Raw genomic sequence first — 112492 nt, forward strand, 5'->3', positions numbered from 1 at the left:
CGGCACTTCCCGCCCACAACGCTCGGTGGCATACGGGCAGCGTTTATGGAACGCACAGCCATCCGGCGGATTCAGCGGGTTGGGCAACTCACCGGCAATCTTGATCTTCGGCTTCAACGGGTCCGGATGAATCGTCGGCGTCGCTGACAACAAGGCTTGGGTGTAGGGGTGCAGCGGCTTTTCGTAGATGTCCGCTTTCGGCCCCATTTCCGCCGGCCGGCCGAGGTACATCACCAGCACCTGATCGGCCACGTGCCGCACCACCGCGAGGTTGTGCGAGATGAACACGTAGGCGGTGTTGAATTCCTTTTGCAGGTCCATGAACAGGTTCAGCACCTGGGCCTGGATCGATACGTCCAGCGCCGAGGTCGGTTCGTCCGCCACCAGCACTTTCGGTTGCAGCATCATCGCCCGCGCCAAGGCGATGCGCTGGCGCTGGCCGCCGGAGAACATGTGCGGGTAACGCTGGTAATGCTCGGGGCGCAGGCCCACCTGCTGCATCATCGCCTGCACTTTCTCGCGCCGTTCGGTGCGCGACAGCGTGGTGTTGATCAATAGCGGCTCGGCCAATTGATCGCCGATCTTCTGCCGCGGGTTGAGCGAGGCATAGGGGCTCTGGAACACCATCTGCACGTCGCGCCGCAACTGCTTGCGCTCGCGCTTGCCGGCGCCGGTGACTTCCTGGCCGGCGATTTTCAGCGAGCCGGAAGACGGCTCTTCGATCAGCGTCAGGGCGCGGGCCAGGGTGGATTTGCCGCAGCCGGACTCGCCGACCACGGCCAGGGTCTTGCCGGCTTCCAGTTCGAACGACACGCCATTCAGCGCACGGACCGTGGCGTAGCCCTTGAACAGGCCACGGGAGACTTCGTAGTGACGGGTGAGGTCACGGGCGGTGAGGACGACTTCGCTCATCACGCTACCTCCTGGTTCAGCGGGTAGAAGCAGCGGGCCAGGCTGTGGGCCTGGGGATCGAGGTCGGGGCGTTGCTGACGGCAGTTGTCGCGCACATACGGGCAGCGCGGCGACAGCAGGCAACCACTGGGCCGGTCATACCGGCCGGGGACGATGCCGGGCAGGGTGGCCAGGCGCTCGGCGCCGAGGCTGTGTTCGGGAATCGCCTTCAGCAGTGCTTCGCTGTAAGGGTGGGCGGGCACTTCGAACAGCTCCGGCACCTGGCCGATTTCCACCGCTTGCCCGGCGTACATCACGCAGACCCGGCGGGCGGTTTCGGCGACCACGGCGAGGTCGTGGGTGATCAGGATCAGCGCCATGTCCTGCTCTTTCTGCAGGTTCAGCAGCAGTTCCATGATCTGCGCCTGGATGGTCACGTCGAGGGCGGTGGTGGGTTCGTCGGCGATCAGCAGCTTGGGTTCGCCGGCAATCGCCATGGCGATCGCCACGCGCTGGCTCATGCCGCCGGAGAGTTGGTGCGGATAAGCATCGAGACGGCTTTCCGGAGCCGGGATCTCGACTTTCTTCAGCAACTCCAGCGCCCGCTGGCGCGCCGCCTTGCCGCGCAGTCCGAGGTGCTGGCGCAGCACTTCCTCGATCTGGAAGCCCACGGTGTAGCTGGGGTTGAGGGCGGTCATCGGGTCCTGGAAGACCATCGCCATGTCCTTGCCCACGACCTTGCGCCGTTGCCGGCCGCTGAGCGTGAGCATGTCGTGGCCGTCGAAGGTGAGGGCGTCGGCGCTGATCCGCCCGGGGGCGTCGATCAGGCCCATCAACGCCATCATGGTCACCGACTTGCCCGAGCCGGACTCGCCGACGATGGCCAGGACTTCGCCCTTGGCCACGCTCAGGTCAAGACCGTCGACCACTGGCACGGCGCCGGCGTCACCGAAGCGCACGTTGAGATTGCGGATTTGCAGAAGTGACATGGGCTTCTCCTCAGGCGGCATTCTTGAGTTTCGGGTCCAGCGCATCGCGCAGTCCGTCGCCCATCAGGTTGATTGCCAGCACGCTGAGCAAAATGGTCAGTCCCGGCAGGCTCACCACCCACCAGGCGCGTTCGATGTAGTCGCGGGCCGAGGCCAGCATCGTGCCCCACTCGGGGGTTGGCGGTTGTACGCCGAGGCCGAGGAAACCGAGGGCGGCGGCATCGAGGATCGCCGAGGAAAAACTCAGGGTGGCCTGTACGATCAGCGGCGCCATGCAGTTGGGCAGAACCGTGATGAACATCAGGCGTGGCAGGCTGGCGCCGGCCAGGCGCGCGGCGGTGACGTAATCGCGGTTCAGTTCGCCCATCACCGCGGCGCGGGTCAGGCGCACATAGGACGGCAGCGAGACGATGGCGATGGCGATCACCGTGTTGACCAGGCCAGGGCCGAGGATGGCGACGATCGCCACCGCCAGCAGCAGTGATGGCAGGGCCAGCATCACGTCCATCAGGCGCATGATCGAGGCGCCGAGGGCCTTCGGAAAGAAGCCCGCGAGCAGGCCGAGGATGATCCCCGGGATCAGCGAAATGACCACCGACGACAGGCCGATCAGCAGCGACAGCCGCGAGCCCTGGATCAGCCGCGACAGCAAGTCGCGGCCGAGTTCGTCGGTGCCGAGGATGAACTGCCAGTTGCCGCCTTCGAGCCACACCGGCGGCGTCAGCAGGAATTCGCGGTATTGCTCGCTGGGGTTGTGCGGCGCGACCCAGGGCGCGAACAACGCACAGAAGACGATCAGGCACATGAACAGCAGGCCGGCCACTGCGCCCTTGTTGCGCGAGAAGGCGTGCCAGAACTCTTTGTACGGCGACGGATAGAGCAGGCTCTGGTCGATGGGGCTGGAGGCGTTGACGGGGGTTGGCGCGGGAGTATTCATGATGAGGGCCTCAGCGCTGGTGACGGATGCGTGGATTGACCAGGCCGTAGAGGATGTCGACGACGAAGTTGACCAGGATGACCAGGCAGGCGATCAACAGGATGCCGTTCTGCACCACGGGGTAGTCGCGGGCGCCGATGGCTTCGATCAGCCATTTGCCGATGCCCGGCCAGGAAAAGATGGTTTCGGTAAGGACCGCGCCGGCCAGCAGCGTGCCGACCTGCAGGCCGAACACCGTCAGCACCGGGATCAGCGCGTTGCGCAGGCCGTGGACGAACACCACCCGCGCCGGCGACAGGCCCTTGGCCCGGGCGGTGCGAATGTAGTCTTCGCGCAGCACTTCGAGCATCGAGGAGCGGGTCATCCGCGCGATCACCGCCAGCGGGATGGTGCCCAGCACGATGGCCGGCAGGATCAGGTGCATCAGGGCGTCCTTGAATGCGCCTTCTTCCTCGCTGAGCAGGGTGTCGATGAGCATGAAGCCGGTCTTCGGTTCGATGTCGTAAAGCAGGTCGATGCGCCCGGACACCGGCGTCCAGCCGAGGTTGACCGAGAAGAACATGATGAGGATCAGGCCCCACCAGAAGATCGGCATCGAATAACCAGTGAGCGATAGCCCCATCACTCCGTGGTCGAAGATCGAACCCCGCTTGAGCGCGGCGATGACACCGGCCAGTACGCCGAGGGTGCCGGCGAACAGCAACGCGGCCAGGGCCAGTTCGAGGGTGGCGGGGAACAGGGCGAGAAACTCGTGCCAGACGCTCTCGCGGGTGCGCAGCGATTCGCCCAGATCGCCCTGGGCCAGCTTGCCGACGTAATCCAGGTATTGCTCCGGCAACGGCTTGTTCAGGCCCAGCCGCTCCATGGCCTGGGCGTGCATTTGCGGGTCGACCCGGCGCTCGCCCATCATCACTTCCACCGGGTCACCCGGGATGAGTCGTATGAGCGCGAAAGTCAGTAGCGTGATGCCGAAAAATGTCGGGATCAGCAGTCCCAGACGCCGGGCAATGAAACTAAACATCTTCTGGTGTTCCTCGTCAGCCGGTCAGGCGGGCTGCCTTTGCCGTGGTGGGGCTGTGGGCAGCATTATTTTTCTACTTCACCAAGGTGGTGGCGAAGTTGTTATTAGTCAGGGGGCTGATGATGTAGCCCTCGACGTTCCGGCGCATGGCCGTGAACATCTTCGGATGGGCCATGGTTATCCACGGCCGGTCCTCATCGTACACGGCCAGCGCCTGCTTATAGAGCGCCTCGCGCTGTCGCGGATCGGTCACCTGGCGGGCCTGGGTGATCAGCGCCTGAAATTTCTCGTTGCACCACCGAGCATAGTTCTCGCCATTTCTGGCTGCCTCGCAACTGAGCAGCGGGGTCAGGAAGTTGTCCGGATCGCCGTTGTCGCCGGCCCAACCGGTGGACACCATGTCGTGCTCGCCGTTCTTCGCCCGGCGCAGCATTTCCGCCCATTCCATGACCCGGATATCGACCTTCAGGCCGATCTTCGCCAGGTCGTCCTGGAGCATTTCCGCGCTCAGTCGCGGATTGGGATTGGTCGGTCCACCGCCGTTGCGGGTGAACAGGGTCAGCGCCGTGCCTTGCGGAACCCCGGCTTCCTTGAGCAGGGCCCGGGCTTTGTCGAGGTCGCGGGGCGGGTTGTGGTTGTCGTGGTTGTAGCCCAGCAGGGTCGGCGGGTACGGGTTGACCGCCAGCAGCGCGTTGCCTTTGCCGAACAGTTGATCGATGTGGGTCTGGCGGTCGAAGGCGATATTGATCGCGTTGCGCACCCGCACATCGCTCAGGTAGCGGTGCTCGGTGTTGAGGGCGATATAGCCGGTGACCAGCGCCTCCAGCTCGGCGACCTTGAGCATCGGGTCGGCCTTGAGCGCGGGCACGTCGTCGGGCTTCGGATAGAGCGCGACCTGGCATTCGTTGGCGCGCAGTTTCTGCACGCGCACGTTGTTGTCATTGGCGATGGCGAACACCAGCGTCTCGCTCGGCGGCGCACCACGGAAGTAGTCCGGGTGGGCCTTGTAGCGGACCTGCGCGTCCTTGTTGTAACGCTGGAAGACGAAGGGGCCGGTGCCGATAGGCTTGCTGTTGAGGTCGCCGGTGTTGCCGGTCTTGAGCAACTGGTCGGCGTATTCGGCGGAATAGATGGAGGTGAAGGCCATGGCGAGGTCGCGAAGAAACGGTGCTTCCGGGCGGGTCAGGGTGAAGACCACGGAGTGTTCGTCGGTCTTTTCCACGCGTTTCAGCAGGTCGCGAAAACCCATGCTTTCGAAATAGGGGAAGCCGATGCTGGTTTTGTCGTGCCACGGGTGGTTCGGGTCGAGCTGGCGCTGGAAGCTCCAGAGCACGTCGTCGGCGTTCATCTCGCGGGTCGGGGTGAACCAGTCGGTGTGGTGGAACTTCACGCCCCGGCGCAGGTGGAAGGTGTAGGTCAGGCCGTCGTCGCTGATGTCCCAGCGTTCGGCCAGGGCCGGCTGGATATCGGTGGTGCCGGGCGTGAAATCCACCAGGCGGTTGAACAGGGTTTCGGCGACGGCGTCACCGGTGACCGCGGTGGTGTACTGGGCCATGTCGAAACCTTCCGGGCTGGCCTCGGTGCAGACCACCAGCGGCTTGGCGCAGAGGCTTGCCGAGGTGCTCAGCAACAGGGCCGCCAGTGCGGCCTGAAGGGGAGAGGGATTCATGCAGGCTCCTTTTCTCGGTTCCCGTCTGCGCCCCGGCCAACGTCGTGGCCGGGGCGCGGGAGTGCTCAGAGAATGTCGAAGGGGATGGTGGTCACGACGCGCATTTCGTCCACATTGCCATCAATCTGCGCCCGGCTCGCCCGGTGCGTGCTGTAGGTGGCACGGATGCTGGTGTCCTTGAGTGCGCCGTCCTGCACCGCATAGCTCACGCCAATGCCCCATTCTTTGTGGTGCTCGCCATCGAGCTTTTGTACATCGTAGCCGCTGCCGCGGTAGTGAGTCCCGTCGATGCCCCAGCCGCGGGCGTTGTAGAGATTCAGGCGTACCCCCGGCACGCCGTAGGGGGTCAGGTTGAGCACGTAGCTGAGCTGCACGGACTTCTCGTTGGGGCCGTTGAAGTCGGAATACAGCGAGTTGGCGAGGAAGATGCCGTTGGTGTCGTGCAGGTAGTCGAAGTACTCGTTGCCGTTCACTTGCTGCCATGACAGGCCGAGGGTATGGGCCTTGTGCGTCAGGGCGAAGGACAGGCTGAACGTGTCGTTGTCGATCGGCCCCTGTTTGCCGCGGCCGTGGTCGCGGGTGCCGTAGTAGTTGAAGCCGGTGGTCAGGCCGAGCATGGCGGTGTCGCCCAGGTCGTGGGACGCCGCGAGGTAGTACTGGTTCCAGATGTCTTCGACATTGGCGAAGTACAGGCTGGTGGTCAGGCTTCTCATCGGTTGGTAGGTGAGGCCGGCCATGCTGACTCGGTCTGCCTGGGCACCGATGGCCGAGTATTCCGTGGTGAATTTGCTCTTGCCCTGTTCGGTACGGCTCGACACGCGCTCGAAGCTGCCGAGGTCGAACGACAGGGTGTGGAATTCCGCGCTGTGCAGGCTGACGCCGTCGAAGCTCGACGGCAAGGCGCGGTTGCCGATGGCGGCGATCACCGGCGTGTTCACCGTATGGCGGCCCGCCGTCAGGGTGGTGTGGGAGACGCGCGCCTTCAGGTTGGCCAGGCCGATCTTGCTCCATTGGCCGATGACATCGCCGTCACTGTGGGTGAGGGTGCGGTTGTTGGGTCCGGCCACCGCGGCGCGGCTTCGTTCCAGGGCAATGGCGTTGTAGCCCGCAACCTGGACGCCGAAGCCCACGGGGCCCTGGCTGAAGCCCGAGCTGTAATCGAGGATGGTGCCCTGCACCCAGTTATTGCGGCTGTGGCTGTTGTGGCGGGTGCCGTCGCTCTTGTAGTAGCGGAACTGCGGGCCCTTGGTGGCGCGTTCGTGTGAATACCAGTTGCGGGTCGAGCCGGACAGGCTCTGCCCTTCGAAGAATCCGCCGGCTTCGGCCTGGGCGTTGTTCTCCTTGAGGCTGATTGGCAGGTAATCGTGGCTGAGGGATTCGGCCCGGGCCTGATCGGCCAGGCCGCAGAAGGTCAGTGCGGCGACGGTAACAGTGATTGCTTTCAAGGCGATGCTTCCTTTTGTTCTTGTAAGAGCACCGGCGGGTCTTGTGAACCCACAGGTCATTGCACGGGATCGGGGCGGGTAAGCCTTGATCCGGCGAGGACCGACATCACTCGATGCCAACATCCAGGAAGGAGGTGCGACCGAACGGGCTCACCAGGTAATCCTTCACCTTCGTGCTTACCGGCTGGCTGACCGTGGAGTGGGCGACGGGGGTGATGGGCACTTGCTGCTTGATGTAGTGCTGGGCCTGGCGATACAGCTCGGAGCGCTGCTCGCGGTCGGTGACCGACTTGGCCTGTTTCACCAGGGCGTCGTATTGCGGGTCGCACCACATGGAGTGGTTGTGGCTGCCGATGGCGTCGCAGCTATAGAGGGTGCCGAGCCAGTTGTCCGGGTCGCCGTTGTCGCCAGTCCAGCCGATCAGGATGGTGTCGTGCTCGCCGTCCTTGGCGCGCTTGAGGTATTCGCCCCATTCGTAGCTGACGATATTCACCTTGAGCCCGAGCTTGCCCCAGTCGTCCTGGAGCATCTGCGCCATCAGCTTGGCGTTGGGGTTGTAGGGGCGTTGAACCGGCATGGCCCAGAGGGTGATTTCGGTGCCTTCCTCGACCCCGGCGTCGCGCAGCATCTGGCGCGCTTTTTCGATGTCTTGGGGCGGGTCGGTAATGCTCTCGTCATAGGACCACTGCGTGGGCGGCATGCTGTTCACCGCGACCTGGCCGGCGCCCTGGAACACAGTCTTGATGATCGCTTCCTTGTCCACGGCCATGTCCAGGGCCTGGCGCACTTCGAGCTGGTCGAACGGTTTTTTCTGGGTGTTGTAGGCGATGTAGCCGAGGTTGTAGGCGGGCTTCTCGATCAGGTTGATGGTCTCGTCGCGGCGCAGGGCTTCGAGGTCGGCGGGGCGGGGGTGGATGGTCACCTGGCACTCGCCTTTGCGCAGCTTCTGGACGCGCACCGAGGGGTCGGTGTTGATCGAGAAAATCAGGTTGTCGAGCCTCACCTGCTCCGGTGCCCAGTAGTCCGGGTTGCCGCGGTAGCGGATCTGCGCGTCCTTCTGGTAACGGGTGAACACGAAAGGTCCGGTGCCGATCGGTTTGTGGCTGATGTCCGCCGGCGTGCCGCGGCTGAGTAGCTGTTCGGCGTACTCGGCCGAGAGGATCGAGGCGAAGCTCATCGCCAGATTCTGGATCAGCGACGCATCGACGTAGTTAAGCGTGAAGACCACGGTCATCGGCCCGGTCTTTTCCACCTTGGCGATGGTCTTGTCCAGGCCCATGGCGCTGAAGTAGGGGAACTCGGTGCCGTAGGCCATGCGGAACGGGTGGGTCGTGTTGAGCATGCGGTTGAAGGTGAACAGCACGTCTTCGGCGTTGAAATCACGGCTCGGTTTGAAGGCGGCGTTGCTGTGGAATTTCACCCCGGGGCGCAGGTTGAAGGTGTAGATCAGGCCGTCGTCAGAGATGCTCCAGTCGGTCGCGAGCGCGGGCAGCACGCCGGTGGCGCCGCGCTGGAACTCCACGAGGCGGTTGTACAGCGGTTCGGCGACGTCATTGTCAGTACCGCTCTGGTATTGCGCGGAGTCGAACCCGGACGGGCTGCCTTCGGAACAGAACACCAGATTGCCCTTCTTGTCGTCGGCCATTCCGAAGGGCGAATGAGCCAGCACGCCGGCCCCGAGAAGGGCGGCGAAGAGGGAAGTCATACGCATGGGTATCCCCTTGTCTTGTGGTTGTCGTTGGAGTTTTCCGCGGCACAGGGCGAGCTTTCGCGCACGTGCTGCGGCGCCAGTCCCACGGTAAGGGCGGGGGAGGGCGACGACGAGTTACACAAGGGGCAAATTGAGGTGAGACGTTTCTGAGTGGTTTGACGAAATTTCAGCGGGGTGGTGGCGACCTATCCACAGCGAGTGTGGTTTTCGCGGCGGCTATCCATCTGAACAGTCGCGATGGGCCGCAGGGCGGCCCTTGGAACGCGTTTATGGCTTCACGCTGACGCCGTAGAAATCATTCAGCGCAAACGGACTGATCTTGAAGTCCTGCACCGTCTTGCGCATCGGTTGGTAGACGGTGGAGTGGGCGATCGGGGTGATCGGCACCTGGTCCTTGAGGATGTGCTGGGCCTGTTTGTACAGCGCGATGCGCTTGTTCTGGTCAGTGGTGGTCTTGGCTTCCTTGACCAGCTTGTCGTAGCCGGTGTCGCACCAGTGGGAGAAGTTGTTGCCGTTGACCGCGTCGCAGCCGTACAGGGTGCCGAGCCAGTTGTCCGGGTCGCCGTTGTCGCCGCTCCAGCCGATCAGCATGGCGCCGTTCTCGCCGTCCTTGGAGCGTTTGATGTACTCGCCCCATTCGTAGCTGACGATGCGCGCCTTGATGCCGATCTTCGCCCAGTCGGACTGGAGCATCTCGGCCATCAGCTTGGCGTTGGGGTTGTAAGGGCGCTGTACCGGCATGGCCCACAGGGTGATCTCGGTGCCTTCCTTGACGCCGGCTTCCTTGAGCAGTTGCCGGGCTTTTTCGGGGTTGTATTCGGTGCCCTTGATGGTGTCGTCGTAAGACCACTGGGTCGGCGGCATGGCGTTGACCGCGAGTTGCCCCGCGCCTTGGTACACCGAATCGATGATCTGCTGCTTGTTCACCGCCATGTCCAGCGCCTGGCGCACCTTGAGCTGGGCCATCGGGTTGGGCTCGTTGCTGCCCTTGATCTTGTCCATCACGTTGTAGGCGATGTAGCCGAGGTTGAAGCCGGCCTGTGACGGCATCTGCAGGTTCGGATCGGCCTTCAGGGCCTCGAGGTCGGCGGGGCGCGGGAACAGGGTGACCTGGCACTCGTTTTTCTTCAGCTTCTGCATGCGCACCGAGGCGTCGGTGGTGATGGCGAAGATCAGGTTGTCGATCTTCACCTCGTCCGGGCTCCAGTAGTCCTTGTTGCCCTTGAAACGGATCTGCGCGTCTTTCTGGTACTTGCTGAACACGAACGGGCCGGTGCCGATGGGCTTCTGGTTGATGTCCGCGGCCTTGCCCTGCTTGAGCAACTGCTCGGCGTATTCGGCGGACTGGATCGAGGCGAAGCTCATGGCGATGTTCTGGATGAACGCGGCGTCGACCGCGGCGAGGGTGAACTTCACCGTGTGCGCGTCGACCTTCTCCACCTGCTTGATGTTCGCGTCCATGCCCATGTCGGTGAAGTACGGGAACTCGGTGGGGTACGCCTTGCGGAACGGCATGTCCTTGTCGAGCATGCGGTTGAAGGTGAACAGCACGTCGTCGGCGTTGAATTCACGGGTTGGCTTGAAGTAGTCGGTGGTGTGGAACTTGACCCCTTCGCGCAGGTGGAAGGTGTAGGTCAGGCCGTCATCGGCGACGTCCCAGCGGGTTGCCAGGCCGGGAATGACCTGGGTGCCGCCGCGCTCGAACTGGGCCAGGCGGTTGAACATGGTTTCGGAGGACGCGTCGAAGTCGGTGCCGGTGGTGTACTGCGCGGGATCGAAGCCGGCGGGGCTGCCTTCGGAGCAGTAGACGAGATTGCTCGCTGCGTGCGCGGCCGGCGTGGCGGCGAGCAGACCTGCGCCGACCAGGAACGGAATGACTGCGGTTTTCAGCATGGTGGCCTCATTGTTGTCATTTTTTGAGCAGACGGCCTCGTGAGCCGACCTGCGGATATTTATGCCAACGATTGAGGATAGCTGTTTGGTGGGAAAGTGAAGCGGGGGTGCAGGCAGGAGACCGGGTCGTGGCGGCTAGGTGCTAGCCGACAGTTTTTAGCGCTCTTGAGATCGAGCGCCGCCCGCGCGGCGCATCGCGAGCAAGCTCGCTCCTACATCGGTTGCAACGTGCCATGGCCTGACGGAGAGGTGTTGCCCGCCTTTGGCACTCGGCGATGAATCGTGGGGAGGCTGTTGAAGTCAACTCGATAGCGCGTTGTACAAACAAGGCGCTCAACTATGGCCTGACAGGCATAGGCACGTTGCAACCAATGTAGGAGCGAGCTTGTCGGGGCGCCGAACCGTCGCGATGCGCCGCGCGGGCGGCGCTCGATCTCAAGGGCGCTGGAAAACTCCCTACATGCGCCCAGTGGCCGTAGAAACCCCGTTTAAGGCATCTGCACTTCGATAGTGCCATCCGCGCTGATGCTCACCTGCGCAGTGCCGGCTTCGACCTGCGGCGACGGCGCGGCTTCGGCATCCATGCTGGCCTTCATCATCATCGGCGCACGCATGTACGGCTGTGGGTAGCCGCTGCTGTTGAGGTTCAGGCTGACCACTTTGTAGCCCTTGCCGCCCAACGCATCGGTGGCGATCTGGGCGCGGGCCTTGAAGGCGTCGACCGCGTCCTTGAGCAGTTCGTCTTCGCTGGTCTTGCGTGTTGCGGGCGCAACGGCGAAGTCCATGCCGCCCATTTTCAGGGTTTGCAGCAGCTCGCCGGTCAGGCCGGAGAGGGCCGGGAAATTGCCGCTTTCCAGGCGCAGTTCGGCGCGTTCACGCCAGCCGGTGATTTTCTGGCCTTTGTCGTCGTAGATCGGGTAGGCATTGCGGCTGCCCTGGCTGATCTTCACGTCCTTGGCCTGACGGGCCTTTTCCAGCGCCTTGTTCAGCGTGGTGGTGATCTCGGCGGCGAGTTTCGCCGGATCAGTGTTCTGTGCTTCGCTGTACAGGGTCACGACCATCAGGTCGCGGGTCACTTCCTTGCTGGCTTCGGCACGCAGCGATACCTGGTTGTAACGCGGCTCGTCCGCCAGAACGGGAAGGCTGGCCAGGAGGCTGGCGGCCAGCAGGACCTTGGCGCTACGGCTAGGGGTATGCATGGATAACTCCTTGAAAAATGGGCGTGGCCGATACGATCCTGTGCCACGCAGACCCTGTCTGACCTTGAAAATAGCAGCAAGGTTCCAGAAGGCCATCATTTATCCCCGGTGTGGCGAGTTGCCGCATTGCTGCAGACCAGGGCGTCGCTTGGGTATACTCGCGGCGGTTTACCTGGAGCACTCATCAGGAGAGCTCATGCTCGCCCCCGAAAAAATGCTGTCCGCCACCCGCCAGAATCTCTGGCGTCTGACGCTTGTCCGCACCCTGGTACTGGCCGCGCAGGCCGGTTCGGTCGGGGTCGCCTACTGGACTGAACTCCTTCCGCTGCCCTGGCTGGCCCTGAGTGTCACCCTCGGGTTTTCCATGGTGCTGTGCCTGGTCACCGCCCTGCGCCTGCGCGCCTCGCTGCCGGTTACCGAGCTGGAATACGCGGTGCAACTGGCCTGCGACCTGCTGATCCACAGCGCCTTGCTGTATTTCTCCGGCGGATCGACCAACCCCTTCGTTTCCTATTACCTGGTGCCGCTGGCGATTGCCGCGGTGACGTTGCCGTGGGTCTATTCGTTGATCCTCTCGGGCATCGCGCTGGTGGCCTACACCCTGCTGCTGATGCAGTTCTATCCGCTGGAAACCTTCCCCATGGCGCGGGAGAAGATGCAGATCTACGGCATGTGGCTGAGTTTCGCCCTGGCCGCAGCGGTGATCACCTTCTTCGCGGCGAAGATGGCCGAGGAACTGCGCCGTCAGCAGCAGTTCCAGGCCCAACGCCGCGAGGAAGGGCTGCGCGACCAGCAGCTACTGGCCGTGGCCACCCAGGCTGCGGGCGCCGCCCACGAACTGGGCACGCCGCTGGCGACCATGAGCGTGCTGATCAGCGAGATGCGCCAGGACCATACCGACCCGCTGTTGCAGGAAGACCTCGGTGTGCTCCAGGAACAGGTCAAGCAGTGCAAGTACACCTTGCAGCAACTGGTGCGCGCCGCCGAAGCCAACCGGCGCATGGTGGTGGAAGACCAGCCGGTGACCTTCTGGCTCGATGAATCGCTCAACCGCTGGCACCTGATGCGCCCCGAAGCCAGTTACCGCTTCCAGCGCCTCGGTCAGGGCGAGGTGCCGCGCCTGGCGCCGCCACCGGACCTGACCCAGGCCCTGCTGAATTTGCTGAACAACGCCGCCGATGCTTGTCCCGATGGGCTGGAAGTGCACCTGGATTGGGACGCTTCCGACATCGTCATCAGCATCCGCGACCATGGCCCCGGTGTCCCGGTGGCCATCGCCGAACAGATCGGCAAACCCTTCTTTACCACCAAGGGCAAGGGCTTTGGCCTGGGCCTGTTCTTGAGCAAGGCCAGCGTGACCCGTGCTGGCGGCTCGGTAAAACTCTATAGTCACGAAGAAGGCGGTACGCTCACTGAGCTACGCTTGCCGCGTGACGCGCGAGGAGATGTGTGATGAGTGATGAAATCCAGGTTGAAGGTGAAGAACTGCCGCACCTGCTGCTGGTCGACGACGACGCGACCTTTACCCGGGTGATGGCCCGTGCCATGAGCCGCCGCGGTTTCCGCGTCAGCACCGCCAGCTCTGCGGAGGAAGGACTGGTGCTGGCCCAGCAGGACATACCGGACTACGCCACGCTGGACCTCAAGATGGAAGGCGACTCCGGCCTGGTGCTGCTGCCCAAGCTGCTGGAGCTTGATCCGGAAATGCGCGTGGTGATCCTCACGGGTTATTCGAGCATCGCCACTGCGGTGGAGGCCATCAAGCGCGGCGCCTGCAATTACCTGTGCAAGCCGGCGGATGCCGATGACGTGCTGGCGGCGCTGCTGTCCGAGCACGCTGATCTGGACAGCCTGGTGCCGGAAAACCCGATGTCGGTGGACCGCTTGCAGTGGGAGCACATCCAGCGCGTGCTGGCCGAGCACGAAGGCAATATCTCCGCCACCGCCCGCGCCCTGGGCATGCATCGGCGCACCTTGCAGCGCAAGCTGCAGAAGCGGCCGGTTCGGCGCTGATCCTTTTTGGGGCTGCTCTGCGGCCCCAAAAATCTGCCTGTTTCCTGCAATTCATCCGGAAACCCCCGTCCCTGACGCCTGTGCTGGCGTATTATTAGCCACCTAACGACAGGCCACGGAACTCCCCCGCATGCTCGCCCTTTTCATCCAGACGCTGAACATCACCGCCCCGGTGTTCGCGATGCTGTTCATGGGCGTGCTGCTGCGCCGCATCAATGCGATCAACGACGGCTTCATCCAGACCTCGTCGGCCCTGGTGTTCAACGTCTGCATGCCGGCGCTGCTGTTTCTCGGCATTTACCACGCCGACCTCGAGGCCGCGGTCAAACCCGGCCTGCTGCTGTACTTCATCGCCGCCACCTTAGGCAGTTTCGCCTTGGCCTGGCTGATTGCCATCTGGCGCTGTCCCCGGGAAGATCGCGGCATCTATACGCAGGGTGCGTTTCGCGGCAACAACGGTGTGGTCGGGTTGGCGCTGGCGGCCAGCATGTACGGCGACTACGGTATCTCACTCGGCGCGATTCTCGCCGGGCTGGTGATCCTGCTCTACAACTCGCTGTCGTCGGTGGTGCTGGCGGTGTACAGCCCGACGGTCAAGTCCGATCCGTGGAGCATCCTCAAGAGCATCCTGCGTAATCCGTTGATCATCAGTGTGCTGGCGGCGACGCCGATGGCCTACGCCAAGGTGCCGTTGCCCAACTGGCTGCTGACGTCGGCGGATTACCTGGCTCAGATGACCTTGCCGCTGGCGTTGATCTGCATCGGCGGGACGCTGTCGCTGGCCTCGTTGCGGGCCAGTGGCCGGATGGCGGTCAGTTCCAGCCTGGTGAAGATGGTCTGGCTGCCGCTGATATTCACCTTTGGCGGCTGGCTATGCGGCTTTCGCGGGGCGGAACTGGGCATCCTGTTCCTCTATATTGGCAGCCCGACCGCGGCGGCCAGTTATGTAATGGCCAGGGCGGCCAATGGCAACCATGAGCTGGCGGCGTCGATCATTGTGATCACCACCCTGGCGGCTGCGCTTACAACCAATATCGGAATCTTCCTCTTGCAGTGGGGAGGATGGATCTAGATTCTCCGGGTACAACAATTCCAACACAGCCTCTTACGTCTGAGGACACTTCATGCAAGACCAGATCACGCCCGAGCGTTTACACCGCGGGCTGAAAAACCGTCATATCCAACTGATCGCCCTGGGCGGGGCGATCGGTACGGGCCTGTTCCTCGGCATCGCCCAGACCATCCAGATGGCCGGCCCGTCGGTGCTGCTGGGCTACGCGATCGCCGGCATCATCGCCTTCTTCATCATGCGCCAGCTTGGCGAAATGGTCGTGGAAGAGCCGGTGTCCGGCACGTTCAGCCACTTCGCCCATAAATACTGGAGCCCGCTCGCCGGCTTCATGTCGGGCTGGAACTACTGGGTGCTCTATGTGCTGGTCGGCATGGCCGAACTGACGGCGGTGGGCATCTATGTCCAGTACTGGTGGCCGGACTTCCCGACCTGGGCCACGGCGGCGATCTTCTTCGTCGTCATCAACCTGATGAACGTGAGTCAGGTGAAGGTCTACGGTGAAATGGAGTTCTGGTTCGCCCTGATCAAGGTCGTGGCCATCCTCGGCATGATCGGTTTTGGCGGCTACATGCTGTTCAGCGGCACCGGCGGCCCGGATGCCAGCGTCGCCAACCTCTGGCAGCACGGCGGCTTCTTCCCCAACGGCGCGACTGGTCTGATGATGGCCATGGCCGTGATCATGTTCTCGTTCGGCGGCCTGGAACTGGTGGGTATCACCGCTGCCGAGGCCGATAACCCGCGCCACAGCATTCCGCGCGCCACCAATCAGGTGATCTACCGCATCCTGCTGTTCTATATCGGCGCCCTGGCCGTGCTGCTGGCGCTGTACCCGTGGCAGAAAGTGGTCAGTGGCGGCAGCCCGTTCGTGATGATCTTCCACGACCTGGACAGCAACCTGGTGGCGACCGTGCTCAACCTGGTGGTGCTGACCGCCGCGCTGTCGGTCTACAACAGTTGCGTGTACTGCAACAGCCGCATGCTGTTCGGCCTGGCGACCCAGGGCGATGCGCCGAAGAAACTGCTCAAGGTCAATGCCAAGGGTGTTCCGCTGGCGGCGCTGGGCATTTCCGCGCTGGCTACAGGCCTGTGTGTGCTCATCAACTACTACATCCCGCGTGAGGCCTTCGGCCTGCTGATGTCGCTGGTGGTGTCGTCGCTGGTGATCAACTGGGGGATCATCAGCATCACCCACCTGAAATTCCGCCAGGCCAAGGCGGCTCAGGGTCAGGAAACCTTCTACAAGAGCCTCGGCTATCCACTGACCAACTACCTGTGCCTGGCCTTCCTGGCGTTCATTCTGGTGGTGATGTGGATGACCGAAGGGATCCGCATCTCTGTCGAGTTGATCCCGGTCTGGCTGCTGGTGCTGGGGGGTGCTTACAAGCTGACCCGCGGCCGCAAGACCGCCAAGGCCTGACGGTCTTCGGGAAGTGATCGATCAGCCTGGCTGTTGCCAGGTGTCGATCACTTCCTGCGCCGCGCGGAACGCGTCGATCGCCGCCGGCACACCCGCATAGACTGCGCAATGCAGCAATGCTTCGCGAATCTCTTCCACCGTACAGCCATTGTTCAGGGCACCACGCACGTGGCCCTTGAGTTCCTGCGGGCACTTGAGCGCAGTGAGGGCGGCCAGGGTGATCAGGCTGCGGGTTTTCAGCGGCAGGCCTTCGCGGCTCCAGACGCTACCCCAGGCGTGTTCGTTGACGAACTCCTGCAGCGGCGCGGTGAACTCGGTGGCGTTGCCCAGTGCGCGGTCAACGAAGACGTCGCCCATTACCTGGCGGCGAACCTGTTCGCCGGTTTTCTTCGTATCGCCCATCTTGTTTTCCTTAGTGTTGGCGGCGCCAGGCGCGCAGGGTGGTGTAGAGCAACACGGCCCCCAGCGCTGGCAGGACATAGAACAACATCAGTTGCTCCAGGCGGTTGGCCAGCGGCATGCCGGTGGTGAAGGCCACCACGTGCAGACCATAGGCCAGATACAGGCAGAGAAACACCAGACCTTCGGCGCGCGTGACCCGGTACCCGGAATAGAACACCGGCAGGCTCAAGGCGGCGACGCCGAGCATCACGGGCAGGTCGAAGGCCAGGGCATTGGGCGAGATCGACAGCGGTTCCGGGGTCAGCACGGCGGTCAGGCCGAGCACGCCCAGCAGGTTGAACAGGTTGCTGCCGATCACGTTGCCCACGGCGATTTCCCGTTCGCCGCGGATGGCCGCGATCAACGAAGTCGCCAGTTCCGGCAGCGAGGTGCACACGGCAACCACGGTCAGACCGATGATGCGCTCCGACAAGCCAAGGTCCGTGGCGACTTCCACTGCCGCCTCCAGCAGCAGGTGCCCGGCCAGACTGAGCAGACCAAGACCGATGGCCATCAGCAACAGGGTGCCGGCCCAGAAGCCCGCGCCCCGTTGCGGCTGATGCCCCGGCGCGTGGTGGATGCGGGTGTGGTGGCGTGACTGGCGCCACAGGATCGCCAGGTACGCCACAAGCCCGAGCAACAGCAGTGCGCCTTCCCAGTGATCGAGCGCTTCGTTCAGCGCCAGCAGGTACACCAGCAGGCTGGCGCCGATCATCAACGGGATATCCAGGCGCACCAGTTGCCGCGACACGCGCAGCGGAATGATCAGCGCGGCCAGGCCTAGGGTGACGAGAATGTTGAAGATGTTGCTGCCGATCACGCTGCCCACCGCCACATCGGGGGCGCCGGTGTAGGCGGCTTGCAGGCTGACGGTGAGTTGCGGCGCGCTGCTGCCGAACGCCACCAGGCTCAGGCCGATGATCAGCGGGCGTACTTGCAGGCTGGCGGCCAGGCGCAGGGCGCCGCGCACCAGCAGCTCGGCGCCAAGCACCAGCAGGATAAGGCCGCTGCACAGTTGCAGCAGGCTGAAGGTGGGTAAAGCGGCCAGGTTGAAAATGGTCGGGCTCCGAAAACAGGATCAGTCGCTGAGGCTTTGTACCCGGACGCGCGCCGTTCCGCTACGGAGCATGTCCAGCTTCTGCGCGGCGGCCTTGGACAGATCGATCAGTCGGCCACGGGTATGCGGGCCGCGGTCATTGATGCGGACCACGACAGAGCGTTCGTTTTTCAGGTTGGTGACACGCACCCGGGTGCCGAAGGGCAGGCTGCGGTGCGCGGCGGTCAGGCCGTGCTGGTCGAAGGGCTCACCACTGGCAGTGCGTTTGCCGTGATGGCGAGAACCATAATAGGAGGCGGTGCCGGTTTCATCGTAGCCGCGCGGGTCGATGTCGTGGCTGGCACAGCCGGCGAGCAAGGTGAACAGCGCCAAGGCGCTCAGCAGACGCCACATGTATTACGGTGCTCCGTGGTTCTCTGTAGGGGCGAGCTTGCTCGCGAAGGACGCAGCGGTCCCCTAAATGGCCCTGACCAGGCAAGCTCGCTCCTACAGGACATTGTGAGTCCAGAGGAGCGAGCCCTATCGAGACCAAGGCTCGGTGACGATTACCCTTCGAGCTTGCTCTTGAGCAATTCGTTCACCTGTTGCGGGTTTGCCTTGCCTTTCGAGGCCTTCATGGCCTGACCGACAAAGAAGCCGAACATCTTGCCGCGCTTGGCTTCATCCGCCGCCCGGTACTGCTCGACCTGCTCGGCGTTGGCCGCCAGCACTTCGTCCAGTACCTTCTCGATCGCACCGCTGTCCGTCACTTGCTTCAGACCGCGCGCTTCGATGATCTGGTCGGCATCGCCTTCGCCGTTGGCCATCGCTTCGAACACGGTCTTGGCAATCTTGCCGCTGATGGTGTTGTCGCGAATGCGCTGCAGCATGCCACCCAGTTGCTCGGCGCTGACCGGCGCCTGGTCGATCTCGACACCCAGCTTGTTCAGCAGGCTGCCCAGCTCCACCATGACCCAGTTGGCCGCCAGCTTGGCGTCGCCACCAATGGCCGCAACCTTCTCGAAGTAGTCCGCTTGCTCGCGGCTGGAAGCCAGCACGTTGGCGTCGTAAGCCGACAGGCCGTACTGGCTCTGGAAGCGCTCGACTTTCTGCGGTGGCAGCTCCGGTAGGGTGGCGCGAATGCCTTCGAGGAAGGCCGACTCGATCACCACCGGCAGCAGGTCCGGATCGGGGAAGTAACGGTAGTCGTTGGCTTCCTCCTTGCTGCGCATGGAGCGGGTTTCGTCCTTGTTCGGGTCGTACAGGCGGGTTTCCTGGGTGACCTTGCCGCCGTCTTCGATCAGGTCGATCTGGCGCTGGATTTCGGTATTGATCGCGCGCTCGATGAAGCGGAACGAGTTGACGTTCTTGATCTCGCAGCGGGTGCCGAACTCGACCTGGCCTTTCGGACGGATCGAGACGTTGCAGTCACAACGCAGCGAGCCTTCGGCCATGTTGCCGTCGCAGATGCCCAGGTAGCGCACCAGCGCGTGGATCGCCTTGACGTAGGCCACGGCTTCCTTGGCGCTGCGCATTTCCGGCTCGGAAACGATTTCCAGCAGCGGGGTGCCGGCACGGTTCAGGTCGATGCCGGTGGAGCCGGCGAAGTCTTCGTGCAGGCTTTTGCCGGCGTCTTCTTCCAGGTGCGCGCGGGTGATGCCGATGCGCTTGACGGTGCCGTCTTCCAGAGCGATGTCCAGGTGGCCCTTGCCGACGATCGGCAGCTCCATCTGGCTGATCTGGTAGCCCTTGGGCAGGTCAGGGTAGAAGTAGTTCTTGCGCGCGAACACGTTGTGCTGGCCAATCTCGGCGTCGATGGCGAGGCCGAACATGCAGGCCATGCGCACCGCTTCCTGGTTCAGCACCGGCAGTACGCCGGGCATGCCCAGGTCGATCAGGCTGGCCTGGGTGTTCGGCTCGGAACCGAACGTGGTGGCGCTGCCGGAGAAAATCTTCGACTGGGTGGCGAGCTGGGTGTGAATCTCCAGCCCGATAACAACTTCCCATTGCATGTGTCTGTCCCTCAGAAGCCGTTAGGTGCGCGAGTGTGCCAGTCAGTCACTTGCTGATAGCGGTGCGCGACGTTGAGCAGGCGGCCTTCCTGGAAGTACGGCGCCAGGAGTTGCACGCCCACCGGCAGACCGTCGACGAAACCGGCCGGCATCGACAGGCCCGGCAGACCGGCCAGGTTGGCGGTGATGGTGTAGACGTCTTCCAGGTACGCGGCGACCGGATCGGCGTTCTTGGCGCCGATCTTCCAGGCCAGGTTCGGCGTGGTCGGGCCGAGGATCACGTCGACGCCTTCGAAGGCGGCCATGAAGTCGTTCTTGATCAGGCGACGGATCTTCTGGGCCTTCAGGTAGTAGGCGTCGTAGTAGCCGGCCGACAGGGCGTAGGTGCCGACCATGATCCGGCGCTGCACTTCGCTGCCGAAGCCTTCGCCGCGGGAACGCTTGTACAGGTCGGTGAGGTCTTTCGGGTTCTCGCAGCGGTAGCCGAAGCGCACGCCGTCGAAGCGCGACAGGTTCGAGGAGGCTTCGGCCGGGGCGATCACGTAGTACGCCGGAATGGCGTGCTGCATGTTCGGCAGGCTGATTTCCTTGATGACTGCGCCGAGCTTCTCCAGCTCCTTGACGCTGGCCTGGACCAGTTCAGCGATGCGCGGGTCGAGGCCGGCACCGAAGTATTCCTTCGGCAGGCCGATACGCAGCCCTTGCAGCGAGGCGTTCAGGCCGGCGCTGTAGTCCGGGACCGGCTCATCGATGCTGGTGGAGTCTTTTGGATCGAAACCGGCCATGCCTTGCAGCAGCAGGGCGCAGTCCTCGGCGGTGCGGGCCAGCGGGCCGCCCTGATCGAGGCTCGACGCGTAGGCAATCATGCCCCAGCGCGAGACGCGGCCGTAGGTCGGCTTGAGGCCGGTCAGGCTGGTCAGCGCGGCTGGCTGGCGGATCGAGCCGCCAGTGTCAGTGGCGGTGGCGGCCGGCAGCAGGCGGGCAGCCACGGCCGCAGCCGAACCACCGGACGAACCGCCAGGCACGTGTTCCAGGTTCCACGGGTTCTTCACCGGGCCGTAGTGGCTGGATTCGTTGGCCGAACCCATGGCGAACTCGTCCATGTTGGTCTTGCCCAGGGTCACGGTACCGGCCTCGGCCAGCTTGCTGACCACGGTGGCGTCGTAGGGGGCCTTGAACGAGTCGAGCATCTTCGAGCCGCAGCTGGTGCGGATGCCCTGGGTACAGAACAGGTCCTTGTGGGCGATCGGCGCGCCCAGCAGTGCACCGTTCTCGCCGGCGGCGCGGCGGGCGTCGGCGGCACGGGCCTGGCTGATGGCCAGGTCGTCGGTGACACTGATGAAGCTGTTGATCTGTGGGTCGAGTTGATGGATGCGGGCCAGCAGCGCGCGGGTCAGCTCTTCGGAGGAAAAGGCTTTGTCGGCGAGTCCGCGAGCGATCTCGGCCAGGGTGAGTTGGTGCATGGCAGGCTCTATTCCCTTACTCGATGACTTTCGGAACCAGGTACAGGCCGCTGTCCGTCGCTGGGGCGATGGCCTGGTAGCTGTCTCGCTGGTTGCTTTCTGTTACAACGTCGGCGCGAAGGCGCTGGCTGGCTTCAAGAGGGTGAGCCAGAGGCTCGATACCGGTGGTGTCGACGGCCTGCATCTGGTCGACCAGTCCCAGAATACTGTTCAGGGCATCGGTAGTGCGTGGCAGATCGGCTTCGTTCAGGCCCAGTCGGGCCAGGTGAGCGATCTTTTCCACGTCGCAGCGTTCAAGCGCCATGGGGATCTCCTGGGGAAAGAAAACGGAATGGGTCCGCAATGAGGAACATGTAGGGGCACACGTGGTCATAAGGCCCGATCGTGTGCTGGCTTGCTCGGAAAAACTGCCAATTTAACATATTGGCGCCTTGCCCAAAATCCCCGCCGTTGTTAGAGTTTGCCGCACTTTTTTACCCACGCGTTGCCAGGGTCCCTTTCCCATGTTCAAGAAACTGCGTGGCATGTTTTCCAGCGATCTTTCCATCGACCTGGGCACTGCCAACACCCTTATTTACGTGCGTGAGCGCGGTATCGTCCTGAATGAGCCTTCGGTTGTGGCCATTCGTACCCACGGCAACCAGAAAAGTGTCGTCGCTGTCGGCACCGAAGCAAAGCGCATGCTGGGTCGTACTCCCGGCAACATTGCTGCCATTCGTCCGATGAAGGACGGCGTGATCGCCGACTTCAGCGTCTGCGAAAAGATGCTGCAGTACTTCATCAACAAGGTTCACGAAAACAGCTTCCTGCAGCCTAGCCCTCGTGTGCTGATCTGCGTGCCGTGCAAATCGACCCAGGTCGAGCGCCGCGCCATCCGTGAATCGGCCCTCGGTGCCGGTGCCCGTGAAGTATTCCTGATCGAAGAGCCAATGGCCGCTGCCATCGGTGCCGGCCTGCCGGTCGAAGAAGCCCGTGGTTCGATGGTCGTCGATATCGGTGGTGGTACCACTGAAATCGCACTGATCTCCCTGAACGGTGTGGTTTACGCCGAATCCGTTCGCGTTGGTGGCGACCGCTTCGACGAAGCCATCGTGACTTACGTGCGCCGCAACTACGGCAGCCTGATCGGCGAATCCACCGCCGAGCGTATCAAGCAGGAAATCGGTACCGCCTATCCGGGCGGCGAAGTGCGCGAAGTCGACGTCCGCGGCCGTAACCTGGCCGAAGGCGTACCACGTGCCTTCACCCTGAATTCCAACGAAGTGCTCGAAGCGCTGCAGGAATCCCTGGCGACTATCGTTCAGGCCGTGAAGAGCGCCCTGGAGCAATCGCCTCCGGAACTGGCGTCCGACATCGCCGAGCGTGGCCTGGTGCTGACCGGTGGTGGCGCTCTGCTTCGCGACCTGGACAAGCTGCTGGCCCAGGAAACCGGCCTGCCGGTGATCGTTGCCGAGGACCCGCTGACCTGTGTCGCCCGTGGCGGCGGTCGCGCCCTGGAAATGATGGACAAACACACCATGGACCTGCTCTCCAGCGAGTGATTCGCCGGATTGCAACCCTGTCGACCGGTTTACAGGTAGCGCTTGCAGTGCTACCTGTATTGCCGGCTGGCGTCCGTCTGGACGTCGCTTCCATCCATCCGCAATCCAGGCCGGTGCGTTGCCGTATGAATGACCTCCTGAACCGTCGTCAACGAGGAGCGGCTTATTAAACCGCTTTTCGCCAAAGGCCCGTCGCTGGGCGTACGCCTGCTCGTGCTGGTCGTGCTGTCGATCGCCCTGATGGTGGTCGATGCCCGCTTCCCCGTGCTCAAGCCCGTGCGCAGTCAAATGTCGCTGGTGCTGATGCAGTCCTACACCATCACCGATCTGCCGCAGCGTCTGTGGCAAGGCGTGGCCAGCCAGTTTGGCAGCCGCACCGAACTGATCGCCGAGAACGAAAAACTCAAGACCGAAGCCCTGCTCCTGCAAGGTCGCCTGCAAAAGCTGGCTGCCCTGACCGAGCAGAACGTGCGTCTGCGCGAGTTGCTCAACTCCTCGGCGCTCTTCAATGAAAAGGTCGAGGTCGCCGAACTGATCGGCATGGACCCGAACCCGTTCACCCATCGAATTCTGATCAACAAAGGCGAGCGCGACGGTGTCGTGCTCGGCCAGCCGGTGCTCGACGCCCGCGGCCTCATGGGCCAGGTGGTCGAGTTGATGCCGTACACCTCGCGGGTGCTGCTGCTGACCGACACCACCCACAGCATCCCGGTGCAGGTCAACCGCAACGGCCTGCGCGCGATTGCCAGCGGCACCGGCAACCCGGAACGCCTTGAACTGCGTCATGTCGCCGATACCGCCGACATCAAGGAAGGTGACCTGCTGGTGAGTTCCGGCCTGGGTCAGCGTTTCCCGGCCGGTTATCCGGTGGCGACGGTGAAGGAAGTGATCCACGACTCTGGGCAACCCTTCGCCATTGTTCGCGCGGTGCCGACCGCCGCCCTGAACCGCAGCCGTTACCTGCTGCTGGTGTTCAGCGACAGCCGTACCCCCGAAGAGCGAGCCAACGACGCAGCCCAGGCGCAGGCCCAGGACGCCGCCGGTCACACAGCGACTGACGCGGCACATGCTGCGCCGGCCACCACGCCTGCAACACCTGCCGCACCCGCCACCACGACCCCGGCTGCGCCCCATGCCCCGGCGGCCACACCTGCGGCCGCGCCAACGCCGGCTGCCGCTGCTGCGCCCGCAAGCCATGGCACGCCAACGACCCCCTCCCGGGAGAGACATTGATGGTCAGTACACACAGCAAGAATGGCTGGGTGGTCTGGTTGACCTTCCTGGTTGGCCTGCTGCTCAGCGTGTGGCCGATGCCGCCGTTCATGGATATCTTCCGTCCGCTGTGGCTGGCCCTGCTGCTGGCCTTCTGGACGTTGAACCTGCCCACCAAGGTCGGCATGACCACCGCGTTTTTGCTCGGTCTGGCGGAGGACGTGCTGTACGGCACGTTGCTGGGGCAGAACGCCCTGGTCCTGACCCTCATCACCTTCCTGGTACTCAGCCTGCAACAGCGCTTGCGCATGTTCCCCATGTGGCAGCAGAGCCTGACCATCCTGGTGATCTTCGGCGTCGCCCAGCTAGTGCAATTGTGGCTCAGCGCCCTGACCGGCAATCGTCAGCCCACGCTGGCGCTGGTCTGGCCGGCAGTGACCAGTGCCTTGCTCTGGCCATGGATCAGCTTCGGCCTGCGCGGTCTGCGCAGCCGATTGAGTATCTACTGAAGCATCCTGCTTTTCGACGCTGACAGGGAGACGTCACGATGACCCCGCTGTACCTGGCCTCCGGTTCGCCGCGCCGCCGTGAGCTGCTGACCCAGATCGGCATTCCCTTCACCGTCGTCAGTGCCTCGATTGACGAAACCCCGCTGCCCGATGAGTCGGCAAGCGCTTATGTCGAGCGCCTGGCCCTCGGCAAGGCGGCTGCCGGCCTGGCCCTGCTGACCGCCAGCGGCACCCGCGAGCCTCTGGCCGTACTCGGTGCCGATACCGCGGTGGTTCTCGACGGCAGGATTCTTGGCAAGCCCGTCGACCGCGAAGATGCCCTGGCCATCCTGGCCTCGCTTTCCGGACGTGAACATCAGGTGCTGACTGCCGTCGCGGTGAGCGATGGTCAGCGCAGCGAAAGCCTGTGCGTCACCAGTCGCGTTACCTTCGGGCCGATCAGCGCAGAGCAGGCGCATGCCTACTGGAGCAGCGGCGAGCCGCGGGACAAGGCCGGCGCCTACGCGATCCAGGGCCTCGGCGCGGTATTCGTGCAGAACCTTCAGGGCAGCTACTCGGGTGTGGTCGGGCTTCCAGTCGCCGAAACCGCCGAATTGCTCGCCCGTTTCGGCATTCCCTGCTGGCAGGGCCTGCCGACAGCAGAATGAGGAAGCACTGAGACCGTTTATTGCTCGCCAGTCTCCGTCGGGCAATCCATCATTACCTCAAAGAACTTTGACGAGAGCCTGCCATGAGTGAAGAGATTCTGATCAACATCACACCGATGGAATCACGCGTGGCGGTGGTGGAAAACGGCGTTCTCCAAGAGGTGCATGTCGAGCGCACCCAGCGCCGCGGCATCGTTGGCAATATCTACAAGGGCAAGGTGGTACGGGTGCTGCCGGGCATGCAGGCGGCCTTCGTCGATATCGGTCTGGACCGCGCGGCCTTTATCCATGCCTCGGAAATCTCCCTGCGCGAAGGCACCACAGTCGAAAGCATCAGCGCCCTGGTGCATGAGGGGCAAAGCCTGGTGGTGCAGGTGACCAAGGACCCCATCGGGTCAAAGGGCGCCCGCCTGACTACCCAGTTGTCGATTCCTTCCCGCTATCTGGTCTACATGCCGCGCACCAAGCACGTCGGCATTTCCCTGAAGATCGAAGACGAAGCTGAGCGCGACCGCCTGAAGAAGGTGGTCAGCGACTGTGTCGCCCAGGAAAACATCCAGGACTCCGGCGGCTTCATCCTGCGCACTGCGGCGGAAGGCGCCGGGGCAGACGAGATTCTCATGGACATCCGCTACCTGCGGCGCCTGTGGGATCAGATTGGCGCGCAGATCAAGACCGTGGGCGCGCCTACCGAAATCTACGAAGACCTGGGGCTGGCGCTGCGCACCCTGCGCGACCTGGTGAATCCGAAGATCGAGAAGATCCGCATCGATTCCCGGGAAACCTTCCAGAAAACCACGCAGTTCGTCGGCGAATTGATGCCGGAAATCGCTGATCGTCTGGAGCATTACCCTGGGGAGCGGCCGATTTTCGACCTGTACGGCGTCGAAGATGAAATCCAGCGCGCCCTTGAGCGCAAGGTGCCGCTCAAGTCCGGCGGCTATCTGGTGATCGACCCGGCCGAGGCCATGACCACCATCGATGTGAACACCGGCGCCTTCGTCGGCCATCGCAATCTCGAAGAAACCATCTTCAAGACCAACCTCGAAGCTGCCACCGCCATCGCCCGGCAACTGCGCCTGCGCAATATAGGCGGGATCATCATCATCGACTTCATCGACATGGAAGACGAAGAGCATCAGCGCCAGGTGCTACGCACCCTGGAAAAGCAGCTCGAACGCGACCATGCGAAAACCAACATCATCGGCCTCACCGAGCTGGGCCTGGTGCAGATGACCCGCAAACGCACCCGTGAAAGTCTCGAACAGGTGCTGTGCGAGCCGTGCAGCAGTTGCCAGGGCCGCGGCAAGCTCAAGACGCCGGAGACTATCTGTTACGAGATTTTCCGGGAAATTCTTCGCGAGGCGCGGGCCTACCAGGCCGAAGGCTATAGAGTGCTCGCCAACCAAAAGGTGGTGGACCGCCTGCTGGACGAAGAATCGGGGAATGTCGCCGAACTCGAAGCCTTTATCGGGCGAACCATTCGTTTCCAGGTGGAGTCCATGTATTCCCAGGAACAATACGATGTGGTGCTGCTCTGACTCGCTCTGATTTCACGCTGGTTTCTTTTGTGCTGGCAAACCCGGTACGTCGGGCCATAGTTATGGGACGACTCGGGGGGCCACTGGCATGGAGCGTCTGATCCGCGTTCTTGCTGCACTGACCCGCTGGGGCCTGGGTGCCTGTGCGTTGCTGGCGGTGCTGGTTGCACTCTATGTCAGCCTCGGCCGCGAGCTGATTCCGCTGGTTGCCGAATACCGCAGTGAAGCCGAGGGCAAGGCCGAGGCTGCCCTCGGCATGCCCGTGCACATTGGCGCGCTGGAAGGGCGCTGGAGTGGTCTGGCGCCGATTCTGGTGGTACATGACGTCCAAGTGGGTGAGGGCAACTCGGCCCTGCGTCTGGATGCAGTGAAGGTGGTGCCCGACCTGTGGTCCAGCCTGACCCGGCGTGAGTTGCGCCTTGCCCGTGTCGAACTCGGCGGCCTGCAACTGAACCTGCATGAAAACGAAGACGGTCGCTGGTCGCTCAAGGGCCTGCCGGTCCAGGACGACGCGCCGCTCGACGTCGAGCAACTGCTGCAGCGCATGCAGATGGTCTCGAAAATCTCGGTGCTCGACAGCCAGGTAACGCTGGAACCCATCGATCACGACCCCATGACCCTGACCTATGTCGGCCTCAGCCTGCAGACCGGCAGTGTGCGCCAACGTCTTGATGCCCGCATGACCTTGCCGGATGGTCAGCCGATGGCGCTGCGTCTGGATAGCCGCGTCCGTCCGGCGAAATGGCGCGAAGGTGAAGTCGATGCCTACCTGAGCCTGCCGCAGAGCGACTGGGCCAAGTGGTTGCCGGCCCGCCTGCTCGGCCAGTGGCAGGCGCCCGAAGTGCGTGCCGGTGGTGAGCTGTGGATCGGCTGGGGCAAAGGGCAGTTGCAGAGCGCAACGCTGCGCCTGAACGCCCCTCAAGTGCGCGCGGCTTACGCAGAACGCAAGCCGGTCACCGTGGAAAACCTGGCACTCAATGCCTGGCTGCGCCGCAGCGAACAAGGCGTGAAGGTGACCGTCGATTCCCTGGCCATGAACCTCGGCAAGACGCGTTGGGAATCCCATCTGCAAATCAACCAGACCGCCGCGGGTGCGGACGGTGAGTTGTGGGAAATCCAGGCCGACCGTCTTGACCTCACTCCACTCACGCCAGTGATTCAGGCCCTCGGCCCGTTGCCGACCGCCGGCATGGCGGTGGTCGACGGGCTGAAAGTGACGGGTGGCCTGCGCAATGTTCGCCTGGAAGTCCGCCCTGAAGCCGAGGGCGATCGCCGCTTCAGCTTCGCCGCAAACCTCGACCGCGTCGGCTTCGACGCCTACCACGGCGCGCCGGCGGCGGGGAATGTCAGCGGCAGCATCAGTGGTGACCTCGGCCACGGCGAACTGCGCCTGGATACCGATAAATTCATGCTGCATCTGGTGCCGATCTTCGCCGACCCCTGGCACTACCTCAAAGCCAATGCCCTGCTGACCTGGAAGCTCGACAAGGAAAGCTTCACCCTGATCGCGCCCTATCTCAAGGTGCTCGGCGAAGAAGGCAAGATTGCTGGCGATTTCCTGATTCGGCTGTTTTTCGAAGATGCCAGTGAAGACTACATGGACTTGCGGGTCGGTCTGGTCGATGGCGACGGTCGCTACACGCCCAAATACCTGCCGGAAGTCCTCAGCCCGTCGGTGGACCACTGGCTGCGCACGGCGATCCTCAAGGGCGCCGTGGACGAAGGCTATTTCCAGTACCAAGGCTCGTTGAGCCACGGTGCGCCTGACCATTCGCGCAATATCAGCCTGTTCTTCAAGGTGCGCGACGCCACCCTGGACTTCCAGCCCGGCTGGCCGCAGGTCAGCAAGGTGGACGGTGATGTGTTCATCGATGACCACGGTGTGCGGATCAAGGCCAGCGCCGGACAACTGCTCGACACCCGGGTGAGCAATGTCGTGGTCGACATCCCCCATGTGGCGGAGGGTGAACACAGCCACCTGTACCTGGATGGCGATTTCGACGGAGGCCTGGGCGATGGCGTGAAGATTCTCCAGGAGGCGCCTATCGGCACCGGCGCGACGTTCGCCGGCTGGGAAGGCGAGGGTGACCTGAAAGGCTCCGTCAAACTCGACATTCCGCTGACCCACGATGTGGCGCCGAAGGTGGTCGTGGACTTCCGCACCGATAAAGCCCGCCTGAAACTTGCCGAGCCAGCCCTTGAACTGACCCAGCTCAAGGGTGATTTCCGCTTCGACCTGGACGCCGGCTTGAGCGGCAAGAACATCACCGCCAAGGCGTTCGACAAGCCGATCACCGCGCAGATTTTCGCCGAGGGCAAGCCCGGGCAACTGCAGACCCGTATCACCGCCAAGGGGCAGATTGCCCTGAAGTCGCTGACCGACTGGCTGAAGTTCAGCCAGCCTCTGCCGCTTTCCGGTGAGTTGCCCTATCAGTTGCAGGTGTCGCTGGGCAGTCGCGACAACCTGTTGAGCGTCGATTCGAACCTCAAGGGCTTGACCATCGACCTGCCAGCGCCGTTCGGCAAGGCCGCCAACGACACGCGTGACAGCCAGTTCCGCATGACCCTGCAAGGCCCGGAGCAGCGCTTTGATGCGACCTACACCGATCTGGCCAACATGGTCTACGCGGCGCCTGCCGGGAAACTGGACCAGGGGCGCGGCGAGTTGGCGCTGGGGGCCGGTAACAGCCAGTTGCCGACTGCTCAGGGACTGCGGATCAAAGGCACGGTCAGTGAAGTGGATGTCGAGGCCTGGCAAAAGCAACTGGCCAGCCTGGCCGGCGATGATCCGGGCACCAGTGCGCGGCAGTTTCTGCGGGGTGTGGACCTGAGCATCGGCAAGCTCAAGGTCTACAGCTTCGATCTCAACCAGGCCGTGGTGCGCCTGGACCGCAACAGCGACAACTGGGCGCTGCGCCTGGACAGCAAGGAAGTCATCGGCAATGCGCGGGTTCCCGATGCCAAGGCCGCGCCGATCGCCGTCAACCTGCAAACCCTGCACTTGCCTGCCGCCGACCCGGCCGAGGAGACCGCGCCGGATGCCCCGGACCCGCTGGCAACAGTGGACCCGCGCAAGATCCCGGCCCTGGATCTGAGCATCGCCAAGCTGTTCCGGGGTGACGATCTGCTGGGCAGTTGGTCGCTCAAGCTGCGCCCCACCAGCAAAGGCGTGGCAATCAACGATCTCGATCTGAACCTCAAGGGCCTGATGGTCGATGGTTCTGCGGGCTGGGAAGGCGTCCCGGGCGCCAGCAGCAGTTGGTACAAAGGCCGCCTGGAAGGTGCCGACCTGGGCGATGTGCTCAAGGCCTGGGACTTTGCCCCAACGGTCACCAGCCGCGACTTCCATATGGATGTCGACGGGCGCTGGCAAGGTTCGCCGGCCTGGGTCAGCCTCAAGCGGTTCTCCGGCAGCATGGATGCGAGCCTGCGTAACGGCCAGTTCGTCGAAGTCGATGCCAGTGCCCAGGCGCTGCGGGTGTTTGGTTTGCTCAACTTCAACTCGATCGGCCGGCGTTTGCGCCTGGACTTCTCCGACCTGCTCGGCAAGGGGCTGAGCTATGACCGGGTCAAGGGTGTGCTGGTGGCCAGCGAAGGCGTGTACGTCACCCGCAGCCCCATTGCCATGACCGGCCCGTCCAGCAACTTCGAGCTGGAGGGCACGCTGGATATGGTTCGCGACCGCATTGATGCCAACCTCATGGTGACCCTGCCGGTGACCAACAATCTGCCGCTGGCCGCGTTGATCGTCGGGGCGCCGGCCATTGGTGGCGCGCTGTTTCTGGTGGATCGGTTGCTGGGTGACCGGGTCGCGCGTTATGCCAGCGTCCACTATCGGGTCGAAGGTCCGGTGAAAGAGCCTAAAATGACCTTCGTCAAACCCTTTGAAAAATCCAATTAAGGCCCGGACATGACCTTCGCCGTCATTCAGATGATCAGTCAGGACGATATCGCCGCCAACCTGGCCCGCGCTCGCGCTCTGTTGGAACAGGCCGCTGCCGGTGGTGCGCGGCTCGCGGTGCTGCCGGAAAACTTCGCCGCCATGGGCCGCCGCGACAGCGCGGCGATCGGCCGGGCCGAAGCGCGGGGCGAAGGACCGATCCTGCCGTGGTTGAAACAGACCGCCCGCGACCTCAGGTTATGGGTTGTGGCGGGCACCTTGCCGCTGCCGCCCGTCGACCAGCCCGAGGCCAAAGCCCATGCCTGCTCCCTGCTGGTGGACGAGCACGGCGAGCTGGTTGCCCGCTACGACAAGCTTCATCTGTTCGATGTGGATGTGGCCGACAACCGTGGCCGCTATCGTGAGTCGGACGACTACGCCCATGGCGCGCACGTGGTGGTGGCAGATACGCCGGTCGGCAAAGTGGGCCTGAGCGTTTGTTACGACCTGCGTTTTCCCGAGCTTTACAGCGCGCTGCGCGAGGCGGGTGCGGAACTGATTACTGCGCCGGCGGCGTTCACCGCGGTGACCGGCGCGGCGCACTGGGAAGTGCTGATCCGGGCGCGAGCGATCGAAACCCAGTGTTATGTGCTGGCCGCCGCCCAGGGAGGCGTCCATCCAGGCCCGCGTGAAACCCACGGACAGGCGGCGATCGTCGATCCTTGGGGGCGAATCCTCGCCGAACAGGCCCGCGGTGAAGCGGTGCTGCTGGCGACACGCGACAGTATTGAACAAGCGTCCATCAGGGCGCGGATGCCGGTGGCCTTGCACCGGCGCTTTTTCTCGCGGGACGCAGTGCGGCCCGCGTACCTCTCGGAGTGACTATGAGCGAGTTGTTAACACGCGTCAGCGAGCAACTGCTGGCCCCCGGCGACCTGACCCTCGACAGCCTGCAATCGGTGCTGGGCGAGTTGGCCGGGCCGGGTATCGACGCCGCCGACCTGTACTTCCAGGGCCAGATTTCGGAGTCCTGGGCGCTGGAAGACGGCATCGTCAAGGAAGGCAGCTTCAACCTCGACCAGGGTGTGGGCGTACGTGCTCAGTCCGGGGAGAAAACCGGTTTTGCCTACAGCAACGCAATCAATCTCGAAGCCCTGACCTCCGCCGCCCGCGCCGCCCGCTCCATTTCCCGGGCCGGGCAGAATGGCACGGTCCAGGCCTTCAAGAGCCAAGACGTCACCGCGCTCTACGCGCCGGACAATCCGCTCGAAGTAATGAGCCGGGCAGAGAAAGTCGAGCTGCTCAAGCGCGTCGACGCCGCCACGCGTGCGCTGGACCCGCGTATTCAACAGGTCAGCGTGAGTATGGCCGGGGTCTGGGAGCGCATCCTGATCGCCGCCGCTGACGGCAGCCTCGCCGCGGACATCCGTCCGCTGGTGCGTTTCAACGTCAGCGTCATCGTCGAACAGAATGGTCGTCGCGAGCGCGGTGGCCACGGTGGTGGCGGTCGCACCGATTACCGCTATTTCACCGACGATCGGGTCATGGGCTTCGCCCGCGAAGCGCTGCGCCAGGCGCTGGTCAATCTGGAAGCCGTCCCGGCGCCAGCAGGCACCTTGCCTGTGGTGCTGGGCTCGGGCTGGTCCGGCGTGCTGCTGCACGAAGCGGTCGGCCATGGCCTGGAAGGCGACTTCAACCGCAAGGGCAGCTCGGCCTACAGCGGCCGGCTGGGCGAGATGGTCGCGTCGAGCCTCTGCACCATCGTTGACGACGGCACCCTGGAAGGGCGCCGCGGTTCGCTGAGCGTCGATGACGAAGGCGTTCCGACCGAATGCACCACGCTGATCGAGAACGGCAAGCTGGTCGGCTACATGCAGGACAAGCTCAACGCCCGTCTGATGGGCATGGCAGTGACCGGCAACGGCCGGCGCGAATCCTACGCCCATCTGCCGATGCCGCGCATGACCAACACCTACATGCGCGCCGGCGAGAGTGACCCGGCGGAGATCATCGCTTCGGTCAAGCGCGGCCTTTACTGCGCCAACCTCGGCGGTGGCCAGGTGGATATCACCAGTGGCAAGTTCGTGTTCTCCACCAGCGAGGCCTACCTGATCGAAGACGGCAAGATCACCACGCCGGTCAAGGGCGCGACGCTGATCGGCAACGGGCCGGAAGCGATGAGCCGGGTGTCGATGGTCGGCACCGACCTGTCGTTGGACAGTGGCGTAGGAACGTGTGGGAAAGATGGTCAGTCGGTGCCGGTTGGCGTGGGCCAGCCGACCCTGAAGATCGATGCGATCACCGTGGGTGGCACGGGCGCATAAAGATGAAACCGGGCGGGCAGGGCGCCGGCCCGGTGGCGGAACTCAGCGCAGGCCGCGCTGAACTTCGTCGAGTTCGCGAATGTATTTGAAGATCTTGCGCGAGGCGGATGGCGCCTTGTTCGTCTTCTGCTCGTGCTGGGCCTGGCGGATGAACGAACGCAGTTGCTGGCGATCGGCTTCCGGGAACTCCTGGACGAATTTTTCCAGGACCTCGTCGGTGCCCTCGATCAGCCGGTCACGCCAGCGCTCGAGGTTGTGGAAGCGCTCGTTGTACTGGCGGGTGGAGGCGTCGAGCTGCTCAAGCAGTGCGTTGATGGCATCGATGTCCTGGTCACGCATCAGCTTGCCGATGAACGACCGGTGGCGCCTCTTGGCCTCGTTTGCCGTGTGCTTCTTGTGCTCTTCGAGAGCCCTGCGCAATTCATCGGTCAGAGGCAGTTTGGCCAGGGTGTCGGGCTTGAGCGTGGTGAGGCGCTCGCCCATATCGACCAGCGCCTGCATCTCGCGCTTGATCTGGGTTTTGCTTTTTTCGCCTTCGTCGAAGGCATCGTAAGAATCAACCATGGGGGGCAGTCCGCTGAGAAACGCCGCCATGATAACCAGTCGGGGGCCGCTTGTCCGGCCCGGTCGCTCGATGACCCTCGCCGAACGCCGTATTTGAGTGGAGAAAACCATGAGTGCAGTCCAGAGCGTAGGTCCGCAAGCCCTGCCGGCCTTGCAGGAGCAGGTCGAGCAGATCATCGCCGAAGCGAAGCGCCAGGGCGCCAGTGCCTGTGAAGTGGCGGTATCGCTGGAGCAGGGGCTATCGACCTCGGTACGTCAGCGTGAAGTGGAAACGGTGGAATTCAACCGTGACCAGGGTTTCGGCATCACCCTCTACGTCGGCCAGCGCAAAGGCTCGGCCAGCACCTCGGCCAGCGGCAGCGAGGCGATTCGCGAGACGGTCGCCGCAGCCTTGGCCATCGCCAAACACACTTCTGAAGATGATTGCTCGGGGCTGGCCGATCCGGCGCTGATGGCCCGCGATCTCCAGGACTTCGACCTCTATCACGCCTGGGATATCACCCCCGAGCAGGCCATCGAAAAGGCGCTGGCCTGCGAGGCCGCCGCCTTCGACGCCGATGCGCGAATCAAGAACGCTGATGGCACCACCCTCAATACCCATCAGGGTTGCCGGGTCTACGGCAACAGCCACGGTTTCATCGGCGGTTACGCCTCGACCCGCCACAGCCTGAGTTGCGTGATGATCGCCGAAGGCGACGGGCAGATGCAGCGTGACTACTGGTACGACGTCAATCGCCAGGGCGAATTGCTCGCCGATCCACGCAGCATCGGTCAGCGTGCGGCCCAGCGCGCGGCCAGCCGCCTGGGTGCGCGACCGGTGCCGACTTGCGAAGTGCCGGTGCTGTTCTCCGCAGAACTGGCCGGTGGTCTGTTCGGCAGCTTCCTCTCGGCGATTTCTGGCGGCAACCTTTACCGCAAGTCGTCGTTCCTCGAAGGTACCCTCGGCCAGCAGTTGTTCCCGAGCTGGTTGACCCTCGACGAGCGTCCGCACCTGCCTCGCGCACTGGGCAGCGCCGCGTTCGACGGTGACGGTCTGGCGACCTACGCCAAGCCGTTCGTCGAAAATGGCCAGTTGGTGTCCTACGTGCTCGGCACCTACTCAGGTCGCAAACTGGGCCTGCCCAGCACCGCCAACGCGGGCGGCGTGCACAACCTGTTCGTCACCCACGGCGTCGAGGACCAGGCCGCCCTGATCCGCCGCATGGGTCGCGGGTTGCTGGTAACCGAGTTGATGGGGCATGGCCTGAACATGGTGACCGGTGATTATTCCCGTGGTGCAGCGGGTTACTGGGTGGAAAACGGCGAGATTCAGTTCGCCGTTCAGGAGGTGACGATCGCCGGCAATATGAAAGACATGTTCCAGCAGATTGTCGCCATCGGCAGTGATCTTGAAACCCGTAGCAACATCCACACCGGCTCGATTCTGATCGAGCGCATGACCGTCGCGGGAAGCTGATTTTACTCACACGGTCTGTTCACCAACGGTGATTCTGAAAGCCCGGCCTCTGCGCCGGGTTTTTTGTTTCTGCAGAAACGCGCTTGAACTGATTCTATTTATCAATTAATAATGAATATCATTACGATGGTGATGATATTCATGAAATCCGTCCTCCACGAATTGCCCTACCTCGAAAACTGGCGCTGGCTGAGCCGGCGTATCCGCTGTGCGCTCGAGCCCGACGAGCCGCGCGTGATCGAACACTATCTGGCTGAAGGTCGCTATCTGGTCTGTTGTACCGATACCTCGGCCTGGACCGTGGCCCTCACTTCTTTCCGTCTTCTGCTCGATACCGCCTGCGACCGCATGTTGCCGTGGCATTGGCGCTGCCTGTGTCTCGACCAGGCGTGGCGACCGTTGCTGCAACTGCGCAAGCTCGATGGCGGCGAGCACGGCCAGCGTTGGCAGCCGCTGGCCCTGCAACTGGCGAATTGCACGCTGTTGCCTTCGATTTCTTCCGCTGAACTGATGCAAGGACTTGATGATGAGTAATACCCGTATCGAGCGTGACAGCATGGGTGAACTGCAGGTGCCGGCCGAGGCCCTGTACGGCGCCCAGACCCAGCGCGCGGTCAACAACTTCCCGATCAGCCAGCAACGCATGCCGGCGCAGTTCATTCGCGCACTGCTGCTGGCCAAGGCCGCCGCAGCCAAGGCCAACATCCAGCTCGAGCAAGTGAGCCGGGAGCAGGGCGAGGCGATCGTCGCGGCGGTCGAGCAACTGCTCGCCGGCGACTTCATGCAGCACTTCCCGGTGGATGTGTTCCAGACCGGTTCCGGCACCAGCTCCAACATGAACGCCAACGAAGTGATCGCGACCATCGCCAGCCGCGTGCTGGGCGACACGGTCAACCCGAACGATCACGTCAACTGCGGCCAGAGCAGCAACGACATCATTCCGACCACCATCCACGTCAGTGCCGCGCTGGCGTTGCACGAGCAACTGCTGCCGGCGCTGAACCATCTGGTCAAGGTAATCGAGGCCAAGGCCGAGCAGGTTCATCCGTTCGTCAAGACCGGCCGTACTCACCTGATGGACGCCATGCCGGTGCGCATGAGCCAGGTGCTCGGCGGCTGGGCGCAGCAGATCAAGGCCAGCATCGGCCATCTGCAGGATGTTTTGCCGAGCCTGCAGGCCCTGGCGCAAGGCGGTACGGCTGTCGGCACCGGGATCAACGCGCACCCCGAGTTCTCTGGCCTGTTCGCCAAGCAACTGAGCGGCTTGACCCAGGTCGAGTTCGTGCCAGGTGAAAACCTGTTCGCCCTGATCGGCTCCCAGGACACCGCGGTGGCGGCGTCCGGTCAGCTCAAGGTCACTGCGGTGGCGCTGATGAAGATCGCCAACGACCTGCGCTGGATGAACTCCGGTCCGCTGGCCGGCCTCGGCGAGATCGAGCTGGAAGGTCTGCAGCCGGGCTCTTCGATCATGCCGGGCAAGGTCAATCCGGTGATTCCGGAAGCCACGGCGATGGTCGCCGCCCAGGTCATCGGCAACGACGCCACCATCGCTGTTGCCGGTCAGTCCGGCAACTTCGAGCTGAACGTGATGCTGCCGGTCATTGCCCTGAACCTGCTCAGCAGCATCGAGCTGATGGCCAATGCCAGCCGCCTGCTGGCTGACAAGGCGATCGGCACCTTCAAGGTCAACGAGCCCAAGCTCAAGGAAGCGCTGTCGCGCAACCCGATCCTGGTCACCGCGCTGAACCCGATCATCGGCTACCAGAAGGCCGCTGAAATCGCCAAGACCGCTTACAAACAAGGGCGTCCGGTCATTGACGTCGCGCTGGAACATACCGAGCTGTCGCGTACCCAGCTGGAAGTCCTGCTGGATCCGGAAAAGCTCACCGCCGGCGGCATCTGACGCCGTTCACTGCTTTGGAGGTTTGCCATGCAGCATTGGAAACGCACCACGGAAATCGCCAACCGCCTGTTCAATCAGGGCGATCTGGTCGATGCCCGCGAGCTGTACTTGCAGGCCCTGGCCCTGGCCCAGGTGCTCTTCGAACGCTGGCATGACGCCGACGAAGCAGTGGCCGCCTGTGTGATCTCGCATCACAACCTGGCAGACCTTCATCTGCGTCTGAAACAGCCGCAGGAAAGCGCCGAGTATCTCTGTGCGATCCATCAGCGGCTGCTGGGCGCCAGCCAGGACATGCGCCTGTCGCAGAGCCTGCGCGAAGCTGCCCTGCGCCAGAGCGGAAAGACCTACACCGAACTGCTGAGTTTCATCAGCGAATACGGCCAGTATCCGCGCACCGAGCGCCTGCTTTATCGGCAGGAACCGCAGCCCGGCGTGCTGGCTGGTCAGGACCCCGTGACCCCACGAGCCTTCCAACAAGGAATTCACTAAATGCCTTACACCTTGCCTGCATTGCCTTACGCCTACGATGCGCTGGAACCGCACATCGACACCCAGACCATGCAGATCCACCACACCAAGCACCATCAGACCTACATCAACAACCTCAACGCCGCTGTTGATGGCACGGAGTGGGCTGAGTGGCCGGTGGAAAAACTGGTGGCTGCGGTCAAGCAACTGCCGCAAAACCTGCAGGCGGCGGTCATCAACCAGGGTGGCGGGCATGCCAACCATTCGCTGTTCTGGACCGTGATGTCGCCGACCGGTGGCGGCGTGCCACAAGACAGCGTAGCCAAGGCCATCGATGAGCAGCTAGGTGGTTTTGATGCCTTCAAGGATGCGTTCACCAAGGCGGCGCTGACCCGCTTCGGCAGCGGCTGGGCGTGGTTGAGCGTGACCCCCGAGAAGAAACTGGTCGTGGAAAGCAGCGGCAACCAGGACAGCCCGCTGATGAACGGCAATACGCCGATCCTCGGCCTGGACGTCTGGGAGCACGCCTACTACCTGCTGTACCAGAACCGTCGTCCGGAATACATCAACGCCTTTTACAACGTGGTCGACTGGGCCGAAGTTGAACGGCGTTACGTTGCTGCCCTGGCGTGAGTGACAGACGGATGCGTTCGGATGTCTTGTCCATAGGCAGTGTGCGCTTGTTCCGTCTGGCCCTGGGTACCTTGCTGCTGTTGGTTGGCACGGCGCTGCTGGTCGTCAAGGGCATTGCCTGGCTCGATCTGGAGCCGCGCATGTTGCGGGCGCTGGAAGGCGGAGCGCTGTGTGCATTGGGCACGGCGCTTGGCGCGGTACCGGTGCTGGTGATTCGCAATATGCCCGTGGCGCTGGCCGATACCCTTCTGGGGTTCGGTGCTGGCGTCATGCTGGCTGCCACAGCGTTCTCGCTGATCATTCCGGGGCTCGACGCTGCTCAGGCGGTAGGCTTCGGCAAGTGGGGCGCGGGTGGTCTGATCAGTTTCGGGCTGCTGTTCGGCGCGTTGTGCCTGTACCTCGTTGATCTCAAGGTTTCCGGGGTCTCGCCTGATGCGCTGGTAGCGTCGAGTACTCAGCCGGTGGTGCCTGCGCGGATCTGGGTGTTCGTGATCGCGATCATTGCCCACAACATTCCGGAAGGCATGGCCATCGGCGTTTCTGCTGGCGGCGGCATGCCGGATGCGGACAGCCTGGCGATGGGCATTGCCCTGCAGGACGTGCCGGAAGGCCTGGTGATTGCGTTGGTGCTGGCGGGAGCCGGGATGGCGCGATTCAAGGCGTTCCTGATCGGTGCGGCATCCGGGCTGGTGGAGCCGGCGGCGGCACTGTTGTGCGCCTGGCTGGTGAAAGTGGCTGAACTGCTGCTACCGCTGGGCCTGGCCTTTGCGGCCGGGGCCATGTTGTTGGTAGTGACCCAGGAGATCATTCCCGAGTCACGGGCCAACGGGCATCATCGCCTGGCCAGTCTGGGGCTGTGTATCGGCTTCTGCCTGATGATGGTGATGGATACCGCGCTGTCCTGACAGCGCGGTTTACTCGCCTTCGTCGAACCGGTTGTTGATCAACTCGATCAGCGCGCCCAGCGCCGTTTCGCCATCTTCCCCTTCGGTGAGCAAATGCACCTTGGTGCCTTTGCCCGCCGCCAGCATCATGACCGCCATGATGCTCTTGCCATCGACCAGCTTGTCGGGGGCGCGCCCAATCTTCACGGTTGAGGAATACTTGCCCGCCACGCCAACGAACTTGGCTGCTGCACGGGCATGCAGCCCCAGCTTGTTGATGATCTCGATTTCGGTTGCGGGCATCGCGGGAGGGATCCTGTGGACTAGAGGTCGCGGTGGCGGACCTGAACGTTCTTCAATATGGGTTGCAGCAACTGCCCCAGTCGTTCGGTCAGGTAGACCGAGCGATGGTGGCCGCCAGTGCAGCCAATGGCAATGGTGACATAGGCGCGATTGCTGGCGGCGAAGCGGGGCAGCCATTTGAGCAGGTAGGAGGAGATGTCCTGGAACATTTCCTCCACATCCGGCTGCGCAGCCAGATAGTCGATGACCGGCTGATCCTGCCCGGAGTGCTCGCGCAGTTCGGGTTTCCAATAAGGGTTCGGCAGGCAGCGAACGTCGAACACCACGTCGGCATCGACCGGCATGCCGCGCTTGAAGCCAAAGGACTCGATCAGGAACGCGGTGCCCGGCTCAGGTTGGTTGAGCAGGCGAAGCTTGATCGAGTCACGCAGTTGATAGAGGTTGAGGCTGGTGGTGTCGATCTTCAGGTCGGCGAGATCGGCAATCGGGCTCAGCAACTCGCTTTCGACCCGGATTGCCTCGGCCAGCGAGCGGTCCTGGTTGGTCAGCGGGTGGCGTCGACGGGTCTCCGAAAAACGCTTGAGCAGGGTTTCTTCATCGGCGTCGAGATACAGCACATCGCACTGGATATGGCGCGCACGCGCGTCGTCCAGCAGTTCCGGAAAGCGTGTCAGGTGGCTCGGCAGGTTGCGCGCGTCGATGGACACCGCGACCCGCGGCTGCAGCAATTCGGTATTGATCAGGGCGCTTTCCGCCAACTGCGGGAGCAGGCCGGCGGGGAGGTTGTCGATGCAGTAGAAGCCGTTGTCCTCAAGAACGTCGAGGGCGGTGCTCTTGCCCGAGCCGGATCGGCCGCTGACGATGACGAGGCGCATGCTCAGGGCTCGTTCTGCACGTCCAGGACGACCTGGTACAGGGCGGTACTGCTGTTGGCCGCACGAAGCCGGTCGCGGACATCCTTGCGATCGAGCATGCTGGCAATCTGGCGCAACAGTTCAAGGTGGGCGTCGGTGGCAGCCTCGGGCACCAGCAGAACGAACAGCAGGTCTACCGGGGCGCCATCGATGGCGTCGAAATCTATGGGGGCATCCAGGTGAAGCAATGCGCTGACAGGGCTTGCACAGCCCTTGAGGCGGCAATGGGGAATGGCGATGCCATTGCCAAATCCTGTCGACCCGAGTTTTTCTCGGGCAATCAGGGCTTCATAAACGGTCTGGCCGTCCAGATCAGGAACTTCTTTCCCGATCAGGTTGCCGATCTGTTCAAGTGCGCGCTTTTTACTGCCACCCGGCACGTTCACGAGGGAACGGCCGGGGGTCAGGATGGATTCAAGTCGGATCATGGATGAGGGGGATCAGCGTGCAGCCGTACCTTGCAGCAGGCTTTGCTGTTTTTCCTTGTGTTTTTTCAGTTGACGGTCGAGCTTGTCGGCCAAGGAGTCGATCGCGGCATACATGTCTGCATCTTCGGCGTTTGCTACCACTTCACCACCGGGAATCTGCAGGGTGGCCTCCACTTTCTGCTGGAGTTTCTCGACCTTCATGATCACCTGCACATTGGTGATCTTGTCGAAATGACTTGCTACACGCTTGAGCTTCTGCTCGACATAGTCGCGCAGCGGCGGAGTGACTTCTACATGATGTCCACTGATGTTGACTTGCATACTGCTTCTCCTTTGTTGCCGTGCATAAAGAGGCAGGTGTTGCGCCTGCCACTGAATTGCGATGGCACACCTCAGGGAAGGTCACATCAATCGCTTGCGCTCACTCGACGGTGCGATGCCGAGGGATTCGCGGTACTTGGCGACGGTGCGACGTGCTACCTGGATGCCTTGTGCCTCCAGTAAACCAGCGATCTTGCTGTCACTCAATGGCTTTTTCTGATTTTCCGCGGCAACCAGTTTTTTGATGATTGCGCGGATCGCTGTGGACGAGCATTCACCGCCTTCGGAGGTGCTGACGTGGCTGGAGAAAAAGTACTTCAGCTCATAGATTCCGCGGGGCGTGTGCATGTATTTCTGCGTGGTGACCCGGGAAATCGTCGATTCGTGCATGCCCACTGCTTCAGCGATGTCGTGCAGTACCAGCGGTTTCATCGCCTCGTCGCCATGGTCGAGGAAGCCGCGCTGGTGTTCGACGATCTGGGTCGCCACCTTCATCAGCGTCTCGTTGCGGCTTTGCAGGCTTTTGATGAACCAGCGGGCTTCTTGCAGCTGGTTGCGCATGAAGGTGTTGTCGGCGCTGGTGTCGGCGCGGCGTACGAAGCCGGCATATTGCGGGTTGACCCTCAGGCGCGGTACCGCTTCCTGGTTCAGCTCCACCAGCCAGCGATCGCTGTCCTTGCGCACGATCACGTCGGGAACCACGTATTCGGGTTCGCTCGACTCGATCTGCGAGCCAGGGCGTGGATTCAGGCTCTGGACCAGTTCGATCACCTGGCGCAGCTCGTCTTCCTTGAGCTTCATGCGGCGCATCAACTGGCTGTAGTCGCGGCTGCCGAGCAGGTCGATGTAATCGCTGACCAGCCGCTTGGCCTCGGCCATCCACGGTGTGTTGGCGGGCAGTTGGCGCAATTGCAGCAACAGGCATTCGCCCAGGTTGCGTGCGCCGATACCGGCGGGTTCGAACTGCTGGATGCGGTGCAGGACGGCTTCGATCTCGTCCAGTTCGATATCCAGTTCAGGGTCGAAGGATTCGCAGACTTCTTCCAGCGTCTCGTCGAGGTAGCCCTGGTTGTTGATGCAGTCGATCAGGGTTACAGCGATCAGTCGGTCGGTGTCCGACATCGGTGCCAGGTTCAACTGCCAGAGCAGGTGGCTTTGCAGGCTCTCGCCGGCCGATGTGCGGGTGGTGAAGTCCCACTCGTCATCGTCGTTGCTGGGCAGGCTGCTGGCGCTGGTCTGGTAGATGTCTTCCCAGGCGGTATCGACCGGAAGTTCGTTGGGGATGCGCTCGTTCCATTCGCCTTCTTCGAGGTTTTCCACAGTCGGCGCGGATTGCTCGAAGCTGCTCTCCTGGGACTCGGCAACAGGCTTGGACTCGGCGTTGTCGGCCATCGGATCGCTGTTGTCGAAGTCTTCGCCTTCTTCCTGGCGCTCGAGCATCGGGTTGGACTCCAGGGCTTCCTGGATTTCCTGCTGCAGATCCAGTGTGGAGAGCTGGAGCAAACGGATAGCCTGTTGCAACTGCGGGGTCATCGTCAGTTGCTGGCCCATTCTTAGGACGAGCGATGGTTTCATGGCTGGGGCTTAACACCTTATTCGCCGGCGCGCATGCGCCATCAACTACAGGGGCGCGCGGGCGCCAATTCTAAGCAAGATATATGCCTGAAACTGTAGCGTTTGCCTAGAGCGCTGTAACAATTAAGCCGCAATCGTGGCTGAATCGCAGCGCTCGGACCACTCCGATACGCGAGCCTACAGACGGAACTCGTGGCCCAGGTACACCTCTTTGACGAGCTGGTTGGCCAGGATGGTTTCCGAGTCGCCTTCGGCGATCAGTTGGCCATCGTTGACGATGTAAGCGGTTTCACAGATATCCAGCGTTTCACGGACGTTGTGGTCAGTGATCAGAACGCCAATGCCCTTGGCTTTCAGGTGGTGGATGATCTGCTTGATGTCGCCGACCGAGATCGGGTCGACACCGGCGAAGGGTTCATCGAGCAGGATGAACTTCGGTGCGGTAGCCAGGGCGCGGGCAATTTCCACGCGACGACGCTCGCCGCCGGACAGGCTCATGCCGAGGTTGTCGCGGATGTGGCTGATGTGGAATTCCTGCAGCAGGCTTTCCAGCTCCTTGCGGCGCCCTTCGCGATCCAGTTCGTTGCGGGTCTCCAGGATCGCCATGATGTTGTCGGCCACCGACAGCTTGCGGAAGATCGAGGCTTCCTGGGGCAGGTAGCCGATGCCGGCGCGTGCGCGGCCGTGCATTGGCTGGTGGCTGACGTCCAGATCGTCGATCAGCACGCGGCCCTGATCGGCCTGGACCAGGCCGACGATCATGTAGAAACAGGTGGTCTTGCCGGCGCCGTTAGGGCCGAGCAGGCCGACGATCTGTCCGCTGTCGATCGACAGGCTGACGTCACGCACGACTTGTCGGCTCTTGTAGCTCTTGGCCAGGTGCTGGGCTTTAAGGGTTGCCATTACTCGGCCTTCTTCTTCGGCTGGATCACCATGTCGATACGCGGACGTGGCGTCGAAACCTTGCCGCCGCGACCGGCGGTGGCGACCTGGGTCTTGGTGTTGTAGACGATCTTCTCGCCTTCGGTCGTGTTGCCTGCGTTGACGACCTTGGCCTGGTCAGTCAGCACTACCAGGTCTTTTTGTGCCTGGTACTGGATCTGCTTGGCGTAGCCTTGCATCTTGTCCGGCTTGGCGGCGTCCTGCTGCTGTTCGAAATAGGCCAGGGTGCCCACCGACGTCACCACATCGATGTCGCCGTTTGGCGCACGAGTCAGGGTCACCGTGTTGCCTTTGATCATCATCGAACCTTGAGTGATGATCACGTCACCACGGTAGGTGGCGATACCTTGCTTGTCGTCCAGTTGGGCGTCGTCGGCCTGGATGCGAATGGGTTGATCGCGGTCGTTAGGCAGGGCCCAGACACTCGCGCTTCCCAGTGCTGCGCTCAGGCTGAGCAAAAAGGGGAGGGTTTTAACGAGCCTCATACTGTCCTCTTACGTTGGACAGCAGGTCCATCCTGCCGTCTTTCAAATACGCTTTCATTCCCTTGCCCGTAGTCACGCCACCGGCGCCGTCGATTCTAACGTCTTGCTCGGTTTGCGCATATTGCTTCTGCGGGAATACCGTCATGCGGCTGGAGGTAATGATGGTTGTGCGGTTCTGGTCGTCGGTGCGGGCAACCCGAACCGAGTCGATCAATTCGACTTCAGTGCCGTCCGGGTTGACCTCGCCACGAGCACTCTGCACGTGCCATGGGTAGGCCGTGCCGCGATACATCTGCAGGTCGGGCGTGGTCAGCAACGTGACTTCGCTGGCCTTGAGGTGCTCGACCTTGTCCGCGGTCATTTCGTATTGCAGCTTGCCGTCAGGCAGGTACTGCACGCTGTGGGCGTTGATCGCATAGTAGTCGATAGCGCTTTCGTCGACCTGGGCAACGGGCTGGTCGAGGAAGCTCTCCGGACCGATATTCCAGTAGCCGACCGCTGCGAGCAGCGCGGCCATCACGCTGAACAGCGCGATATTGCGGATTTTCTTGCTGAACATGGCTGGCTCTACAGGTAATGGGCGTTTGCCGCTTCCAGGTTGCCCTGGGCTTGCAGGATCAGTTCGCAGAATTCGCGAGCCGCACCTTCACCGCCGCGGGCCTGGGTAACGCCGTGGGCGTGTTCGCGCACGAATGCGGCGGCATTGGCGACCGCCATGCCCAGGCCGACGCGGCGAATCACCGGCAGGTCGGGCAGGTCGTCGCCCAGGTAGGCGACCTCTTCATAGCTTAGGCCGAGCTGGCCGAGAAGTTCGTCCAGCACCACCAGTTTGTCCTCGCGGCCCTGATACAGGTGCGGGATGCCGAGGTTCTTCGCGCGGCGTTCGACCACCGGGGTCTTGCGGCCGCTGATGATCGCGGTGGTCACGCCCGAGTTCATCAGCATCTTTATGCCTTGGCCGTCGAGGGTATTGAAGGTCTTGAATTCGCTGCCGTCTTCGAGGAAGTACAGGCGACCATCAGTCAGTACGCCATCCACGTCGAAAACGGCCAGCTTGATGGCCTTGCCACGTTGCAACAGGGTATTCATCACATCACTCCGGCGCGCAGCAGGTCGTGCATGTTCAGGGCTCCGACCGGACGGTCGGCCTTGTCGACCACTACCAGTGCGCTGATCTTGTGGTCTTCCATGATCTTCAGGGCCTCGGCGGCGAGCATGTCGGCGCGGGCGGTCTTGCCGTGGACGGTCATGACCTCTTCGATCAGGGTCTTGTGTACGTCTATATTGCGATCCAGGCTGCGGCGCAGGTCGCCGTCAGTGAAGATTCCGGCCAGGCTGCCATCCGCTTCGGTCACGACGGTCATGCCCAAACCTTTGCGGGACATTTCAAGGAGCGCGTCCTTGAGCAGCGTGCCGCGTTGAACCTCAGGCAGTTCGTCGCCGGCGTGCATCACGTTCTCGACCTTGAGCAGCAGGCGGCGACCCAGTGCGCCACCCGGATGGGAGAAGGCGAAGTCTTCGGCAGTGAAACCGCGGGCCTCGAGCAGGGCGATGGCCAGGGCGTCGCCCAGCACCAGCGCCGCGGTGGTCGAGGAGGTTGGCGCCAGGTTGAGCGGGCAGGCTTCCTGGGCGACGCGGGCGTCGAGGTTGACCTCGGCGGCCTTGGCCAATGGCGATTCAGGGTTGCCGGTGAGGCTGATGAGCTTGATGCCCAGGCGCTTGATCAGCGGCAACAGGGTAACGATTTCGGCGGTGGAGCCGGAATTGGACAGCGCCAGGATGATGTCGTCCCGGGTGATCATGCCCATGTCGCCGTGGCTCGCCTCGGCGGGGTGGACGAAAAATGCCGTGGTCCCGGTACTGGCCAGGGTCGCGGCAATCTTGTTGCCGATGTGGCCGGATTTGCCCATGCCCACCACCACAACGCGGCCCTTGCTCCCCAGGATCAGTTCGCAAGCCTTCACGAAGTCGGCGTCGATATGGGCCAGCAGGCCTTCTACCGCTTCGATTTCGTAGCGGATGGTGCGCTGTGCGGATTGGATCAGGTCGGTGGATTGGCTCATGTCGGAAATCGGGTTGCCTGATGAAAAGGCCGGGATTATAGCGGGAATGCACGAAAGCCTCACCTGCGGATTACCCGGCGTACGCCTGTTTGAGCGATTTGTCGCGTGCAGGTTCCACACCAGAATGGCGCGTGATGGCCTGTACAGGGCCTGAACAGGCATCGCGATGGCCTTGGGAAGGGCCTGCCAGCGATGCTATAGTTCGCCACCAGTTCGGCCCGCTCGATACTTGCGTGCCTCCATGAAGGAGGCGTGCGTCTGAGTGACGTGGCTGCATCGCAAGGAGTCTAGATGAGCGTTGATAACGCCTACGCGGTCGAGTTGAAGGGTGTGACCTTCAAACGCGGCTCGCGCAGCATCTTCAATAATGTCGACATACGCATTCCCAAGGGCAAGGTCACCGGAATCATGGGGCCTTCGGGGTGTGGCAAGACCACGCTGCTGCGTCTGATGGGCGCGCAACTGCGGCCCGCCAGCGGCGAAGTCTGGGTCGCGGGGCAGAACCTGCCGACCCTGTCGCGCAGTGACCTGTTCGACGCCCGCAAGCACATGGGCGTGCTGTTCCAGAGTGGCGCGCTGTTCACTGACCTTGACGTGTTCGAGAACGTCGCATTCCCGCTGCGCGTCCATACCAAGCTGTCCGAGGAAATGATCCGCGACATCGTCCTGATGAAACTTCAGGCGGTGGGGCTGCGCGGCGCCATCGAGCTGATGCCGGACGAGCTGTCTGGTGGCATGAAGCGCCGTGTCGCGCTGGCGCGGGCGATTGCGCTGGATCCGCAGATCCTCATGTATGACGAGCCATTCGTCGGTCAGGACCCGATCGCCATGGGCGTGCTGGTGCGCCTGATCCGCCTGCTCAACGACGCCCTGGGTATCACCAGCATCGTGGTCTCCCACGATCTGGCGGAAACCGCGAGCATCGCCGACTACATTTATGTCGTGGGTGATGGTCAGGTACTCGGCCAGGGCACGCCCGAGGAACTGATGAACTCGGACAACCCGCGCATTCGCCAATTCATGAAAGGTGACCCCGACGGGCCGGTGCCTTTCCATTTTCCTGCGCCAGACTACCGCGCCGATCTCCTGGGGAAGCGTTAGATGCGCAGAAAATCCTTACTCGAACGTATCCGCCGTTTTGGCCGTTCGGCCATCGACGTGGTCGCGGTCATGGGGCGTTCCTGCCTGTTCCTGCTGCACGCCCTCGTGGGGCGCGGCGGTATCGGCGGTGGTTTCCAGTTGCTGGTTCGCCAGTTGTACTCCGTTGGCGTGATGTCGCTGGCGATCATCGTGGTTTCCGGTGTGTTCATTGGCATGGTGCTGTCGCTGCAAGGCTTCAGCATCCTGGCCAAGTACGGCTCGGAGCAGGCCGTGGGGCAGATGGTCGCCCTCACGCTGCTGCGTGAACTCGGGCCGGTGGTGACTGCCTTGCTGTTTGCCGGACGTGCCGGTTCGGCGCTGACTGCCGAGATTGGCAACATGAAGTCCACCGAGCAGCTTTCCAGCCTGGAAATGATCGGCGTGGACCCGCTCAAGTACATCGTCGCGCCACGCTTGTGGGCCGGTTTCATTTCCCTGCCGCTGCTGGCGATGATCTTCAGCGTCGTCGGGATCTGGGGCGGTTCGTGGGTCGCGGTGGACTGGCTGGGCGTTTATGAAGGCTCGTTCTGGTCGAATATGCAGAACAGCGTGTCCTTCACCGACGACGTGCTCAATGGCGTTATCAAGAGCGTCGTATTTGCCTTCGTCGTTACCTGGATTGCCGTATTCCAAGGCTATGACTGTGAGCCCACTTCAGAGGGGATCAGTCGAGCCACCACCAGAACCGTGGTCTATGCCTCGTTGGCAGTCCTGGGACTGGACTTTATTCTGACCGCCTTGATGTTTGGAGATTTCTGATGCAAAACCGCACCCTGGAAATCGGTGTCGGCCTGTTCCTCCTGGCCGGGATCCTGGCGCTGCTCCTGCTGGCCCTGCGTGTCAGCGGCCTGTCCGCCAGCCCCAGCAGCGATACGTATAAACTTTATGCAAATTTCGACAATATCGCCGGTTTGACTGTCAGAGCAAAAGTGACCATGGCCGGTGTGACCATCGGCAAGGTCACGGCCATCGATCTGGACCGCGATACCTATACCGGTCGGGTGACCCTGCAACTGGAAAAAAGCGTAGACAACCTGCCTACCGACTCCACTGCATCGATCCTGACCGCCGGGCTGCTCGGCGAGAAGTACATTGGCATCAGCGTCGGCGGGGAAGAAGCCGTGCTCAAGGACGGCGGTGTCATTCATGACACTCAGTCGGCGCTGGTACTGGAAGATCTGATTGGCAAGTTCCTGCTCAATACCGTAGGCAAAGAAGCTAAATAAGGAGTTTCCATGATTTCCATCCTGCGACGCGGCTTGCTGGTGTTGCTGGCGGCCATGCCACTGCTGGCCGTTGCGGCGACCCAGTCGCCCAAAGAAGTGATCCAGACCACCACCACGCAATTGTTGTCCGACCTCAAGGCCAACAAGGAGCAGTACAAGACCAATCCTGGTGCGTTCTACGAGGCACTGAATGCCAACCTGGGTCCGGTGGTGGATGCCGACGGCATCTCGAAAAGCATCATGACCGTCAAGTACTCGCGCAAGGCGACCCCGGAGCAGATGCAGCGCTTCCAGGAAAACTTCAAGCGCAGCCTGATGCAGTTCTATGGCAATGCCTTGCTGGAGTACAACAACCAGGGCATCACCGTCGGCAACGAGAAAAACGACGGCGACGGGCGCGCCAGCGTCGATATGACGGTCAAGGGCAACAATGGCGCCGTCTATCCGGTGTCCTACACCCTGACCCTGCTCAACGGCGAATGGAAAGTGCGTAACGTCATCGTCAACGGCATCAACATCGGCAAGCTGTTCCGCGATCAGTTCGCCGATGCCATGAGCCGCAATGGCAACGACCTGGACAAGACCATCGACGGCTGGGCTGGCGAAGTTGCCAAGGCCAAGGAAGCCACTGCGGACGCGGCGGAGAAGCAGGCGCAATGAGTGGCGGCACGGTGCAATTGGCCGAACCGGGCGTATTGAGCCTGGCCGGCACCCTCGATTACCGGTCCGGCCCGGTCCTGCGCGAGCAGGGCAAGGCGCTGATTGCATCGAGCCCGTCCAGCCAGTTGGTGCTCGATTGCACCGCTGTCGAGCGCTCCAGCAGTGTCGGACTGTCGTTGTTGCTGGGCTTCATGCGTGATGCCCAGGCGACCGGAAAGCAGTTTGAAGTCCGCGGCATGCCCCACGGCATGCGGGAAATCGCTGAAGTCTACGGTCTGGACGAGCTGCTGACGCTGCAGTGACGACCACGCGAATCGTGGCCCCTCTGTCAGAGTCCTCGCTTACGGGGTTCGCAGGCGAGGGGCTTTTTTGTATGATGGCCGACCCGCGCGCACAGGGCGCCGATCGAGGTTGAGCATGCAGGCCGTAGAAGTTAAGAACTTCCTTGAAGAAAAGTTGCCGGACACCCGGGTCGAAGTTGAAGGCGAAGGCTGCAACTTCCAATTGAACGTAATCAGCGACGAGCTGGCGGCATTGAGCCCGGTCAAGCGTCAGCAGCAGATCTATGCTCACCTTAACCCGTGGATCACCGATGGCAGCATCCACGCGGTCACCATGAAATTTTTCAGCAGCGCAGCTTGGGCTGAGCGCACCTGAGCCACCTGTGGCGGCGAGAATCCAAATGGACAAACTGATTATTACTGGCGGCGCTCGTCTTGACGGCGAGATCCGCATCTCCGGTGCCAAGAACGCGGCCCTGCCGATTCTGGCCGGGACCTTGCTGTGCGACGGCCCGGTTACCGTGGGCAACCTGCCGCACCTGCACGACATCACCACCATGATCGAGCTGTTCGGTCGCATGGGCATCGAGCCTGTGATCGACGAGAAGCTGGCGGTGGAAATCGATCCACGCACCATCAAGACCCTGGTCGCGCCGTACGAGCTGGTGAAAACCATGCGCGCCTCGATCCTGGTGCTGGGCCCGATGGTTGCCCGTTTCGGCGAAGCCGAAGTCGCCCTGCCTGGCGGTTGCGCCATCGGCTCGCGTCCGGTTGACCTGCACATTCGCGGCCTGGAAGCCATGGGCGCGAAGATCGAGGTCGAAGGCGGCTACATCAAGGCCAAGGCGCCTGAAGGTGGCCTGCGCGGTGCGCACTTCTTCTTCGATACCGTCAGCGTGACCGGTACCGAGAACATCATGATGGCCGCTGCACTGGCCAAAGGCCGCAGCGTGCTGCAGAACGCCGCGCGCGAGCCTGAAGTGGTCGACCTGGCCAACTTCCTGATCGCCATGGGCGCCAAGATCCAGGGCGCCGGCACCGACACCATCACCATCGATGGCGTCGAGCGCCTGGGTTCTGCGACCTACCGCGTAATGCCCGACCGTATCGAGACCGGTACCTACCTGGTTGCTGCTGCCGTTACTGGCGGTCGCGTCAAGGTCAAGGACACCGATCCGACCATCCTCGAAGCCGTCCTTGAAAAACTCAAGGAAGCCGGCGCCGAGATCACCACCGGTGAAGACTGGATCGAGCTGAACATGCACGGCAAACGGCCGAAAGCCGTCAACCTGCGTACCGCTCCGTACCCGGCGTTCCCGACCGACATGCAAGCGCAGTTCATCTCGCTCAACGCCATTGCCGAAGGCACTGGCGCGGTGATCGAGACGATCTTCGAAAACCGCTTCATGCACGTCTACGAGATGCACCGCATGGGCGCGCAGATCCAGGTCGAGGGCAACACCGCTATCGTCACCGGGACCAAGACCCTCAAGGGCGCGCCAGTAATGGCCACCGACCTGCGGGCTTCCGCCAGCCTGGTGCTGTCGGCGCTGGTCGCCGAAGGCGACACCCTGATCGATCGCATCTACCACATAGACCGTGGTTACGAGTGCATCGAGGAAAAACTGCAGATGCTGGGCGCGAAGATCCGCCGCGTACCGGGCTAGTCTGCCTGCGGCGCAAGGACGCGCCACGAATTGAATTGAACGCCGCCGGTTGCCTGCATGGGCCGGCGGCTTTAAGCCGCATAAGGACCGACGTTTCCCATGTTGACCATCGCGCTGTCCAAGGGCCGCATTCTCGACGATACCCTGCCGCTGCTGGCGGAAGCGGGCATCGTCCCGACCGAGAATCCGGATAAAAGCCGCAAACTGATCATCCCCACGACCCAGGACGATGTACGCCTGCTGATCGTGCGGGCCACCGACGTGCCGACCTATGTCGAGCATGGTGCCGCCGATCTGGGTGTGGCCGGCAAGGACGTGCTGATGGAATACGGCGGCCAGGGCATGTATGAGCCGCTGGACCTGAAGATCGCCTGCTGCAAGCTGATGACTGCGGGTGCCATCGGCGCGCCGGAGCCGAAGGGCCGCCTGCGCGTGGCGACCAAGTTCGTCAACGTTGCCAAGCGCTACTACGCCGAACAGGGCCGTCAGGTCGATATCATCAAGCTCTACGGTTCGATGGAGCTGGCACCGCTGGTCAACCTCGCCGACAAGATCATCGACGTGGTCGACACCGGCAACACCCTGCGCGCCAACGGCCTGGAACCCCAGGAAGTCATCGCTACCATCAGCTCCCGCCTGGTGGTCAACAAAGCATCCATGAAGATGCAGCACGCCCGCATCCAGAGCCTGATCGACACCCTGCGTCAGGCGGTGGAATCGCGACACCGCGGCTGACCTCTGCGCGCGACGTTCGGTCGCGCCCGTCTATCCGCGTCATAGCCAATTATCTCGGGTGCCCGCGCGTATGGACTGGTAGCTTAAGGGCGCCTGAGCATTCGCCAATTACCGAGGCCTTAGCTATGACCACGTCCACTGCAATTCGCCGACTCAATGCCGCTGACCCGGATTTCGCCCGACATCTGGATCATCTGCTGAGCTGGGAAAGCGTGTCCGACGACGCGGTCAACCAGCGGGTCCTCGACATCATCAAGGCCGTGCGCGAGCGCGGCGATGCGGCGCTGGTGGAGTTCACCCAGCGTTTCGACGGCGTCGACGCCAAATCCATCGATGACCTGATTCTCGGTCGCGAGCGCCTGGAACTGGCCCTGACCCGGATTACCCCGGAACAGCGCCAGGCCCTGGAAAAGGCTGCCGAGCGCGTGCGTATCTACCACGAGCGGCAGAAGCAGGATTCCTGGACCTACACCGAAGCCGACGGCACCGTCCTCGGCCAGAAAGTCACCCCTCTGGACCGCGCTGGCCTGTACGTACCGGGCGGCAAGGCATCGTACCCGTCGTCGGTATTGATGAACGCCATTCCGGCCAAGGTCGCTGGCGTCAAGGAAGTGGTGATGGTGGTGCCGACTCCGCGTGGCGAGATCAATGAGCTGGTGCTGGCGGCGGCGTGCATCGCCGGCGTCGACCGGGTCTTCACCATCGGCGGCGCCCAAGCGGTTGCGGCCCTGGCTTACGGCACCGAGAGCGTGCCGCAGGTGGACAAAGTGGTCGGCCCGGGCAACATCTATGTCGCCACCGCCAAGCGCCATGTATTTGGCCAGGTGGGCATCGACATGATCGCCGGCCCTTCGGAAATCCTTGTGGTCTGCGATGGCCAGACCGATCCGGACTGGATCGCCATGGACCTGTTCTCCCAGGCCGAGCACGACGAGGACGCCCAGTCGATCCTGGTCAGCCCGGACGCCGAGTTCCTCGACCGCGTGGCTGCCAGCATCGACAAGCTGCTGCCGACCATGGACCGTGCCGAGATCATCCGTACCTCGATCAACGGCCGTGGCGCGCTGATCCATGTCCGTGACATGGCGCAGGCGATCGAAGTCGCCAACCGTATCGCTCCGGAACACCTGGAGTTGTCGGTCGCCGATCCGCAAGCCTGGCTGCCGCAGATTCGCCACGCCGGTGCGATCTTCATGGGCCGCCACACCAGCGAAGCGCTGGGCGACTACTGCGCCGGGCCGAACCACGTGCTGCCGACCTCCGGCACCGCGCGTTTCTCCTCGCCGCTGGGGGTGTATGACTTCCAGAAGCGCTCGTCGATCATCTTCTGCTCCGAACAGGGCGCTTCCGAGTTGGGCAAGACCGCTTCGGTCCTGGCCCGCGGCGAATCCCTCAGCGCCCACGCGCGCAGTGCCGAATACCGCATCCTTGCCGACCAAGAGGGCAACTGAACATGAGTAAATTCTGGAGCCCCTTCGTCAAGGACCTGGTGCCTTACGTCCCGGGTGAGCAGCCGAAGCTGACCAAACTGGTCAAGCTCAACACCAACGAGAACCCCTATGGCCCGTCGCCGAAGGCGCTCGACGCCATGCGCGCCGAGCTGAACGACAACCTGCGCCTGTACCCGGACCCGAACAGCGACCTGCTCAAGCAGGCCGTTGCCCGTTACTACGACGTGCAGCCAAGCCAGGTGTTTCTCGGCAACGGCTCGGACGAAGTGCTGGCGCACATCTTCCACGGCCTGTTCCAGCACGACGCGCCGCTGCTGTTCCCGGATATCAGCTACAGCTTCTATCCGGTCTACTGCGGCCTGTACGGCATTCCCTTCGAGCCGGTGGCGCTGGACGAGCAGTTCCAGATCCGTGTCGCGGACTACCGCAAGCCCAATGCCGGGATCATCTTCCCCAACCCCAATGCGCCGACCGGCTGCCTGCTGGCGCTGGACGCCATCGAGCAGTTGCTTCAGGCCAACACCGCGTCGGTGGTGGTGGTGGATGAGGCCTACATCGACTTCGGTGGCGAGACCGCCATCAGCCTGGTAGATCGCTACCCGAACCTGCTGGTGACCCAGACCCTGTCCAAGTCGCGTTCCCTGGCGGGACTGCGGGTCGGCCTGGCGGTGGGCCATCCGGACCTGATCGAGGCGCTGGAGCGGATCAAGAACAGCTTCAACTCCTACCCGCTGGACCGCCTGGCCATCGTCGGTGCCGCAGCGGCCTTCGACGACCGCGAGTACTTCGACGAAACCTGCAACAAGGTCATCGCCAGCCGCGAGAAACTGGTGGGCGAACTGGCTGCCCGTGGTTTCGACGTGCTGCCGTCGGCGGCCAACTTCATCTTCACTCGCCATCCGCAGCAGGATGCCGGTGAACTGGCGGGCAAGCTGCGGGAGCAAGGGGTGATCGTGCGTCACTTCAAGCTGCCGCGGATCAGCCAGTTCCTGCGTATCACCATCGGTACTGAAGAGCAGAATCAGGCGTTGCTTGACGCGTTGAACTGATCTGGCATCGCCTCGCGAGCAAGCTCGCTCCTACAGGACACCCACCGTCTCTGTAGGAGCGAGCTTGCTCGCGATGGCTCATCCCCATTTGCTTTCCACTGAAACAACCCGTTACTCTTGCCTTCCTTAAATTCATCCGATGATTGGACGTAAGTCCTTTTATGACCCAGCTCATCAAGCGTTCCCTCGTCGAACAAGCCGTCGAACAACTCCGCCAGCGCATCACCAGCGGCGCCTGGACGGTTGGCCAGCGCCTGCCGACCGAGCCTGAACTGGCAGCCGACCTCGGCATCAGCCGCAACACTGTGCGCGAGGCGGTGCGCGTGTTGGCCTTCAGTGGATTGGTGGAGGTGCGCCAGGGCGACGGCAGCTACCTGAAGACCGCCTCGGACCCGCTTCCGGCGGTCCAGGCGCTGTCAAGTTGCAGCCTGGAGCACGCGCGCGAGGCGCGGCACCTGCTGGAAGCCGAAGCGATCGGCCTCGCGGCACTGCGGCGTACCGAGCAAGACCTGCTCGGCCTGCATGAGGCCCTGCGCGCCAGCGGCAATCACTTTCACGGTGATCTGGGCGATTACATCTGCTGCGATCTGGCCTTCCACCAGCGTCTGGTGGATGCCGCGCACAACCCGGCGTTAAGCGAGTTGTATCGCTACTTCTCCAGCGTGGTGGCGATGAAGCTGGAACACAGCATGAGCAGGTCGCCGCGCAATCAGGCGGTGTTCGATCTGCATGAAGCGATTCTCGACGCCGTCGAACGCCAAGATCCGGAGCGGGCCAAGGCCCTGAGCCGGACACTGATCAATGAACCCTGACTTCGAGACTGCCATGGGCCAAGACCTTTCCCACAAGCCCGCGCCCCACGGGCCGGTGCTTGACGAACTTTTGATTGATGCCGAAGCCGACGACGGCGATCTGCAGCCGCCCACTCGCCTGCCAAAGCCGTGGCTATTGTTGTTGGGCCTGGTGCTGGTGGCGTTGAACCTGCGCCCGGCGCTGTCGAGCATGTCGCCGTTGCTCGGCGATGTGTCCGCCAGCCTCGGCCTCAGCGGTTCCCAGGCCGGTTTGCTGACGACCCTGCCGGTCCTCTGCCTGGGCCTGTTCGCACCGTTGGCGCCGATCCTGGCGCGGCGTTTTGGCAGCGAGCGGGTGGTCCTGTTCATCCTGTTGTGCCTGGCGGGCGGCATTGCCTTGCGCAGTAGCTTCGGCAGCGTCGGGCTGTTCGGTGGCAGCCTGATCGCCGGGGCGAGTATTGGTGTGATCGGCGTGCTGCTGCCGGGCATCGTCAAGCGCGACTTCCCGGCCCATGCCGGGACACTGATGGGCATCTACACCATGGCCCTGTGCCTGGGCGCGGCGCTGGCCGCCGGTGCCACCGTGCCATTGAGTCACTACTTTGGCGACAACTGGACCCTCGGCCTTGGCTTCTGGCTGGTGCCGGCGGTGGTAGCCGCGCTGTTCTGGCTGCCGCAGGCGCGCCAGGGGCATGGCGCGCACCATGTGGCCTATCGAGTGCGCGGCTTGTGGCGCGATCCGCTGGCCTGGCAGGTGACGCTATACATGGGTTTGCAATCGTCGCTGGCGTATATCGTCTTCGGCTGGCTGCCGTCGATCCTCATCGGCCGCGGCCTCAGCCCGACTGAAGCCGGGCTGGTGCTGTCCGGTTCGGTCATCGTGCAACTGGTTAGCGCCCTGACCGCACCGATGCTGGCGACTCGTGGCAAGGACCAGCGTCTGGCGATCGTCGTGGTGATGGCGCTGACGCTCGCCGGCCTGTTCGGCTGCCTGTATGCGCCCCTTGGTGGGTTGTGGGGCTGGGCGGTGGTGTTGGGAATCGGCCAGGGCGGCACCTTCGCCCTTGCGCTGACGCTGATCGTGCTGCGTTCGCGGGATGCCCATGTCGCCGCCAACCTGTCGAGCATGAGCCAGGGCGTGGGCTACACGCTTGCATCGGCGGGGCCGTTCGCGGTCGGGCTGGTGCATGACCTGACCGGAGGCTGGGCCGCGGTGGGCTGGATCTTCGCGGTGCTGGGCGGCGGCGCGATCGTCTTCGGCCTCAAGGCGGGCCGCGCGTTACACGTGCAGGCGATCAGCGAGCGGATTTGAGCCTACCGCGGATTGCAGCCGGCCTTGGTGGCAACCGCGTGGCTCACATAGGGCCGGGAGGGCTCGATGTACCACTCCGGCTTCTGGCGGTAGTTGACCAGCAGGCACACCAGTTGCCGGCGCATGCTGCCGACCTGCTGCTCGTTGTCGCGCCACTGAGGGTCATTGCCGTGGCGGGCGAGCAATTCCTGGTACAGGGCTTCTGTTTCCTTTTCGCCGACGTTGCGCCCATAGGACGTCGGAATGACCTTCAGCGACCACTCCTCCCTTTTGGTGGCGGCGTCGATGTAGATGCTCCACTGGCTTGACTCAATGTATTTGCCGGGCGCATCGGCAGGCACCGTCTGCAGGGCAATGGCCTGATCACTCTCGATATAGCCGAAGCGCTCGCTGGCGGGCTTGGTGAAGTCGACCCGCAGAATGGGCACCGTGAAACCTGCGGCGGCCAGTTTTTTCTGGAAGTTGCGGGCGCTGGTAAGGCCGTCCTCGGGCTTTTGCGGTTTGGTGTCGCCGTAGGTGGAATAGTTGAAGTTGCTGTTCGGGTTGTAGACGAAGGCGTCGATGTACTTCGTGGTGTCGGAACCATCCGAGGATTCAGAAGCGTTGCGCATCATGAATTCATTGGTGAGGGTGCGCACGGCCAGGGGCGCGGTGTTGTTGGCTTTCGCCCGGGACTCATGGATCTGGATCATTTCGTCCCATTGCGCCGGGTCGTCGGCGTTGAACGAGCACTGGACGCGCTGGACCGTCGTATTGCCGTAGGCTTTCTGCCACTCGGTAAGGTTATTCACACCTTGTTCGGGGCAGGTTCCGTAGGCGGTCGTGGCATTCAGGTTGGCGGCACCGCCCTGTCCGGCGGTGACCGGTTGCGCCTTGCCGTATTGACCGCAGCCATGCCATTTGCGATCCGGCCCGGTGCCGGCATCGAACGGGTAGACGCAGACGAAGCCTTCCTGCTTGACCGCTGCGCCTAACTGCTGGGCGTCCACGGGGTTGCGCATGATCATCCCGGCAGGATGGACGAGGGTGTTGATGCTCAGGTCGCGACGCAGCCAGGTCCATGATGTGGCTCCGGTCTTGACGGCGTACGGGCTGTAGTCCCAGGGGTTGAAGGGTCCGTCGTTGACCATCCGCAAGGTCACGCCGCTGCAATAGTAGTGGCCGCGAGGCGCGCCGCTGCCGACTTCCTTGCAGGCATTTTCCAGGGTGTTGTAGTTACGGTTGATCCGCTCCACGGTGGCCTGGGGTGACCATTGCGGATCAGTCTCCTGCGCCTGTACCCACAGGCTGACGCCCAAGGTGGAGAGTACGAACAGAATGCTGCTGGCACGCATGGGCGAGTCCCTCTTTCGCAGGCCTTCGACAGGCGATCCCCTGTTTTCGCGGAAAGGCGGGGTGAGGATAGAAAGGGGGACGTTTCGGCGACTACTGACAGAAATATCAGTTCTGACGAGTGGTTGTGGCGGGTGTCACCAGGGGCAGGCATTCATCCGGTCAATGCTGCTGGCCTGAAGCCAGCAACCGGTCTATCGTGCAACGCTGATCTTTTGGGGGAGATGCCCGTCATGAGCGGTGCCAACAGTGAGCTGATTACCCGTTTCTACCAGGCCTTCCAGCGCCTGGATGCCGAGGCCATGGTTGCCTGCTACAGCGACGATATTGTCTTCAGCGACCCGGCCTTCGGCACGTTGCGTGGCCGGGATGCCGGTGACATGTGGCGGATGCTCACCAGCCGGGCCAAGGACTTTTCCCTGAGCTTCGACAATGTGTGCGCCGATGAGCGAGGCGGCTCGGCCCATTGGGTTGCCACGTACCTGTTCAGCCAGACCGGACGCATTGTGGTCAACGATATCCACGCCAGTTTCGTGATCCGCGACGGCAAGATCTGCCAGCACGACGATGCCTTCGATTTCTGGCGCTGGTCCCGCCAGGCCTTGGGCGCACCGGGCGTGCTATTGGGCTGGACGCCGTTTCTGCACAACAAGGTTCGCCAGCAAGCGCTCAAGGGTTTGAAGGCATTCCAACGCGGTTAGGTGTCGCCGTGCCTGAGGCGGATATTTCCTCGGGCCATTTCAGACTGCGGCTGCGGGTATTAAGCTGGCGGCTTTTCCACAGCAGATCCGACAACCTGTGACCGAACATGCCACCACGACACCTGACAAGCCCTGGTACGTCTACCTGGTGCGCGCTGCCAATGGCTCGTTGTACTGCGGCATCAGCGACAATCCCGAGCGCCGTTTCGCGGCGCACCAACAGGGACGCGGTGCCCGTTACTTCAGCACCAGCCCGGCGGTGGCGCTTGTTTATGTCGAGGCCTGGCCGGACAAATCGCAGGCGCTGCGCCATGAGCGCCTGATCAAGGCATTGCGGAAGAGCGCGAAGGAAGCGCTTGTGGCTTCCTTCGCAGCGCAGGGCTAAATGAGGTCGGGCGTATCGCTTGAATCTGCGCAACCATTCTGCGTGCGGTTGCTGGCGCCCGCGTCGATCGGGAATGAGCAAAGTACGCTGTAATCCACCTGGTCTTTCGGGTTGTCAGCAGTGCTGTCCAGAGTGATGCCGCTGCTGAGGTTCCAGGCCAGTGTCCTGAACTTGGCGTCCTTGCGCAGGTAAGACGCCGAAATCCCGCCACTCTTCATGGCCCCCGGGCTGACGCTCCAGGGCCTGTATTGCCAGTCAGGATCGAGCGCCCGCAAAACCACGCCGCTACAGGTGTAGGCGGGATCCGATCCGCAGCTTGGGCGGACATCGTTGTAGCGGGCGTTCAGCTTGGCGACGGCATCGTCACCAAGCTCTGCGTTGGGCGGAAGCCGCCCTTGGGCTCAGTCCTTGCGCCGTTTCAACTGATCGGTCAGTTGGGTCGGCAGGCCCTTGATGATCAAGGTGCCGGCTTCTTCGTCATATTCGATCTTCGAGCCCAGCAAGTGCGCTTCGAAACTGATCGACAGGCCTTCGGCGCGGCCGGTGAAGCGGCGGAACTGGTTCAGGGTGCGTTTGTCGGCGGGGATCTCCGGCGACAGGCCGTAGTCCTTGTTGCGGATGTGGTCGTAGAAGGCGCGCGGGCGTTCTTCGTCGATCAGCCCCGAAAGTTCGGTCAGGGTCACCGGCTCGCCGGCCTTGGTCTGGCTGGTGGCGTAGTCCACCAGGGTCTGGGTTTTCTCCCGGGCGGCTTCCTCGGGCAGGTCCTCGCTTTCGACGAAGTCGCTGAAGGCCTTGAGCAGGGTGCGGGTTTCACCGGGGCCGTCGACGCCTTCCTGGCAGCCGATGAAGTCGCGGAAGTAGTCCGAGACCTTCTTGCCGTTCTTGCCCTTGATGAAGGAGATGTACTGCTTCGAGTTCTGGTTGTTGCGCCACTCGGAGATGTTGATGCGCGCCGCCAGGTGCAATTGGCTCAGGTCCAGGTGGCGGGACGGGGTGACATCCAACTCGGCGTTTACCGCCACGCCTTCGCTGTGGTGCAGCAGGGCGATTGCCAGATAGTCGGTCATGCCTTGCTGGTAGTGCGCGAACAGCACATGCCCGCCCACCGACAGGTTGGACTCTTCCATCAGCTTTTGCAGATGCTCCACCGCGATGCGGCTGAAGTCGGTGAAGGTCTTGTCGCTGTCGAGGTATTCCTTCAGCCAGCCGCTGAACGGATGGGCCCCGGATTCGGCGTGGAACAATCCCCAGGCCTTGCCCTGTTTGGCGTTGTAGCTGTCGTTGAGGTCGGCCAGCAGGTTTTCGATGGCGGTCGATTCGGCCAGTTCGGAATCGCGGGCGTGCAACACAGCGGGGCTGCCATCGGGCTTCTTGTCGATCAAGTGGACGATGCAATGACGGATCGGCATGGAATTCTCGGCTCGGTGAAGGGCCGGCGCAGGGCTCGGCAAAGTTGCCAAGTGTAACTCAGCCGGGGCGGATGACGGGGTCGCCGAGTGGGTGACGGGGTGGTGGGTTCGGTTTTTGTTCTGTTTTTTGCGATATTTTGTGTAAACCCCCGAAAAACCTGAACATTTGGCCCGTGCGAGGCGGATATTTATCTATTCCTGTGGTAGTTTTGCCCGGTCTTGCGCCCCCTGTGCGGCGCATTGCTGGCAGTTCGCTGGCGTCCCGTCGAACCAAACGCATTTTTGTGTATCTACATACGCGATTGGCAAATGGAAGTACCCGACCCGCCGACCATTCGCGGGGCCGGACCCGATGGCTGACGCAGCACTCTGCAAACCCACTGAATTTGATTAGGGAAGGAACACCACCATGGCATTGACCAAAGACCAACTGATCGCCGATATCGCTGAAGCAATCGACGCGCCGAAAACCACCGCGCGTAACGCACTGGAGCAACTGGGCCAGATCGTTGCTGATCAACTGGAAAACGGTAGCGAAATCACTCTGCCAGGCATTGGCAAGCTGAAAATCTCCGAGCGTCCTGCCCGTACCGGCCGCAACCCTTCGACTGGCGCTGCCATCGAAATCGCTGCCAAGAAAGTCGTCAAGTTCGTGCCAGCCAAAGTGCTGACCGACGCTGTAAACAAGTAATTGTAAACAGCACAAAAAAACCGCGCCGGGTGCGAACCTGACGCGGTTTTTTTACGCTTGCAGAAAGGCCGTTACTTGCTGTTCCAGCGTTGCTGACGCCAGTGCTGGCGCGCTGGCGCGTCCTGGAAGGTCCAGGCCACCAGACGGCTCTGTTTCTGCCCCTGGCCCATTTCCAGCACTCTCTGCTCCTGCACGCCGGCCTTTTTCAGCGCCGCCTCGATACCGGGCAGATTCGAGGCTTTCGACACCAGGCTGCTGAACCACAGCACCTGTTGGCCGAGCGCCTTGCTCTCGTTGACCAGTTGCGTCACGAAACGGATCTCGCCGCCTTCGCACCACAGCTCATTGTTCTGGCCGCCGAAGTTCAACACCGGCAGCTTGCGCTTGGGATCAGCCTTGCCCAAGGCGCGCCACTTGCGTTGGCTGCCACGGGTGGCTTCTTCGCGGGAGGCGTGGAAGGGCGGGTTGCTCAGGCTCAGGTCGAAGCGCTCATCCGCCGCCAGCAGGCCGGTGAGGATGTGCTTGCGATTGCCCTGTTGGCGCAGGCTGATGAACTTGCCGAGGCCATTGGCCTGGACGATAGCGCCGGCTGCGGCCAGCGCTACCGGGTCGATGTCCGAGCCAACGAAGCGCCAGCGATAATCCGCATTGCCCAGCAGCGGGTAGATGCAGTTGGCGCCGACGCCGATATCCAGTGCCTGGATCTGCACGCCACGGGGAATCTCGCCGCCGTTGTCCTCGGCCAGCAGGTCGGCCAGGGCGTGCAGGTAGTCGGCACGACCCGGAATCGGCGGACACAGGTAGTCAGCAGGAATATCCCAGAACTGGATGCCATATTGCGCCTTGAGCAGCGCCCGGTTGAACACCCGCACCGCCTCGGGATCGGCGAAGTCGATGCTCGGCTTGCCGTAAGGGTTGGTGATGGTGAAGCGGGCGAGGTCAGGGTGCGCCTTGATCAGGGCGGGGAAGTCGTAGCGGCCCTGGTGGCGGTTGCGCGGGTGCAGGGTGGGTTTGTCGGGTTTGTTCATGGTCGCTGAATGCAGAAAAGCGGGCTTGGCCGCGATGTCGTTTAATCAGGCACACATGAGGTGCATGAGACTACGCATCGCGGGCAAGCCCGCTCCTACAGGTTTCCTCTGTCGTTACAGGGCGGCAATCCGCGCGTGCTGCTCGGTGAAGTTGGCCAGGGCCTGTTCGGCTTCGGCCAGCTTGGCGCGCTCCTTGTCGATGACGGCAGGCGGAGCCTTGTCAACGAAGGCGGCGTTGGACAGCTTGCCGCCGACGCGCTGGACTTCGCCTTGCAGACGCTGGATTTCCTTGCTCAGGCGCGCCAGTTCGGCGTCCTTGTCGATCAGGCCAGCCATCGGCACCAGCACTTGCAGGTCGCCCACCAGCGCGGTAGCGCTGAGCGGTGCTTCGTCCTGCTCGCCCAGCACGGTGAACGATTCGATCTTCGCCAGCTTCCTCAGCAGCGCTTCGTTTTCGCTCAGGCGACGCTGGTCTTCAGCGCTGGCGTTTTTCAGGAACAGTTGCAGTGGCTTGCCCGGGCCGATGTTCATTTCGCCACGGATGTTACGCACACCCAGCATCAGCTCCTTGACCCACTCGATGTCGCTTTCGGCGGCGGCGTCGATGCGGCTTTCGTTCGCTTCAGGCCATGGCTGCAGCATGATGGTCTTGCCGTCGATGCCGGCCAGCGGCGCCAGGCGCTGCCAGATTTCTTCGGTGATGAACGGCATGAACGGATGGGCCAGGCGCAGCGCCACTTCCAGGACCCGCACCAGGGTGCGACGGGTGCCGCGGGCACGTTCGACCGGGGCGTTTTCGTCCCACAGGACCGGCTTGGACAGTTCCAGATACCAGTCGCAATACTGGTTCCAGATGAACTCGTAGAGCGCCTGGGCCGCCAGGTCGAAGCGGAACTGCTCCAGTTGGCGGGTCACTTCAGCTTCGGTGCGCTGCAGTTGCGAGATGATCCAGCGGTCTGCCAGCGACAGTTCGTAGGCTTCGCCGTTCTGGCCGCAGTCCTCGCCCTTGTCCAGCACGTAGCGGGCGGCGTTCCAGATCTTGTTGCAGAAGTTGCGGTAGCCCTCGACGCGGCCCATGTCGAACTTGATGTCGCGACCGGTGGACGCCAGCGAGCAGAAGGTGAAGCGCAGGGCGTCGGTGCCGTAGCTGGCGATGCCTTCCGGGAACTCGGCCTTGGTCTGCTTGGCGATTTTCTCGGCCAGCTTGGGTTGCATCAGGCCGCTGGTGCGTTTCTCCAGCAGTTCGTCGAGGGTGATGCCGTCGACGATGTCCAGCGGGTCAAGGACGTTGCCCTTGGACTTGGACATCTTCTGGCCCTGGCCATCGCGGACCAGGCCATGGACGTAGACCGTCTTGAACGGAACCTGCGGCGTGCCGTCCTCGTTCTTCACCAGGTGCATGGTCAGCATGATCATCCGGGCGACCCAGAAGAAAATGATGTCGAAGCCGGTGACCAGCACGTCGGTGGAGTGGAAGGTCTTGAGGAATTCGGTCTGCTGCGGCCAGCCCAGGGTGGAGAAGGTCCACAGGCCGGAACTGAACCAGGTGTCGAGGACGTCGTTGTCCTGGTTCAGGACCACGTCGGCGCCGAGGTTGTTCTTCGCCCGCACTTCTTCTTCGCTGCGGCCGACGTAGACCTTGCCGGACTCGTCGTACCAGGCAGGAATGCGGTGGCCCCACCACAGTTGGCGGCTGATGCACCAGTCCTGGATGTCACGCATCCACGAGAAGTACATGTTTTCGTACTGCTTGGGTACGAACTGGATGCGTCCGTCTTCCACGGCGGCGATGGCCGGCTCGGCCAGCGGCTTGGTGGAAACGTACCACTGGTCGGTCAGCCACGGCTCGATGATGGTGCCGGAGCGGTCGCCCTTCGGCACTTTCAGCGCGTGGTCATCGACGCTGACCAGCAGGCCCAGGGCGTCAAAGTCGGCGACGATCTGCTTGCGCGCGACGAAGCGGTCGAGACCGGCGTACTGGGCAGGCAGGGTGGCGTCGACGGTTTCGTTGACGCTGCCGTCGAGGTTGAACACCTGGGCGGCCGCCAGGACCACGGCGTTCTTGTCGAAGATGTTCAGCAGCGGCAGGTTGTGGCGCTTGCCGACTTCATAGTCGTTGAAGTCGTGGGCCGGGGTGATCTTCACGCAGCCGGTACCGAACTCGGGGTCGCAGTAGTCGTCGGCGATGATCGGGATGCGGCGGCCGATCAGTGGCAGTTCGACGAACTTGCCGATCAGTGCCTGGTAGCGCTCGTCGTTCGGGTTCACCGCCACGGCGGCGTCGCCGAGCATGGTTTCCGGACGCGTGGTCGCGACGATCAGGTAGTCGTTGCCTTCGGCAGTCTTGGCGCCGTCGGCCAGTGGATAGCGCAGGTTCCACAGATGGCCTTTCTCGTCGTGGTTTTCCACTTCGAGGTCGGAGATCGCGGTGTGCAGCTTGGTGTCCCAGTTGACGAGGCGCTTGCCGCGGTAGATCAGGCCGTCTTCATGCAGGCGCACGAAGGCTTCCTTGACCGCTTCGGACAGGCCGTCATCCATGGTGAAACGCTCGCGGCTCCAGTCCACCGAAGAACCCAGGCGGCGGATCTGCCGGCTGATGTTGCCGCCGGACTGCTCCTTCCATTCCCAGACCTTGTCGAGGAATTTTTCCCGGCCCAGGTCGTGGCGATTCTGGCCTTTGGCTTCGAGCTGGCGCTCGACCAGCATCTGCGTGGCGATGCCGGCGTGGTCGGTCCCGGGCTGCCAGAGGGTGTTGCGGCCCTGCATGCGACGGAAACGGATCAGGGCGTCCATGATCGCGTTGTTGAAGCCATGACCCATGTGCAGGCTGCCGGTGACGTTCGGCGGCGGGATCATGATGGTGTACGACTCGCCCGCGCCTTGCGGGGCGAAGTAGTTCTCGGACTCCCAGGTGTTGTACCAGGAAGTTTCGATGGCGTGCGGCTGGTAGGTCTTATCCATGCGCGGGGGGACCCTATGGCATTTATTCGGGAAAGCCGGGAAGTATAACCAAGCTGCAGGCTTCAAGCGACAAGCTACAAGCAGGACGTGCGCGGTTGCGGACGGGTGTCGTATCTGTCCGCAACTGCGCAGGGATCAGGAGGGTTGCTGGTTCAGCAGGCGTTCGAGGCGGGCGTCGAGGCGGCGCTTGATCTCGTTTTCAATGTGCGGGGCGAAGTCGTCGATCACGTCCTGCATGATCAACTGGGCGGCAGCGCGTAGCTCGGCATCCAGGTGCAGCAGGGTGTCCTGGCGGCGGGCCTGTGGATCGGGCTCGTTCACCGGTGCAGCAGGTGCTGGCGGCGCGAGTTCTTCGGCCGGTTCGAGCAACAGCGGGATCTGTTCTTCCACGGTTTCGGTCAGCAGCGGCGGTTGCAGGGTGTCATCACCCAACAGTTGCCTGATCGATTCCAGGTCATCCAGCAGGTGGGCGGATTGGGGCAAGGGAGGGCGTTTGTCCATCGTCGTCAGAATCGCGGTAAGCGGTGGTCTTGCAGAGCATAGCCCTGTTCGCGGTAGAAACGGAAACTCTCTCGGGTCGCCTGGCGGATGGCCGGGTCCTCGACCACGATCTCGGCGATCCGGGCAAAGCGCGAGGCGAACGGCGGGACTTTCAGGTCGAGGTTGACCAGCAGGTCCTGGTGTTCACCGGGATCGTCACCGAGTCCCAGCGCCACCGCGGCCGCAGCATCTTCCTCGGCGAGGCTGTGGGGCACGAACGCCTCACCCTTGAACGCCCACAGGCGGGCGTCGAGTTCGTCGCGCTGGGCGGCGTCGCTGCAATTCAGATAGACCCGGTGCCCCAGCCGCCAGGCCTTTTCGCAGAGTTTGCAGGCGAAATCCAGGCGCACGGCAGGCGAGGGACTGGGCAGGATGTAGAAATCGACTTGGCTCATGGCTGTGTTGCCGACCGGTCACGCCCGTGGGCGCGACCGGTTGGCTGCGCATCAGGCGTTGGCGCGGTCGAGCAGGTACTGGGTCAGCAGCGGGACCGGACGGCCAGTGGCGCCCTTGTCCTTGCCGCCGCTGATCCAGGCGGTGCCGGCGATGTCCAGGTGCGCCCAGTTGTAGGCCTTGGCGAAGCGCGACAGGAAGCAGCCTGCGGTGATGGTGCCGGCCTTCGGGCCGCCAATGTTGGCGATGTCGGCGAACGGGCTGTCCAGTTGCTCCTGGTACTCGTCGAACAGCGGCAGTTGCCAGGCGCGGTCATCGGCACGCTTGCCGGCGCTGAGCAGTTGCTCCACCAGCTCGTCGTTGTTGCCCATGAGGCCGGAAGTGTGGCTGCCCAGGGCGACGATGCAGGCGCCGGTCAGGGTGGCGATGTCGATCACCGCCTGCGGTTTGAAGCGCTCGGCGTAGGTCAGGGTGTCGCACAGCACCAGACGGCCTTCGGCGTCGGTGTTGAGGATTTCCACGGTCTGCCCGCTCATCGTGGTGACGATGTCGCCAGGACGGGTGGCGCCGCCGCTCGGCATGTTCTCGGCGCAAGCCAGCAGGCACACCAGGTTGATCGGCAGTTGCAGCTCGAGGACGGCACGCAGGGTGCCGAAGACGCTGGCGGCACCGCACATGTCGTACTTCATTTCGTCCATGCCGGCACCGGGCTTGAGGCTGATGCCGCCGGTGTCGAAGGTGATGCCCTTGCCCACCAGCACGAACGGCTTCTCGCTTTTCTTCGCGCCCTGGTAGTTGAGGACGATCAGGCGTGGCGGCTGGTCGCTGCCCTGGCCGACGGCGTAGAACGCGCCCATGCCGAGGTCCTTGATCTTCTTCTCGTCGAGGACTTCGACCTTGAGGCTCTTGAAGGCCTTGCCGAGGTTCTTCGCTTCTTCAGCGAGGTAGCTTGGGTGGCACAGGTTCGGCGGCAGGTTGCCCAGGTCGCGGGTCAGGCGCATGCCGCTGGCGATGGCGGTGGCGTGCTTGACCGCGCGCTCGGTGTCGGCCAGGCCGGCCTTGTCGATGAGCAGGGTGATTTTCTTCAGGGCGCGGGGTTCGGCTTTCTGGCTCTTGAAGCGGTCGAAGACGTATTCGCCGTCGAGCAGGGTTTCGGTCAGCAGGCGGGCCTTGCCGTAGTGGGCGTCGCGGCCGTTGACGGCGACTTCGTCCAGGGCCAGTACCGCATCGCTGCCGCCCAGGCCCTTGAGAACGTTCAGCACGCTGTTGACCAGCTTGCGCCAGCTACGATCGCTCAGCGCGTCGTCCTTGCCGGTGCCGACCAGCAGAACGCGCTCGGCCTTCACGCCGGGCAGGCTTTGCAGCAGCAGGGTCTGGCCGACCTTGCCGGCCAGGTCGCCGCGCTTGAGCAGAGTGCTCAGGGCGCCATTGCTGGCTTCATCGACGGACTTTGCGTGGGCGCCCAGCTTGCGGCCTTCGCCTACACCCAGTACCAGGGTGGCGGTTTTCAAGGATGTTGCGGCTACGCTTTTTACAACCAATTCCATGTCAGGGTCCCCGGAATGAACGGTCAGTGCGCGCAATTCTCTGCGAGCGCTCGAAGCAGCCTGGCGGCGCGGCGGCGGGCCAGACATAAAGCCGCCAGTTTGAGCCCGGCGCGGCGCCTGTGACAACCCCGTTTTCAAGCATCGCGCGGCGCGAAGTGACAGGCACGGTCAATCACAGGATAATGCGCCGACTTCACTGTCCGGGTCCGTCTTGCGGACCGGCAACTATCTTGGTTGCAACGTTTTCCTTGTTCGGCTGTCCGAGCCTGACAACCCAGGAGTGGCTGGTTTGATCGTCTTCCGTTATCTGTCCCGCGAGGTCCTGGTGACCTTGAGTGCCGTCAGCGCTGTGCTGTTGGTCATCATCATGAGCGGGCGCTTCATCAAATACCTGGCCCAGGCCGCGCAGGGCATGCTCGACCCGGGCGTGCTGTTCATGATCATGGGCTACCGGCTTCCCGGTTTCCTGCAGTTGATCCTGCCGCTGGGGCTGTTCCTTGGCATCCTGCTGGCCTACGGGCGCCTGTACCTGGAAAGCGAGATGACCGTGCTTTCCGCCACCGGCATGAGCCAGCAGCGTCTGCTGGCCATGACCATGGCACCGGCCGCGCTGATTGCGCTGCTGGTGGCCTGGCTGAGCCTGAGCCTTGCTCCGCAGGGCGTTACCCAGGTGGCGCAGATCATCAACCAGCAAGATGCCCTGACCGAGTTCGACACCCTGGTGCCGGGGCGTTTCCAGACGCTGCGCGACGGGACGCGGGTGACCTACACCGAGCAACTCTCCGACGACCGCGTGCGACTGGGCGGTGTGTTCATTTCCGAGAAGCGCTTCTCTCAGGACAAGACCAAGGACCGCGGCATCAGCGTGCTGGTGGCCGAAAAGGGTCGTCAGGAAGTGCAGGCCGACGGCAATCGCTACCTGATTCTGGAAAATGGCTACCGTTACGACGGTAACCCGGGCCAGGCCGACTACCGCGCGATCAAGTACGACACTTATGGCGTGCTGCTGCCCAAGCCGGAAGTCAGCTCGGACATCACCGAGCGCGAGGCGATCCCGACGTCAGAACTGTTCAAGAGCGATGCCCTGCGCGAGCGGGCAGAGTTGCAGTGGCGCCTGTCGCTGCCGCTGCTGGTGTTTATCGTGACCCTGATGGCGGTACCCCTTTCGCGGGCCAACCCGCGGCAGGGCCGTTTCCTCAAGCTGCTGCCGGCGATTCTTCTGTATATGGCTTACCTGACGATTCTGATTGCCGCCCGTGGCGCCCTGGAGAAAGGCAAGATGCCGATCGCCCTGGGCCTGTGGCCGGTGCACGGGCTGTTCCTGCTGATCGGCCTGGGGCTGATGTACTGGGAACCGCTGCGCCTGAAGATGCGCTCGCGTCGTGCGGAGGTGGCCCGTGCGTAAACTCGACGGCTACATCGGCAAAAGCGTGTTCATGGCGATCCTCGCCGTGCTGGGGATCATTCTCGGCCTGGCGTCGCTGTTCGCCTTCATCGACGAGATGGGCGATATCAGCGATACCTACACCCTCCTGGACGCCAGCAGTTTCGTGGTCCTGACCGCGCCGCGCCGCCTCTACGACATGTTGCCGATGGCGGGCCTGATCGGTTGCCTGATCGGCCTCGGCAGCCTGGCCAGCAACAGTGAACTGACCATCATGCGTGCGGCGGGCGTCTCCATTGGCCGTATCGTCTGGGCAGTAATGAAGCCGATGCTGGTACTGATGCTGGCGGGCGTGCTGATCGGCGAGTACCTGGCGCCTGTCACCGAGAACAAGGCCCAGGCCGAGCGCTCGCTGGCACAAGGCGGCGGTGATGCGCAGAGTTCCAAGCGTGGGTTGTGGCACCGCCAGGGCGAGGAGTTCGTGCACATCAACACTGTGCAGCCCAACGGCCTGCTGCTGGGTGTGACCCGCTATCACTTCGACAATGAGCGTCACCTGCTGTCCTCCAGCTTTGCCCGCAAGGCGCAATACCAGGAAGACCATTGGCAGCTCACCGACGTGACCAGCACCCTGTTCCGCGGCGACCACACCGAAGTGGTGAAGAGCGCTGAAGAACGCTGGGATGTTGCCCTGACCCCGCAATTGCTGAGCACCGTGGTGCTGGCGCCGGAATCGCTGTCGATCACCGGGCTGTGGGACTACATCCACTACCTGTCCGACCAGGGCCTGAACAACGACCGCTACTGGCTGGCGTTCTGGACCAAGGTGCTGCAACCGCTGGTGACTGCGGCGCTGGTGTTGATGGCGATTTCCTTCATCTTCGGCCCGCTGCGCTCGGTGACTTTGGGCCAGCGAGTGTTCACCGGCGTGCTGGTGGGTTTCGTGTTCCGCATTGCCCAGGACCTGCTGGGGCCGTCGAGTCAGGTGTTCGGCTTCCCGCCGCTGCTGGCGGTGCTGTTGCCGGCAGGGATTTGTGCGCTGGCAGGCGTGTGGCTGTTGCGCCGGGCTGGCTGACAAGCTTTCACGGACAAGAAAAAGCCGACCCCGTAGGGCAATGCCAGGCAGTTAAATCAGTTGAGGCCCATCGCGAGCTTGCTCGCGAATAGGGTTAACTGACTGGCATTGCTCCGTGGGGTCGGCTTTTTTGTGCCTCACTTCTTGCGCTTCGGGACCCGTACCAGCTGGGTTTCCGAGTAGATGTCGTGCCAGCTTCGCTTGCGCTTGTCGATCAGCACCCAGAAGAAACCCAGGCCCAGGCACAGCCAGGACGCGATCGACACCACGAAGCGCAGCAGCGCCTGCCAGAGCCCGATGGCCGAGCCGTCGGCATTCTGTACCCGTATGCCCCAGACCTGCATGCCCAGGGTCTGGCCGCCGTGGGTCCAGAACTTGGCGAAGAAGCCGAACAGCACGAACAGCAATACGGTGGACAGCAGCGGATCGCCATCCAGGGCGCCGGCTTCGGTCATCGTGCGCATTTGGGTTTCGCCGAGGATGGACATCTGGATCATCTTGTAGACGAGGGTGGTGACCATCAACAAGGCGGTGCACAGCAGGAAGTCATAGAACATTGCAGCCAGCCGACGGCCCAGTCCGGCTACGGGAAACTCGCCCTGAGGCTGAAGCATTTGCTTGGGCATGCGGTAAGGCTCCTTGCGCAAAAACGCCCATTCTACGGAATTGCGGGCACAAAAAAGCCCCTGCTGTTGCCAGCAGGGGCTTTTATCGGGAATCAGGCTTCCGCGATAACTTCGTCAGCCTGCAGACCTTTTTGGCCCTGCACGGCGATGAAGGTGACTTTCTGGCCTTCTTTCAGGCTCTTGAAGCCGTTACCTTGAATAGCGCGGAAGTGTACGAACAGATCCGGACCGCTTTCAGGAGTGATGAAACCAAAACCTTTCTCGTCGTTAAACCACTTGACGGTACCGCTCTGACGTTGGGACATTGTCTTATTTCCTTTGAAACTTAGAATTAATAACAGCTTCTTTCAGAATGAAAGAGTACTGGGCTGGGTTGCAGGAAAGTAAGAGACGTCGAACGGGTTGTAGCGAATCTCAGGCTACTGTCCAGGTCACGAACTATGCGACCCACGCAAACACAGTGCAGTGACTCTACGCTAACTCTCTCGAAAAAAACAAGCCCCGCAGCCCCCCGCTTTCAGGGCTTCTGGGCAACTTTCGGCAGTTTTTTACGGCCTCTTTTCGGGGCACTGCCAGCGTCATGTTCGAAAGTTTGGTAGTGCGTTCGAAATCGAATATCCCGAACGCACGATGACACTTTTTGTCCTCGCCAATCAGCCGCGGTAATAACGCTGTGCAACGAACGGCATCTTGCTGACTTTCATCGCTACACGCTTGCCGCGCACGATTGCCCAGACGGGCGTATCGAGTGCCGTATGCGCGTTATCCACATAGCCCATCGCGACGGGCGCGCCGAGGGTCGGACCGAAGCCGCCGCTGCACACACGACCGATGATGTTGCCGGCCTCGTCGACGATTTCGGCGTCTTCGCGTACTGGCGTGCGTTCCTGTGGCAGCAGGCCAACCCGCTTGCGTGCGACGCCCGACTGCTGCTGGGCGAAGATCGATTCGGCACCCGGGAAACCACCAGCCCGCGCACCCTCGGCGCGGCGGACCTTGGACACTGCCCAGAGCAGACTGGCTTCGACCGGCGTGGTTTCGCTGTTCATGTCGTGGCCGTACAGGCACAGGCCGGCTTCGAGGCGCAGCGAGTCCCGCGCGCCCAAACCGTTAGCCGCCACTTCCGGCTCGCTCAGCAGGCGGCGGGCCAGGGCTTCGGCCTTGTCCGCCGGTACGGAAATCTCGAAGCCGTCTTCACCGGTGTAGCCGGAGCGGCTGACGAAGCAGTCTTCGCCCAGCAGTTGCACGCGGGCGAACTGCATGAAGGTCATGCTTGCCACCTGCGGCGCCAGGCGCTCCAGCACCTTGACTGCGGCCGGACCTTGCAGGGCCAGCAGCGCGCGTTCTTCGAACAGCGGCTGGATCTCGCACTGCGCGCCGATATGCTTGCGCAGATGGGCCAGGTCCTGGTCCTTGCAGGCGGCGTTGACCACCAGGAACAGCTCGTCGTTGCCGAGGTTGGCGACCATCAGGTCGTCGAGGATGCCGCCTTGTTCGTTGGTGAACATGGCGTAGCGCTGCATGCCCACCGGCAGGTCGATGATGTCCACCGGCACCAGGCTTTCCAGGGCCTTGGCGGCATTGGCGCCGAGCAGGCGGATCTGGCCCATGTGCGAGACGTCGAACAGGCCGGCCTGCTCGCGGGTGTGCAGGTGTTCCTTCATGACGCCCAACGGGTACTGAACCGGCATGTCATAGCCGGCGAACGGCACCATGCGCGCGCCCAGTTCCAGGTGCAGGGCGTGCAGCGGGGTTTTCAGCAGTGTTTCGGTGGACATGTATGACTCCTGGGTTTCAAAGGGGTGTCAGCATTCGATGATGTTGACGGCCAGACCGCCGCGGGCGGTCTCCTTGTATTTGCTTTTCATGTCGGCGCCGGTCTGGCGCATGGTGCGGATAACCTTGTCGAGTGACACGAAGTGCTGCCCGTCACCGCGCAAGGCCATGCGCACCGCATTGATCGCCTTCACCGAGCCCATGGCATTGCGCTCGATGCAGGGCACCTGGACCAGACCGCCGATGGGGTCGCAGGTCAGGCCCAGGTTGTGTTCCATACCAATTTCAGCGGCGTTCTCGACCTGCTGCACGCTGCCGCCCATGACCTCGCACAAGGCGCCGGCGGCCATCGAACAGGCCACGCCCACTTCGCCCTGGCAGCCGACTTCGGCGCCGGAGATCGAGGCGTTTTCTTTGTAGAGGATGCCGATGGCGGCGGCAGTGAGCAGGAAGCGCACCACGCCGTCGTCGCTGGCGCCCGGGATGAAGCGCATGTAGTAATGCAGCACCGCCGGGACGATGCCCGCGGCGCCATTGGTCGGCGCGGTGACGACTCGCCCGCCGAAAGCGTTTTCCTCGTTCACCGCGAGGGCGTAGAGGTTGACCCAGTCCAGTACCGACAGGGCATCGCGCAGGCTGGCTTCTGGGTTGGCGCAGAGCTGCCGGTACAGCGCGGCGGCACGGCGCTTGACCTTCAGCCCGCCGGGCAGGATGCCCTCGTTGCGGCAACCCGCAGCCACGCAGTCCTGCATCACCTGCCAGATCTTCAACAGCCCTTCGCGGGTTTCGCTTTCCGGGCGCCAGGCGGCCTCGTTGGCCAGCATCACCTGGCTGATCGAGAGCTGCTGCGCGGTGCAATGGGCGAGCAATTCCCGGGCGGTCTTGAACGGGTAGGGTAGCGAGGTCTGGTCCTCGACGATACGGTCGGCGCCGGCGGCATCCTCATCGACCACGAAGCCACCGCCCACCGAGTAGTACTCGCGGCTGCGGATCTGCAGCCCGGCGCCATCGAAGGCGCGGAAGATCATGCCGTTGGGGTGGAAATCCAGCGGTTTGCGGATCATCGCCAGGTGCTGTTTTTCGTGGAATTCGATGCGGTGCTCGCCGAGCAGGCTGAGTTGGCCGCTGCTGCGGATGGCCTGCAGGCGGGCGGGGATGCTCTCGGTATCGACCGTGTCGGGGTGTTCGCCTTCCAGGCCGAGGAGCACGGCTTTGTCGCTGCCGTGGCCTTTGCCGGTGGCGCCGAGCGAGCCGTAGAGCTCGACCTTGACGCTGTGGGTGTCGGCCAGCAGGCCGTCACGCCGCAATCCTTCGGCGAAGCGCGCGGCAGCGCGCATCGGTCCGACGGTGTGGGAACTGGAGGGGCCGATGCCGATCTTGAACAGGTCGAAGACGCTGAGTGACATGGCAGGATCCTCCAGGGGAGTGATGTGGGGTCTTATCGCCAAACCGCGGCGACAAGACCTGCGAGTGGACTCAGGCGTCCTGATAGCTCTCGATCGACGGACACGCGCAAACCAGATTGCGGTCACCGAAGACGTTGTCCACACGACCCACCGGCGGCCAGTACTTGCCTTCCACCAGCGACGGCAGCGGGTACACCGCCTGTTCGCGGCTGTAGCCGTGTGGCCATTCACCGGCCAGTTCGGCGGCGGTGTGCGGGGCGTTTTTCAGCGGGTTGTCGTCCTTGTCCAGGCTGCCGTTTTCCACCGCGCGGATTTCTTCGCGGATGCGGATCATCGCTTCACAGAAGCGATCCAGTTCCTCTTTGGACTCGCTTTCGGTCGGTTCGATCATCAGCGTGCCGGCGACCGGGAAGGACATGGTCGGGGCGTGGAAACCGAAGTCGATCAGGCGCTTGGCCACGTCATCGACGCTGATGCCGCTGGTTTCCTTCAGCGGGCGCAGGTCGAGAATGCATTCGTGCGCTACCAGTCCGTTGCTGCCGGTGTACAACACAGGATAGTGCTCTTCCAGGCGACGGGCGATGTAGTTGGCGTTGAGGATCGCCATCTGCGAGGCGCGCTTGAGGCCGGCGCCGCCCATCATGCGGATGTACATCCAGGTGATCGGCAGGATGCTGGCGCTGCCGAACGGCGCCGCGCAGACCGCGCCCTGCTTGTTTTCCATGTGCGCGTGACCCGGCAGGAACGGCGCCAGGTGCGACTTGACGCCGATCGGGCCGACGCCCGGGCCGCCACCGCCGTGCGGGATGCAGAAGGTTTTGTGCAGGTTCAGGTGCGAGACGTCGCCGCCGAACTTGCCTGGTGCGCACAGACCGACCATGGCGTTCATGTTGGCGCCGTCGATGTACACCTGGCCGCCGTTGTCGTGAATGATCGCGCAGATCTCGCCGATGGCTTCTTCGAACACGCCGTGGGTCGACGGGTAGGTGATCATCAGTGCGGCGAGGTTTTCGCGGTGTTCCAGGGCCTTGGCGCGCAGGTCGTCGATGTCGACGTTGCCGCGGGCGTCGCAGGCGGTCACCACCACGCGCATACCGGCCATGTGGGCGGTGGCCGGGTTGGTGCCGTGGGCCGAGGACGGGATCAGGCAGATGTCGCGGCGGTCATCGCCACGGCTCTGGTGGTAGGCGCGGATGGCCAGCAGGCCGGCGTATTCACCCTGGGAACCGGCGTTCGGTTGCAGCGACACGGCGTCGTAGCCGGTGGCGGCGCAGAGCATCGCTTCCAGTTCCGAGGTCAGTTGCAGGTAGCCCTGGCTTTGCGCGGCGGGGGCGAACGGGTGCAGGTTGCCGAATTCGGCCCAGGTCACCGGGATCATTTCGCTGGCGGCGTTGAGCTTCATGGTGCAGGAGCCCAGCGGGATCATGGTGCGGTCCAGCGCCAGATCCTTGTCGGCCAGTTTGCGCAGGTAGCGCATCAGCTCGGTTTCGCTGTGATAGCGGTTGAACACCGGGTGTTCGAGGATCGCCGACTGGCGCAGCAGGCCGGCCGGCAGTTGCGCGCCGGTGCTCGCGGCGAGGGCGGCGAAGTCCGGAACGGCCTGGCCGTTGGCGAACAGTGCCCACAGGGCTTCAACGTCAGCCTGACCGCTGGTTTCGTCCAGCGACAGGCCGAGGCGGGCGCTGTCGATCTGGCGCAGGTTGATGCCTTGTGCGCTGGCCTGCTGGTGCAGGTCGGCGGTGGCGCTGCCGGTGGCCAGGGTCAGGGTGTCGAAGAAGCTGCCGGTCTCGACGGCGACGCCCAGGGCGGACAGGCCGGCCTTGAGGATCGCGGTCAGGTGGTGGGTGCGCGCGGCGATCTGCTTCAGGCCCTGCGGACCGTGGTAGACGGCGTACATGCTGGCGATGTTGGCCAGCAGCACCTGGGCGGTGCAGATGTTGCTGGTGGCTTTCTCGCGGCGGATATGTTGCTCGCGGGTCTGCATGGCCAGGCGCAGGGCGGTCTTGCCGAAGCGGTCGATGGACACGCCGACCAGGCGGCCCGGCATGTCGCGCTTGAACGCATCGCGGGTGGAGAAGTAGGCGGCGTGCGGGCCACCGAAGCCCAGCGGGACACCGAAGCGCTGGGCGCTGCCGATGGCGACGTCGGCGCCGAATTCACCCGGCGGGGTCAGCAGGGTCAGGGCCAGCAGGTCGGCGGCGACCGCGACCAGGGCATTGGCGGCGTGGAAGCGTTCCACCAGCTCGCGGTAATCGAAGACTTCACCGTTGCTCGCCGGGTATTGCAGCACGGCGCCGAAGAAGCGGCTGACGTCGGTCAGTTCGCGTTCGTCGCCCACCACCACTTCGATACCCAATGGCTCGGCGCGGGTGCGCAGGACGTCGAGGGTCTGCGGATGGCAATGCACGGAGGCGAAGAAGGCGTGGCTGCTCTTGTTCTTGCTCAGGCGTTTGCAGAAGGTCATGGCTTCGGCGGCGGCGGTGGCTTCGTCGAGCAGCGAGGCGTTGGCGATCGGCAGGCCGGTGAGGTCGCTTATCAGGGTCTGGAAGTTCAGCAGCGCTTCCAGGCGGCCTTGGGAAATTTCAGGCTGGTACGGGGTGTAGGCGGTGTACCAGGCCGGGTTTTCCAGGAGGTTGCGCAGGATCGGGGCCGGGGTGTGGCAGTTGTAGTAGCCCTGGCCGATGTAGCTCTTGAACAGTTGGTTCTGGCCGGCGATGGCTTTCAGTGCGGCGAGGGCGTCGGCCTCGCTTTGCCCTTCGCCCAGTTCCAGCACGCTGGTGCCCTTGATGCTGTCGGGGATGACCGCGGCGCTCATGGCGTCCAGCGAGTCGAAGCCGAGGGTGGCGAGCATGTGCTGCTCATCGGCCTGGCGTGGGCCGATGTGGCGAGCGATGAATTCGTTGGCGGTGCCGAGGTTGATGGTCATGGCGGATTTCCTCAGGCGTCGGCGTTGGCGTTGAGCAGGCGGTCGTAGGCGTCCTGGTCGAGCAGTTGCGCGACGGCGCCGGCGTCGGCCGGGATGAAGCGGAAGAACCAGCCTTCGCCCAGCGGGTCTTCGTTGACCAGTTCCGGGCTGTCTTGCAGCCGTTCGTTGACCGCGACCACTTCGCCGTCCAGTGGCATGTACACGCCGCTGGCGGCTTTCACCGATTCCACGGTGGAGGCTTCGGCGCCCTTGGCGTAGTGCTGCAGTTCCGGCAGTTGCACATAGACCACGTCACCCAGCGCGTTCTGGGCGTAGGCGGTGATACCCACGGTGACGCTGCCGTCGGCTTCGGCGCGCAGCCATTCGTGATCTTCGGTAAAACGCAACTCGCTCATGGAAACTCCTCGGAGGCCGCTGCCGCGGCCGGATGCGGTGATGGCCCGCTGTGCGGGCTCTGGCTGGAGTTTCCTTAGCAAGTTTGCGGCCATTATTAAAAAGCCAAATAAAATCAACAGTTTGACTGAATTTAATTGACCGTTTTCAACGTGGCGTGTAACGAAATCGCTACGGGGCTTTTGCCGGATAAAAGCCGAACGGGATCAAACCCTTGCGGTGGCGTGGTTATTACCCTGTGTAGCGAATTCGTTCCGCTGTAGCGTTTTCGATACGAAATCAGGCTTTGCCGGAGATTCCGTACTTGCGCAGGCGGTGGGCGATGGCGGTGTGGGAGGTTTGCAGGCGGCTGGCCAGTTGGCGCGTCGAGGGGTAGCTGGCGTAGAGCTTTTCCAGCAGGTTGCGTTCGAAGTCTTCCACCGCCTGCTCCAGGCTGGCGACTTCGCCGTCGTGTTCGCGGGCCACTGCGGTGCCAGCGATATCCAGGTCGCCGATGTCCACCAGGCTGTTTTCGCTGATGGCGGCGGCGCGGAAGATCACGTTCTGCAGTTGCCGCACGTTACCCGGCCAGCGGTTGCCCAGCAGCGCCGGGTAGGTGGTCGGGGCCAGCCGGCAAAGCGGGCGCTGGATCTGCGTGCAGGCCTGCTGCATGAAGTAGCGGGCCAGCAGCAGGATGTCCTGGCCGCGTTCGCGCAGCGGCGGGACTTCGAGGTTGAGCACGTTGAGGCGGTAGAACAGGTCTTCGCGGAAGGTGCCTTCGCCGACCATCTTTTCCAGGTTGCGGTGGGTGGCGCTGAGGATGCGCACGTTGACGCGGACCTCGCGGTCGCCGCCGACCCGGCGAAAACTGCCGTCGCTGAGAAAGCGCAGCAGTTTGGCCTGCAGGTACGGCGACATCTCGCCGATTTCGTCGAGAAATACCGTGCCCTGGTTGGCCAGTTCCATCAGCCCCGGCTTGCCGCCGCGCTGGGCGCCGGTGAAGGCGCCGGGGGCGTAGCCGAACAGCTCGCTTTCGGCGAGGTTCTCCGGCAGGGCCGCGCAGTTCAGGGCGAGAAACGGCGCCGCATGACGGCTGCTGATAGCGTGACAGGCGCGGGCCACCAGCTCTTTGCCGGTGCCGGTTTCACCGTGGATCAGCAGCGGCGCGTCGAGGGCCGCGACACGCAGGGCGCGGGTCTTGAGGGTGCGGATGGGCGGCGAGTCACCGAGCAGGGCGTCGAAGCCTTCGGCGTGGTCGTGGTGCAGGGCCGACAGGCGTTCGCCGATGCGGTTGGGCGGGTACAGGGTGACCAGCGCGCCGGCATCGGTGATCGGTGTGGCGTCCAGCAGCAGGGTCTGGCCGTTGAGCGTCACTTCGCGCATGGGCAGATGGAAGCCCTGCTCGATCAGGGTGTCGAGCAGCCCCGGGGCGTCGAACAGTTCGGCGATGGAGCGTCCGGCCGGTTCCTGGCCGCACAGCGCGATCAGCGCCGGGTTGGCGAGCAGGATGTGGCCGGCGCTGTCCAGCGTCAGGACCGGATCACTCATGGCTGCCAGCAGCGCATCGAGCTGCAGGTGACGGCGCTGGCCCGGCAGGATGTCGACCACGCGTACGGTCTGCACGCCGTGGACGTTGAGCAGGGCATCGTGGAGTTCTTCGAGAACGGCGGGGCTCAGGGTCGGCGCGTCGATGTAGACGTTCGGCGGCACCATCTCCACGGCATCCAGGTTGAGATGGCGGGCACCGAGCAGGGCGAGGACTTCCTGGGTGATGCCGACGCGGTCGATGAAGCTGACGTGGATGCGCATGAGGTGGGAGAGGTTCGGCTGGAAAGCGGCGATTATGCCCTGTTATTCAACCGGCTGGCACGGGCAGGGTGGGAACTGGCCAGCCAGCCCCACAGGGAGAATCAGGCGAGCGAATCGGGGTTGATCGGGTCGCCGGACCTTACGCCGAGCTTGTCGCGGATGTCTTCGAACATCGCGTCGTAATGGGTTTTATGTACCGAGGTGACGATGCCTTTCACCGGAATGCCGTGTTTATGCGCGACGTCTTCGATGATGCCGGCGAAGTTGTACCAGTTGTTCTTGTTGACGGAGAAGGTCTCGTCCACCGTCTTGTCCTGGATGATGCCGTGCAGCCGAAAAGCGATGCTCTTGCCTTCCTTGGGGTCTTGAACCGCTTCGTAATCGACGCAGTAGTTGTAGCTGTAGTCATCCTTGGTCAGCGCTTTTCGTTCGATGTGCAGATGACCAGGTTCGAATTGTGCCATGACAGGCTCCTTGAACAGTTGAAACAGGCGGGCCCGCCAGCAGGCCCGCCCGGAGCTTCAACGATAGCTGATGCCTGGCGAGGCCGTACTGACCCGGGTACCGGCTTTGCCTTTGACGATATCTTCGATATCGCTCAGCGAGCCGATCACCGCGACTTTGCCTGTGTGACGGGCGAAATCGCAAGCGGCCTGGACTTTCGGGCCCATGGACCCGGCGGCGAAGCCCAGGCGTTCCAGTTCATCTGGATGGGCCTGGGCGATGGCTTTCTGCGTCGGCTTGTTGAAGTCGATGTAGGCAGCGTTGACGTCGGTGGCGATCACCAGCAGATCGGCTTCCAGTTGCTCGGCCAGCAGCGCCGAGCACAAGTCCTTGTCGATCACCGCTTCGATGCCCTGCAGCTTGCCGTCCGCACCATACATGGTCGGAATGCCGCCGCCACCGGCACAGATCACGATACTGCTCTTTTCCAGCAGCCATTTGATCGGGCGAATCTCGAAGATGCGCTTGGGTTTCGGGCTGGCCACCACGCGGCGGTACTTGTCGCCGTCGGGGGCGATGGCCCAGCCTTTTTCCTTGGCCAGGCGCTCGGCGTCTTCCTTGCTGTAGACCGGGCCGATGGGCTTGGTGGGGTTCTGGAAGGCGGGGTCCTTGGCGTCCACTTCGACCTGGGTGAGCAGGGTGGCGAAGGGCACTTCGAAGTCCAGCAGGTTGCCCAGTTCCTGTTCGATCATGTAGCCGATCATGCCTTCGGTTTCAGCGCCGAGGACGTCCAGCGGGTAGGGCGTGACCGAGGTGTAGGCCGCCGCCTGCAACGACAGCAGGCCCACTTGCGGGCCGTTGCCGTGGGCGATGACCAGTTGGTTGCCGGGATGGATCTTGGCGATCTGTTCGGTGGCGATGCGGATATTGGCGCGCTGATTGTCGGCCGTCATGGGTTCGCCACGACGCAGCAGCGCGTTTCCGCCTAGTGCAACAACGATGCGCATGATGTGTGTCCTTTTTCTCTGGAGCCTTTCGCGAGCAAGCTCGCTCCTACCGGGGGCTGTGTGTGTCGATCCCTGTAGGAGCGAGCTTGCTCGCGATTGCTGTTTACAGGTCAGCCAGCGTCGAAACCAGGATCGCCTTGATCGTGTGCATGCGGTTTTCCGCTTGCTCGAAGGCGATGCAGGCCGGCGATTCGAACACGTCGTCGGTGACTTCGATGCCGTTGGACAGGTGCGGGTACTGCTCGGCGATCTGTTTGCCGACCTTGGTGTCGGAGTTGTGGAACGCCGGCAGGCAGTGCATGAACTTGGCCCGCGGGTTGCCGGTGGCTTTCATCAGCTCGGCGTTGACCTGGTACGGCAGCAGTTGCTGGATGCGTTCGCCCCAGGCTTCAACCGGCTCGCCCATCGACACCCAGACGTCGGTGTGCACGAAGTCCACGCCCTTGACCGCGGCTTTCGGGTCTTCGGTCAGGGTGATGCGGGCGCCGCTGTCTTCCGCGTATTTCTTGCAGCGGGCGACGAGGTCGTCATGCGGCCACAGGGCCTTCGGCGCGGCGATGCGCACGTCCATGCCGAGCTTGGCGCCGATCAGCAGCAGCGAGTTGCCCATGTTGTTGCGGGCGTCGCCCAGGTAGGCGTAGCTGATGTCGTGGATCGGCTTGTCGGCATGCTCACGCATGGTCAGCACGTCGGCGATCATCTGGGTCGGGTGGTATTCGTCGGTCAGGCCGTTGAACACCGGCACGCCGGCGAACTTGGCCAGTTCTTCGACCACTTCCTGCTTGAAGCCGCGGTACTCGATGGCGTCGTACATGCGCCCGAGCACCCGCGCGGTGTCCTTCATGCTTTCCTTGTGGCCGATCTGCGAGGAATTCGGGTCGATGTAGGTGACGTTGGCGCCCTGGTCATAGGCGGCCACTTCGAAGGCGCAGCGGGTGCGGGTCGAGGTTTTCTCGAAGATCAGGGCGATGTTGTTGCCCTTCAGGTGCTGCTGCTCGGTGCCGGTGTATTTCGCCCGTTTCAGGTCGCGGGACAGGTCCAGCAGGTAACGCAACTCGCGCTCGGTGTGATGTTCAAGGCTGAGCAGGTTGCGGTTATGAATGTTGAACGCCATGGTGATTCTCCTTGGATTCGGTGATCGGCCCCAACCGCGCCGGATAAGCGCGGCCAGGGTGATGGACGTTTAGTAATCGATAGGGTCGCGGACGATCGGGCAGGTCATGCAGTGGCCGCCGCCACGGCCCCGGCCCAGTTCGCCGGCGCTGATGGTGATGACTTCGATGCCGGCCTTGCGCAGCAGAGTGTTGGTGTAGGTGTTGCGGTCGTAGCCGATGACCACGCCGGGCTCCAGCGCCACCACGTTGTTGCCGTCATCCCATTGCTCGCGTTCGGCGGCAAAGCTGTTGCCGCCGGTTTCGACGACGCGCAGCTCTTTCAGGTTGAGGGACTCGGCAACCACTTCGATGAACGACTTGTGCTCGCGACGAACGTCCAGGCCGTAAGGCTTGCTGGCGTCCTGGCGAATGACGAACGGCACGATTTCCTTGACCACTTCCGGGAAGACCGTGACCAGGTCGCGGTCGCAGAAGCTGAACACGGTGTCCAGGTGCATTGCTGCGCGGGATTTCGGCAGGCCGGCGACCACGACTTTCTCTACTGCGCCCTTGGCGAACAGGGACTGTGCGAGCTGGCCGATGGCTTGGCGCGAGGTGCGCTCGCCCATGCCGATCAACACCACGCCATTGCCGATCGGCATGACGTCGCCGCCTTCCAGGGTGGCCTGACCGTGGTCTTTATCCGGGTCGCCGTACCAGATTTCGAAGTCGGCGTTGACGAACTCGGGGTGGAATTTGTAGATGGCGCTGGTCAGCAGGGTTTCCTGACGTCGCGCCGGCCAGTACATCGGGTTGAGCGTCACGCCGCCGTAGATCCAGCAGGTGGTGTCGCGAGTGAACTGGGTGTTGGGCAGCGGCGGCAGCAGGAAGCTGGAGTGGCCCAGGTAGTCGCGGTACATCTTGATGACGCTGGCACCTTCGCTTTCCGGCAGGTCTTCACCGGCGACGCCGCCGATCAGGAACTCGGCAAGACGGCGTGGTTCCAGGCCTTCCAGCCAGCTACGCACTTCGTTGGTCAGGCCGACACCGACGGTGTCAGGGGTGATCTTGCGGTCCAGAATCCACTTCAGTGCTTCGGGGTTCTGAATGGTTTCAGTCAGCAGGTTGTGCATTTCCAGCACTTCGACACCGCGCTCACGCATCTTGGTGACGAAATCGAAGTGGTCGCGCTTGGCCTGGTTGACCCAGATGACGTCGTCGAACAACAGGTCGTCGCAGTTGCTCGGCGTCAGGCGCTGATGCGCCAGGCCTGGGGAGCAAACCATCACTTTGCGTAGTTTGCCGGCTTCGGAATGGACACCGTACTTAACTTTTTCCGTGGACATGGTTTCTTTCCTCCAAATTGCGAATACGGGGGTTACAGAGTCAGGAAGCCGTCATACAGACCGTAGGCCGCCACCAGGGCGCCAGCGATCACAGCGGCGAAGATCAATTTCTCCACGTTGGTAAAAATCGGTTGGCCGATCTCGCGCTTGGCCTTGGCGAACAGGATCACGCCAGGGGCATAGAGCAGGGCCGAGAGCAGCAGGTATTTGACGCCACCGGCGTACAGCAGCCAGATCGCGTAGATCAGTGCGATACCGCCGATGATCAGGTCTTTCTTGCGTTCGGCCAGGGCGTTCTCGTAAGTCTCGCTACGCACCGCCAGCAGTACCGCATACGCCGCCGACCACAGGTAAGGCACCAGGATCATCGAGGTGGCGAGGTAGATCAGCGACAGGTAGGTACTGGCCGAGAACAGGGTGATGACCAGGAAGATCTGCACCATGGCGTTGGTCAGCCACAGGGCGTTGGCCGGCACGTGGTTGGCGTTCTCGCGGCGCAGGAACTCCGGCATGGTGTGGTCTTTGGCGGCGGCGAACATGATCTCCGCGCACAGCAGCACCCACGACAGCAGGGCCCCGAGCAGCGAGATGATCAAGCCGACGCTGATCAGCACCGCGCCCCAGTGACCGACCACGTGCTCAAGCACGGCGGCCATCGACGGGTTCTGCAGTTTGGCCAGCTCGGGCTGAGTCATGATGCCCAGCGACAGCACGTTCACCAGCACCAGGAACAGCAGCACAGTGATGAAGCCGATGACGGTGGCCTTGCCCACGTCGGAGCGCTTTTCCGCCCGGGCCGAGAAGATGCTCGCGCCCTCGATGCCGATGAACACCCAGACGGTGACCAGCATCATGTTGCGCACCTGATTCATCACGCTGCCCAGGTCCGGGTTCATGCTGCCCCAGATGTCAGCGGTGAAAATGTCCAGCTTGAAGGCGAACAGCGCGATGAGGATGAACAGCGCCAGCGGCACGACCTTGGCGATGGTGGTCACCAGGTTGATGAACGCCGCCTCCTTGATCCCGCGCAGCACCAGGAAGTGCACGGCCCAGAGCAGCACGGAGGCGCCGACGATGGCCGCCGGGGTGTTGCCCTCGCCGAAGATCGGGAAGAAGTAGCCGAGGGTGCTGAACAGCAGCACGAAGTAACCGACGTTACCCAGCCAGGCGCTGATCCAGTAACCCCAGGCTGACGAGAAGCCCATGTAGTCGCCGAAACCGGCCTTCGCATAGGCATACACCCCGCCATCCAGGTTGGGTTTGCGGTTGGCCAGGGTCTGGAACACGAAGGCCAGGGTCAGCATGCCGACGGCGGTAATCGCCCAGCCAATCAGAACGGCGCCGACATCGGCACTGGCAGCCATGTTTTGCGGTAATGAGAAGATCCCGCCACCAATCATGGAGCCGACTACAAGTGCGACCAGCGCACCCAGTCGAAGTTTTCCGGGAGTGTCTGACATGGTTTGCTCCATTTCAGAAGAGAGAGGCTCAACAATAAAACGATTGTTCGAATCGGATGCTGACTCAGGTCAGTTCATTGGTACATTCCATTGTTGGTGAATGACTGAAAGAGCCACCGATAGATGCCGTCATCTTTCCGGAAGCCTTGTGCTACGCCGCCTCTGCGAATATAGAGTGATCGCTCGGTCGGCTCGCGAGAGTTGAAACTAGCCCCTTTCCATGAATTCGCAACCTTTTAGCGAGAAAAAATCTTATTTACTTGATGAAGCGGAATTAGTGCACAAAACTCTCCGATAAGTGTGCGTTCTTTAGAGGTAAGGGTTATTAAATTAGTTTGCTTATAACCACAAGTTAGTAAAGAAATCTGTACAGGCTTATTTGCTGGAAAACTACGAAAAAATAGGGGATTTAAATGTCCGAACCGGGACAAAAGTTGCGCTTGGGTGCACTTGTGGCATTGGTAGTGGGGTCGATGATTGGTGGCGGGATCTTTTCCCTGCCGCAGAACATGGCTGCACGTGCTGATGTTGGCGCGGTGCTGATCGGCTGGGGCATCACCGCGATCGGCATGCTGGCGCTGGCGTTCGTGTTCCAGAGCCTGGCCAACCGCAAGCCGGAACTCGACTCCGGGGTCTATGCCTATGCCAAGGCCGGCTTCGGCGACTACATGGGTTTTTCGTCGGCGTGGGGGTACTGGATCAGCGCCTGGCTGGGCAACGTCGGTTATTTCGTGCTGCTGTTCAGCACCCTCGGCCTGTACTTCCCGGCCTTCGGCGAAGGCAACACACCGCTGGCCATCGGCTGCGCCTCGCTGCTGCTGTGGTCGGTGCATTTCCTGGTGCTGCGCGGGATCAAGGAGGCGGCGTTCATCAACCAAGTCACCACGGTGGCCAAGGTCGTGCCGCTGATCCTGTTCATCATCATTGCCGCCGTGGCGTTTCGCATGGACATCTTCACCCGCGACATCTGGGGCCTGAGCAACCCGAGCTTTGGCGGCGTGCTGGACCAGGTGCGCAACATGATGCTGGTGACGGTGTTCGTGTTCATCGGCATCGAGGGCGCGAGTATTTATTCAGGCCGGGCGCAGAAGCGCTCGGACGTCGGCAAGGCCACGGTGATCGGCTTTCTCGGCGTGCTGGCCTTGCTGGTGCTGGTCAACGTGCTGTCGCTGGGGGTGATGACCCAGCCGGAACTGGCGGCGCTGCACAACCCGTCGTTGGCTTCGGTGCTGGAGCATATCGTCGGGCCCTGGGGCGCCTTGCTGATCAGCCTGGGGCTGGCGGTGTCGCTGCTTGGCGCGCTGCTGTCGTGGGCCTTGCTCTGTGCCGAGATCCTGTTTGCCACGGCGCGGGACAAGACCATGCCGCGCTTTCTCACCAAGGAAAACGCCAACCAGGTGCCGGCCAATGCGTTGTGGCTGACCAACTGCATGATCCAGGTGTTCTTGTTGATCACCCTGTTCTCCGCCGGGACCTACACCAGCCTGATCTACCTCGCCTCGTCGATGATCCTGGTGCCGTACCTGTGGTCGGCGGCCTATGCCGTGCTGCTGGCGCTGCGGGGCGAAACGTACGAGGGATTCGCCGGCGCGCGGCGCAAGGATCTGGCGGTGGGCCTGGTGGCGCTGTTGTATGCGGTCTGGCTGCTGTATGCCGGCGGGCTGAAATACCTGCTGCTCTCGGCGCTGCTGTATGCGCCGGGGGTGATCCTGTTCGCCAGGGCCAAGAGAGAACAGGGCCAGCCGCTGTTCACCGGCTGGGAAAAACTGATCTTCGCGGCGGTGCTGGCGGGGGCGGGGTTGGCGGCGTTTGGGTTGTATAGCGGGGTGTTGAGTCTGTGAGGTTTGGCCTTATCGCGACGGTTCGGCGCCCCGACACGTTCGCTCCTACACCGGAAGTAGTTGGGGCATAGCCTCCACAGGACCTCTGAGCGTGTAGGAGCGAGCTTGCTCGCGATCAGCAACTGTCGGACCATCCGGCTTCAACCGACCCCAACCCCGAAGCCGGCCGATCCCACTTCAGCGGTGCACCGGTTACCAACAACGGCGGCTTGAGCCGCCGCGCCGGCCCCCAGGCGGTGTGCTCCGGCCACGCATCGAGGTCATCCACCGTCTCCGCCGCCAACGGCAAATCCGCCGACACCGTCCCCTGTTCTACCAGCCATTTTGCCGTCCGCGCCAGCGATAGCCGCGCCTGGCTGCCCGCTCCGCTGGCCAGGCGCTCGCTCAGGCCGCGAATCGCCGCGGCCGCCATCAGGTAGCCGGTGGCATGATCCAGCGCCTGCACCGGTAGCGGCACCGGGCGACTTGCCTGCTGCCAGCGCATGCCTTCGCGGGCAATGCCGGTGCTCATCTGCACCAGGCTGTCGAAACCCCGCCGCAACCGCCAGGGCCCGGTCCAGCCGTAGGCGTTGAGGCTGACGTCGATCAGGCCGGGGTTCAACCGGCGCCGCTGTTCGTCGCCGTAACCCAGGCGCTCCAGCGCATCGGCGCGATAGCCGTGGATCAGGATGTCGGCCTCACTCAGCAGCCGTTCGAACACGGCCCGGTCGGCAGTCGAGTGCAGGTCCAGCCGCGCGCAGCGCTTGCCCAGGGTGACTTCGGCGGCGACGCCGGGTTCGTCCCAGCCGGGCGGGTCGATACGCAATACATCCGCGCCGAAACCGGCCAGCAGGCGCGTGGCGGTGGGGCCGGCGAGGATCCGCGTCAGGTCCAGCACCCGCACCCCGGCCAGCGGCCGTTCGCGGTTGCCGGTCCAGACGCGGCGGCCGTCGCCGGCAAAGGTCTGGCGGTGGATCAGCGGCTCGGCGTTTACCGCCAGCCCCTGCGGATGGTTCGACCAGTCCTGGCAACCGCGCATCTGCGCCGCGCAGCCGCCAGACTCGACGATGGCGTCTTCCAGTTCCCCCGCCGACCAGCCCAGCACCTGCCGCGCCATGGCTTCGCGGTCGCTGGCAGGGCCCAGCACCCGTTCCGCCACGGCGCGATGGTGCGGGGCGTTGGTGTGCAGGCGGATCCAGCCGTCGCGGGTCTGATAGTCGCCGGCGATCGGGTCCCACAACGGTGGCACCTGCCAGCCGCGCGGGCGCAGGCTGCTGGCGAACCAGAAGGCGCTCAGGCGGCGGTCTACCTGGGCGCTGGGGTATTCGCCGGTCTGCTGTTCCAGGAGATCGGCGATAGCGATCCCTGCTGCGGCGATGCTCACGGCGGCTATTTCGGTCACGGCGAAGGCCGAGGGCAGGGCGCCTGCGGTGCAAAAGCGCACGGCGCCCTCCGTGGGAGGCGCCAGGGCGAGGTCGTGGGCGATGGTGCCGAGCCTGTTCAGCATCGTTGTCCCTCCTTGAGTCGAAGGGACCAGTGCAGTACATCCCGGCGCGTTGGTCAAACCTTGAACTGATCCATCAGCTTCATCTGCTGCGACGACAGGCTGTTGAGCTGGCTGCTGACCTGCGCCGACTGGTCGGCCTGATGGGTCAGGGTCTCGGTCACGCTGCGGATTGCCGAGACGTTGCGGTTGACCTCCTCGGCCACCGCGCTCTGTTCTTCGGCGGCGCTGGCGATCTGCAGGTTCATGTCGCTGATCACCGTCACCGCTTCGCTGATGCGGTCCAGCGCCTGCACTGCGTGGGTGATCTGGCCGGCGTTTTCCTGGGCTTTCTCGTGGCTGGCGTGCATGGTCGCGACGACGTCGCGGGTGTGGGTTTGCAGGCGCTCAATCACATGGCGGATTTCTTCCACTGAGTCTTGCGTGCGCTTGGCCAGGTTGCGCACCTCGTCGGCGACCACCGCGAAGCCGCGACCGCTCTCGCCGGCGCGGGCCGCTTCAATGGCGGCGTTGAGGGCCAGCAGGTTGGTCTGCTCGGCGATGCTGCGGATCACTTCCAGTACCGAACCGATCTGCTCGCTGGTGCTGGCCAGGGTTTCCACTTCGCCCACCGCCAGGCTGACGGTGTCGGCCAGGTGAGCGATATCGCGGGTGCTGCGCTCGATGATCGCCATGCCTTCGCGGGCCGAACGGTCAGCGCCACGGGCGGCTTCAGCGGCGCTGGAGGCGCTGTTGGCAACGTCGTGGGCGGTGGCGCTCACCTCGTTGGAGGCGGTGGCTACCTGATCGATTTCGCGGAACTGCACATGCATGCCTTCGCTGGTGCGGCGGGCGATGTCCGAAGACTGGTCGGCGGTGGCGCGGGCCTGGGTGATGCTCTGCTTGATCTGCGCGATGGTCGGTTGCAGCTTGTCGAGGAAGCGGTTGAAGCCCTGGGTCAGGCGGCCCAGCTCATCGCGACGGCTGTAGTTCAGGCGCTGGGTCAGGTCGCCTTCGCCGCTGGCGATATCTTCGAGCATGTGCGCCACGCTATTGATCGGGCGGGTCACGCCGGTAGCGGTCAGCCACATCAGCAACAGCCCGCCGAGGCCGGCGAGGGTGGCGAACAGCAGCACCTTCAGGGTGCCGGCGGTGCGGGCGTCATCGAGGGTTTTCTGCAGGCTGATGGCGTCGGCCAGCAGCACGTTGCGCGGCAGGTCGATCACGATGCCCCAGGGCTTGCTGTCGCTGATCGGCTGCACCGGGAACAGGGCGCGCACATTCGCGTCGCGCTCGAACACTTGCGGCTGGCCGCTGGCGAACGCCTGCAGCAGTTGCTTGCCGTGTTCACCGAAGGCGTCTTCGATTTTCTTGCTGACCAGCGCGGGATCGTTGCTGTTGGCTGCCAGCACACCGCTGGACGAGGCGATGGTCAGGTGCCCGGCGCCGTTGAACAGCGATTGCTGGGCTTTCACCGCAGCGCTTTGCAGCGAGTCGAGAGCGATATCGACGCCGGTCACGCCGATGACCTTGCCGTTTTCCAGCAACGGCAGGGTGATGCTGGTCATCAGCACTTGCTTGCCACCGACGGTGTCGGCATAGGGCTCCAGCAAGCAGGGCTTGCCGCTGTTTTTCGAGCAGGTGTACCAGACGTTGAACGGCGTGCCGCTGAGGGTGATGTCGGTCTTGTTCAGGTCGTTGTCGGTGATGACGGTGTTGATGCCGTTGCCTTGCGCGCGGCTCCAGTAGCTGCCGAAGCGGCCGCTGGCGTTGCTCTTGCGGGCATCGTCGTTGACGAATTCGCTGTCGCGTCCGTCGAGGCCGTCGGGTTCGAAGGCCATCCACACACCGAGCAGGTCCGGGTTGCGTTCGAATGTCGTGCGCAGGCTCTGGTTGATTGCCTCGCGCAGATCGCCCGCCGGGATCGACTGGCGCTGGGCCAGGCGCTTGAGGTCCAGCACCTGATCGGCCAGGGCGGTGGACACGGTCTGGCTGTCGCTGAAGGTGCGTTGCAGCAATTCGGCTTTCTCGCTGGCGCGGGCCAGCAGCAGGGCCTGGACATTGCGGGTGAGCATGGCGGTGCTGGCTTCGCCAACCAGGGCATCGTTCTGACGGGCTTGATAGAGGTTGATGCCGACGATCAGGGCGACGACGCCCAACAGGCTAATTCCAGACAGCAGGACGATTTTCAGGCGGATGGAAAGCGTGTCGAACATGGACGTACTCGCTAAATGGGCGGTTTTTCTTCTAAGCCTGGCGGTTCGATTCGCCAGGTCCCTCTTAGCGATATCAGGCCATCGGCCCGGAAACTTTAGCCGTGAGCACGTGCCGACGAGCGGTTTTTCACGTCAGCGGGGGTAGTTTCCGGCCGCGACCAGATCCACAGATTGCCCATCGTCATGCCGCCGATGGCGAGAAACACCGGCCAGCCGTGATCGAGGAACACCAGCATCACGCTGGCGCAGAGCAGCATGCTGATCGTGGCGCTGACCTTGGCCCGGCGCTGGATCACCTTGCCGTTGCGCCAGTTGTGCAGGATCGGCCCGAACAGCCGGTGGTTTTCCAGCCAGGCGCTCAGGCGCGGCGAGCTGCGGGTGGCGGCCCAGGCGGCGAGGAGGATGAATTCGGTGGTGGGCAGGCCGGGCACGACGATGGCGACCAGGCCGATGCCCAGGCTGACGTAGGCCAGCAGGCCATAGAGCAGACGGGACAGCTTGGAGCGGAGTGGCTGGGTCATGGGCTCGTCGACGGCACGGTTGGGTGATCCGGCCATCATGATGATGGCCGGCGCACACTTAGGCCAGTTCGGCTTTAGGCGCAGTGGCGTAAGCGTGTTTCAGCAACTGGGTGAAACGCTCGAAGGCGGCGACCGCGCCCTGTTCGGCGGCGGCGTCTTCTTCCGGGCTCAGTTCCAGGCTGTCGAGGGTGCGGGTGAAGCTCTTCCAGCCTTCGGCACGGCCGCCAGCAGGTTCGCCGAGGTGACGGGCGCCGAAGCTGTCGGACAGCTCAAGGGCGGCGGCGCGCTTGATCAGGAAGGCGGCGCCGAGCTTGGAGCCTTCGGAGACGAACAGCCAGGCCAGGGCTTCACCCAGGCTCGGGTTCTGCAGGGCGCCCGGGAAATCGGCGGGTACGGCGGTGTCGAGGTCGGCCAGGTCCAGGCGTGCGGCGTCGGCGCGGCAGCGGTCGGCCAGGTCAGGGAAAATGGCGATCAGTTTCGGATCGGTGTACAGCGCTTTCAGTTCGTTCTGGAACAGGTACTGGGCGACCACGAAGCGGGCGAAGTTCTCGCGGGTTTCGAACGGTGCGTGGGATTTGACCAGAGCGTCCAGTTCGGCGTGCGGTGCGTGGGTGACCTGGTTCAGGCGTTGCGAGCGCAGGGCGGCGCGTTCGGTGTTGGCTGTCATTGAGAATTCCTTGCGAATGGGGCGGGCCTTGTAACTAGACGTGCAAGGAGACGCGCGACAGTAAAAAAACCTCACCTTTGCGGGGTGAGGTTTTTTGGGTGGGGCCGGCTTGATGAGGCCGGTATGGCCTCGAATTACCTCAGATCAGATATCCCACACCAGATTGATCGCAAAGTTGCGACCCGGCATGGTCAGGCGATCCATGTTGGCCGGCGCGGTGGCGGCAGCTTCGCCCAGGCCGTCGTAGCCGCGGACGTCATCCCACTGCCAGTATTTCTTGTCGGTCAGGTTGTACAGGCCGGCGTTGACGGTGACGTCGTCGGTGACCTTGTAGAACCCGGTCAGGTCGAGCACGCCGTAGCCCGGGCTGCGGAACTGTTTGCTGGTGCCGTCCGGGGCGAAGAAGCTCTGGTCGTCGACCCGGTTCTTGCGCTTGACCAGTGTCCAGCTGACCAGTGCACCGTACTGCTCCTGCTCGTAGCCCAGGCCGAACACGCCGGTCAGCGGGTTCACGCTGTTGATCGGCTGGCCGGTGTCTTCGTTCTTGCCCCAGGCGTAGGCCAGCGAGGCCTGGGTGTACAGGCCGGCAGGTGCGCCGAAGTGATCGAGGTTCAGACGGCCTTTGAACTCCGCGCCCTTGATGGTGGCGTTCTTGATGTTGTTGGCTTCGAAGTCCTTGTTGATGTCAGAGCCCTGCACCGCGTCTTCGTTGATGAAATCGCGGTACTTGTTATAGAACACCGCCACATCGAAGTTGCCCGCGTCGAAGTTGCCGCGCAGACCGGTTTCGTAGCTCTTGCTCTTCTCCGGTTCCAGGTTCGGGTTGCCCTGCACGCTATAGCCCTGGCCCGGGTTTTCGAAGCGACCATAGAGCGCCTTGGCGGTCGGGGTGCGGAAGCCCTCGGCATACTGGCCGTACCACGTGTAGTTGTCGTTGAAGGCGTAGGTCACGCCGAACTTGGGCGAGACGCGGTGCCATTTCTTTTCTTCCAGGTTGACCGGCTCGTTGGTGGACGCGATGCCGCGCAGGAACTCGTCGGTGGCGCGAGGCTTGAGGCGGGTCTGGTCGTAGCGCACGCCCGGCAGGAAGGTCCACTGGTTCCAGCGGATTTCATCCTGGGCGAAGGCGCTGTAGGTGTTGACGGTCGGGTCCGGGAAGTCGCTGACTTCGACCAGCGCGCTGGACGCCAGCGGACGCCCGGCGACGCAGCCGAAACCGGTGGTCAGGCAGGTGGCGGTGCCGCTGCGCGAGCCGGTGACCTTGTTCTGCTTGAAGGTCGCGCCATAGGTCAGCAGATGTTCGGTTTCACCAAGGCTGAAGGCCTTGTCCAACTGGGCGTCGAGGATCCACTGACGGTCCTTGTAGGTGGTCTTGCGATCGCGGTACAGGGTGTAGACCATCGGCCGGTAGATTTCTTCGGTGCGCTGGTCGGTCTTGCCGATCTGGTAGTTCAGGCTCCACTTCACGTGGTCGGCCAGCAGGCTGTCGAGGCCGAACTCGTTGGCGATGCCGATGCGCTCGCGGGTGACCACGTCACTGCCGGTGCGGTTCTGGTAGAAGTTCAGCGGGCTCGGGGTGAACGGGCCGCCGACGGCGCTTTTCTGGTTGAGGTCGCGGTCGTCCTTGTAGTGCTCGTAGGTCAGCGCCAGGCGTGCGTCGTCGGCGTAGTTCCAGCCCAGCTTGGCGAGCACGTTGGTGGTTTGCACGTCCTCGGGGTTGGCGGCGGTGCGGTTCAGGCCGGTACCGCCGTGGTCGGCGTAGGACTCGGTCTCGTGACCGTCGCGGCGGCTCAGGTGCAGCAGGCCGTCGAAGTCACCCTGGCGGGCGGCCACGGTGCCGGATTTGAGCCAGCTGTTGTCGGCCGAGCTGTAGCCGGTTTTCAGGCGGGCGCCGACGTCCTGGCCGGGCTTGATGATGTCGTCCGGGTCGAGGGTGAAATAGCTCACCGCGCCGCCGATGGCGTTGCTGCCGTAGAGCACCGAGGCCGGGCCGCGGAGGATTTCCACGCGCTTGACGATTTCCGGGTCGACGTAATTGCGCTGGGTTTGCGCGTACGGGCCGAAGAAGTAGCTGTCGGGAATGGCCACGCCGTCGATCTGGGTGAGGATTCGCTCGCCGTCGATGCCGCGGATGTTGTAGCCGTTCAGGCCGCTGCGCTGGCCGGTGCCGCTGACCGACACGCCCGGTTCGTAGCGCACCAGATCCTTGATGCTGTTGACGTTCTGCCGGTCGAGCTGTTCGCGGGTCTGCACGGTGACGGTGCTCGGCACCTGGCTGACGTCCTGGGCGCTGCGGGTGGCGCTGACGGTCACCTGTTGCAGGGCGATGGCCTGGGATCGGGTGCGCTCGATCACCACGTTGTTGTTGCTGAGCTTGCGGTAGTTCAGGCCGGTGCCGGTCAGCAGGCGCTGCAGGGCTTGCTCGGGCGACAGGGAGCCTTGCACGCCCGGCGAGGCGACGCCTTCGGCCAGTTCGGCGGACAGGCCGATCTGCCAGCCGGTGACCGCGGTGAAGGCGTTCAGTGCCGAAACCAGTGGTTGCTGGGCGATGGCGAAGCGGTAGTCACCCATGCGCTGGGCCGGGGCTTGCGCCGGTTCGGCGGCCAGGGCCGGCAGGCTGCAGGCGCCGCTGGCGAGCATGGCCAGGGTCAACAGGGACAGCGTGCAACGCTGCAGGCCTGGTGTACGTGGGGTGACTCGACGGGTGGATCCGGTAGACATCGAAAAGCGCTCCCTGTCGCGCGTTGTTATAGGATGCGTCCGACTCAAAAATAAGAATCAGTTGCATTGGCTATAACGAGACGTGTGACGGCAGGGGATCGCGTAAAAAAAGGTTTCTGTTCTCTGATGACGCTGTAGGAGCGAGCTTGCTCGCGAAGGCCACCCCATTGTGTGGGAGCTGCCGTGGCGGCGGAAGGGGCCGGCAGCGTCGCCCCCTCGACACCGAAAAGCCCAACCCCAAAAAATCAGCGGATCAGTTGAGGATCACAACGGCAGGAAATTCCCGGACCTGCGCCGAGGTGATATGGGCCAGGGAACGCACGGCTTCGAGCGGCTGGTCGAGGCGATAATTGCCGGTCACCGCGACCTGATCGAGCGCGCCGTTGGTGCTAATGATCCAGCCGGGGTAGTAGCGGCGCAGTTCGGCGAGCACCTGGCTCAGCGGGCAGTTCTCGAAGATCAGCCGGCCTTCGACCCAGGCCAGGTCTTTCTGCAGGTCGGCGCGTTCGCGCTGGCTGAAACCGTTGGGGCCGACGCGGATGCTGTCGCCGCTGCTCAGGCGAATGCGCTGGTCGCTGCTGGCGAGCAGGTCGACATCGCCGCGCTGGACCCGCACCTGGGCTTCGCCATTGAGATAGCGCACGGCGAAATCGCTGTCGCGCACGCTGGCACGCAACGGCCCGGCCTGCAGTTCAAGCGGCTGGGTACGCCCGGCAGTCACTTCGAAGAAGGCTTCGCCCTGATACAGGCGGGCAACGCGCTGGCGGGTGTCGATGTCGCTGGAGAACGCCGAGTTGGTGTTGAGCAGCACCCGCGAACCATCGTCCAGTTGCACGCGCTGGCGCTCGCCGACCACGGTGAGGTGATCGGCTTGCAAACGCACGGGCAGGTTGCCGACGGTAAACACGCCGACCAACAACACCGCCGCCGTCGCCAGCGGTTTCCAGTGTGGACGCAGGCGGGCGAGAGGCGAAGGTTTGCGTTTTTCATGCAACTGGCCCGCAGCCTGGCGCAGGGTGTTGCCGTTCCACAATGCTTCGGCTTCGACGTAGGCGGGGGCGTTGGCGGGGTCGGCTTCGAGCCAGGCTTCGAAGGCCTGGGTGTCTTCGGCGCTGGCGCATTGCAGGCGGATCAGCCAGTCCAGGGCCTCGCCCATGGCTCTGTCGCAGGCAGCCGGGTCCGGCGGCGAAGGGCTATGAGAGGGGTGGTCTGTCACGGGTGATCCTTGCGGCGAGGCGGGCGTAGATGGACGTCATGATCGGGGCTAACGACGGATCAGGCAAGCGGCCATCAGTTACCGTTAAGTCGATCGGCCACACCCATGCAGATCGCCATGATCAGTTTCAGTTCCTTCTGTACGGTGCTGGCCGAGACGTCCAGTTGCTCGGCGATCTCCAGGTAACTGGCGCCGTGCAGGCGGCTGAGGATGAAGATGCGCTGCTGGCGCGGGGTGAGTTGCGACAGCGAACTGCTCAGGCGCTTGAGCAGTTGCGCGGCATGGGCGGCGTCTTCGGCGCTGCCCACGGGAGCGGCGACGTTGTGCAGGATTTGTTCGGGCACGTCATCGACCACGGTGCGCGACTGCACCCGGCGCGCGCGCAGGTGATCGAGGGCAAGGTTGCGCGCGGTCTGGAACACGAAGGGCTCCAGGTGTTCGATAGGCCGCTCGCCAAGGGCGCGGGTGACCCGCAGGTAGGTTTCCTGAAGCAGGTCTTCGGCGGTGCTGGGGTTGTCCACCATGCGCTGCAACGTGCGCAGCAGGGTGACCCGCTGGGCGAGGAAAACGGAGTTGAAGTGGGACTGGCTCACGGCGATACCCGAGCGGAATTTGCTAATGATAATGCTTATCATCAACCCCGTTGGTCAAGCACGAAGTACGACAAGGGTGTCAGTCGTCGTATGAAAATTCCCCGGCTGACACCCGCAAAGCCCCGTCTACCGCGCGTTCCACAGCGCCAGGCAGTTATCCAGCATCCGGTTGGAAAAGCCCCACTCGTTGTCGTACCACGCCATCACTTTGAGCAGCTTGCCGCTGGCTTTGGTGTGGTTGGCGTCGAAGATCGACGACAGCGGGTTGTGGTTGAAGTCGCACGACACCAGCGGCAGGTCGTTGTAGCCGAGGATCGGTGAGTTGCGGCTGGCTTCCTTGAACAGCGCGTTGACCTCCTCGGCGGTGGTCTCGCGGGCGAGGGTGACGGTCAGGTCCACCAGCGACACGTTGATCACTGGCACCCGCACCGCCATGCCGGTCAGTTTGCCGGCCAGTTCCGGCAGCACCAGGCCCACCGCTTCGGCGGCGCCGGTCTTGCTCGGGATCATCGACTGGGTGGCGGCGCGGGCGCGGAACGGGTCGCTGTGGTAGCCGTCGGTCAGGCTCTGGTCGTTGGTGTAGGCGTGGATGGTGGTCATCAGCCCTTGCTCGATGCCCAGTTCGCGGTGCAGCACCTGGGCCACCGGCGCCAGGCAGTTGGTGGTGCACGAGGCGTTGGAGATGATCTGGTGCGAGGCGCGCAGGATGTCGTGGTTGACGCCATAGACTACAGTGGCATCCGCGCCCTTGGCCGGCGCCGAGATGATCACCTTGCGCGCCCCGGCGGCAAGATGGCCGGCAGCCTTGGCGCGGTCGGTGAACAGCCCGGTGCATTCGAACACCACATCGACGGCCTCGGCTTTCCACGGCAACTCCGCCGGGTTGCGGATGGCGCTGACGGCGATCCGGTCGCCATTGACCGTGAGGCTCTCCTGATCGAATTCCACGGTGCCAGCAAAGTGGCCGTGGACGCTGTCGTACTGGAGCAGGTGGGCGTTGATGGCGCTGTCGCCGAGGTCGTTGATGGCGACGACTTGCAGGCCCTGGCGGTAGCCTTGGGTATAGAGTGCGCGGAGCAGGTTGCGGCCGATACGGCCAAAGCCATTGATTGCGATCCGGATGGTCATGGGACACCTCATGCGTCGCGCTGATTTTTGTTGTTTGAATAACTAGATTATTCAGTAACAGCCGGAAAACAAGCTGCAGTGTCGGCAATATTTTGTTTTAAATACTACCTATGATCGGTGGATACCTTGATTGCCCCCTCTTCTTGAGCCTAGGCCGCAATCGTTTGGAAGGGAAACCGCCGCAGTGTTTGCAACCACCGTTTAGCCTGGAGTCCAGTTCATGCATCCGCGCATCCTTGAGGTCACCGAACGGTTGATCGCCCGTAGTCGTCCCACCCGAGAACGCTACCTGCAACTGATTCGTGGCGCGGCCAGCGATGGCCCGATGCGCGCCCGCCTGCAATGCGCCAACTTCGCCCACGGCGTGGCCGGCTGCGGCACCGAGGACAAGCAGAGCCTGCGCCTGACCAACGCCGCCAACGTCGCCATCATTTCCGCCTACAACGACCTGTTGTCCGCGCACCAGCCCTACGAGCACTACCCCGAGCAGATCAAGCGCGCCCTGCGCGACGTCGGCTCGGTGGGTCAGTTCGCTGGCGGGGTGCCGGCCATGTGCGACGGCGTCACCCAGGGCGAGCCGGGCATGGAACTGGGCATCGCCAGCCGCGAAGTGATCGCCATGTCCACCGCCATCGCGCTGTCGCACAACCTGTTCGATGCGGCGCTGCTGCTGGGCATCTGCGACAAGATCGTCCCCGGCCTGCTGATGGGTGCGCTGCGCTTCGGCCATCTGCCGATGCTGTTCGTCCCCGGTGGGCCAATGCCTTCGGGGATTTCCAACAAGGAAAAAGCCGAGGTGCGCCAGCGCTACGCCGAGGGCAAGGCCACCCGCGAACAGTTGCTCGAATCGGAGATGAAGTCCTATCACAGCCCCGGCACCTGCACCTTCTACGGCACCGCCAACACCAACCAGTTGCTGATGGAAGTGATGGGCCTGCACTTGCCGGGCGCGTCGTTCGTCAATCCTTACACGCCGCTGCGCGATGCCCTGACCGTCGAGGCCGCGCAGCAGGTCACCCGTCTGACCAAGGCCAACGGCGCGTTCACGCCGCTGGGCGAGATCGTCGATGAGAAAGTGCTGGTCAACTCGGTGGTGGCGCTGCACGCCACCGGCGGCTCCACCAACCACACCCTGCACATCCCGGCCATCGCCCAGGCCGCCGGCATCCAGTTGACCTGGCAAGACATGGCCGAGCTGTCCGAGGTGGTGCCGACCCTGTGCCACGTCTATCCCAACGGCAAGGCCGATATCAATCACTTCCAGGCTGCGGGCGGCATGTCCTTCCTGATCCGCGAACTGCTCCACGCCGGGCTGCTTCACGAAGACGTCAACACCATCGCCGGCCACGGCCTGCGCCGCTACACCCAGGAGCCGTTTCTCGATGGCGAGCGTCTGGTCTGGCGCGAGGGGCCGGCGCAAAGCCTCGACGAATCGATCCTGCGTCCGGTGGCGCGGCCGTTTTCGCCGGAAGGCGGCTTGCGGGTGATGGAAGGCAATATCGGCCGCGGGGTGATGAAAGTTTCCGCAGTGGCCGCCGAGCACCAGGTGGTGGAAGCGCCGGCGCGGGTGTTCCACGACCAGCAGGAATTGGCCGACGCCTTCAAGGCCGGTGAGCTGGAGCGGGACTTTGTCGCCGTGGTGCGTTTCCAGGGCCCGCGCTGCAACGGCATGCCCGAACTGCACAAGATGACGCCGTTCCTCGGGGTGCTCCAGGACCGTGGTTTCAAGGTCGCGCTGGTCACCGACGGGCGCATGTCCGGCGCCTCGGGCAAGATCCCCGCGGCGATTCACGTCTGTCCCGAGGCCTATGACGGCGGGCCGCTGGCGCGGGTGCGCGATGGCGATATCGTGCGCGTCGATGGCAACAGCGGCACGTTGCTCGTGCGGGTCTCGGAAGAAGAACTGGCCAGCCGCGAACTGCCGGCGGCACCGCTGGGCAACGACCTGGGTTGCGGCCGCGAATTGTTCGGTTTCCTGCGTCAGTCACTGAGTCCGGCAGAGAAGGGCGCCAGCGCCTTCACCTCGGCACTGGAGGGTTGCAAATGAAGGTCGCGCTGGTCGGTGATATCGGCGGTACCAATGCCCGTTTCGCCCTGTGGCGCGACGATGCCCTGCACGCCGTGCGGGTCTTTGCGACGGCGGACTACACCAGCCCCGAACAGGCCATCGGCGTGTACCTGGCCGAACAGGGCATTGCCCGTGGCGAGCTGGATGCCGTGTGTCTTGCGGTGGCCGGGCCGGTGTCCGGCGACGAATTCCGTTTCACCAACAGCCACTGGCGCCTGAGCCGCGAGGCGTTTTGCGCGACGTTGCAGGTGGCGCATTTGCTGCTGATCAATGACTTCTCGGCCATGGCCCTGGGCATGACCCGGCTGCGCGACAACGAGCGCACCACGGTCTGTGAAGGCGAGGCCGATCTGACCCGCCCGGCGCTGATCATCGGTCCGGGCACCGGCCTCGGTGTCGGCAGCCTGCTGCGCCTCGAAGAGGGGCGCTGGCTGGCGATGCCGGGCGAGGGCGGGCATGTCGACCTGCCGGTGGGCAACGCACGGGAGGCGGCGATCCGCGAAGTCATTGCCGAACAGACCGGTCACGTCAGCGCCGAAACCGTGCTCAGCGGCGGCGGCCTGTTGCGGTTGTACCAAGCCATTTGCACCCTCGACGGCCACACGCCGACGCTGACCTCACCCGCCGCCATCACCGACGCCGCGTTGGCGGGCGAGCCGCTGGCGCTGGCGGTGATTGAGCAGTTCAGCCGCTTCCTGGGCCGGGTCGCTGGCAACAATGTGCTGACCCTCGGCGGTCGCGCTGGCGTGTACATCGTCGGCGGTGTGATCCCGCGTTTCGCCGGGCTGTTCCTGCGCAGCGGTTTTGCCGAAAGCTTCGCTGACAAGGGCTGCATGAGCGGCTACTTCAAGGGCGTGCCGGTGTGGCTGGTGACCGCAGAGTTTTCCGGGCTGCTGGGCGCCGGGGTGGCTTTGCAGCAGGCGCTGGGCTAGGGTCATTGCGCATCGACAGACAAGGACCCGCCGTTGTGAGCAAGTCGATTCTGCTGGTCGACGACGACCAGGAAATCCGTGAATTGCTGCAGACCTACCTGAGCCGCAGCGGCTTCCAGGTACAGGCCGTCGCCGATGGAAAAGGCTTTCGCCAGGCGCTGGATGCCGGCGCCTGCGACCTGGTGATCCTCGACGTTATGCTGCCCGACGAAGACGGTTTCAGCCTGTGCCGCTGGGTGCGCCAGCACCCGCGTCAGGCCCAGGTGCCGATCATCATGCTGACCGCCAGCTCCGACGAAGCCGACCGGATCATCGGCCTGGAACTGGGTGCCGACGACTATCTCGGCAAACCGTTCAGCCCGCGCGAGTTGCTGGCGCGGATCAAGGCGCTGTTGCGCCGCGCCGGCTTCCAGGCGCCGGGGGGCGAGGTGCTGGTCTTCGATGAGTGGCGCCTGGACACGGTCAGCCACCGCCTGTTCCACCGCGACGGCGAGGAAGTGATTCTGTCCGGCGCCGACTTCGCCTTGCTCAAGCTGTTTCTCGATCACCCGCAGCAGATCCTCGACCGCGACACCATCGGCAACGCCACTCGAGGCCGCGAGCCGATGCCGCTGGACCGGATCATCGACATGGCGGTCAGCCGCCTGCGCCAGCGTCTGCGCGACACCGACAAGCCGCCGCGGCTGATCCGCACCGTGCGCGGCAGCGGCTACCTGCTGGCGGCCAGCGTTGCGCCCTCGCACTGAGGGTCGCGGGCGGTTGTCGCTGCCGCGTTCGCTGCTGGGGCGGATGCTGCTGCTGACCCTGCTGGTGGTGTTGGTGGCGCAGGGGCTGTCGAGTTTCATCTGGCTCTCGCAATTGCGCGCCAGCCAGCGCGAAGGCCTGGTGGCCAGCGCCCACAGCCTGGCCCATTCGATGAGCGCCAGCGTCAGCTACTTTCGCTCGCTGCCGTTGGCGTACCGCCCGCTGGTGCTCGACCAGCTGCGCAGCATGGGCGGCACGCGCTTCTTCGTTTCCCTCAATGACCGGCCGCTGGACATGCGCGTGCTGCCCTCGACCCCGCGCAAGCAAGCGGTGGTGTCGGCGGTGGACGAGGTGCTGCGCCAGCGCCTGGGCGAGGCGATGCAGATCTCCGTCGAGTTCGTCAGCCCGCAGGACCTGCGCATCTTCAACAGCGGCCTGAAACTGGACGAACTGCCGCGCTCCTGGGCGCACTACGCGCTGACCCTGGAGCCGGTCGATCCGCCGGTGCTGGTGACCCAGATCCGCCTGGCCGAGGGCGAATGGCTGTACATCGCCTCGCTGCTGCCCGAGCCCTACACCAGCCTCGAAGACGAAGGCCTGCCGCGCCAGCAGGTGTGGTTTATCGCCCTGACCAGCTTCTTCCTGCTGCTGTTCATCGGCCTGCTGGTGCACTGGCAGAGCCGCCCGCTCAAGCGCCTGGCCCTGGCCGCGCGGGAGATGTCGCTGGGCGCCGAGGTCGAGCCGGTGGTGGAGGGCGGCGGCAGCGAAGTAGTGGAAGTGGCGCGGGCCTTCAACGCCATGCGCGAGCGCATCAGCCGTTACCTCACTGAGCGCAGCCAACTGTTCAGCGCGATTTCCCATGACCTGCGCACGCCCATCACCCGCTTGCGCCTGCGCGTCGAGTTGCTGGAAGACGAGGCGGTGCAAGCCAAGTTCGGGCGGGACCTCGACGAGCTGGAGATGCTGGTCAAGGGCGCCCTTCAATGTGTGAAAGACACCGATATCCACGAAAACATCGAGCCGATTGACCTCGACCTGATGCTGGAATGCCTGGTCGAACCGTACCTGGCCAGTGGGCGGGTCACGGTGCAGGGCCGGGTGGAGGCGCCGTACCCCGGCAAACCGCTGGCGTTGCGGCGCTGTATCGGCAACCTGATCGACAACGCGCTGAAGTATGGCGAGCGCGCTCACCTGCGGATCATCGACAGCGCCCACAGCTTCGTGCTTCAGGTCGATGACGAAGGACCGGGGGTGCCGGCGCAGCAGTTGGAGCAGGTGTTCGAACCGCATTTCCGCCTGGCCGGGCAGCAGCAGGGCTATGGGCTGGGATTGGGGATTGCGCGGAATATCGCCCATAGCCATGGGGGCGAGGTGAGCCTGCGTAATCTGCGGGAGGGTGGGTTGCGGGTGACCTTGAGTTTGCCCCGGTATTTGGGGTGATCTTTAGGGCCTTATCGCTGGCTTGCCAGCGATGAGGCCCTGAAAACCAGCAGGTGACCCGAGAAATATCAGCGACTCGCCAGTCATTATTTCGCATGTTAAATAATAGCTTTGCACTCATCCCTTCCAGGCCCCGCCATGACCAAAACCTCCCACGCGATCACCTGTTCCGACGGCCTTATCCTCCGCGCCACGCTGTTCGGCGATCCCAATACCGGCAAGGCGCTGGTGCTGCTCAATCCCGCCACTGGCGTCACCGAGCGCATGTACGCGGCGTTCGCCAGCTACCTCGCCGAACAGGGTTTCCTGGCCCTGACCTACAACTACCGCGGTGTGCAGGTCGGCACGCCGGCCAAGGCGGTCGATGCCGGGTTCAGCACCTGGGCCGACCTCGACGTCGAGGCCGTGACCCACTGGGCGGCGCGGGAATTTCCCGACCTGCCGCTGCTGGCCGTCGGGCACAGTTTCGGCGGTCACGCGTTCGGCTTGTGCGAGAGCAGCCGGCTGCTCAGCGGCGCGGTGATGATCACCTCGCAGGCCGGCTGCCTGCGCTTTATCCGGCCAACCGCCGAACGCCTGCGGGTGACCGCCTTGCTCAAGCTGATCGGTCCGTTCTGCGCGCGGGTGCTCGGTTATGTGCCGGGTCGCAAACTGGGCATCGGCGAAGACCTGCCGGCCAAGGTGATGCTGGAATGGAGCCGCTGGACCTCGCTGCCCAATTACTTTTTCGATGACCCGGCGATGAACGCCGTCGCGCGTTTCCGCAGGCCCAGGATGCCGGTGCTGTCGATCGGCTTCGAAGATGATCCGTGGGCGCCCGCCGAAGCCATCGACCTGATGAGCAGCCACCTCACCGATTGCACCGTCGAGCGCCGCCAATACGGCCCGGCGGACAGCAACGGCCAGGCCATCGGTCACCTCGGGTTTTTCCGCGACCGTCACGCCAGCACGCTGTGGCCGGTGGTCAGCCAGTGGTTGGCGCAACGCCTCGAGGTGCGCGCCTGATGACATTCGATCGTCGTTACATGTACCTGCTCAACACCGCGCAGAAGCGCTTGCGCCGGCACCTTGAGCAGCGCGCGGAAAGCCGCGCCGGGATCAGCGTGGTGCAGGCCGGCGCGCTGTTCGCCCTGCTGCGCCAGGACGGCGCCTTGAGCACGGAGCTGGCCAGCCAATTGGATATCGCGCCGTCGGCGATGACCGGGCTGGCCGATCGCATGCTGCGCGCGGGCCTGCTGGAACGCCGGGTCGATGAGCAGGACAAACGCATCAACCGGCTCTGGCTGACGGCGCATGGTCGCGACGTGGCGTTGACTGCGCAGGGCGAGCTGGCGCCGCTGAACCACAATCTGACCGAGGGTTTCAGCGACGCGGAAATGCAAGTGGTGTCGCGCTGGCTGGCGGCGGTGAGCGAGCGTTTCGGCTGAATGTCACCGGCTGGTGACATTTGCGCGTCCCTTCGTTACGTCGCGGCGCGGCAGGCTGATTAGACTCCAGACAAACGCCCGCCACTGTGCCGGCCATAACAACAAGAAAAGGTCTTTGCCGATGAATGCGCTTACCCGCCTCGCCGCCGTCGTGTCCCTCGCTTCCCTGTTCCCGCTCAGCGCCCTGGCCGATGATCCCGGCACGGTGGAAGTGCTGCATTGGTGGACCTCGGGCGGGGAAGCCAAAGCGGTGGAAACCCTGAAGGAACAGGTGAAGAAAGACGGTTTCATCTGGAAGGACAACGCCGTCGCGGGCGGCGGCGGTGCCGCGGCCATGACCGTGCTCAAGACCCGCGCCATCTCCGGCAACCCACCCGCCGCCGCGCAGATCAAGGGCCCGGACATCCAGGAGTGGGGCGCGCTGGGCCTGCTCACCGAGCTGGACGATGTGGCCGTGGCCAACAAATGGGACAGCCTGCTGCCGCCGAAAGTCGCCGAGATCATGAAGTACGACGGTCACTACGTTGCGGTGCCGGTGAACATCCACCGGGTCAACTGGCTGTGGATCAACCCGCAGGTGTTCGACAAGGCCGGCGCCAAGGTGCCGACCACCCTCGACGAACTGTTCGCCGCCGCCGACAAGCTCAAGGCCGCCGGCTTCATTCCCCTGGCCCACGGTGGCCAGCCGTGGCAGGACAGCACCGTGTTCGAGGATGTGGCGCTGAGCATCCTCGGTCCGAAGACGTATCACGCGGCCTTCGTTGATCTGGATGAGAAGACCCTGACCGGCGCGCAGATGGTCGAGGTCTTCGCCACCCTCAAGCGGCTCGCCACCTACATGGACCCGAACCGCGCCGGGCGCGACTGGAATATCGCTGCTGCCGAAGTGATCAGCGGCAAGGCCGGCATGCAGATCATGGGCGACTGGGCCAAGAGCGAATGGACCGCCGCCGGCAAGGTTGCGGGCAAGGATTACCAGTGCGTGCCGTTCCCCGGCACCCAGGGCAGCTTCGCCTACAACATCGATTCGCTGGCGATGTTCAAGCTGAAGAACGCCAACGACATCAAGGCCCAGAACGACCTGGCCAAGGTCGCCCTGGAGCCTGAATTCCAGACCGTGTTCAACCAGAACAAAGGCTCGCTGCCGGTGCGCCAGGACATGGACATCAGCCAGTTCGACGCCTGCACGCAGAAGTCCGCGGCGGACTTCAAAGATGCGGCCAAGGGTGATGGCCTGCAACCGAGCATGGCGCACAACATGGCCACCAGCCTGGCGGTGCAGGGGGCGATCTTCGATGTCGTCACCAACTTCCTCAATGACCCCGCTGCCGAGCCGGCGACGGCGGTGAAGCAACTGAGCGCGGCGATCAAAGCGGCCCGTTAGGTGGCCCATCGCGAGCAAGCTCGCTCCTACAAACCCTGTAGGAGCGAGCTTGCTCGCGATGGGTCGTAACGCGACCCCGTCATCGGGACTTAATCATGAACACTGCAATCGCCCTACGGCGAGCCTCCCCCCTGGACGCCCTCCAGCGCTGGCTGCCGAAACTGGTCCTGGCTCCCAGCATGTTGATCGTGCTGGTGGGCTTCTACGGCTACATCCTCTGGACCTTCGTCCTGTCCTTCACCAACTCCAGTTTCATGCCCAGCTACAAGTGGGTCGGGCTGGCCCAGTACGCGCGGCTGATGGACAACGACCGCTGGTGGGTGGCGAGCAAGAACCTGCTGCTGTTCGGCGGCCTGTTCATCAGCATCAGCCTGGTGGTCGGGGTGCTGCTGGCGGTGCTGCTGGATCAGCGCATCCGCCGCGAAGGCTTTATCCGCACGGTTTATCTGTACCCCATGGCGCTGTCGATGATCGTCACCGGCACCGCCTGGAAATGGCTGCTCAATCCCGGTCTTGGCCTGGACAAACTGCTGCGCGATTGGGGCTGGGAGGGCTTTCGCCTCGACTGGCTGGTGGACCCCGACCGGGTCGTCTACTGCCTGGTGATCGCGGCCGTCTGGCAGGCGTCGGGCTTTGTCATGGCGCTGTTTCTCGCCGGGCTGCGCGGCGTCGATCCGTCGATCATCCGCGCCGCCCAGGTCGACGGCGCGAGCCTGCCGCGCATCTACCTGCGCATCGTCCTGCCGAGCCTGCGCCCGGTGTTTTTCAGTGCGCTGATGATCCTCTCCCACATCGCGATCAAGAGCTTCGACCTGGTCGCGGCGATGACGGCGGGCGGACCCGGCTATGCCTCGGACCTGCCGGCGATGTTCATGTACGCCTTCACCTTCAGCCGCGGGCAGATGGGCATGGGCTCGGCCAGCGCGATCCTGATGCTCGGCGCGATCCTCTCGATCCTGGTGCCGTACCTGTATTCGGAACTGCGGGGCAAACGCCATGACTAGCTCGTTGCGCCTGAGTCGCCTGGCCATCTACGCCACCCTGTTGCTGGCCTGCGCGGTGTACCTGATCCCGCTGTTGGTGATGCTACTGACCAGCTTCAAGACCCCGGACGATATCCGCACCGGCAACCTGCTCAGTTGGCCCGAAGTGATCACCGGCATCGGCTGGATCAAGGCCTGGGACACGGTGGGCGGCTATTTCTGGAACTCGGTGAAGATCACCGTGCCGGCGGTGCTGATCTCGACCCTGGTCGGCGCGCTCAACGGCTATGTGCTATCGATGTGGCGCTTCCGTGGTTCGCAACTGTTCTTCGGCCTGCTGCTGTTCGGCTGCTTCCTGCCGTTCCAGACTGTGCTGCTGCCGGCCTCGTTCACCCTCGGCAAGCTGGGCCTGGCCAGCACCACCACCGGCCTGGTGCTGGTGCACATCGTCTACGGCCTGGCGTTCACCACGCTGTTTTTCCGCAATTACTACTGCAGCATCCCGAGCGCTCTGGTGAGCGCCGCGCGGCTGGATGGCGCGGGCTTCTTCACGATTTTCGGGAGGATCCTGCTGCCCATGTCGGTGCCGATCATCATGGTCTGCCTGATCTGGCAGTTCACCCAGATCTGGAACGACTTTCTCTTCGGCGTGGTGTTCGCCAGCGGCGACGCCCAGCCCATCACCGTGGCCCTGAACAACCTGGTGAACACCAGCACCGGGGTCAAGGAATACAACGTCGACATGGCGGCGGCGATGATCGCCGGACTACCGACCCTGCTGGTCTATGTACTGGCGGGCAAATACTTTCTGCGCGGGCTCACCGCCGGCGCGGTCAAGGGGTGAAACATGGCAACGCTTGAACTGCGCAACGTCAACAAGACCTACGGCAGCGGTCTGCCGGACACCTTGAAAGACATCGAACTGAAGATCGACTCCGGTGAGTTCCTGATCCTCGTTGGCCCGTCCGGCTGCGGCAAATCGACCCTGATGAACTGCATCGCCGGGCTGGAACAGATCAGCGGCGGGGCGATCCTGGTGGACGACGCCGACATCAGCGGCATGAGCCCCAAGGACCGCGATATCGCCATGGTGTTTCAGTCCTACGCGCTGTACCCGACCATGAGCGTGCGCGACAACATCGCCTTCGGTTTGAAGATCCGCAAGATGCCGGCGGCGGCCATCGATGAAGAGGTGGCGCGGGTGTCGCGGCTGTTGCAGATCGAGCACCTGCTGGCGCGCAAGCCCGGCCAGTTGTCCGGCGGCCAGCAGCAGCGCGTGGCGATGGGCCGGGCGCTGGCGCGGCGGCCGCGGATCTACCTGTTCGATGAGCCGCTGTCCAACCTCGACGCCAAGCTGCGGGTGGAGATGCGCACCGAAATCAAGCTGATGCACCAACGCCTGAAAACCACCACGGTCTACGTCACCCACGACCAGATCGAGGCCATGACCCTGGGTGACAAGGTGGCGGTGATGAAGGACGGCGTGATCCAGCAGTTCGGTACGCCGCAACAGATCTACAACGATCCGGCCAACCTGTTCGTCGCCAGCTTCATCGGCTCGCCGCCGATGAACTTCATCCCGTTGCGCCTGCAACGTCGGGAAGGTCGCCTGCTGGCGCTGCTCGACAGCGGCCAGGCCCGCTGCGAGCTGCCATTGGGTATCAGCGAGGCGGGGCTGGAAGAGCGCGATGTGATCCTCGGTATCCGCCCGGAACAGATCAGTCTCGCGCCCACCACAGCCAACGGCCTGCCGACCATTCGCGCCGAGGTGCGGATCACCGAGCCCACCGGGCCGGACCTGCTGGTGTTCGTCACCCTCAACCAGACCAAGGTCTGCTGCCGGCTGTCACCGGACATGCCGGCGCAGGTGGGCGACAGCCTGAACCTGCAATTCGATCCGGCCCGGGTGCTGCTGTTCGACGCAGTCAGCGGCGAACGCCTCGGGGCGGTCGGCAGCTCGCGCAATGCCACTGGCAACGTGGCGCAGTTCAAGGGCCGTTGAACGTTGGCAACAACGCGTGATCACCATCGATAACAAGAAACGAGGAAATAACGGATGGAGTACTTCAAGCGCAGTCTGTCATTGAGCCCGCTGGCGTTGCTGGTGGCCCTCGCCAGTAGCGGGGCGCAGGCCGCCGCGGCCTTCGACCCGTCATCGAAATGGATGAGCGGCGACTGGGGTGGCAGCCGCACCGCGTTGCTGGAAAAGGGCTACGACTTCAGTCTCGACTACGTCGGCGAGGTCGCCGGCAATCTGCATGGCGGCTACAACCACGACCGTACCGCCCGCTACAGCGACCAGTTCGCCCTCGGGGTGAAACTGGATTTGCAGAAGATCCTTGGTTGGCACGACGCCGAGTTCAAGCTGGCGATCACCGAGCGCAGTGGCCGCAACCTGTCCAACGACCGCATCAGCGACCCGCGTGCCGGGCAGTACAGCTCGGTGCAGGAAGTCTGGGGCCGCGGCCAGACCTGGCGGCTGACGCAGATGTGGGTCAAACAGAAGTACTTCGACGGCGCGCTGGATGTGAAAGTCGGCCGCTTCGGCGAAGGCGAGGATTTCAACAGCTTCCCCTGCGACTTCCAGAACCTGGCGTTCTGCGGCTCGCAGGTGGGCAACTGGGTCGGCGGCATCTGGTACAACTGGCCGGTCAGCCAGTGGGCGCTGCGGGTCAAATACAACCTCACCGAGGAATTCTTCGCCCAGGTCGGGGTGTACGAACAGAACCCCTCCAACCTCGACACGGGCAACGGCTTCAAGCTCAGCGGCAGCGGCACCAAGGGCATGATCCTGCCGGTTGAGCTGGTCTGGTCGCCGCGGGTCAACGGCCTGCCGGGGGAATACCGGCTGGGCTACTACTACAGCACCGCCAAGGCCGATGACATCTTCGAAGACATCAACGGCCAGCCCCAAGTGCTGACCCGCGCCGCCAGCCGACAACACTCCAGCAAGCATGGCGCGTGGGTCGTGGCGCAGCAGCAGGTCACCACGCACAACGGCGACGCCGATCGTGGCCTGAGCCTGTTCGCCAACCTCACCGTGCACGACAAGGCCACCAACGTGGTGGACAACTACCAGCAGGTGGGCTTGGTCTACAAAGGTGCTTTCGATGCGCGGCCCAAGGACGATATCGGCTTTGGCGTGGCGCGGATCCACGTCAATGACGACGTGAAGAAGAGGGCGGAGTTGCTGAATGCGGCGAGCGGTATTCAAGACTACGACAACGCGGGGTTCGTGCCGCTGCAACGCACCGAGTACAACGCCGAGCTGTATTACGGCTTCCACGTCACCAACTGGCTGACCGTGCGGCCGAACCTGCAATACATCAAGAGCCCGGGGGCGGTGGACGAGGTTGATAACGCGCTGGTGGCGGGGGTGAAGGTGCAGTCGTCGTTCTGAGGCCGGGTTGTAGTAATTCTACAAACCTTGGGGGCCTCATCGCCGGCAATGAGGCCCTTGAGGATCAACCCAGCTCATCATCCAGCGGATACCGGCTCGCATTCAGGCTTTCCTTGATCTTGCGCAGGTGCGGCTGGAAATCCACGCCGCGGCGCAAGGTCATGCCGGTCGCGAGCACATCCAGTACCGTGAGCTGAATGATCCGTGAGGTCATCGGCATATAGATGTCGGTGTCTTCCGGCAGCGGGATGTTCAGGCTCAGGCTGCTCGCTGCGGCCAGCGGCGAGTTGGCGGCGGTCAGGGCCAGTACCGAGGCGCCGTTGTCGCGGGCCAGGCGGGCGACTTCCACCAGCTCGCGGGTGCGTCCGGTGTAGGAAATGATCACGAATACGTCGCCGGTGTGCGCCACCGACGCCAGCATGCGCTGCATCAGCACGTCGGCGTGGGCCGAGACGGCGAGGTTGAAACGGAAGAATTTGTGCTGCGCATCCAGCGCCACCGGCGCCGAGGCGCCAAGGCCGAAGAAGTGAATCTGGCGGGCCTGGATCAGCATGTCGACGGCGCGGCTGATGATGTTTGGATCAAGTTGCTGGCAGGCCGTGTCCAACGAGGCGATGGCGCTGCCGAAGATCTTCTGGGTGTAGGACGCCGGGCCGTCGTCCGGCTCGACCGCGCGGCTGACGTAGGCGGCGCCGCTGGCCAGGCTCTGCGCCAGTTGCAGCTTGAGTTCCGGGTAGCCACTGACACCGAACGAGCGGCAGAAACGGTTGACCGTCGGCTCACTGACCTTGGACGCCTGGGCCAGCGCCGCGATGCTGAAACGGGTGGCTTGCTGAGGGCTTTGCAGGATGACTTCGGCGACTTTACGCTCGGCCTTGTTCAAATCGTCGAGACGGCCCTGGATCTGCTCCAGCAGGTTTCGCACGCGGTCCATGAGGGTTTCCTTGGGTCAGGGAGGCAGCCACTGGTCGGGGCGTGGCTGTTGTAACGATGGCTTATCGTACTGATGGCACCGTTACTGCACCACTTCAATCTGTCCTACAGGTCAAATGTTGTTGTTTTTACTACATTGATTGTTGATTCCTACGTCTGAAAACGGTATTTCTACGTCCACTTGGTAAAAGAACCGACATTATGTCTTCGATCAGCGTTGAGCCCTGCACCTTTGCCCTGTTCGGCGCCCTCGGCGACCTGGCGTTGCGCAAGCTGTTCCCGGCGCTCTATCAACTGGACCGGGCCGAGCTGCTGCATCCCCAGACTCGCGTGCTCGCCCTGGCCCGCGAAGCCGGCACTGCGCAGCAGCACCTGGCGGCCATCGAAGCGCACCTGCATGAATTCCTCGCACCTGCCGACCTCGACAGCGCCGCCCTGCAGCGTTTCCTGGGGCGGCTGCGTTACCTGCACATGGACTTTCTGCAGGCCCAGGACTACCCGGCGCTGGTCGAGCAGGTCGATCCCGCCGCGCCGCTGATCGCCTACTTCGCCACGCCTGCGGCGGTCTACGGCGGTATTTGCGAGAACCTCGCCAAGGCCGGTCTCAGCGAGCGCACCCGGGTGGTGCTGGAAAAACCCATCGGCCACGACCTGGAGTCGTCGCGGCGGGTCAACGATGCCGTGGCGCAGTTCTTCCCGGAAAACCGCGTCTACCGGATCGACCACTACCTGGGCAAGGAAACGGTGCAGAACCTGATCGCCCTGCGCTTTGCCAACAGCCTGTTCGAAACCCAGTGGAACCAGAATTCCATCTCCCATGTGGAGATCACCGTCGCCGAGAAGGTCGGCATCGAAGGCCGCTGGGGCTACTTCGACAAGGCCGGCCAGTTGCGCGACATGATCCAGAACCACCTGCTGCAACTGCTTTGCCTGATCGCCATGGATCCACCCAGCGACCTGTCGGCCGACAGCATCCGCGACGAGAAGGTCAAGGTGCTCAAGGCACTGGCGCCGATCGGCGGCCAGGGCCTCGGCACCTGTGTGGTGCGCGGTCAGTACATCGCCGGCCACAGCGGCGACAAAGCGGTGCCCGGCTACCTGGAAGAAGACAACGCCAACACCCACAGCGACACCGAGACCTTCGTCGCCCTGCGCGCCGACATCCGCAACTGGCGCTGGGCCGGGGTGCCGTTCTATCTGCGTACCGGCAAGCGCATGCCGCAGAAGCTGTCGCAGATCGTTATCCACTTCAAGGAACCGCAGCACTACATCTTCGCCGCGGAACAGCGTTTGCAGATCGGCAACAAGCTGATCATCCGCCTGCAGCCGGACGAGGGCATCTCGCTGCGGGTCATGACCAAGGAGCAGGGCCTGGACAAGGGCATGCAATTGCGCAGCGGCCCGCTGCAACTGAATTTCTCCGACACCTGGCGCACGGCACGCATCCCCGATGCCTACGAGCGCCTGTTGCTGGAGGTGATGCGCGGCAATCAGAACCTGTTTGTTCGCAAGGATGAAATCGAATATGCGTGGAAATGGTGCGACCAGTTGATCGCTGGCTGGAAACAGTCCGGCGATGCGCCCAAGCCTTATGCGGCGGGCACCTGGGGGCCGATGGCGGCGGTCGCGCTGATTACCCGTGATGGGAGGTCGTGGTATGGCGATATCTGAATTGCAGTGGCCGGCGTCGGTCACCGCCCGTGAGTTCAAGAGTCCGGCGCAGCTTGCGCAACGGTTGGCGGCGGATGTCGCCGAGCGCTTGCGCGCAGCCATCGCCGGGCAGGGCAGGGCGACCTTGGTGGTGTCCGGCGGACGCAGTCCGGTGGCGTTCTTCGAGGCGCTCAGGCACGAGACGCTGGACTGGTCGAAGGTGCTGATCAGCCTCGCCGATGAACGCTGGGTGCCGGTGGAACATGCCGACAGCAACGCTGGCCTGCTGCGCCGTCATCTGCTTCAGGGTGAGGTGGCCAAGGCGCGTTTCCTCGGGCTCTACCGCGCCGCCGCCAACCTCGACGCCGCCGCGCTGGAAGCCGACCAGGCGTTGGCCGAGCTGCCGCCGATCGACGTGCTGGTGCTCGGCATGGGCGATGACGGCCACACCGCCTCGCTGTTCCCTGACAGTCCGAACCTGGCCGAGGGTTTGCGTGCGGACGGAGAGCGTCGTGTTCTGCCGATGCTGGCGCCGAGCGTGCCGCACCAGCGCCTGAGCCTGACCCGGCGACTATTGGCCACAGCCGCTTTCACCGTCTTGTCCGTGCAAGGCGAGGGCAAACTCGCTACGCTGCGCGCCGCGCTGGCTGACGACGACCTGGTGCAGATGCCGATTCGCGCCTTTCTTCACGACCCCCTGGACATCTACTGGTGCCCATGAGCCAAGGATCCCTGTCATGACCACGCTCGAACGCCATACGCCATTGCTCACGATGGCCGAGAAAATCGCCCGGATCGACGCGATCTGCGGCCAGGCGCGCATCCTGCCGGTGATCACCATCGCCCGCGAGGCAGACATCCTGCCGCTGGCCGACGCCTTGGCCGCCGGTGGCATCCGCACGCTGGAAGTGACCTTGCGCTCCGAGCATGGCCTCAAGGCCATCAAGCTGCTGCGTGAGCAGCGCCCGGAACTGTGCATCGGCGCGGGTACGGTGCTGGACCGCAATCTGTTCGCCGCAGTCGAAGAGGCGGGTGCGCAATTTGTGGTCACCCCGGGCATCACCCCGGAAATTCTCCAGGCCGGTGTCGACAGCGATATCCCGCTGCTGCCGGGCATCAGCACGCCTTCGGAAATCATGATGGGCTACGCCCTCGGCTACCGGCGCTTCAAGCTGTTCCCGGCGGAAATCAGCGGCGGCATTGCGGCGATCAAGGCTTATGCCGGCCCCTTCGCCGACGTGCGCTTCTGCCCGACGGGCGGGGTCAAGCCGGACAACCTGAAAAGCTACATGAGCCTGTCCAACGTGATGTGCGTGGGCGGGACCTGGATGCTCGACAGC

The 112492-nt window shown here is 63.4% G+C and carries 105 protein-coding genes and 1 pseudogene (2 of these 106 running past the window's edge); 50 read left to right on the forward strand and 56 right to left on the reverse strand.

Features of this window, described 5'->3' with window-relative positions:
• From NTD88_RS27895 to NTD88_RS27935, 9 genes are all read right to left on the reverse strand, one after another.
• Nucleotides 1-912: the 5' portion of a peptide ABC transporter ATP-binding protein gene (locus tag NTD88_RS27895; RefSeq protein ID WP_262128662.1), read on the reverse strand. It extends 60 nt beyond the left edge of the window; the window shows 912 of its 972 coding nt (coding positions 1-912); its start codon is at nucleotides 910-912; the stop codon falls past the left edge of the window.
• On the reverse strand, nucleotides 912-1880 hold the full coding sequence (locus tag NTD88_RS27900; RefSeq protein WP_262153719.1) for an ABC transporter ATP-binding protein: 969 nt from the start codon (nucleotides 1878-1880) through the stop codon (nucleotides 912-914). Before NTD88_RS27900 ends, NTD88_RS27895 begins: the two co-directional genes overlap by 1 nt.
• Before the next feature lie 10 nt (nucleotides 1881-1890).
• Nucleotides 1891-2817 (reverse strand): ABC transporter permease subunit, encoded by a 927-nt coding sequence (locus NTD88_RS27905; protein ID WP_110968075.1) that lies wholly within the window; start codon nucleotides 2815-2817, stop codon nucleotides 1891-1893.
• Nucleotides 2818-2827: 10 nt separating this feature from the next.
• A complete protein-coding gene (locus tag NTD88_RS27910) occupies nucleotides 2828-3838 on the reverse strand; it encodes an ABC transporter permease subunit (RefSeq protein ID WP_095159575.1) in 1011 nt (336 codons plus the stop codon).
• A 73-nt stretch (nucleotides 3839-3911) separates the two neighbouring features.
• Nucleotides 3912-5507, reverse strand: a complete 1596-nt coding sequence (locus NTD88_RS27915; RefSeq protein WP_262153720.1) for an ABC transporter substrate-binding protein — start codon at nucleotides 5505-5507, stop codon at nucleotides 3912-3914.
• A gap of 65 nt (nucleotides 5508-5572) precedes the next feature.
• Nucleotides 5573-6952 (reverse strand): OprD family porin, encoded by a 1380-nt coding sequence (locus tag NTD88_RS27920; RefSeq protein WP_262153721.1) that lies wholly within the window; start codon nucleotides 6950-6952, stop codon nucleotides 5573-5575.
• 106 nt (nucleotides 6953-7058) lie between these two features.
• Complete coding sequence (locus NTD88_RS27925) at nucleotides 7059-8663, reverse strand: ABC transporter substrate-binding protein (protein ID WP_262153722.1); 1605 nt, start codon at nucleotides 8661-8663, stop codon at nucleotides 7059-7061.
• Between the two features lie 267 nt (nucleotides 8664-8930).
• Nucleotides 8931-10556: an ABC transporter substrate-binding protein gene (locus NTD88_RS27930; RefSeq protein ID WP_262153723.1), complete on the reverse strand. Its 1626-nt coding sequence runs from the start codon at nucleotides 10554-10556 to the stop codon at nucleotides 8931-8933.
• Nucleotides 10557-11044: 488 nt separating this feature from the next.
• Nucleotides 11045-11755: an SIMPL domain-containing protein gene (locus NTD88_RS27935; RefSeq protein ID WP_262153724.1), complete on the reverse strand. Its 711-nt coding sequence runs from the start codon at nucleotides 11753-11755 to the stop codon at nucleotides 11045-11047.
• 196 nt (nucleotides 11756-11951) lie between these two features.
• Between NTD88_RS27935 and NTD88_RS27940 the strand changes: the two genes are divergently transcribed.
• The 4 genes from NTD88_RS27940 (at nucleotide 11952) to NTD88_RS27955 (ending at nucleotide 16257) form a co-directional block, all read left to right on the forward strand.
• Nucleotides 11952-13208, forward strand: coding sequence for an ATP-binding protein (locus tag NTD88_RS27940; RefSeq protein ID WP_095159581.1), 1257 nt, complete (start codon nucleotides 11952-11954; stop codon nucleotides 13206-13208).
• The gene (locus NTD88_RS27945) at nucleotides 13208-13768 is read left to right on the forward strand and encodes a response regulator transcription factor (protein ID WP_095159582.1); all 561 of its coding nucleotides are present in this window, start codon (nucleotides 13208-13210) and stop codon (nucleotides 13766-13768) included. The genes NTD88_RS27940 and NTD88_RS27945 overlap by 1 nt, the downstream gene beginning before the upstream one ends.
• A gap of 130 nt (nucleotides 13769-13898) precedes the next feature.
• The gene (locus NTD88_RS27950) at nucleotides 13899-14840 is read left to right on the forward strand and encodes an AEC family transporter (protein WP_095159583.1); all 942 of its coding nucleotides are present in this window, start codon (nucleotides 13899-13901) and stop codon (nucleotides 14838-14840) included.
• A gap of 52 nt (nucleotides 14841-14892) precedes the next feature.
• Complete coding sequence (locus NTD88_RS27955) at nucleotides 14893-16257, forward strand: amino acid permease (RefSeq protein ID WP_262153725.1); 1365 nt, start codon at nucleotides 14893-14895, stop codon at nucleotides 16255-16257.
• Between the two features lie 21 nt (nucleotides 16258-16278).
• Here the strand turns inward: NTD88_RS27955 and NTD88_RS27960 are convergent, their stop codons facing one another.
• The 6 genes from NTD88_RS27960 to gatC form a co-directional block, all read right to left on the reverse strand.
• Complete coding sequence (locus NTD88_RS27960; RefSeq protein WP_175651070.1) at nucleotides 16279-16659, reverse strand: carboxymuconolactone decarboxylase family protein; 381 nt, start codon at nucleotides 16657-16659, stop codon at nucleotides 16279-16281.
• Between the two features lie 10 nt (nucleotides 16660-16669).
• Nucleotides 16670-17695 (reverse strand): calcium/sodium antiporter, encoded by a 1026-nt coding sequence (locus tag NTD88_RS27965; protein ID WP_371864348.1) that lies wholly within the window; start codon nucleotides 17693-17695, stop codon nucleotides 16670-16672.
• An 81-nt stretch (nucleotides 17696-17776) separates the two neighbouring features.
• Nucleotides 17777-18148 carry a septal ring lytic transglycosylase RlpA family protein gene (locus tag NTD88_RS27970; RefSeq protein ID WP_095159587.1) on the reverse strand — a complete coding sequence of 124 codons (372 nt, stop codon included), beginning with the start codon at nucleotides 18146-18148 and terminating at the stop codon, nucleotides 17777-17779.
• 152 nt (nucleotides 18149-18300) lie between these two features.
• Entirely contained in the window at nucleotides 18301-19746 is a 1446-nt protein-coding gene (gene gatB / locus NTD88_RS27975; RefSeq protein WP_262153727.1) for an Asp-tRNA(Asn)/Glu-tRNA(Gln) amidotransferase subunit GatB, read from the reverse strand.
• Nucleotides 19747-19757: 11 nt separating this feature from the next.
• On the reverse strand, nucleotides 19758-21209 hold the full coding sequence (gatA, locus tag NTD88_RS27980; protein WP_262153728.1) for an Asp-tRNA(Asn)/Glu-tRNA(Gln) amidotransferase subunit GatA: 1452 nt from the start codon (nucleotides 21207-21209) through the stop codon (nucleotides 19758-19760).
• 16 nt (nucleotides 21210-21225) lie between these two features.
• A complete protein-coding gene (gene gatC, locus NTD88_RS27985) occupies nucleotides 21226-21513 on the reverse strand; it encodes an Asp-tRNA(Asn)/Glu-tRNA(Gln) amidotransferase subunit GatC (protein ID WP_095159590.1) in 288 nt (95 codons plus the stop codon).
• 199 nt (nucleotides 21514-21712) lie between these two features.
• Between gatC and mreB the strand changes: the two genes are divergently transcribed.
• The 8 genes from mreB (at nucleotide 21713) to tldD (ending at nucleotide 32863) form a co-directional block, all read left to right on the forward strand.
• Entirely contained in the window at nucleotides 21713-22750 is a 1038-nt protein-coding gene (gene mreB, locus NTD88_RS27990; RefSeq protein WP_008371426.1) for a rod shape-determining protein MreB, read from the forward strand.
• 165 nt (nucleotides 22751-22915) lie between these two features.
• A complete protein-coding gene (gene mreC, locus NTD88_RS27995; RefSeq protein WP_095159591.1) occupies nucleotides 22916-23983 on the forward strand; it encodes a rod shape-determining protein MreC in 1068 nt (355 codons plus the stop codon).
• Nucleotides 23983-24471 (forward strand): rod shape-determining protein MreD, encoded by a 489-nt coding sequence (mreD, locus tag NTD88_RS28000; protein ID WP_095159592.1) that lies wholly within the window; start codon nucleotides 23983-23985, stop codon nucleotides 24469-24471. Before mreC ends, mreD begins: the two co-directional genes overlap by 1 nt.
• A gap of 38 nt (nucleotides 24472-24509) precedes the next feature.
• The gene (locus NTD88_RS28005; RefSeq protein ID WP_095159593.1) at nucleotides 24510-25118 is read left to right on the forward strand and encodes a Maf family protein; all 609 of its coding nucleotides are present in this window, start codon (nucleotides 24510-24512) and stop codon (nucleotides 25116-25118) included.
• Between the two features lie 83 nt (nucleotides 25119-25201).
• A complete protein-coding gene (rng, locus tag NTD88_RS28010; protein ID WP_095159594.1) occupies nucleotides 25202-26659 on the forward strand; it encodes a ribonuclease G in 1458 nt (485 codons plus the stop codon).
• 88 nt (nucleotides 26660-26747) lie between these two features.
• Nucleotides 26748-30560, forward strand: coding sequence for a YhdP family protein (locus NTD88_RS28015; RefSeq protein WP_262153730.1), 3813 nt, complete (start codon nucleotides 26748-26750; stop codon nucleotides 30558-30560).
• A gap of 9 nt (nucleotides 30561-30569) precedes the next feature.
• Complete coding sequence (locus NTD88_RS28020) at nucleotides 30570-31421, forward strand: carbon-nitrogen hydrolase family protein (RefSeq protein ID WP_262153732.1); 852 nt, start codon at nucleotides 30570-30572, stop codon at nucleotides 31419-31421.
• A gap of 2 nt (nucleotides 31422-31423) precedes the next feature.
• On the forward strand, nucleotides 31424-32863 hold the full coding sequence (gene tldD, locus NTD88_RS28025) for a metalloprotease TldD (protein ID WP_262128673.1): 1440 nt from the start codon (nucleotides 31424-31426) through the stop codon (nucleotides 32861-32863).
• Nucleotides 32864-32905: 42 nt separating this feature from the next.
• Here the strand turns inward: tldD and yjgA are convergent, their stop codons facing one another.
• Nucleotides 32906-33427: a ribosome biogenesis factor YjgA gene (gene yjgA / locus NTD88_RS28030; RefSeq protein WP_095159598.1), complete on the reverse strand. Its 522-nt coding sequence runs from the start codon at nucleotides 33425-33427 to the stop codon at nucleotides 32906-32908.
• A gap of 109 nt (nucleotides 33428-33536) precedes the next feature.
• Between yjgA and pmbA the strand changes: the two genes are divergently transcribed.
• From pmbA to NTD88_RS28060, 6 genes are all read left to right on the forward strand, one after another.
• On the forward strand, nucleotides 33537-34883 hold the full coding sequence (gene pmbA, locus NTD88_RS28035; RefSeq protein ID WP_095159599.1) for a metalloprotease PmbA: 1347 nt from the start codon (nucleotides 33537-33539) through the stop codon (nucleotides 34881-34883).
• A 132-nt stretch (nucleotides 34884-35015) separates the two neighbouring features.
• The gene (locus NTD88_RS28040; protein ID WP_095159625.1) at nucleotides 35016-35417 is read left to right on the forward strand and encodes a FagA protein; all 402 of its coding nucleotides are present in this window, start codon (nucleotides 35016-35018) and stop codon (nucleotides 35415-35417) included.
• Entirely contained in the window at nucleotides 35410-36786 is a 1377-nt protein-coding gene (locus NTD88_RS28045; RefSeq protein ID WP_262153733.1) for a class II fumarate hydratase, read from the forward strand. The genes NTD88_RS28040 and NTD88_RS28045 overlap by 8 nt, the downstream gene beginning before the upstream one ends.
• A gap of 27 nt (nucleotides 36787-36813) precedes the next feature.
• Nucleotides 36814-37275 carry a tetratricopeptide repeat protein gene (locus NTD88_RS28050; RefSeq protein WP_095159601.1) on the forward strand — a complete coding sequence of 154 codons (462 nt, stop codon included), beginning with the start codon at nucleotides 36814-36816 and terminating at the stop codon, nucleotides 37273-37275.
• Nucleotides 37276-37887, forward strand: coding sequence for a superoxide dismutase (locus tag NTD88_RS28055; protein WP_095159602.1), 612 nt, complete (start codon nucleotides 37276-37278; stop codon nucleotides 37885-37887).
• An 11-nt stretch (nucleotides 37888-37898) separates the two neighbouring features.
• On the forward strand, nucleotides 37899-38792 hold the full coding sequence (locus NTD88_RS28060; protein WP_095159603.1) for a ZIP family metal transporter: 894 nt from the start codon (nucleotides 37899-37901) through the stop codon (nucleotides 38790-38792).
• 9 nt (nucleotides 38793-38801) lie between these two features.
• Here the strand turns inward: NTD88_RS28060 and NTD88_RS28065 are convergent, their stop codons facing one another.
• From NTD88_RS28065 to NTD88_RS28110, 10 genes are all read right to left on the reverse strand, one after another.
• Entirely contained in the window at nucleotides 38802-39074 is a 273-nt protein-coding gene (locus NTD88_RS28065; protein ID WP_095159604.1) for an HPr family phosphocarrier protein, read from the reverse strand.
• Between the two features lie 20 nt (nucleotides 39075-39094).
• Nucleotides 39095-39949, reverse strand: a complete 855-nt coding sequence (gene rapZ / locus NTD88_RS28070) for an RNase adapter RapZ (RefSeq protein ID WP_095159605.1) — start codon at nucleotides 39947-39949, stop codon at nucleotides 39095-39097.
• Between the two features lie 2 nt (nucleotides 39950-39951).
• A complete protein-coding gene (gene ptsN / locus NTD88_RS28075; RefSeq protein WP_095159606.1) occupies nucleotides 39952-40416 on the reverse strand; it encodes a PTS IIA-like nitrogen regulatory protein PtsN in 465 nt (154 codons plus the stop codon).
• A 12-nt stretch (nucleotides 40417-40428) separates the two neighbouring features.
• Nucleotides 40429-40737, reverse strand: a complete 309-nt coding sequence (gene hpf, locus NTD88_RS28080; protein WP_095159607.1) for a ribosome hibernation-promoting factor, HPF/YfiA family — start codon at nucleotides 40735-40737, stop codon at nucleotides 40429-40431.
• A gap of 81 nt (nucleotides 40738-40818) precedes the next feature.
• Nucleotides 40819-42312 (reverse strand): RNA polymerase factor sigma-54, encoded by a 1494-nt coding sequence (locus NTD88_RS28085; protein WP_095159608.1) that lies wholly within the window; start codon nucleotides 42310-42312, stop codon nucleotides 40819-40821.
• A 177-nt stretch (nucleotides 42313-42489) separates the two neighbouring features.
• Nucleotides 42490-43215, reverse strand: a complete 726-nt coding sequence (gene lptB, locus NTD88_RS28090; RefSeq protein WP_262153734.1) for an LPS export ABC transporter ATP-binding protein — start codon at nucleotides 43213-43215, stop codon at nucleotides 42490-42492.
• Nucleotides 43215-43739 carry a lipopolysaccharide transport periplasmic protein LptA gene (lptA, locus tag NTD88_RS28095; protein WP_095159610.1) on the reverse strand — a complete coding sequence of 175 codons (525 nt, stop codon included), beginning with the start codon at nucleotides 43737-43739 and terminating at the stop codon, nucleotides 43215-43217. Before lptA ends, lptB begins: the two co-directional genes overlap by 1 nt.
• Nucleotides 43726-44298 (reverse strand): LPS export ABC transporter periplasmic protein LptC, encoded by a 573-nt coding sequence (lptC, locus tag NTD88_RS28100; protein WP_095159611.1) that lies wholly within the window; start codon nucleotides 44296-44298, stop codon nucleotides 43726-43728. The genes lptA and lptC overlap by 14 nt, the downstream gene beginning before the upstream one ends.
• Before the next feature lie 8 nt (nucleotides 44299-44306).
• A complete protein-coding gene (locus NTD88_RS28105; protein WP_177454494.1) occupies nucleotides 44307-44828 on the reverse strand; it encodes a KdsC family phosphatase in 522 nt (173 codons plus the stop codon).
• Entirely contained in the window at nucleotides 44828-45802 is a 975-nt protein-coding gene (locus NTD88_RS28110) for a KpsF/GutQ family sugar-phosphate isomerase (protein WP_095159613.1), read from the reverse strand. The genes NTD88_RS28105 and NTD88_RS28110 overlap by 1 nt, the downstream gene beginning before the upstream one ends.
• 291 nt (nucleotides 45803-46093) lie before the next feature.
• On the opposite strand from NTD88_RS28110, the gene NTD88_RS28115 reads away from it, so the two are divergent.
• The 12 genes from NTD88_RS28115 to NTD88_RS28170 all read left to right on the forward strand — a co-directional run bounded on the left by NTD88_RS28115 (nucleotide 46094) and on the right by NTD88_RS28170 (nucleotide 56114).
• A complete protein-coding gene (locus NTD88_RS28115; RefSeq protein WP_095159614.1) occupies nucleotides 46094-46903 on the forward strand; it encodes an ATP-binding cassette domain-containing protein in 810 nt (269 codons plus the stop codon).
• Nucleotides 46904-47701 carry a lipid asymmetry maintenance ABC transporter permease subunit MlaE gene (gene mlaE / locus NTD88_RS28120; RefSeq protein ID WP_095159615.1) on the forward strand — a complete coding sequence of 266 codons (798 nt, stop codon included), beginning with the start codon at nucleotides 46904-46906 and terminating at the stop codon, nucleotides 47699-47701.
• Nucleotides 47701-48168: an outer membrane lipid asymmetry maintenance protein MlaD gene (gene mlaD / locus NTD88_RS28125; RefSeq protein ID WP_095159616.1), complete on the forward strand. Its 468-nt coding sequence runs from the start codon at nucleotides 47701-47703 to the stop codon at nucleotides 48166-48168. Before mlaE ends, mlaD begins: the two co-directional genes overlap by 1 nt.
• A 9-nt stretch (nucleotides 48169-48177) precedes the next feature.
• Nucleotides 48178-48828: a phospholipid-binding protein MlaC gene (locus NTD88_RS28130; protein WP_095159617.1), complete on the forward strand. Its 651-nt coding sequence runs from the start codon at nucleotides 48178-48180 to the stop codon at nucleotides 48826-48828.
• The gene (locus NTD88_RS28135; RefSeq protein ID WP_262153735.1) at nucleotides 48825-49130 is read left to right on the forward strand and encodes a lipid asymmetry maintenance protein MlaB; all 306 of its coding nucleotides are present in this window, start codon (nucleotides 48825-48827) and stop codon (nucleotides 49128-49130) included. The genes NTD88_RS28130 and NTD88_RS28135 overlap by 4 nt, the downstream gene beginning before the upstream one ends.
• A 115-nt stretch (nucleotides 49131-49245) precedes the next feature.
• On the forward strand, nucleotides 49246-49485 hold the full coding sequence (locus NTD88_RS28140; protein WP_095159619.1) for a BolA family protein: 240 nt from the start codon (nucleotides 49246-49248) through the stop codon (nucleotides 49483-49485).
• A gap of 25 nt (nucleotides 49486-49510) precedes the next feature.
• Nucleotides 49511-50776, forward strand: coding sequence for a UDP-N-acetylglucosamine 1-carboxyvinyltransferase (murA, locus tag NTD88_RS28145; protein WP_095159620.1), 1266 nt, complete (start codon nucleotides 49511-49513; stop codon nucleotides 50774-50776).
• A gap of 99 nt (nucleotides 50777-50875) precedes the next feature.
• Entirely contained in the window at nucleotides 50876-51511 is a 636-nt protein-coding gene (hisG, locus tag NTD88_RS28150) for an ATP phosphoribosyltransferase (RefSeq protein ID WP_262153737.1), read from the forward strand.
• Nucleotides 51512-51636: 125 nt separating this feature from the next.
• On the forward strand, nucleotides 51637-52962 hold the full coding sequence (gene hisD / locus NTD88_RS28155; protein ID WP_262153739.1) for a histidinol dehydrogenase: 1326 nt from the start codon (nucleotides 51637-51639) through the stop codon (nucleotides 52960-52962).
• 2 nt (nucleotides 52963-52964) lie between these two features.
• Nucleotides 52965-54011 carry a histidinol-phosphate transaminase gene (gene hisC, locus NTD88_RS28160; protein ID WP_262153740.1) on the forward strand — a complete coding sequence of 349 codons (1047 nt, stop codon included), beginning with the start codon at nucleotides 52965-52967 and terminating at the stop codon, nucleotides 54009-54011.
• Nucleotides 54012-54172: 161 nt separating this feature from the next.
• Nucleotides 54173-54823, forward strand: a complete 651-nt coding sequence (locus tag NTD88_RS28165; RefSeq protein ID WP_262128679.1) for a FadR/GntR family transcriptional regulator — start codon at nucleotides 54173-54175, stop codon at nucleotides 54821-54823.
• Between the two features lie 13 nt (nucleotides 54824-54836).
• Entirely contained in the window at nucleotides 54837-56114 is a 1278-nt protein-coding gene (locus NTD88_RS28170; RefSeq protein WP_262153765.1) for a CynX/NimT family MFS transporter, read from the forward strand.
• 2 nt (nucleotides 56115-56116) lie between these two features.
• Here NTD88_RS28170 and NTD88_RS28175 read toward each other — a convergent pair whose 3' ends face one another.
• Entirely contained in the window at nucleotides 56117-57448 is a 1332-nt protein-coding gene (locus tag NTD88_RS28175; RefSeq protein WP_262153741.1) for a DUF2599 domain-containing protein, read from the reverse strand.
• Nucleotides 57449-57679: 231 nt separating this feature from the next.
• Here NTD88_RS28175 and NTD88_RS28180 point away from each other — a divergent pair, with 231 nt between their 5' ends.
• The gene (locus NTD88_RS28180) at nucleotides 57680-58147 is read left to right on the forward strand and encodes a nuclear transport factor 2 family protein (RefSeq protein ID WP_262153743.1); all 468 of its coding nucleotides are present in this window, start codon (nucleotides 57680-57682) and stop codon (nucleotides 58145-58147) included.
• 97 nt (nucleotides 58148-58244) lie between these two features.
• A complete protein-coding gene (locus NTD88_RS28185) occupies nucleotides 58245-58532 on the forward strand; it encodes a GIY-YIG nuclease family protein (protein ID WP_095154317.1) in 288 nt (95 codons plus the stop codon).
• On the opposite strand, the gene NTD88_RS28190 is transcribed toward NTD88_RS28185, so the two are convergent.
• Together NTD88_RS28190 and yejK are read right to left on the reverse strand one after the other, a co-directional pair.
• On the reverse strand, nucleotides 58529-58750 hold the full coding sequence (locus tag NTD88_RS28190) for a hypothetical protein (protein WP_262153744.1): 222 nt from the start codon (nucleotides 58748-58750) through the stop codon (nucleotides 58529-58531). The genes NTD88_RS28185 and NTD88_RS28190 overlap by 4 nt on opposite strands.
• Nucleotides 58751-58933: 183 nt before the next feature.
• Nucleotides 58934-59941 carry a nucleoid-associated protein YejK gene (gene yejK / locus NTD88_RS28195; RefSeq protein ID WP_095154315.1) on the reverse strand — a complete coding sequence of 336 codons (1008 nt, stop codon included), beginning with the start codon at nucleotides 59939-59941 and terminating at the stop codon, nucleotides 58934-58936.
• Between the two features lie 409 nt (nucleotides 59942-60350).
• Between yejK and NTD88_RS28200 the strand changes: the two genes are divergently transcribed.
• Entirely contained in the window at nucleotides 60351-60632 is a 282-nt protein-coding gene (locus NTD88_RS28200) for an HU family DNA-binding protein (protein WP_095154313.1), read from the forward strand.
• Between the two features lie 71 nt (nucleotides 60633-60703).
• Here NTD88_RS28200 and rlmF read toward each other — a convergent pair whose 3' ends face one another.
• The 5 genes from rlmF to NTD88_RS28225 all read right to left on the reverse strand — a co-directional run bounded on the left by rlmF (nucleotide 60704) and on the right by NTD88_RS28225 (nucleotide 67101).
• Entirely contained in the window at nucleotides 60704-61660 is a 957-nt protein-coding gene (gene rlmF / locus NTD88_RS28205; RefSeq protein ID WP_262153745.1) for a 23S rRNA (adenine(1618)-N(6))-methyltransferase RlmF, read from the reverse strand.
• A gap of 114 nt (nucleotides 61661-61774) precedes the next feature.
• Nucleotides 61775-64621 carry a valine--tRNA ligase gene (locus NTD88_RS28210; protein WP_262153746.1) on the reverse strand — a complete coding sequence of 949 codons (2847 nt, stop codon included), beginning with the start codon at nucleotides 64619-64621 and terminating at the stop codon, nucleotides 61775-61777.
• Between the two features lie 135 nt (nucleotides 64622-64756).
• Nucleotides 64757-65122 (reverse strand): DNA polymerase III subunit chi, encoded by a 366-nt coding sequence (locus NTD88_RS28215; RefSeq protein WP_095154307.1) that lies wholly within the window; start codon nucleotides 65120-65122, stop codon nucleotides 64757-64759.
• Between the two features lie 5 nt (nucleotides 65123-65127).
• Nucleotides 65128-65556: a DNA polymerase III subunit chi gene (locus tag NTD88_RS28220; protein WP_262153747.1), complete on the reverse strand. Its 429-nt coding sequence runs from the start codon at nucleotides 65554-65556 to the stop codon at nucleotides 65128-65130.
• 51 nt (nucleotides 65557-65607) lie between these two features.
• Entirely contained in the window at nucleotides 65608-67101 is a 1494-nt protein-coding gene (locus NTD88_RS28225) for a leucyl aminopeptidase (protein WP_262153749.1), read from the reverse strand.
• A gap of 289 nt (nucleotides 67102-67390) precedes the next feature.
• Here NTD88_RS28225 and lptF point away from each other — a divergent pair, with 289 nt between their 5' ends.
• Nucleotides 67391-68506 carry an LPS export ABC transporter permease LptF gene (gene lptF, locus NTD88_RS28230; RefSeq protein ID WP_262128685.1) on the forward strand — a complete coding sequence of 372 codons (1116 nt, stop codon included), beginning with the start codon at nucleotides 67391-67393 and terminating at the stop codon, nucleotides 68504-68506.
• Nucleotides 68499-69560 carry an LPS export ABC transporter permease LptG gene (gene lptG / locus NTD88_RS28235; protein ID WP_095154299.1) on the forward strand — a complete coding sequence of 354 codons (1062 nt, stop codon included), beginning with the start codon at nucleotides 68499-68501 and terminating at the stop codon, nucleotides 69558-69560. Before lptF ends, lptG begins: the two co-directional genes overlap by 8 nt.
• A 137-nt stretch (nucleotides 69561-69697) precedes the next feature.
• Here the strand turns inward: lptG and NTD88_RS28240 are convergent, their stop codons facing one another.
• The 12 genes from NTD88_RS28240 to arcD (NTD88_RS28295) all read right to left on the reverse strand — a co-directional run bounded on the left by NTD88_RS28240 (nucleotide 69698) and on the right by arcD (NTD88_RS28295) (nucleotide 83826).
• Nucleotides 69698-70186 carry an RDD family protein gene (locus NTD88_RS28240; RefSeq protein WP_262153750.1) on the reverse strand — a complete coding sequence of 163 codons (489 nt, stop codon included), beginning with the start codon at nucleotides 70184-70186 and terminating at the stop codon, nucleotides 69698-69700.
• A 92-nt stretch (nucleotides 70187-70278) separates the two neighbouring features.
• Entirely contained in the window at nucleotides 70279-70491 is a 213-nt protein-coding gene (locus tag NTD88_RS28245; RefSeq protein WP_095154295.1) for a cold-shock protein, read from the reverse strand.
• Nucleotides 70492-70839: 348 nt separating this feature from the next.
• Nucleotides 70840-71964, reverse strand: coding sequence for a glycine cleavage system aminomethyltransferase GcvT (gene gcvT / locus NTD88_RS28250; RefSeq protein ID WP_262153751.1), 1125 nt, complete (start codon nucleotides 71962-71964; stop codon nucleotides 70840-70842).
• Nucleotides 71965-71991: 27 nt separating this feature from the next.
• Complete coding sequence (locus tag NTD88_RS28255) at nucleotides 71992-73368, reverse strand: L-serine ammonia-lyase (RefSeq protein WP_262153752.1); 1377 nt, start codon at nucleotides 73366-73368, stop codon at nucleotides 71992-71994.
• A 70-nt stretch (nucleotides 73369-73438) separates the two neighbouring features.
• On the reverse strand, nucleotides 73439-76294 hold the full coding sequence (gene gcvP / locus NTD88_RS28260; RefSeq protein ID WP_262153753.1) for an aminomethyl-transferring glycine dehydrogenase: 2856 nt from the start codon (nucleotides 76292-76294) through the stop codon (nucleotides 73439-73441).
• A gap of 11 nt (nucleotides 76295-76305) precedes the next feature.
• The gene (gene gcvH, locus NTD88_RS28265; protein WP_262153754.1) at nucleotides 76306-76689 is read right to left on the reverse strand and encodes a glycine cleavage system protein GcvH; all 384 of its coding nucleotides are present in this window, start codon (nucleotides 76687-76689) and stop codon (nucleotides 76306-76308) included.
• A gap of 277 nt (nucleotides 76690-76966) precedes the next feature.
• Nucleotides 76967-78475: a sigma-54-dependent transcriptional regulator gene (locus NTD88_RS28270; RefSeq protein WP_095154285.1), complete on the reverse strand. Its 1509-nt coding sequence runs from the start codon at nucleotides 78473-78475 to the stop codon at nucleotides 76967-76969.
• A gap of 101 nt (nucleotides 78476-78576) precedes the next feature.
• Nucleotides 78577-78939, reverse strand: a complete 363-nt coding sequence (locus NTD88_RS28275) for a DUF5064 family protein (protein ID WP_095154283.1) — start codon at nucleotides 78937-78939, stop codon at nucleotides 78577-78579.
• Between the two features lie 57 nt (nucleotides 78940-78996).
• Nucleotides 78997-79926, reverse strand: a complete 930-nt coding sequence (gene arcC, locus NTD88_RS28280; RefSeq protein ID WP_095154281.1) for a carbamate kinase — start codon at nucleotides 79924-79926, stop codon at nucleotides 78997-78999.
• Nucleotides 79927-80029: 103 nt separating this feature from the next.
• Nucleotides 80030-81040, reverse strand: a complete 1011-nt coding sequence (locus NTD88_RS28285; protein WP_095154279.1) for an ornithine carbamoyltransferase — start codon at nucleotides 81038-81040, stop codon at nucleotides 80030-80032.
• Nucleotides 81041-81109: 69 nt separating this feature from the next.
• Nucleotides 81110-82366 carry an arginine deiminase gene (arcA, locus tag NTD88_RS28290; RefSeq protein ID WP_095154277.1) on the reverse strand — a complete coding sequence of 419 codons (1257 nt, stop codon included), beginning with the start codon at nucleotides 82364-82366 and terminating at the stop codon, nucleotides 81110-81112.
• A 32-nt stretch (nucleotides 82367-82398) separates the two neighbouring features.
• Entirely contained in the window at nucleotides 82399-83826 is a 1428-nt protein-coding gene (gene arcD, locus NTD88_RS28295) for an arginine-ornithine antiporter (protein ID WP_095154275.1), read from the reverse strand.
• A 413-nt stretch (nucleotides 83827-84239) separates the two neighbouring features.
• Between arcD (NTD88_RS28295) and arcD (NTD88_RS28300) the strand changes: the two genes are divergently transcribed.
• Nucleotides 84240-85667, forward strand: a complete 1428-nt coding sequence (arcD, locus tag NTD88_RS28300; RefSeq protein WP_262128692.1) for an arginine-ornithine antiporter — start codon at nucleotides 84240-84242, stop codon at nucleotides 85665-85667.
• 115 nt (nucleotides 85668-85782) lie between these two features.
• Here the strand turns inward: arcD (NTD88_RS28300) and NTD88_RS28305 are convergent, their stop codons facing one another.
• The 9 genes and pseudogenes from NTD88_RS28305 to gap form a co-directional block, all read right to left on the reverse strand.
• The gene (locus NTD88_RS28305; RefSeq protein ID WP_262153755.1) at nucleotides 85783-87153 is read right to left on the reverse strand and encodes a CoA transferase; all 1371 of its coding nucleotides are present in this window, start codon (nucleotides 87151-87153) and stop codon (nucleotides 85783-85785) included.
• Between the two features lie 53 nt (nucleotides 87154-87206).
• Nucleotides 87207-87962 carry a methyl-accepting chemotaxis protein gene (locus NTD88_RS29360; protein ID WP_410017317.1) on the reverse strand — a complete coding sequence of 252 codons (756 nt, stop codon included), beginning with the start codon at nucleotides 87960-87962 and terminating at the stop codon, nucleotides 87207-87209.
• Between the two features lie 102 nt (nucleotides 87963-88064).
• Nucleotides 88065-89345 (reverse strand): annotated as a pseudogene (locus tag NTD88_RS29365) (HAMP domain-containing protein); the annotation flags it as partial.
• Between the two features lie 95 nt (nucleotides 89346-89440).
• Nucleotides 89441-89866 carry a YbaN family protein gene (locus NTD88_RS28315; RefSeq protein WP_262153757.1) on the reverse strand — a complete coding sequence of 142 codons (426 nt, stop codon included), beginning with the start codon at nucleotides 89864-89866 and terminating at the stop codon, nucleotides 89441-89443.
• A 58-nt stretch (nucleotides 89867-89924) separates the two neighbouring features.
• On the reverse strand, nucleotides 89925-90533 hold the full coding sequence (locus NTD88_RS28320; RefSeq protein WP_095154270.1) for a biliverdin-producing heme oxygenase: 609 nt from the start codon (nucleotides 90531-90533) through the stop codon (nucleotides 89925-89927).
• 144 nt (nucleotides 90534-90677) lie between these two features.
• A complete protein-coding gene (locus NTD88_RS28325; protein WP_095154268.1) occupies nucleotides 90678-93254 on the reverse strand; it encodes a TonB-dependent receptor in 2577 nt (858 codons plus the stop codon).
• Nucleotides 93255-93507: 253 nt separating this feature from the next.
• Complete coding sequence (locus NTD88_RS28330) at nucleotides 93508-94470, reverse strand: FecR family protein (protein WP_262128696.1); 963 nt, start codon at nucleotides 94468-94470, stop codon at nucleotides 93508-93510.
• A gap of 74 nt (nucleotides 94471-94544) precedes the next feature.
• The gene (locus NTD88_RS28335; RefSeq protein WP_095154366.1) at nucleotides 94545-95063 is read right to left on the reverse strand and encodes an RNA polymerase sigma factor; all 519 of its coding nucleotides are present in this window, start codon (nucleotides 95061-95063) and stop codon (nucleotides 94545-94547) included.
• A gap of 126 nt (nucleotides 95064-95189) precedes the next feature.
• Complete coding sequence (gene gap / locus NTD88_RS28340) at nucleotides 95190-96191, reverse strand: type I glyceraldehyde-3-phosphate dehydrogenase (protein ID WP_262153758.1); 1002 nt, start codon at nucleotides 96189-96191, stop codon at nucleotides 95190-95192.
• Between the two features lie 220 nt (nucleotides 96192-96411).
• Here gap and edd point away from each other — a divergent pair, with 220 nt between their 5' ends.
• From edd to NTD88_RS28395, 11 genes are all read left to right on the forward strand, one after another.
• Nucleotides 96412-98238: a phosphogluconate dehydratase gene (gene edd / locus NTD88_RS28345; RefSeq protein ID WP_262153759.1), complete on the forward strand. Its 1827-nt coding sequence runs from the start codon at nucleotides 96412-96414 to the stop codon at nucleotides 98236-98238.
• Nucleotides 98235-99191, forward strand: coding sequence for a glucokinase (locus NTD88_RS28350; protein ID WP_262153760.1), 957 nt, complete (start codon nucleotides 98235-98237; stop codon nucleotides 99189-99191). The genes edd and NTD88_RS28350 overlap by 4 nt, the downstream gene beginning before the upstream one ends.
• 35 nt (nucleotides 99192-99226) lie before the next feature.
• Nucleotides 99227-99937: a response regulator gene (locus NTD88_RS28355; protein WP_262153761.1), complete on the forward strand. Its 711-nt coding sequence runs from the start codon at nucleotides 99227-99229 to the stop codon at nucleotides 99935-99937.
• A gap of 19 nt (nucleotides 99938-99956) precedes the next feature.
• Nucleotides 99957-101375: an ATP-binding protein gene (locus NTD88_RS28360; RefSeq protein WP_262153766.1), complete on the forward strand. Its 1419-nt coding sequence runs from the start codon at nucleotides 99957-99959 to the stop codon at nucleotides 101373-101375.
• A gap of 138 nt (nucleotides 101376-101513) precedes the next feature.
• Nucleotides 101514-102380, forward strand: coding sequence for an alpha/beta fold hydrolase (locus NTD88_RS28365; protein ID WP_262153762.1), 867 nt, complete (start codon nucleotides 101514-101516; stop codon nucleotides 102378-102380).
• Nucleotides 102380-102802 (forward strand): MarR family winged helix-turn-helix transcriptional regulator, encoded by a 423-nt coding sequence (locus NTD88_RS28370; RefSeq protein WP_095154261.1) that lies wholly within the window; start codon nucleotides 102380-102382, stop codon nucleotides 102800-102802. Before NTD88_RS28365 ends, NTD88_RS28370 begins: the two co-directional genes overlap by 1 nt.
• Nucleotides 102803-102923: 121 nt before the next feature.
• A complete protein-coding gene (locus NTD88_RS28375) occupies nucleotides 102924-104186 on the forward strand; it encodes an ABC transporter substrate-binding protein (protein ID WP_262191782.1) in 1263 nt (420 codons plus the stop codon).
• Nucleotides 104187-104281: 95 nt separating this feature from the next.
• Entirely contained in the window at nucleotides 104282-105190 is a 909-nt protein-coding gene (locus tag NTD88_RS28380; protein WP_175651125.1) for a carbohydrate ABC transporter permease, read from the forward strand.
• Nucleotides 105183-106013: a carbohydrate ABC transporter permease gene (locus tag NTD88_RS28385; RefSeq protein ID WP_095154258.1), complete on the forward strand. Its 831-nt coding sequence runs from the start codon at nucleotides 105183-105185 to the stop codon at nucleotides 106011-106013. The genes NTD88_RS28380 and NTD88_RS28385 overlap by 8 nt, the downstream gene beginning before the upstream one ends.
• Before the next feature lie 3 nt (nucleotides 106014-106016).
• On the forward strand, nucleotides 106017-107171 hold the full coding sequence (locus NTD88_RS28390; RefSeq protein ID WP_262155051.1) for an ABC transporter ATP-binding protein: 1155 nt from the start codon (nucleotides 106017-106019) through the stop codon (nucleotides 107169-107171).
• Between the two features lie 54 nt (nucleotides 107172-107225).
• Complete coding sequence (locus tag NTD88_RS28395; RefSeq protein WP_262155052.1) at nucleotides 107226-108569, forward strand: carbohydrate porin; 1344 nt, start codon at nucleotides 107226-107228, stop codon at nucleotides 108567-108569.
• Nucleotides 108570-108633: 64 nt separating this feature from the next.
• Here the strand turns inward: NTD88_RS28395 and NTD88_RS28400 are convergent, their stop codons facing one another.
• Complete coding sequence (locus tag NTD88_RS28400) at nucleotides 108634-109494, reverse strand: MurR/RpiR family transcriptional regulator (protein WP_262155062.1); 861 nt, start codon at nucleotides 109492-109494, stop codon at nucleotides 108634-108636.
• A 209-nt stretch (nucleotides 109495-109703) separates the two neighbouring features.
• Between NTD88_RS28400 and zwf the strand changes: the two genes are divergently transcribed.
• The 3 genes in view from zwf to NTD88_RS28415 are tightly spaced (at most 16 nt apart) and all read left to right on the forward strand, a layout consistent with a single transcriptional unit that may run on beyond the window.
• On the forward strand, nucleotides 109704-111173 hold the full coding sequence (gene zwf, locus NTD88_RS28405; protein ID WP_095154254.1) for a glucose-6-phosphate dehydrogenase: 1470 nt from the start codon (nucleotides 109704-109706) through the stop codon (nucleotides 111171-111173).
• Entirely contained in the window at nucleotides 111160-111873 is a 714-nt protein-coding gene (gene pgl, locus NTD88_RS28410) for a 6-phosphogluconolactonase (RefSeq protein ID WP_262155053.1), read from the forward strand. Before zwf ends, pgl begins: the two co-directional genes overlap by 14 nt.
• A gap of 16 nt (nucleotides 111874-111889) precedes the next feature.
• Nucleotides 111890-112492: the 5' portion of a bifunctional 4-hydroxy-2-oxoglutarate aldolase/2-dehydro-3-deoxy-phosphogluconate aldolase gene (locus NTD88_RS28415; protein WP_095154252.1), read on the forward strand. Its footprint extends 75 nt past the window's final position; the window shows 603 of its 678 coding nt (coding positions 1-603); its start codon is at nucleotides 111890-111892; the stop codon falls past the right edge of the window.

The organism is Pseudomonas sp. 20P_3.2_Bac5 (assembly GCF_025466035.1).
Taxonomy (GTDB): Bacteria; Pseudomonadota; Gammaproteobacteria; order Pseudomonadales; family Pseudomonadaceae; genus Aquipseudomonas.

What these genes read in the sequence shown, in the direction of transcription:
- NTD88_RS28270 (WP_095154285.1), bottom strand. Translation starts at nt 78,475, where the DNA reads ATGCGCATCCACGTCAGCTTCATCGACCGCGTCGGCATCACCCAGGAA.
- NTD88_RS28020 (WP_262153732.1), top strand. Translation starts at nt 30,570, where the DNA reads ATGACCTTCGCCGTCATTCAGATGATCAGTCAGGACGATATCGCCGCC.
- NTD88_RS28015 (WP_262153730.1), top strand. Translation starts at nt 26,748, where the DNA reads ATGGAGCGTCTGATCCGCGTTCTTGCTGCACTGACCCGCTGGGGCCTG.
- NTD88_RS28115 (WP_095159614.1), top strand. Translation starts at nt 46,094, where the DNA reads ATGAGCGTTGATAACGCCTACGCGGTCGAGTTGAAGGGTGTGACCTTC.
- gatB (WP_262153727.1), bottom strand. Translation starts at nt 19,746, where the DNA reads ATGCAATGGGAAGTTGTTATCGGGCTGGAGATTCACACCCAGCTCGCC.
- NTD88_RS28140 (WP_095159619.1), top strand. Translation starts at nt 49,246, where the DNA reads ATGCAGGCCGTAGAAGTTAAGAACTTCCTTGAAGAAAAGTTGCCGGAC.
- NTD88_RS27930 (WP_262153723.1), bottom strand. Translation starts at nt 10,556, where the DNA reads ATGCTGAAAACCGCAGTCATTCCGTTCCTGGTCGGCGCAGGTCTGCTC.
- NTD88_RS28055 (WP_095159602.1), top strand. Translation starts at nt 37,276, where the DNA reads ATGCCTTACACCTTGCCTGCATTGCCTTACGCCTACGATGCGCTGGAA.
- NTD88_RS28365 (WP_262153762.1), top strand. Translation starts at nt 101,514, where the DNA reads ATGACCAAAACCTCCCACGCGATCACCTGTTCCGACGGCCTTATCCTC.
- NTD88_RS28060 (WP_095159603.1), top strand. Translation starts at nt 37,899, where the DNA reads ATGCGTTCGGATGTCTTGTCCATAGGCAGTGTGCGCTTGTTCCGTCTG.
- NTD88_RS28040 (WP_095159625.1), top strand. Translation starts at nt 35,016, where the DNA reads ATGATATTCATGAAATCCGTCCTCCACGAATTGCCCTACCTCGAAAAC.
- NTD88_RS29360 (WP_410017317.1), bottom strand. Translation starts at nt 87,962, where the DNA reads ATGCATGTGCAGTTCCGCGAAATCGATCAGGTAGCCACCGCCTCCAAC.
- hisG (WP_262153737.1), top strand. Translation starts at nt 50,876, where the DNA reads ATGTTGACCATCGCGCTGTCCAAGGGCCGCATTCTCGACGATACCCTG.
- NTD88_RS28110 (WP_095159613.1), bottom strand. Translation starts at nt 45,802, where the DNA reads ATGAGCCAATCCACCGACCTGATCCAATCCGCACAGCGCACCATCCGC.
- gcvP (WP_262153753.1), bottom strand. Translation starts at nt 76,294, where the DNA reads ATGACCATCAACCTCGGCACCGCCAACGAATTCATCGCTCGCCACATC.
- hpf (WP_095159607.1), bottom strand. Translation starts at nt 40,737, where the DNA reads ATGCAAGTCAACATCAGTGGACATCATGTAGAAGTCACTCCGCCGCTG.
- NTD88_RS28005 (WP_095159593.1), top strand. Translation starts at nt 24,510, where the DNA reads ATGACCCCGCTGTACCTGGCCTCCGGTTCGCCGCGCCGCCGTGAGCTG.
- NTD88_RS28375 (WP_262191782.1), top strand. Translation starts at nt 102,924, where the DNA reads ATGAATGCGCTTACCCGCCTCGCCGCCGTCGTGTCCCTCGCTTCCCTG.
- gcvH (WP_262153754.1), bottom strand. Translation starts at nt 76,689, where the DNA reads ATGAGCGAGTTGCGTTTTACCGAAGATCACGAATGGCTGCGCGCCGAA.
- NTD88_RS27955 (WP_262153725.1), top strand. Translation starts at nt 14,893, where the DNA reads ATGCAAGACCAGATCACGCCCGAGCGTTTACACCGCGGGCTGAAAAAC.
- NTD88_RS28130 (WP_095159617.1), top strand. Translation starts at nt 48,178, where the DNA reads ATGATTTCCATCCTGCGACGCGGCTTGCTGGTGTTGCTGGCGGCCATG.
- rng (WP_095159594.1), top strand. Translation starts at nt 25,202, where the DNA reads ATGAGTGAAGAGATTCTGATCAACATCACACCGATGGAATCACGCGTG.
- arcC (WP_095154281.1), bottom strand. Translation starts at nt 79,926, where the DNA reads ATGCGCATCGTTGTTGCACTAGGCGGAAACGCGCTGCTGCGTCGTGGC.
- lptC (WP_095159611.1), bottom strand. Translation starts at nt 44,298, where the DNA reads ATGTTCAGCAAGAAAATCCGCAATATCGCGCTGTTCAGCGTGATGGCC.
- zwf (WP_095154254.1), top strand. Translation starts at nt 109,704, where the DNA reads ATGTCTTCGATCAGCGTTGAGCCCTGCACCTTTGCCCTGTTCGGCGCC.
- NTD88_RS28180 (WP_262153743.1), top strand. Translation starts at nt 57,680, where the DNA reads ATGAGCGGTGCCAACAGTGAGCTGATTACCCGTTTCTACCAGGCCTTC.
- gcvT (WP_262153751.1), bottom strand. Translation starts at nt 71,964, where the DNA reads ATGTCCACCGAAACACTGCTGAAAACCCCGCTGCACGCCCTGCACCTG.
- gap (WP_262153758.1), bottom strand. Translation starts at nt 96,191, where the DNA reads ATGACCATCCGGATCGCAATCAATGGCTTTGGCCGTATCGGCCGCAAC.
- NTD88_RS28325 (WP_095154268.1), bottom strand. Translation starts at nt 93,254, where the DNA reads ATGTCTACCGGATCCACCCGTCGAGTCACCCCACGTACACCAGGCCTG.
- NTD88_RS28350 (WP_262153760.1), top strand. Translation starts at nt 98,235, where the DNA reads ATGAAGGTCGCGCTGGTCGGTGATATCGGCGGTACCAATGCCCGTTTC.
- NTD88_RS28225 (WP_262153749.1), bottom strand. Translation starts at nt 67,101, where the DNA reads ATGGAATTGGTTGTAAAAAGCGTAGCCGCAACATCCTTGAAAACCGCC.
- NTD88_RS27905 (WP_110968075.1), bottom strand. Translation starts at nt 2,817, where the DNA reads ATGAATACTCCCGCGCCAACCCCCGTCAACGCCTCCAGCCCCATCGAC.
- NTD88_RS28165 (WP_262128679.1), top strand. Translation starts at nt 54,173, where the DNA reads ATGACCCAGCTCATCAAGCGTTCCCTCGTCGAACAAGCCGTCGAACAA.
- rapZ (WP_095159605.1), bottom strand. Translation starts at nt 39,949, where the DNA reads ATGCGCCTCGTCATCGTCAGCGGCCGATCCGGCTCGGGCAAGAGCACC.
- NTD88_RS28220 (WP_262153747.1), bottom strand. Translation starts at nt 65,556, where the DNA reads ATGAGCCAAGTCGATTTCTACATCCTGCCCAGTCCCTCGCCTGCCGTG.
- rlmF (WP_262153745.1), bottom strand. Translation starts at nt 61,660, where the DNA reads ATGAACAAACCCGACAAACCCACCCTGCACCCGCGCAACCGCCACCAG.
- NTD88_RS28255 (WP_262153752.1), bottom strand. Translation starts at nt 73,368, where the DNA reads ATGTCACTCAGCGTCTTCGACCTGTTCAAGATCGGCATCGGCCCCTCC.
- NTD88_RS27925 (WP_262153722.1), bottom strand. Translation starts at nt 8,663, where the DNA reads ATGCGTATGACTTCCCTCTTCGCCGCCCTTCTCGGGGCCGGCGTGCTG.
- NTD88_RS27960 (WP_175651070.1), bottom strand. Translation starts at nt 16,659, where the DNA reads ATGGGCGATACGAAGAAAACCGGCGAACAGGTTCGCCGCCAGGTAATG.
- mlaD (WP_095159616.1), top strand. Translation starts at nt 47,701, where the DNA reads ATGCAAAACCGCACCCTGGAAATCGGTGTCGGCCTGTTCCTCCTGGCC.
- arcD (WP_262128692.1), top strand. Translation starts at nt 84,240, where the DNA reads ATGTCCGAACCGGGACAAAAGTTGCGCTTGGGTGCACTTGTGGCATTG.
- NTD88_RS28315 (WP_262153757.1), bottom strand. Translation starts at nt 89,866, where the DNA reads ATGACCCAGCCACTCCGCTCCAAGCTGTCCCGTCTGCTCTATGGCCTG.
- NTD88_RS27935 (WP_262153724.1), bottom strand. Translation starts at nt 11,755, where the DNA reads ATGCATACCCCTAGCCGTAGCGCCAAGGTCCTGCTGGCCGCCAGCCTC.
- NTD88_RS28275 (WP_095154283.1), bottom strand. Translation starts at nt 78,939, where the DNA reads ATGGCACAATTCGAACCTGGTCATCTGCACATCGAACGAAAAGCGCTG.
- arcD (WP_095154275.1), bottom strand. Translation starts at nt 83,826, where the DNA reads ATGTCAGACACTCCCGGAAAACTTCGACTGGGTGCGCTGGTCGCACTT.
- yejK (WP_095154315.1), bottom strand. Translation starts at nt 59,941, where the DNA reads ATGCCGATCCGTCATTGCATCGTCCACTTGATCGACAAGAAGCCCGAT.
- lptB (WP_262153734.1), bottom strand. Translation starts at nt 43,215, where the DNA reads ATGGCAACCCTTAAAGCCCAGCACCTGGCCAAGAGCTACAAGAGCCGA.
- NTD88_RS28320 (WP_095154270.1), bottom strand. Translation starts at nt 90,533, where the DNA reads ATGACAGCCAACACCGAACGCGCCGCCCTGCGCTCGCAACGCCTGAAC.
- NTD88_RS28190 (WP_262153744.1), bottom strand. Translation starts at nt 58,750, where the DNA reads ATGAAGAGTGGCGGGATTTCGGCGTCTTACCTGCGCAAGGACGCCAAG.
- ptsN (WP_095159606.1), bottom strand. Translation starts at nt 40,416, where the DNA reads ATGATCCGACTTGAATCCATCCTGACCCCCGGCCGTTCCCTCGTGAAC.
- NTD88_RS28200 (WP_095154313.1), top strand. Translation starts at nt 60,351, where the DNA reads ATGGCATTGACCAAAGACCAACTGATCGCCGATATCGCTGAAGCAATC.
- mreD (WP_095159592.1), top strand. Translation starts at nt 23,983, where the DNA reads ATGGTCAGTACACACAGCAAGAATGGCTGGGTGGTCTGGTTGACCTTC.
- gatA (WP_262153728.1), bottom strand. Translation starts at nt 21,209, where the DNA reads ATGCACCAACTCACCCTGGCCGAGATCGCTCGCGGACTCGCCGACAAA.
- NTD88_RS27900 (WP_262153719.1), bottom strand. Translation starts at nt 1,880, where the DNA reads ATGTCACTTCTGCAAATCCGCAATCTCAACGTGCGCTTCGGTGACGCC.
- NTD88_RS28395 (WP_262155052.1), top strand. Translation starts at nt 107,226, where the DNA reads ATGGAGTACTTCAAGCGCAGTCTGTCATTGAGCCCGCTGGCGTTGCTG.
- NTD88_RS28045 (WP_262153733.1), top strand. Translation starts at nt 35,410, where the DNA reads ATGAGTAATACCCGTATCGAGCGTGACAGCATGGGTGAACTGCAGGTG.
- NTD88_RS27945 (WP_095159582.1), top strand. Translation starts at nt 13,208, where the DNA reads ATGAGTGATGAAATCCAGGTTGAAGGTGAAGAACTGCCGCACCTGCTG.
- tldD (WP_262128673.1), top strand. Translation starts at nt 31,424, where the DNA reads ATGAGCGAGTTGTTAACACGCGTCAGCGAGCAACTGCTGGCCCCCGGC.
- NTD88_RS28370 (WP_095154261.1), top strand. Translation starts at nt 102,380, where the DNA reads ATGACATTCGATCGTCGTTACATGTACCTGCTCAACACCGCGCAGAAG.
- NTD88_RS28245 (WP_095154295.1), bottom strand. Translation starts at nt 70,491, where the DNA reads ATGTCCCAACGTCAGAGCGGTACCGTCAAGTGGTTTAACGACGAGAAA.
- NTD88_RS27950 (WP_095159583.1), top strand. Translation starts at nt 13,899, where the DNA reads ATGCTCGCCCTTTTCATCCAGACGCTGAACATCACCGCCCCGGTGTTC.
- NTD88_RS28065 (WP_095159604.1), bottom strand. Translation starts at nt 39,074, where the DNA reads ATGCCCGCAACCGAAATCGAGATCATCAACAAGCTGGGGCTGCATGCC.
- hisD (WP_262153739.1), top strand. Translation starts at nt 51,637, where the DNA reads ATGACCACGTCCACTGCAATTCGCCGACTCAATGCCGCTGACCCGGAT.
- NTD88_RS27915 (WP_262153720.1), bottom strand. Translation starts at nt 5,507, where the DNA reads ATGAATCCCTCTCCCCTTCAGGCCGCACTGGCGGCCCTGTTGCTGAGC.
- NTD88_RS28085 (WP_095159608.1), bottom strand. Translation starts at nt 42,312, where the DNA reads ATGAAACCATCGCTCGTCCTAAGAATGGGCCAGCAACTGACGATGACC.
- NTD88_RS28210 (WP_262153746.1), bottom strand. Translation starts at nt 64,621, where the DNA reads ATGGATAAGACCTACCAGCCGCACGCCATCGAAACTTCCTGGTACAAC.
- NTD88_RS28175 (WP_262153741.1), bottom strand. Translation starts at nt 57,448, where the DNA reads ATGCGTGCCAGCAGCATTCTGTTCGTACTCTCCACCTTGGGCGTCAGC.
- NTD88_RS28215 (WP_095154307.1), bottom strand. Translation starts at nt 65,122, where the DNA reads ATGGACAAACGCCCTCCCTTGCCCCAATCCGCCCACCTGCTGGATGAC.
- mreB (WP_008371426.1), top strand. Translation starts at nt 21,713, where the DNA reads ATGTTCAAGAAACTGCGTGGCATGTTTTCCAGCGATCTTTCCATCGAC.
- mlaE (WP_095159615.1), top strand. Translation starts at nt 46,904, where the DNA reads ATGCGCAGAAAATCCTTACTCGAACGTATCCGCCGTTTTGGCCGTTCG.
- NTD88_RS28240 (WP_262153750.1), bottom strand. Translation starts at nt 70,186, where the DNA reads ATGCCCAAGCAAATGCTTCAGCCTCAGGGCGAGTTTCCCGTAGCCGGA.
- edd (WP_262153759.1), top strand. Translation starts at nt 96,412, where the DNA reads ATGCATCCGCGCATCCTTGAGGTCACCGAACGGTTGATCGCCCGTAGT.
- NTD88_RS28105 (WP_177454494.1), bottom strand. Translation starts at nt 44,828, where the DNA reads ATGAATACCCTGTTGCAACGTGGCAAGGCCATCAAGCTGGCCGTTTTC.
- NTD88_RS27940 (WP_095159581.1), top strand. Translation starts at nt 11,952, where the DNA reads ATGCTCGCCCCCGAAAAAATGCTGTCCGCCACCCGCCAGAATCTCTGG.
- NTD88_RS28380 (WP_175651125.1), top strand. Translation starts at nt 104,282, where the DNA reads ATGAACACTGCAATCGCCCTACGGCGAGCCTCCCCCCTGGACGCCCTC.
- NTD88_RS28135 (WP_262153735.1), top strand. Translation starts at nt 48,825, where the DNA reads ATGAGTGGCGGCACGGTGCAATTGGCCGAACCGGGCGTATTGAGCCTG.
- NTD88_RS27970 (WP_095159587.1), bottom strand. Translation starts at nt 18,148, where the DNA reads ATGTGGCGTCTGCTGAGCGCCTTGGCGCTGTTCACCTTGCTCGCCGGC.
- murA (WP_095159620.1), top strand. Translation starts at nt 49,511, where the DNA reads ATGGACAAACTGATTATTACTGGCGGCGCTCGTCTTGACGGCGAGATC.
- pmbA (WP_095159599.1), top strand. Translation starts at nt 33,537, where the DNA reads ATGAGTGCAGTCCAGAGCGTAGGTCCGCAAGCCCTGCCGGCCTTGCAG.
- arcA (WP_095154277.1), bottom strand. Translation starts at nt 82,366, where the DNA reads ATGTCCACGGAAAAAGTTAAGTACGGTGTCCATTCCGAAGCCGGCAAA.
- yjgA (WP_095159598.1), bottom strand. Translation starts at nt 33,427, where the DNA reads ATGGTTGATTCTTACGATGCCTTCGACGAAGGCGAAAAAAGCAAAACC.
- NTD88_RS28285 (WP_095154279.1), bottom strand. Translation starts at nt 81,040, where the DNA reads ATGGCGTTCAACATTCATAACCGCAACCTGCTCAGCCTTGAACATCAC.
- hisC (WP_262153740.1), top strand. Translation starts at nt 52,965, where the DNA reads ATGAGTAAATTCTGGAGCCCCTTCGTCAAGGACCTGGTGCCTTACGTC.
- NTD88_RS28170 (WP_262153765.1), top strand. Translation starts at nt 54,837, where the DNA reads ATGGGCCAAGACCTTTCCCACAAGCCCGCGCCCCACGGGCCGGTGCTT.
- NTD88_RS28050 (WP_095159601.1), top strand. Translation starts at nt 36,814, where the DNA reads ATGCAGCATTGGAAACGCACCACGGAAATCGCCAACCGCCTGTTCAAT.
- NTD88_RS27910 (WP_095159575.1), bottom strand. Translation starts at nt 3,838, where the DNA reads ATGTTTAGTTTCATTGCCCGGCGTCTGGGACTGCTGATCCCGACATTT.
- NTD88_RS28390 (WP_262155051.1), top strand. Translation starts at nt 106,017, where the DNA reads ATGGCAACGCTTGAACTGCGCAACGTCAACAAGACCTACGGCAGCGGT.
- gatC (WP_095159590.1), bottom strand. Translation starts at nt 21,513, where the DNA reads ATGGCGCTTGAACGCTGCGACGTGGAAAAGATCGCTCACCTGGCCCGA.
- NTD88_RS28385 (WP_095154258.1), top strand. Translation starts at nt 105,183, where the DNA reads ATGACTAGCTCGTTGCGCCTGAGTCGCCTGGCCATCTACGCCACCCTG.
- pgl (WP_262155053.1), top strand. Translation starts at nt 111,160, where the DNA reads ATGGCGATATCTGAATTGCAGTGGCCGGCGTCGGTCACCGCCCGTGAG.
- NTD88_RS28305 (WP_262153755.1), bottom strand. Translation starts at nt 87,153, where the DNA reads ATGCTGAACAGGCTCGGCACCATCGCCCACGACCTCGCCCTGGCGCCT.
- lptA (WP_095159610.1), bottom strand. Translation starts at nt 43,739, where the DNA reads ATGAGGCTCGTTAAAACCCTCCCCTTTTTGCTCAGCCTGAGCGCAGCA.